The sequence below is a fragment of the Fodinibius sp. SL11 genome (assembly GCF_052060035.1).
GTDB lineage: Bacteria > Bacteroidota > Rhodothermia > Balneolales > Balneolaceae > Fodinibius.
Genome location: NZ_JBPOEA010000005.1, coordinates 57672 through 173014, shown reverse-complemented (window position 1 = coordinate 173014; position 115343 = coordinate 57672). Strand labels below are relative to the sequence as shown.

General features: G+C 42.7%; 101 protein-coding genes and 1 pseudogene (2 of these 102 cut by a window edge). 52 read left to right on the top strand and 50 right to left on the bottom strand.

Annotation, left to right across the window (positions count from 1 at the left end; translation table 11 throughout):
- From ACQ76V_RS08965 to ACQ76V_RS08940, 6 genes are all read right to left on the bottom strand, one after another.
- On the bottom strand, positions 1–1525 hold the 5' portion of the coding sequence (locus ACQ76V_RS08965; RefSeq protein ID WP_441000148.1) for an amino acid permease. 941 nt of this gene lie to the left of the window's left edge; the window shows 1525 of its 2466 coding nt (coding positions 1–1525); it begins with the start codon at positions 1523–1525; its stop codon lies beyond the left edge, outside the window.
- Positions 1526–1758: 233 nt separating this feature from the next.
- Positions 1759–3084 (bottom strand): sigma-54-dependent transcriptional regulator, encoded by a 1326-nt coding sequence (locus tag ACQ76V_RS08960; RefSeq protein WP_441000147.1) that lies wholly within the window; start codon positions 3082–3084, stop codon positions 1759–1761.
- Between the two features lie 24 nt (positions 3085–3108).
- Positions 3109–4965, bottom strand: coding sequence for an ATP-binding protein (locus ACQ76V_RS08955; RefSeq protein WP_441000146.1), 1857 nt, complete (start codon positions 4963–4965; stop codon positions 3109–3111).
- Complete coding sequence (locus tag ACQ76V_RS08950) at positions 4946–6106, bottom strand: sensor protein KdpD (protein WP_441000145.1); 1161 nt, start codon at positions 6104–6106, stop codon at positions 4946–4948. Before ACQ76V_RS08950 ends, ACQ76V_RS08955 begins: the two co-directional genes overlap by 20 nt.
- A gap of 333 nt (positions 6107–6439) precedes the next feature.
- Entirely contained in the window at positions 6440–6790 is a 351-nt protein-coding gene (locus ACQ76V_RS08945; RefSeq protein WP_441000144.1) for a cupin domain-containing protein, read from the bottom strand.
- 226 nt (positions 6791–7016) lie between these two features.
- Entirely contained in the window at positions 7017–7577 is a 561-nt protein-coding gene (locus ACQ76V_RS08940; RefSeq protein ID WP_441000143.1) for a helix-turn-helix domain-containing protein, read from the bottom strand.
- A gap of 556 nt (positions 7578–8133) precedes the next feature.
- Here ACQ76V_RS08940 and ACQ76V_RS08935 point away from each other — a divergent pair.
- The 6 genes from ACQ76V_RS08935 to ACQ76V_RS08910 all read left to right on the top strand — a co-directional run bounded on the left by ACQ76V_RS08935 (position 8134) and on the right by ACQ76V_RS08910 (position 15833).
- Positions 8134–8289 carry a lmo0937 family membrane protein gene (locus ACQ76V_RS08935; protein WP_441000142.1) on the top strand — a complete coding sequence of 52 codons (156 nt, stop codon included), beginning with the start codon at positions 8134–8136 and terminating at the stop codon, positions 8287–8289.
- 629 nt (positions 8290–8918) lie between these two features.
- Positions 8919–10847 carry a heavy metal translocating P-type ATPase gene (locus ACQ76V_RS08930; RefSeq protein WP_441000141.1) on the top strand — a complete coding sequence of 643 codons (1929 nt, stop codon included), beginning with the start codon at positions 8919–8921 and terminating at the stop codon, positions 10845–10847.
- A 441-nt stretch (positions 10848–11288) separates the two neighbouring features.
- Positions 11289–11813: a hypothetical protein gene (locus ACQ76V_RS08925; protein ID WP_441000140.1), complete on the top strand. Its 525-nt coding sequence runs from the start codon at positions 11289–11291 to the stop codon at positions 11811–11813.
- 740 nt (positions 11814–12553) lie between these two features.
- Positions 12554–13534 carry a DUF6268 family outer membrane beta-barrel protein gene (locus ACQ76V_RS08920; protein WP_441000139.1) on the top strand — a complete coding sequence of 327 codons (981 nt, stop codon included), beginning with the start codon at positions 12554–12556 and terminating at the stop codon, positions 13532–13534.
- Between the two features lie 105 nt (positions 13535–13639).
- Positions 13640–14524, top strand: a complete 885-nt coding sequence (locus tag ACQ76V_RS08915) for a CPBP family intramembrane glutamic endopeptidase (RefSeq protein WP_441000138.1) — start codon at positions 13640–13642, stop codon at positions 14522–14524.
- Between the two features lie 58 nt (positions 14525–14582).
- Positions 14583–15833 (top strand): serine hydrolase domain-containing protein, encoded by a 1251-nt coding sequence (locus ACQ76V_RS08910; protein ID WP_441000137.1) that lies wholly within the window; start codon positions 14583–14585, stop codon positions 15831–15833.
- 239 nt (positions 15834–16072) lie between these two features.
- Here the strand turns inward: ACQ76V_RS08910 and ACQ76V_RS08905 are convergent, their stop codons facing one another.
- The 11 genes from ACQ76V_RS08905 to ACQ76V_RS08855 all read right to left on the bottom strand — a co-directional run bounded on the left by ACQ76V_RS08905 (position 16073) and on the right by ACQ76V_RS08855 (position 25704).
- Positions 16073–17206 (bottom strand): serine hydrolase domain-containing protein, encoded by a 1134-nt coding sequence (locus tag ACQ76V_RS08905; RefSeq protein WP_441000136.1) that lies wholly within the window; start codon positions 17204–17206, stop codon positions 16073–16075.
- Between the two features lie 77 nt (positions 17207–17283).
- Positions 17284–17709, bottom strand: coding sequence for a hypothetical protein (locus ACQ76V_RS08900; RefSeq protein ID WP_441000135.1), 426 nt, complete (start codon positions 17707–17709; stop codon positions 17284–17286).
- Between the two features lie 74 nt (positions 17710–17783).
- Positions 17784–18896: a BamA/TamA family outer membrane protein gene (locus ACQ76V_RS08895; protein ID WP_441000134.1), complete on the bottom strand. Its 1113-nt coding sequence runs from the start codon at positions 18894–18896 to the stop codon at positions 17784–17786.
- Positions 18893–19924, bottom strand: a complete 1032-nt coding sequence (locus tag ACQ76V_RS08890) for an alpha/beta fold hydrolase (RefSeq protein WP_441000133.1) — start codon at positions 19922–19924, stop codon at positions 18893–18895. Before ACQ76V_RS08890 ends, ACQ76V_RS08895 begins: the two co-directional genes overlap by 4 nt.
- Before the next feature lies 1 nt (position 19925).
- Positions 19926–20093: a hypothetical protein gene (locus ACQ76V_RS08885; RefSeq protein WP_441000132.1), complete on the bottom strand. Its 168-nt coding sequence runs from the start codon at positions 20091–20093 to the stop codon at positions 19926–19928.
- Positions 20094–20097: 4 nt separating this feature from the next.
- Positions 20098–21633, bottom strand: a complete 1536-nt coding sequence (locus tag ACQ76V_RS08880; RefSeq protein WP_441000131.1) for a serine hydrolase domain-containing protein — start codon at positions 21631–21633, stop codon at positions 20098–20100.
- A complete protein-coding gene (locus tag ACQ76V_RS08875) occupies positions 21608–22726 on the bottom strand; it encodes a DUF6544 family protein (protein WP_441000130.1) in 1119 nt (372 codons plus the stop codon). The genes ACQ76V_RS08880 and ACQ76V_RS08875 overlap by 26 nt, the downstream gene beginning before the upstream one ends.
- On the bottom strand, positions 22719–23714 hold the full coding sequence (locus tag ACQ76V_RS08870) for an Acg family FMN-binding oxidoreductase (RefSeq protein ID WP_441000129.1): 996 nt from the start codon (positions 23712–23714) through the stop codon (positions 22719–22721). Before ACQ76V_RS08870 ends, ACQ76V_RS08875 begins: the two co-directional genes overlap by 8 nt.
- Positions 23698–24150, bottom strand: a complete 453-nt coding sequence (locus ACQ76V_RS08865) for a hypothetical protein (protein ID WP_441000128.1) — start codon at positions 24148–24150, stop codon at positions 23698–23700. Before ACQ76V_RS08865 ends, ACQ76V_RS08870 begins: the two co-directional genes overlap by 17 nt.
- The gene (locus ACQ76V_RS08860; RefSeq protein ID WP_441000127.1) at positions 24137–25015 is read right to left on the bottom strand and encodes a hypothetical protein; all 879 of its coding nucleotides are present in this window, start codon (positions 25013–25015) and stop codon (positions 24137–24139) included. The genes ACQ76V_RS08865 and ACQ76V_RS08860 overlap by 14 nt, the downstream gene beginning before the upstream one ends.
- Positions 25012–25704 carry a DUF6064 family protein gene (locus ACQ76V_RS08855; protein ID WP_441000126.1) on the bottom strand — a complete coding sequence of 231 codons (693 nt, stop codon included), beginning with the start codon at positions 25702–25704 and terminating at the stop codon, positions 25012–25014. The genes ACQ76V_RS08860 and ACQ76V_RS08855 overlap by 4 nt, the downstream gene beginning before the upstream one ends.
- Before the next feature lie 459 nt (positions 25705–26163).
- Here ACQ76V_RS08855 and ACQ76V_RS08850 point away from each other — a divergent pair, with 459 nt between their 5' ends.
- The 7 genes from ACQ76V_RS08850 to ACQ76V_RS08820 all read left to right on the top strand — a co-directional run bounded on the left by ACQ76V_RS08850 (position 26164) and on the right by ACQ76V_RS08820 (position 32711).
- A complete protein-coding gene (locus ACQ76V_RS08850) occupies positions 26164–26757 on the top strand; it encodes an outer membrane beta-barrel protein (protein WP_441000125.1) in 594 nt (197 codons plus the stop codon).
- 115 nt (positions 26758–26872) lie between these two features.
- On the top strand, positions 26873–27541 hold the full coding sequence (locus tag ACQ76V_RS08845) for a hypothetical protein (protein WP_441000124.1): 669 nt from the start codon (positions 26873–26875) through the stop codon (positions 27539–27541).
- The gene (locus ACQ76V_RS08840) at positions 27538–28677 is read left to right on the top strand and encodes a serine hydrolase domain-containing protein (protein ID WP_441000123.1); all 1140 of its coding nucleotides are present in this window, start codon (positions 27538–27540) and stop codon (positions 28675–28677) included. Before ACQ76V_RS08845 ends, ACQ76V_RS08840 begins: the two co-directional genes overlap by 4 nt.
- A 46-nt stretch (positions 28678–28723) precedes the next feature.
- Complete coding sequence (locus ACQ76V_RS08835) at positions 28724–29908, top strand: hypothetical protein (RefSeq protein ID WP_441000122.1); 1185 nt, start codon at positions 28724–28726, stop codon at positions 29906–29908.
- A gap of 223 nt (positions 29909–30131) precedes the next feature.
- A complete protein-coding gene (locus ACQ76V_RS08830) occupies positions 30132–31142 on the top strand; it encodes an alpha/beta hydrolase (protein ID WP_441000121.1) in 1011 nt (336 codons plus the stop codon).
- Positions 31143–31596: 454 nt separating this feature from the next.
- Entirely contained in the window at positions 31597–32247 is a 651-nt protein-coding gene (locus ACQ76V_RS08825) for a DUF2959 family protein (protein ID WP_441000120.1), read from the top strand.
- 26 nt (positions 32248–32273) lie between these two features.
- A complete protein-coding gene (locus tag ACQ76V_RS08820) occupies positions 32274–32711 on the top strand; it encodes a hypothetical protein (protein ID WP_441000119.1) in 438 nt (145 codons plus the stop codon).
- 317 nt (positions 32712–33028) lie between these two features.
- Here ACQ76V_RS08820 and ACQ76V_RS08815 read toward each other — a convergent pair whose 3' ends face one another.
- From ACQ76V_RS08815 to ACQ76V_RS08770, 10 genes are all read right to left on the bottom strand, one after another.
- Complete coding sequence (locus ACQ76V_RS08815; protein ID WP_441000118.1) at positions 33029–34039, bottom strand: universal stress protein; 1011 nt, start codon at positions 34037–34039, stop codon at positions 33029–33031.
- Complete coding sequence (locus tag ACQ76V_RS08810) at positions 34008–34673, bottom strand: potassium channel family protein (protein WP_441000117.1); 666 nt, start codon at positions 34671–34673, stop codon at positions 34008–34010. The genes ACQ76V_RS08815 and ACQ76V_RS08810 overlap by 32 nt, the downstream gene beginning before the upstream one ends.
- A 149-nt stretch (positions 34674–34822) precedes the next feature.
- Positions 34823–35557, bottom strand: a complete 735-nt coding sequence (locus ACQ76V_RS08805; RefSeq protein ID WP_441000116.1) for a TorF family putative porin — start codon at positions 35555–35557, stop codon at positions 34823–34825.
- A gap of 99 nt (positions 35558–35656) precedes the next feature.
- Complete coding sequence (locus ACQ76V_RS08800; protein WP_441000115.1) at positions 35657–36238, bottom strand: potassium-transporting ATPase subunit C; 582 nt, start codon at positions 36236–36238, stop codon at positions 35657–35659.
- Between the two features lie 68 nt (positions 36239–36306).
- Complete coding sequence (gene kdpB, locus ACQ76V_RS08795) at positions 36307–38340, bottom strand: potassium-transporting ATPase subunit KdpB (protein ID WP_441000114.1); 2034 nt, start codon at positions 38338–38340, stop codon at positions 36307–36309.
- Positions 38341–38361: 21 nt separating this feature from the next.
- Positions 38362–39984, bottom strand: a complete 1623-nt coding sequence (gene kdpA, locus ACQ76V_RS08790) for a potassium-transporting ATPase subunit KdpA (RefSeq protein WP_441000160.1) — start codon at positions 39982–39984, stop codon at positions 38362–38364.
- A gap of 116 nt (positions 39985–40100) precedes the next feature.
- Entirely contained in the window at positions 40101–40175 is a 75-nt protein-coding gene (gene kdpF, locus ACQ76V_RS08785) for a K(+)-transporting ATPase subunit F (protein WP_441000159.1), read from the bottom strand.
- Positions 40176–41260: 1085 nt separating this feature from the next.
- Complete coding sequence (locus ACQ76V_RS08780; RefSeq protein ID WP_441000113.1) at positions 41261–41473, bottom strand: NAD-binding protein; 213 nt, start codon at positions 41471–41473, stop codon at positions 41261–41263.
- A 91-nt stretch (positions 41474–41564) separates the two neighbouring features.
- A complete protein-coding gene (locus tag ACQ76V_RS08775) occupies positions 41565–42251 on the bottom strand; it encodes a potassium channel family protein (RefSeq protein WP_441000112.1) in 687 nt (228 codons plus the stop codon).
- Positions 42252–42276: 25 nt separating this feature from the next.
- Positions 42277–43845, bottom strand: coding sequence for a TrkH family potassium uptake protein (locus ACQ76V_RS08770; protein WP_441000111.1), 1569 nt, complete (start codon positions 43843–43845; stop codon positions 42277–42279).
- Positions 43846–44351: 506 nt separating this feature from the next.
- On the opposite strand from ACQ76V_RS08770, the gene ACQ76V_RS08765 reads away from it, so the two are divergent.
- Entirely contained in the window at positions 44352–45383 is a 1032-nt protein-coding gene (locus ACQ76V_RS08765; RefSeq protein WP_441000110.1) for a sodium:calcium antiporter, read from the top strand.
- 14 nt (positions 45384–45397) lie between these two features.
- Here the strand turns inward: ACQ76V_RS08765 and ACQ76V_RS08760 are convergent, their stop codons facing one another.
- Positions 45398–46159 carry an InlB B-repeat-containing protein gene (locus ACQ76V_RS08760; RefSeq protein WP_441000109.1) on the bottom strand — a complete coding sequence of 254 codons (762 nt, stop codon included), beginning with the start codon at positions 46157–46159 and terminating at the stop codon, positions 45398–45400.
- A gap of 525 nt (positions 46160–46684) precedes the next feature.
- Between ACQ76V_RS08760 and ACQ76V_RS08755 the strand changes: the two genes are divergently transcribed.
- Positions 46685–47479: a hypothetical protein gene (locus ACQ76V_RS08755; protein WP_441000108.1), complete on the top strand. Its 795-nt coding sequence runs from the start codon at positions 46685–46687 to the stop codon at positions 47477–47479.
- Between the two features lie 18 nt (positions 47480–47497).
- Here ACQ76V_RS08755 and ACQ76V_RS08750 read toward each other — a convergent pair whose 3' ends face one another.
- From ACQ76V_RS08750 to ACQ76V_RS08740, 3 genes are all read right to left on the bottom strand, one after another.
- Positions 47498–48193: an MliC family protein gene (locus tag ACQ76V_RS08750; RefSeq protein WP_441000107.1), complete on the bottom strand. Its 696-nt coding sequence runs from the start codon at positions 48191–48193 to the stop codon at positions 47498–47500.
- A gap of 166 nt (positions 48194–48359) precedes the next feature.
- A complete protein-coding gene (locus ACQ76V_RS08745; protein ID WP_441000106.1) occupies positions 48360–48773 on the bottom strand; it encodes a DoxX family protein in 414 nt (137 codons plus the stop codon).
- A gap of 1068 nt (positions 48774–49841) precedes the next feature.
- Positions 49842–51209: a serine hydrolase domain-containing protein gene (locus ACQ76V_RS08740; RefSeq protein WP_441000105.1), complete on the bottom strand. Its 1368-nt coding sequence runs from the start codon at positions 51207–51209 to the stop codon at positions 49842–49844.
- Between the two features lie 157 nt (positions 51210–51366).
- Between ACQ76V_RS08740 and ACQ76V_RS08735 the strand changes: the two genes are divergently transcribed.
- From ACQ76V_RS08735 to ACQ76V_RS08725, 3 genes are all read left to right on the top strand, one after another.
- Entirely contained in the window at positions 51367–52137 is a 771-nt protein-coding gene (locus ACQ76V_RS08735; RefSeq protein ID WP_441000104.1) for a hypothetical protein, read from the top strand.
- 166 nt (positions 52138–52303) lie between these two features.
- On the top strand, positions 52304–52615 hold the full coding sequence (locus tag ACQ76V_RS08730; RefSeq protein ID WP_441000103.1) for a hypothetical protein: 312 nt from the start codon (positions 52304–52306) through the stop codon (positions 52613–52615).
- Positions 52616–52724: 109 nt separating this feature from the next.
- Entirely contained in the window at positions 52725–53906 is a 1182-nt protein-coding gene (locus tag ACQ76V_RS08725) for a DUF3095 domain-containing protein (RefSeq protein WP_441000102.1), read from the top strand.
- 368 nt (positions 53907–54274) lie between these two features.
- Here ACQ76V_RS08725 and ACQ76V_RS08720 read toward each other — a convergent pair whose 3' ends face one another.
- Together ACQ76V_RS08720 and ACQ76V_RS08715 are read right to left on the bottom strand one after the other, a co-directional pair.
- Complete coding sequence (locus ACQ76V_RS08720; RefSeq protein WP_441000101.1) at positions 54275–54649, bottom strand: hypothetical protein; 375 nt, start codon at positions 54647–54649, stop codon at positions 54275–54277.
- A gap of 70 nt (positions 54650–54719) precedes the next feature.
- Positions 54720–55265 (bottom strand): RNA 2'-phosphotransferase, encoded by a 546-nt coding sequence (locus tag ACQ76V_RS08715; RefSeq protein WP_441000100.1) that lies wholly within the window; start codon positions 55263–55265, stop codon positions 54720–54722.
- Between the two features lie 90 nt (positions 55266–55355).
- On the opposite strand from ACQ76V_RS08715, the gene ACQ76V_RS08710 reads away from it, so the two are divergent.
- Positions 55356–55826 (top strand): hypothetical protein, encoded by a 471-nt coding sequence (locus ACQ76V_RS08710; protein WP_441000099.1) that lies wholly within the window; start codon positions 55356–55358, stop codon positions 55824–55826.
- 79 nt (positions 55827–55905) lie between these two features.
- Here ACQ76V_RS08710 and ACQ76V_RS08705 read toward each other — a convergent pair whose 3' ends face one another.
- Together ACQ76V_RS08705 and ACQ76V_RS08700 are read right to left on the bottom strand one after the other, a co-directional pair.
- Positions 55906–57942: a prolyl oligopeptidase family serine peptidase gene (locus tag ACQ76V_RS08705; RefSeq protein WP_441000098.1), complete on the bottom strand. Its 2037-nt coding sequence runs from the start codon at positions 57940–57942 to the stop codon at positions 55906–55908.
- A 121-nt stretch (positions 57943–58063) separates the two neighbouring features.
- Positions 58064–59803 carry a PAS domain S-box protein gene (locus ACQ76V_RS08700; RefSeq protein ID WP_441000097.1) on the bottom strand — a complete coding sequence of 580 codons (1740 nt, stop codon included), beginning with the start codon at positions 59801–59803 and terminating at the stop codon, positions 58064–58066.
- 268 nt (positions 59804–60071) lie between these two features.
- On the opposite strand from ACQ76V_RS08700, the gene ACQ76V_RS08695 reads away from it, so the two are divergent.
- The 6 genes from ACQ76V_RS08695 to ACQ76V_RS08670 all read left to right on the top strand — a co-directional run bounded on the left by ACQ76V_RS08695 (position 60072) and on the right by ACQ76V_RS08670 (position 64184).
- A complete protein-coding gene (locus ACQ76V_RS08695; protein WP_441000096.1) occupies positions 60072–60782 on the top strand; it encodes a sulfotransferase family protein in 711 nt (236 codons plus the stop codon).
- A gap of 30 nt (positions 60783–60812) precedes the next feature.
- Positions 60813–61727 (top strand): aminotransferase class IV, encoded by a 915-nt coding sequence (locus ACQ76V_RS08690; protein WP_441000095.1) that lies wholly within the window; start codon positions 60813–60815, stop codon positions 61725–61727.
- Entirely contained in the window at positions 61693–62370 is a 678-nt protein-coding gene (locus tag ACQ76V_RS08685; protein ID WP_441000094.1) for an ABC transporter ATP-binding protein, read from the top strand. The genes ACQ76V_RS08690 and ACQ76V_RS08685 overlap by 35 nt, the downstream gene beginning before the upstream one ends.
- Positions 62370–63161: an ABC transporter permease gene (locus tag ACQ76V_RS08680; protein WP_441000093.1), complete on the top strand. Its 792-nt coding sequence runs from the start codon at positions 62370–62372 to the stop codon at positions 63159–63161. The genes ACQ76V_RS08685 and ACQ76V_RS08680 overlap by 1 nt, the downstream gene beginning before the upstream one ends.
- A 101-nt stretch (positions 63162–63262) precedes the next feature.
- Entirely contained in the window at positions 63263–63670 is a 408-nt protein-coding gene (locus ACQ76V_RS08675) for a TonB-dependent receptor plug domain-containing protein (RefSeq protein ID WP_441000092.1), read from the top strand.
- 94 nt (positions 63671–63764) lie between these two features.
- Positions 63765–64184 carry a TonB-dependent receptor plug domain-containing protein gene (locus ACQ76V_RS08670; protein WP_441000091.1) on the top strand — a complete coding sequence of 140 codons (420 nt, stop codon included), beginning with the start codon at positions 63765–63767 and terminating at the stop codon, positions 64182–64184.
- Positions 64185–64242: 58 nt separating this feature from the next.
- Here the strand turns inward: ACQ76V_RS08670 and ACQ76V_RS08665 are convergent.
- Positions 64243–64707: pseudogene (locus ACQ76V_RS08665) on the bottom strand (DUF3124 domain-containing protein).
- A gap of 250 nt (positions 64708–64957) precedes the next feature.
- On the opposite strand from ACQ76V_RS08665, the gene ACQ76V_RS08660 reads away from it, so the two are divergent.
- The 4 genes from ACQ76V_RS08660 to ACQ76V_RS08645 all read left to right on the top strand — a co-directional run bounded on the left by ACQ76V_RS08660 (position 64958) and on the right by ACQ76V_RS08645 (position 69733).
- A complete protein-coding gene (locus tag ACQ76V_RS08660) occupies positions 64958–65635 on the top strand; it encodes a response regulator transcription factor (RefSeq protein WP_441000090.1) in 678 nt (225 codons plus the stop codon).
- A gap of 5 nt (positions 65636–65640) precedes the next feature.
- Complete coding sequence (locus tag ACQ76V_RS08655; RefSeq protein WP_441000089.1) at positions 65641–66900, top strand: sensor histidine kinase; 1260 nt, start codon at positions 65641–65643, stop codon at positions 66898–66900.
- Between the two features lie 116 nt (positions 66901–67016).
- Positions 67017–69455 (top strand): TonB-dependent receptor domain-containing protein, encoded by a 2439-nt coding sequence (locus ACQ76V_RS08650; RefSeq protein WP_441000088.1) that lies wholly within the window; start codon positions 67017–67019, stop codon positions 69453–69455.
- 68 nt (positions 69456–69523) lie between these two features.
- Positions 69524–69733: a hypothetical protein gene (locus tag ACQ76V_RS08645; protein WP_441000087.1), complete on the top strand. Its 210-nt coding sequence runs from the start codon at positions 69524–69526 to the stop codon at positions 69731–69733.
- 93 nt (positions 69734–69826) lie between these two features.
- Here the strand turns inward: ACQ76V_RS08645 and htpX are convergent, their stop codons facing one another.
- Positions 69827–70696: a zinc metalloprotease HtpX gene (htpX, locus tag ACQ76V_RS08640; RefSeq protein ID WP_441000086.1), complete on the bottom strand. Its 870-nt coding sequence runs from the start codon at positions 70694–70696 to the stop codon at positions 69827–69829.
- 124 nt (positions 70697–70820) lie between these two features.
- On the opposite strand from htpX, the gene ACQ76V_RS08635 reads away from it, so the two are divergent.
- Positions 70821–72275 carry a pyridoxal phosphate-dependent decarboxylase family protein gene (locus ACQ76V_RS08635; protein ID WP_441000085.1) on the top strand — a complete coding sequence of 485 codons (1455 nt, stop codon included), beginning with the start codon at positions 70821–70823 and terminating at the stop codon, positions 72273–72275.
- A gap of 173 nt (positions 72276–72448) precedes the next feature.
- Here the strand turns inward: ACQ76V_RS08635 and ACQ76V_RS08630 are convergent, their stop codons facing one another.
- Both ACQ76V_RS08630 and ACQ76V_RS08625 read right to left on the bottom strand, forming a co-directional pair.
- Entirely contained in the window at positions 72449–74437 is a 1989-nt protein-coding gene (locus ACQ76V_RS08630) for a tetratricopeptide repeat protein (RefSeq protein ID WP_441000084.1), read from the bottom strand.
- A 131-nt stretch (positions 74438–74568) separates the two neighbouring features.
- Positions 74569–75180: a TetR/AcrR family transcriptional regulator gene (locus tag ACQ76V_RS08625; protein WP_441000083.1), complete on the bottom strand. Its 612-nt coding sequence runs from the start codon at positions 75178–75180 to the stop codon at positions 74569–74571.
- Positions 75181–75418: 238 nt separating this feature from the next.
- On the opposite strand from ACQ76V_RS08625, the gene ACQ76V_RS08620 reads away from it, so the two are divergent.
- The 3 genes from ACQ76V_RS08620 to msrB all read left to right on the top strand — a co-directional run bounded on the left by ACQ76V_RS08620 (position 75419) and on the right by msrB (position 78325).
- On the top strand, positions 75419–76759 hold the full coding sequence (locus ACQ76V_RS08620) for an NfeD family protein (protein WP_441000082.1): 1341 nt from the start codon (positions 75419–75421) through the stop codon (positions 76757–76759).
- A 41-nt stretch (positions 76760–76800) separates the two neighbouring features.
- Positions 76801–77628: an SPFH domain-containing protein gene (locus ACQ76V_RS08615; protein ID WP_441000081.1), complete on the top strand. Its 828-nt coding sequence runs from the start codon at positions 76801–76803 to the stop codon at positions 77626–77628.
- A 136-nt stretch (positions 77629–77764) separates the two neighbouring features.
- The gene (gene msrB, locus ACQ76V_RS08610; RefSeq protein ID WP_441000080.1) at positions 77765–78325 is read left to right on the top strand and encodes a peptide-methionine (R)-S-oxide reductase MsrB; all 561 of its coding nucleotides are present in this window, start codon (positions 77765–77767) and stop codon (positions 78323–78325) included.
- On the opposite strand, the gene ACQ76V_RS08605 is transcribed toward msrB, so the two are convergent.
- On the bottom strand, positions 78322–79350 hold the full coding sequence (locus ACQ76V_RS08605; RefSeq protein ID WP_441000079.1) for a metal-dependent hydrolase: 1029 nt from the start codon (positions 79348–79350) through the stop codon (positions 78322–78324). The genes msrB and ACQ76V_RS08605 overlap by 4 nt on opposite strands.
- 245 nt (positions 79351–79595) lie before the next feature.
- Here ACQ76V_RS08605 and ACQ76V_RS08600 point away from each other — a divergent pair, with 245 nt between their 5' ends.
- The 4 genes from ACQ76V_RS08600 to ACQ76V_RS08585 all read left to right on the top strand — a co-directional run bounded on the left by ACQ76V_RS08600 (position 79596) and on the right by ACQ76V_RS08585 (position 87268).
- Entirely contained in the window at positions 79596–80924 is a 1329-nt protein-coding gene (locus ACQ76V_RS08600) for an efflux RND transporter periplasmic adaptor subunit (RefSeq protein WP_441000078.1), read from the top strand.
- Positions 80925–80949: 25 nt separating this feature from the next.
- A complete protein-coding gene (locus ACQ76V_RS08595; protein ID WP_441000077.1) occupies positions 80950–84072 on the top strand; it encodes an efflux RND transporter permease subunit in 3123 nt (1040 codons plus the stop codon).
- A 93-nt stretch (positions 84073–84165) separates the two neighbouring features.
- Positions 84166–85560 carry an alkaline phosphatase PhoX gene (locus ACQ76V_RS08590; protein ID WP_441000076.1) on the top strand — a complete coding sequence of 465 codons (1395 nt, stop codon included), beginning with the start codon at positions 84166–84168 and terminating at the stop codon, positions 85558–85560.
- Positions 85561–85984: 424 nt separating this feature from the next.
- Positions 85985–87268 (top strand): hypothetical protein, encoded by a 1284-nt coding sequence (locus ACQ76V_RS08585; protein WP_441000075.1) that lies wholly within the window; start codon positions 85985–85987, stop codon positions 87266–87268.
- A gap of 913 nt (positions 87269–88181) precedes the next feature.
- Here the strand turns inward: ACQ76V_RS08585 and ACQ76V_RS08580 are convergent.
- Complete coding sequence (locus ACQ76V_RS08580) at positions 88182–88550, bottom strand: response regulator (RefSeq protein WP_441000074.1); 369 nt, start codon at positions 88548–88550, stop codon at positions 88182–88184.
- A gap of 392 nt (positions 88551–88942) precedes the next feature.
- On the opposite strand from ACQ76V_RS08580, the gene ACQ76V_RS08575 reads away from it, so the two are divergent.
- Entirely contained in the window at positions 88943–89542 is a 600-nt protein-coding gene (locus tag ACQ76V_RS08575) for a YceI family protein (RefSeq protein ID WP_441000073.1), read from the top strand.
- 13 nt (positions 89543–89555) lie between these two features.
- Complete coding sequence (locus ACQ76V_RS08570) at positions 89556–90242, top strand: YceI family protein (protein ID WP_441000072.1); 687 nt, start codon at positions 89556–89558, stop codon at positions 90240–90242.
- On the opposite strand, the gene ACQ76V_RS08565 is transcribed toward ACQ76V_RS08570, so the two are convergent.
- From ACQ76V_RS08565 to ACQ76V_RS08555, 3 genes are read right to left on the bottom strand one after another with little or no spacing between them, the layout of a single operon-like run.
- Positions 90239–91597, bottom strand: a complete 1359-nt coding sequence (locus tag ACQ76V_RS08565) for a sigma-54-dependent transcriptional regulator (protein ID WP_441000071.1) — start codon at positions 91595–91597, stop codon at positions 90239–90241. The two genes, ACQ76V_RS08570 and ACQ76V_RS08565, sit on opposite strands and share 4 nt — an antisense overlap.
- Positions 91598–91600: 3 nt before the next feature.
- Entirely contained in the window at positions 91601–92905 is a 1305-nt protein-coding gene (locus tag ACQ76V_RS08560) for a two-component system sensor histidine kinase NtrB (RefSeq protein WP_441000070.1), read from the bottom strand.
- Positions 92906–92949: 44 nt separating this feature from the next.
- Complete coding sequence (locus ACQ76V_RS08555) at positions 92950–93423, bottom strand: DinB family protein (RefSeq protein WP_441000069.1); 474 nt, start codon at positions 93421–93423, stop codon at positions 92950–92952.
- Between the two features lie 371 nt (positions 93424–93794).
- Here ACQ76V_RS08555 and ACQ76V_RS08550 point away from each other — a divergent pair, with 371 nt between their 5' ends.
- Positions 93795–94205, top strand: a complete 411-nt coding sequence (locus tag ACQ76V_RS08550; protein WP_441000068.1) for a helix-turn-helix domain-containing protein — start codon at positions 93795–93797, stop codon at positions 94203–94205.
- A 90-nt stretch (positions 94206–94295) separates the two neighbouring features.
- On the top strand, positions 94296–94589 hold the full coding sequence (locus ACQ76V_RS08545; protein ID WP_441000067.1) for a hypothetical protein: 294 nt from the start codon (positions 94296–94298) through the stop codon (positions 94587–94589).
- A gap of 60 nt (positions 94590–94649) precedes the next feature.
- Here the strand turns inward: ACQ76V_RS08545 and ACQ76V_RS08540 are convergent, their stop codons facing one another.
- On the bottom strand, positions 94650–95222 hold the full coding sequence (locus ACQ76V_RS08540; RefSeq protein ID WP_441000066.1) for an NUDIX domain-containing protein: 573 nt from the start codon (positions 95220–95222) through the stop codon (positions 94650–94652).
- A gap of 80 nt (positions 95223–95302) precedes the next feature.
- Between ACQ76V_RS08540 and ACQ76V_RS08535 the strand changes: the two genes are divergently transcribed.
- The 5 genes from ACQ76V_RS08535 to ACQ76V_RS08515 all read left to right on the top strand — a co-directional run bounded on the left by ACQ76V_RS08535 (position 95303) and on the right by ACQ76V_RS08515 (position 100910).
- On the top strand, positions 95303–95893 hold the full coding sequence (locus ACQ76V_RS08535) for a CDP-alcohol phosphatidyltransferase family protein (protein WP_441000065.1): 591 nt from the start codon (positions 95303–95305) through the stop codon (positions 95891–95893).
- A gap of 79 nt (positions 95894–95972) precedes the next feature.
- Entirely contained in the window at positions 95973–96926 is a 954-nt protein-coding gene (ftsY, locus tag ACQ76V_RS08530) for a signal recognition particle-docking protein FtsY (RefSeq protein WP_441000064.1), read from the top strand.
- A gap of 136 nt (positions 96927–97062) precedes the next feature.
- Complete coding sequence (locus ACQ76V_RS08525; RefSeq protein WP_441000063.1) at positions 97063–97194, top strand: hypothetical protein; 132 nt, start codon at positions 97063–97065, stop codon at positions 97192–97194.
- Between the two features lie 71 nt (positions 97195–97265).
- Complete coding sequence (locus tag ACQ76V_RS08520; protein WP_441000158.1) at positions 97266–97643, top strand: CHAT domain-containing protein; 378 nt, start codon at positions 97266–97268, stop codon at positions 97641–97643.
- 354 nt (positions 97644–97997) lie between these two features.
- The gene (locus tag ACQ76V_RS08515; protein ID WP_441000062.1) at positions 97998–100910 is read left to right on the top strand and encodes a CHAT domain-containing protein; all 2913 of its coding nucleotides are present in this window, start codon (positions 97998–98000) and stop codon (positions 100908–100910) included.
- A gap of 57 nt (positions 100911–100967) precedes the next feature.
- Here ACQ76V_RS08515 and ACQ76V_RS08510 read toward each other — a convergent pair whose 3' ends face one another.
- Together ACQ76V_RS08510 and ACQ76V_RS08505 are read right to left on the bottom strand one after the other, a co-directional pair.
- Positions 100968–102668, bottom strand: a complete 1701-nt coding sequence (locus ACQ76V_RS08510) for a M20/M25/M40 family metallo-hydrolase (RefSeq protein WP_441000061.1) — start codon at positions 102666–102668, stop codon at positions 100968–100970.
- Positions 102669–102696: 28 nt separating this feature from the next.
- Positions 102697–103452 (bottom strand): segregation and condensation protein A, encoded by a 756-nt coding sequence (locus ACQ76V_RS08505; protein ID WP_441000060.1) that lies wholly within the window; start codon positions 103450–103452, stop codon positions 102697–102699.
- Positions 103453–103608: 156 nt separating this feature from the next.
- Between ACQ76V_RS08505 and ACQ76V_RS08500 the strand changes: the two genes are divergently transcribed.
- From ACQ76V_RS08500 to metK, 5 genes are all read left to right on the top strand, one after another.
- On the top strand, positions 103609–104154 hold the full coding sequence (locus tag ACQ76V_RS08500) for an RNA polymerase sigma factor (protein WP_441000059.1): 546 nt from the start codon (positions 103609–103611) through the stop codon (positions 104152–104154).
- 102 nt (positions 104155–104256) lie between these two features.
- Positions 104257–105057 (top strand): tetratricopeptide repeat protein, encoded by an 801-nt coding sequence (locus tag ACQ76V_RS08495; RefSeq protein ID WP_441000058.1) that lies wholly within the window; start codon positions 104257–104259, stop codon positions 105055–105057.
- An 89-nt stretch (positions 105058–105146) separates the two neighbouring features.
- Positions 105147–106160 carry a Holliday junction branch migration DNA helicase RuvB gene (ruvB, locus tag ACQ76V_RS08490; RefSeq protein ID WP_441000057.1) on the top strand — a complete coding sequence of 338 codons (1014 nt, stop codon included), beginning with the start codon at positions 105147–105149 and terminating at the stop codon, positions 106158–106160.
- 156 nt (positions 106161–106316) lie between these two features.
- Positions 106317–108035 carry a fasciclin domain-containing protein gene (locus ACQ76V_RS08485; RefSeq protein WP_441000056.1) on the top strand — a complete coding sequence of 573 codons (1719 nt, stop codon included), beginning with the start codon at positions 106317–106319 and terminating at the stop codon, positions 108033–108035.
- Between the two features lie 159 nt (positions 108036–108194).
- Complete coding sequence (gene metK, locus ACQ76V_RS08480; protein ID WP_441000055.1) at positions 108195–109343, top strand: methionine adenosyltransferase; 1149 nt, start codon at positions 108195–108197, stop codon at positions 109341–109343.
- Between the two features lie 102 nt (positions 109344–109445).
- On the opposite strand, the gene ACQ76V_RS08475 is transcribed toward metK, so the two are convergent.
- From ACQ76V_RS08475 to ACQ76V_RS08465, 3 genes are all read right to left on the bottom strand, one after another.
- Positions 109446–110135 carry a DUF748 domain-containing protein gene (locus ACQ76V_RS08475; protein ID WP_441000054.1) on the bottom strand — a complete coding sequence of 230 codons (690 nt, stop codon included), beginning with the start codon at positions 110133–110135 and terminating at the stop codon, positions 109446–109448.
- A 127-nt stretch (positions 110136–110262) separates the two neighbouring features.
- A complete protein-coding gene (locus ACQ76V_RS08470) occupies positions 110263–112875 on the bottom strand; it encodes a M14 family metallopeptidase (protein ID WP_441000053.1) in 2613 nt (870 codons plus the stop codon).
- A 169-nt stretch (positions 112876–113044) separates the two neighbouring features.
- Complete coding sequence (locus ACQ76V_RS08465) at positions 113045–114184, bottom strand: baeRF7 domain-containing protein (RefSeq protein ID WP_441000052.1); 1140 nt, start codon at positions 114182–114184, stop codon at positions 113045–113047.
- A 152-nt stretch (positions 114185–114336) separates the two neighbouring features.
- Here ACQ76V_RS08465 and ACQ76V_RS08460 point away from each other — a divergent pair, with 152 nt between their 5' ends.
- On the top strand, positions 114337–115343 hold the 5' portion of the coding sequence (locus tag ACQ76V_RS08460) for an RtcB family protein (protein WP_441000051.1). It continues 184 nt past the right edge of the window; 1007 of the gene's 1191 nt are visible here — the first part of the coding sequence; its start codon is at positions 114337–114339; its stop codon lies off the right edge, out of view.

Genomic DNA, 115343 nt, shown 5'->3' with positions numbered 1-115343 from the left:
CTTCCATCGACTTTTCCTCGGCCAGTATGGGAGTAGCTTCTTTCTCTCGCTCACGATCCATAGCATAAAACCGGTAGAGGCCAAATCCAACGGCCAGCCAGGCAATCACATACAACCATGCTATCGGGTAATGATCGAACATAAACAGGGCCAGTGCCAACTTGGTTACAATACCGATGATCGGAACGACCGGATAGAACGGCATCAGATATCCATATGCAAGCTTATCTCCATATTTCTTGCGGATGGTGATAACCGCGATATTCACCTGCAAGAACAACAGTAAAAACATAATATCAGCTGCAGCAGCTACAGTGGTAATAGGTACAAAAGCTACCATAAAAATGATGAGCAGAGCGGTAAAGAAAAGGGCCAGATAGGGCGTGCGTTTATCGGGATGAATTTCAGCAAACATGTCCGGCAGATTTTTATCGCGTCCCATGGCAAAGGAGACCCGGGTAGAAGAAAAGGTAGTAGCATTCAAGGCCGACATAGTAGATAACACACCGCCCACCAAAATAAGTACGGCCCCGTAAGGGACAAATTGGGCAGCCGCACGGGCCAGTCCAAGTTCTCCTACATGACGAAGAATTTTCCAGTTGGCTACTTCGGCAGTAAGCTGAGCCGGGACATCAGCTCCAATAGCATGCAGTGCATCAATCAACAGCTCCGACTGCGACGCTCCCACCAATACAAATGCCACCAGCATGTAGATGGGTACGACGATAGCCAGTGACCAAAAAACGGCTTTGGGGATATTTTTACGCGGCTCTTTTACTTCTTCACCGGCCTGAACAATAATCTCATAGCCTTCGAAAGCAATAAAAGTGAGTCCCATTGCCGACAGAATTCCCAACCACCCGGTTTCATCTGGTATAAAGGGCTGAAGTTGGGACGTGGCCATGCCCCCACCTTCCCCGAAGGTAAACCACCAATCCGGAAAAAACATAAATTTTAACCCGAAGAAACAGAATATCCCTATGACGATCACCTTCAAGACAGTAACGATGTTGCCCGCCTTCCCGGTTTCGCTGGCCCCCCGGAAGTTGATATAGGCAAAAGTAGTGGCAATGAATACCCCGAAAATCTTTTTGCCCAGGGTCAAATCGATGCCGTATTGCAACAAGGGCACTTCCAGCATCCGTAGCAACTCATAGACAAACGCCCCGAACCCCAGCGCATACAGGGCGCCCGCCACGGCATGGGCAAACCAGCTCATCCAGCCAGCCAGAAAGGCATTTGAACCCGGGAGTCCCTCTTTAATCCATAGGTAACCACCACCGGCTTCAGGAATAGCCGATCCCAGCTCGGCATACACCATAGCAGTAAAAATGGTTACGATTCCGTTGAGGGCAAAGCTGAGAATCAAGGCCGGTCCTGCCACACCCGCAGCCTCTCCGGTTAGCACAAATATACCAGCCCCAATCATCGCCCCAACGCCGATCATCGTGATATCGAAAAGGCTCAAATCACGACTTAGTCCAACTCCTGTTTTTCCTGACTCTTTAGACGCCGTTTCACTCATACCTAACACCTATTCAATTTAGCATATCAAAGACTTCTAACGCAGGGTACGAAATTGAAAAAAGTATGCCAAATTGAAATACTATTCCCAAAATGACTCTCTAATGTAGTGAATAAAATTATTTCTTCAACCGATTTTCCACAATTGACAAAAAAGTGTTTCATTTTGAAACACTTAATTCCCATAATGGGATAACTGGGGCGGAAAAAAGGGAATACTAATATGAAATAGTGTTATAAATCATATTCCTCAATTTTACGGTACAGCGTGCTGGTCCCGATGCCTAATAATTCCGCGGCTTTGGTTTTATTTCCATCAACGCGGTCTAATACTCTCCCAATATGAATGCGTTCCATTTCTTTTAACGAATCCGGATGGCCTGAATCCGTGGTGGAACCCCCATGAAATTCGGGTGGCAACAGATCGGATGTAATAACATCTCCTTCGGCCAGAATAGCCGACCGTTCTATTATATTTTTTAGTTCTCGTATATTTCCCTGCCATGTGTAAGAAAGCAGCAGATTCATAGTCTCATCATCAATCCGCTGCACTCGTTCATTCAGGCGTTTCAGGAAAAAATTGGCCAACAATGGGATATCTTGCTTACGGTCGCGGAGTGGTGGAATTTCAATTTTAAAACCGGCCAATCGATAATAAAGATCATCCCTGAAGGTTTCTTTTTCGGCTTCTTTCTTCAAATCTTTGTTGGTAGCGGCAATAACCCGTATATCAACTGATCGCTCCTCGGTTTCGCCAAGCTTTGTAAATTTATTGTTTTCAAGAAAACGTAGCAGTTTGGCCTGCAGCCCAATGTCCATCTCTCCAATTTCATCAAGAAATAGTGTCCCTCCATCAGCCTCTTCAATTAATCCTTTTTTAGATTCGGTAGCCCCCGTAAAGGCTCCTTTTTTGAAGCCGAACATCTCAGACTCCAACATATCTTTGGGAAAGGCACTGCAATTTAACGCAACAAAAGGACCGCCCTTCCGAGGACTGGCCTGGTGAATGGCTTGGGCAAAAAGCTCTTTACCGGTACCGGTCTCCCCCTGCAGCAATACACTCATATCTGAGGGAGCTACCTTTTTAGCCATTCGTACTGCCTCTTGAATAGCTTCGGATTCTCCTATAATGTTTGTAAACCCGTACTTTTCATCCACTCGCTGTTCGAGATGTTGAAGCTTTTGCTGCATGTGGGCTTTTTCGGCCGCACGTTCTACGATAACATGAATATGGTCATCCTCATCGCCTTTGGTAATATAATCAAATGCCCCCTGCTTCATGGCATTCACGCCATCCTGAATAGTACCGAAGGCGGTTATAATAATAACCTCTATGAGTGGATATTCCCTTTTGATGCGTTCCAGCAGATCCATGCCGTTGCCATCAGGCAATTTTACATCGGTAACCACTACGCTTATTGATTCATTGTCCAAAATTTTAAGCCCTTTACGAATGTTTTTTGCCTGGAATACCTCGAAGCCTTCGAGCCCAATAATCCGTGATAACAGTTCTCTGAACCGCTCCTCATCATCGATAACCAATACATGCTCATTCTTCATAAGCCTTTACGCTTTTAATTTGTCTTAATTACTAATTTTGGGAAGGGTGAAATAAAAGGTGCTGCCTTTCCCAAGCTCACTTTCAACGCCAATTTCTCCTCCCTGTGCGTTGATAAATTCCTTGGCAATAGCCAGTCCTAACCCACTTCCGCCATTATCATTCTTATCGCCATACACCTGAAAGTACTTTTGGAATATTTTATCAAGATATTCCCCGGGAATCCCTTTTCCATTATCAATAACCGAAAACCGGACCGCTCTCGGTTCGTCTTCGGCTTTTAACACAATATTTCCATTGGGAGGTGTATATCGGACCGCATTCGAGATCAAATTCACCAGTACCCATACCGATTTCTGCAGGTCGGCCTTGACGGTCGCCAAATCCTCATCACATTTAATTTCGATATCAATATCTTTTTGGCTGGCCTGCATAACCATGGTTTCATAAGCGTACTCAAGCAGGTTTTCCGGGCGGGCTTGCGTGCTGTTTAGTTGAATATTTCCCGTTTCAATTTTGGAAAGATCAAGAAGTTCGGCCGTCGTTCTTTTCATCCGATCCGTATCATTTCGAATACTGTCGATTAGCTCAGTCTGTTCCTCGTTCAGGGGGCCGACCCGCTCATCTTCCAGTAAACGAAGGCTCATGTTGATGGAGGCGATAGGTGTTTTAAGCTCGTGGGAAACCACAGCCACAAAATTGGTTTTGGCCTCATTGATTTCCTGGAAATGGGTTACGTTTTTGAGCGTAACGATGGTCCCGATCTGTTTACCATTCTCTTGCGCCTCATCGTCTAAAAGTACGGGCAGGGTATCTTTGGAATAGTAGATGTGACGATCTTCGGAGGCGATTTTAATTAGATCGCCTTCATCATCTTGATTCGTTTTCTCCTTATTCATCAAGTCTTTAATCAGTTTACGCATCAAATCATTGGTAGATGCTACATCAGGCGCATACTGCCCTACCAGTTTGTCCCGATCCAACCCAAGAAGTTCCTCAGCCTTTGAATTAACAAAGAGGATATTCTTTTCACTGTCCAGCCCGACGATCGCCTCATTCATCTGGTTGATAATGGCCTCAATGCGCTGCTTCTCATTTTTCAATTTGGCAAGATTGCTGGATTCATATTCCTGCAAGCGAGTGGCCATCGTATTAAATGCCTGGGCCAACTCTTCGTATTCATCGCCGGTGTTAAATTCCAGACGCTGGTCATAATTTTGATTCGCAATTTTCTTGATTCGATCAATGAGTTCCTGTATAGGCGTAACGATGTAATTCGGATACTTTACAAGCAGCCCCAAAGCCAGCAGCGTACTAAAAGCTCCAATAATGGTCATGTACAAAATCACATTAGAAGCAGTTTTTTGAGCATTATCATTTTTCCTGCTTATAGCTTCCAAGTTCTTAAACGTAATTTGAGAGATAAGATCTTGTATTTTTCCGTATTGTGTTGATATCGACCGGTAGAATGACATATCAATACTGGGACGGCGCCGGAGCTTTTCAAACTGATCAAAGTATAATAGCAGGGCTTCCTGCAGGTCATTGCTAACTTCCGCCTCTCCTGCCTCGGTAATATTCTGCTGCTGTTTACCCATTTCGTGTATCAAGCTTTTCTTTAGCGAATCGATATTAAATCTTGAAGCAGCCGTTCCTTGCGCGGTATCACTCAACATCGCCACCTGCACCTGATGGAGTTGCTCTAAATCCTGTTCCATGGTTTGCATATAAGCAATAGTGCGATTGTTATTGCGGATAATAGCACTGGAGTTATCCGCCAGCGAATTGATAAATACCAGACCGCTTCCCCATAGCAATACAACCAGGATAGCCAAGAATCCAAGCCCGGCATACAGTTTTGTTTTAATGGTCGTTGTTTTCATTATGTGATACCACAATTAAATCAATGTTTAAATTTTCAACCAAGTGAAGCACCTTTTCAGTAAGCGTTCGAAAACCCAACTTATTCCATATCGTCCGTTTAGGAGCACCCATCATGATCCACCGAACATCATGTTCCTTCGCATATTCAACGATACTTTCAGCAACATTTTCAGCCTCTATTTTTTCCACCTCAGCACCCAGCTCTGTGGCCAGCTTAAAATTATTGATAAGATGCCGCTGGTCCGCCAGATCAACGCGATCACTGCTTTCTTCCTTCGACTGTACGTACATTACCGTCCACTCTGATCGCATCGACGAGGCCATACGCGCCGCGCGACGTATAAGGTGTTTACCGCCTTCTGGATTTGTACTGATACAGACCATGATTCGGTTGCCAGTAATAGCATCTTTTTTATAAACCTCAGCATCAATTTTTCTTCCCAACTGTCCGGCCGCCTCTCGCAGGGCCAGCTCCCTCAGTTGCAGCAGATTCTCTTTTTTAAAAAAGTTTTCCAGTGCCGTACTAATTTTAGACGGATCATAAATCTTGCCATCTTCAAGCCGTTGTAAAAGTTCACCGACCGTCAGATCTACATTGACAAGCTCATCGGCCATCTGCAGCACGGTATCCGGTACTCTTTCCTTGACATTTACGTCGGTAATTTGCTCCACATCGTTATTTAACGATTCCAGGTGCTGGATATTCACCGTGCTAATTACATTGATACCGGCATTCAAAAGCTCCACCACATCCTGCCAGCGCTTTTCGTTTTTCGAACCCGGGATGTTGGTATGCGCCAGTTCATCGACCAGAACCACCTCTGGTTTGTTTTGCTTGATGACCTCCACATCCATTTCTTTAAGCTCTTTCCCTTTATAAAACACTTCCTTCATGGGAATTCGCGGAATTCCCTCGGTCAGTTCCGCCGTTTCTTTGCGCCCATGGGTCTCAATGATACCTATTTTGACATCTATATCCTTTTCTAAGAGTTGATGGGCCTCTTCCAACATGCGATACGTTTTCCCCACACCGGCGGCCATGCCGATGTACAGCTTGAATTTGCCGCGTCTCGACTTCCTGATAAGTCCCAGGAACCGATTAACCGCTTCTTCTTTACGTTCTGATTCAGTTTTACTCATCACTTTTTTAAGTTTGCAGATATCGTGCCAAAATATCTCCGTCCTAAAATAAGACCCTTTAAGAGATTTTATACAAGCTTTTATCTCCTGTTCACTTCATAAAATACGTTAGCTCTTCCAAAAATGAATACTAAGTATCCCATTATGGGATAGTACTTCCTCTACCGGTACCAAATAGGACTCTAAATGATTGGGGTGAAAGGACTAATCCACTTCAGATGCCTTTTCTACAAACAGGATATAATAAAATAGGTGTGGGTAATTAGTTAGTGATAAACTGATCCCAAATACCAGAAAGGACTTGGACAGTTCGGCATGGTAACTCCGAAGCCATCAACTCACTTCCTCATATCCACTTTTAATAACCGTGGATATCATCTTGAAGCGATCATTGGCTTTGAATGAATTGCGGGCATGGGCCGGTATAATAATCGCTTGGCCAGTTTCCAGAAGGTTGGAACTGCCATTGATAATAATTTCTGCCCGCCCGTCAATGATTTGAATAAAGGTATCAAAAGGGATTGTTTTCTCTTCCAATTTCTCACCGCTATCAAAAGAGACGGCATTAATATTCCCTGTCGACTTTTTTATGATTGTTTTAATAACCACCGAATCAGGGACATACTCGATTATTTCGACAATGATCATTGCTTTTGATTTTTCGAGCTCTAATGGTTCTTTCATCTGCTTACCATTACTTTGAAGAATTATCCGGGGCGGGAGTAATAAATAAACCCAAACTACTATTGCTGATCTTCAGGTTCTCGTATTTCCCATCGGTCTTAGGTAGTAAAGATCTGAAAATATCGAATAGATTACCTTACACACTTGCGAAGAAAAGCTTACATAAATCACAGACATTTAAGCTTCATTGAACTATGCTTAAATCATCCTTGTAAAGTAGAAAATACTACAGATCTTCAAGATTTTTTTCTCTTTTCCCTTTCAATTCTTTGAAGTAGGTGGGAGTAAGACCGGTTACCTTTTTAAATTGGTTAGACAAATGGGCGATGCTGCTATAGTGCAGTTTATAGGCAATTTCAGTCAGCGTCAACTCATCATACAATAACAACTCTTTCACTCGCTCAATTTTATGCATGATTATATACTGCTGAATAGTGATTCCTTTTACTTCTGAGAAGGTGTTCGACAGATAGGTGTAATCGTATCCCAGTTTTTCACTGATATAATCGGAATCATTTACTTTTGGCACTTCATCCTCGTAATGGATCATTTCTATGATCACACTTTTTATTTTTTCGACCAGGATATTCCTTTTATCATCAAGCAGTTCCAATCCTGATTTTTTCAGGTTTCGCGAAAATATTTTTAACTGCTCTTCGGTAATATCATCCTTGATTTCAACCATCCCAAGACTAACAGATACACAGTCTATACCAATCTTTTTTAACTCTTCCTTAACCAGCATCTTACAACGCAGGCTCACCATATATTTGATATATAGTTTCATAATAGGCCATCCTTAATCCTGAGCAAGAAAAAGGGCAAAAACTATGTATATGAAGAATTGCTCTAACTAATGCATAGTAATTTACCTCAAAAAAACTCTCCTATTTCCAATATAAACAACTATTTAATGGTATACTATTGCTCATAATCAAATTTGAACCTGAACCCGATCTTATCAGATAAATCTCTTTATCAATGAAGGATTCAAAAGAAATGCAATAATATCAGTCGTAACTATTTTTCAAGATAGATTTTTGTAAATCCCACTATTTGTCGAGGTAGTTTATAAGTGTCATTGTCTCATCGAAATCTGTGATATATATAAGCCTTTTGAGGATTCTTATAACGCATGTCGGTCACATATTGGCGATCTTTTTTTAGAACAAGTAATTCCAACTAATCAGGAAGAGTATATTATGCCCCTTCCTTGTTAATTAACGAATTTCTTTTAACCGCCTTAGCGGGGCCATTGAATGACAATCAGCTGGGATTAAATGTTCATTTAAAAAACTTTAGCGATCATAAAAGCTAAAACAATAACCCTAAAAAAACTTATCATGGGAAATCTACTTTATTTGATAGCCGTCATTTTGATTATTGGCTGGGCCGTTGGGTTTATCGGCTACAGCGCCGGAGGGCTAATACATATCCTGCTAATCATAGCTGTTTTGGCCATCTTGCTCCGAATTATTCAAGGAAGGCAGCTTATTTAAATGCTATCATTCCTTACTCACCAAAATATTACGTAACTCATTACCACAGCTTAAAAAAGCAATATTTTTAATACTGCCCGTTGTTGCACGTACCGCTGTAATTGGGCTCATATTGGTTCTTCCTAAAGACTCATATAACCGAGCAAAGGTCACTGATAAAAAAATTTAGAGATAAAAACTAAGTACAAGCAATTCTATATATGTTTATCAAAAGGCCATTGTATTAAACATGATACGGCTATCTATGCTATTCGGTAAATAAGCTACAAAGAATTGGCATGATATCTGACTATGAAAACTATCGTTCCCATCCAGTTAATCAACACGACTCTCAGCCACAACCCCTTTTTGCCCTCAATAAACGATAGATCGAAAGAGACCCAGAATAAAAACAGGGGTTTCAATATCATTGGATCGTTGCTAAACGATGAACCTTGGAGATGATCTTCACAACAAACCTTGAAACATAACTATGTTAAATTAGGCACTTGAATACAGCTTGCATTATATTATTGAGTCATCCAATCAAGATACCCTATCAATTAAAACAGTAAAGAGAGTAAAAAATAGGTTATTCACTGATGGCAAATAAAGTGTCTTAATTTAAAACGTTTTTGAAAAAGACCGAGATGATTCAAGAAGATTCAGCCAGTTCCAGATCTCTCAGCAAGGCCGAATTACAGGCTATTTTAACCATTATCTGTATGATCAGTTTGGGGGTTGGTTTTTTCGGCTCCCTCTTTGATTTGATTACCGAAGATACCGAGCGCATACTTTATATAATTGCGTACCTCAGCGGCGGCTATGCAGGGGTCGTTCAAAGTATAAAAGTACTGGCAAAATTTCGTTTTAATGTTGATGTGCTGATGATTTTAGCGGCTGTGGGTGCAGCCATTATTGACAACTGGCTGGAAGGTGCCATATTACTGTTTCTTTTTTCACTGAGCAATACGCTTCAGGATTATGCGATGGGACGGAGCCGCAGAGCGATACGATCCCTTATGAAATTACGGCCTGACGAAGCGCTTGTTCGGCTTCCGGATGGAAGAGAAGAATATCAGCCGGTAGAGGATCTCTCGTTAGGCGATTTGATTGTTGTGAAGCCCGGTGAACGCATTCCGATTGATGGTGTGGTACAGTCTGGGAAAAGTTCTGTCAACCAGGCCACCATCACCGGTGAGAGCGTACCGGTGATAAAAGAAAAGGGGCATGATGTTTTTGCTGCGACTATGAACGAGAATGGGGTACTGAATATTGAGGTAACAAGCCTGGAAGAAGATACGACGCTGGCGCAAATTATACGCATGGTTGAGCAAGCGCAGAACAAGAAGGCCGAAACCCAACAATTTCTGGATTCCTTCGAATCAAAATATGCGATTGGTGTCATCCTGTTTACCATTGCTCTTGTTTTGGTGCCGTATCTAATATTCAACCATCCTTTCGACCCTGTTTTTTATCGTGCTATGACGGTACTCGTCGTCGCCTCTCCCTGTGCACTCATTATTAGTACGCCAGCCAGCATCCTTTCGGCCATCGCAAATGCCGCTCGCAATGGAATTCTTTTTAAAGGAGGGACCTACTTGGAGCAGGCGGCATCCATAAGCATGTTTGCCTTCGATAAAACAGGTACCCTGACCTCCGGAAAATCTGCGGTTACAGATATTATAAGTCTGGCTAATCACAACGGACGAGGAGCATTGGATGAGGATGAAGTGCTTTCCATGGCGGCCTCAGCAGAAGAGCATTCGGAGCATCACCTGGCCGCTGCTGTTGTAGCTGCGGCCCACCAAAAGGGGCTTTCTTTTGCAAAAGCCGAAAATGTGCAAGCCGAAATTGGCAAAGGGGTGACGGCCAAAGTGGGTGAAGATCTGATCAGGGTGGGTAATAACAAACTTTTTAATGGCATGCTTAATCATTTGGATGATAAAACCCGGGAGCGTATTGAACGTCTACAAGCAGAAGGTAAAACAGTTATCTATTTGGAGCTCAATGGAAAACTTTCCGGCGTTCTTGCTATGGCTGATCAAATTAGGGATAACGCTCCTGCGGCACTGAACGAACTGCGTACCATCGGCATCAAAAAATTTGTGATGCTAACCGGTGATAATGAAGGCGTTGCTCGAACGGTGGCAAATACGTTAAAAATCGATCAATATTATGCCGGCCTTCTTCCCGAACAAAAGGTGGACATCATTCGAGAACTTGCCCAAAATGAGTCGGTTGCCATGGTGGGCGATGGCGTAAATGATGCTCCTGCATTGGCCAGTAGCCACTTGGGTATAGCAATGGGTGCTGTGGGCACTGATGTAGCCCTTGAAACCGCCGACGTCGCATTAATGGCTGATGATTTGACAAAATTGCCGTATATCATCAACCTTGCCAAAAGGGCTCGAAAGGTAGTTTGGCAGAATATTATTTTTAGTCTTTCCGTAATCGGCGTTCTGGTCCTTTCTGTTTTCCTCTTTCAGCTTCCGCTCCCGCTTGGTGTTATTGGCCACGAAGGCAGCACACTCCTTGTTGTGCTGAATGGTCTGCGTCTGCTACGTACCCCAAATTGAAATAGGTATAACGCCTTTTACGATTAATAACTTTCTATAATCTTCAACAGATTCATACCGGGTCAATCCTCCTGTTCTCCTTCTTCAAGGAGGAACTCATTTAGCCCTTAGAGCTAAATTTTTGGAAGATGGAAACCGGCTCCATAAAGTCCCTCTTGGAAAAGAGGGACTTTATGGAGATTGCCCCTCGGGTAAAAAAGCCTCATCCATATTATCAATTGATAAACGCATTAGTTGATCGTAAGCCAAGGTACGTAAGTGGTTTCTATATTAATCTGAAGAATGAAAATACATAGCCTTGTAGTCCTTTCCTGATAGTAAGTAACTGATTACCCCTACATAACATCAGGCGAACACCCGCTAAATTACAGAGTTTCTGAGAGGTTTCTATTAAAAATTGAATTTTACAACGGCTACCAAACATAAAATCGCTTCAAGAGAATGAAACAGATCCTTGCCACAGTCATATTTATTATCGGATTAGCCCTTGCGGATTCGGTGCAGGCACAGGTTCAGGCACCCGCTAATCAGCAGTACCGGCTGGTTGAGGGGGTAGTACAAATATCTAAACCGGGTGAAGAGTCGATTTTAATTAATCTCTGGGGGGATGTGAATGCACCCGGCCGATTTATGATCCCTGCCGGTAGCACGCTAATCGAACTGATCTCATTTGCACGCGGGCCGGTCAGTTTCCGCACGGGCGAAACCACCCTTGACTGGTCAAAGTTACGTGTCGAAGTCAATGTATCCCGCCGAAACCAAGAATTGAATAGTGATGAGGTGGTTAATTTTAGGTTTCGCTATACACAACAATTGCCAACCGGGATGCGCGATTTCATCCTACAAGAGAATGACTTCATTACTATTGAAGTAAAAAGACGACCGGCCTTTGTCGATTATATGCGAATTGTCGGCCCCATCTCCACCGTTGTGGCCGCGATGATACTGCTTGTAGATAAACTGTAGATGAATAAAACCAACACTTGCCATATTCCGGAGTTGGCAGTGCAAACAGCTTTTAAAAATGCACCAGGAAAGCACAGATCCAAATTCTTTAACAGAGACCGTTTTAGAAAGGTACCAACAGTTGGATATGGATGCGATGGCAAGTAATGTATAACCTTTTCTTTTTGATGCGTCTGACGTTAAAAAGTTAACTCGTTTTGAGCATGTTGTCCTGTAGTATGAGTTTTAAAAACAATATTTGCCGGTGGTTATTTAGGATTTATAGCTTACCAGGCATCAGTGGGGCCAAAAGTTGGACAATCTTTTTTCAATTTCCCCTCTAAACCGCTAAAAAGAGCAAATGCAATCGATCTTCAGGCGACTAATCCATACCTCAAAAATTTATAATTAGATGATATTTACCCTTCCTAGTTATTAAAACACATTATCCTCATTCCACATAGTAATATAATAGTATAACTCAAATTCCTTAAAGCTATTCCTCATTTGTGCATGAGTCTATTCAATATTTACCTGATTACGGATTTAATTTCATAGAATACCATCCCCTTCCATTTGTTCATTGAGTTACGATTGTACAGTAAACTTAATTTTTCAAGATTTTATTAAGCGTAGTCTAATCACCTACAGGTAGGCAAACCTACTTGCCCATAGAATAATAAGAGCTACCTCTCAAGTCCAAAAGAATGGCGGACTTAATATGAAGCAATTCTAAGATTACTCTTTAAATTCAACTAATCATGACTAATCTCACTTATAAAAAATATTTTTTTAGCAAACTGAACAGTATTGCTGCATTGTTTATTTCCGCACTATTCATTATCCCTTATCCAACCATTGGTCAACTAAATCCAAGTTTAAGTTTCGGTCACGAGACTTGGCCATCAATGTCAGTTTCAAACCTAGAGATTAATGAGATATATTCTGAGTCACTTAACGATCTGAAGGTCTGGACTGATACCCGATTTATTCGGGGCTCATATCCGATTATACTGCAGAATGGTCGCATGTTTTTGGATATCCAACCCGGCTTTCAAAGGATTGAATTTAGGCATGAAAATTGGACCGAAGAATTACCACGTCCTACCGATGCCTATATCATTGACCTTAATATTATAGCTCAACGTCAACTGAAAAATCGTTGGTCGCTCCTTGCTCAAGCAACACCAGCAATAAAATCAGGGCTGGAAGAAAAACTGGCAGGACAAGACTTTGCTATTGAAGGTGCATTTCTTGCCATACGACAAGCAAATGAACGTTTCTCATTTGGCTTTGGTGCTGCTTACTCAACAAACTTCGGTGCTCCGATTCCCATTCCTTTGTTACAATTTGATTACCAAGCATCACTCTGGGCCGGGGGACCTGCGTGGCGAGGCAACGCCTTACTGCCGTCAAGCTTAGAGGCTTGGGTCATACCTGCTAAGCGCCTGGAAATTGGCTTAAAGTTACAATCACTAGGCGATCGTCACCATATAACGGAAATAGGGACTGTCCCTCTAAATAAACCCTATTCAGATTACTTTGATACCGTGTTGGGTCCATCTGTCATTGTATATCTAACTCCATGGCTAAATCTCAATGTTGAGTCCGGGATTTCCTTATATCGTCAAATGCAAATAACTGATGGTAGAGATGAAGTTATAAAATTTGAACCTGGTCAGGCAGGCTTCCTGCGCTGGATGTTTACAATTGGAGGTCAATCACCGTTAAAAGATGAGTAAAAAAACATTAACTGGAATAGCTTAAAAAGCTAGTCCGATGAATTACGGCATACACTGAATAACATATTGACCATCATAACTTTAGTATTTTCGAGGCACTGAAAAATGAAACACTCAAAGAACCCCTCCACAGATTCGTTTACGATTTTCTCTATTATGCCATTTCTGATCATTACATTTGGTATAGCATGGGGAATTATTGCATTATACCTCTTCCTTCCAGATCAAATGGCTAGTATCTTTGGTCAATTAACAGGAGAGCATCCCTTGTTCTATCTTGCAACGTATGGACCTGCAATTGCCGCACTGACTATCGTTCTATATAAAACGGGCCTTAAGGGCACCAAGCGATTTCTCAGTCGCCTTTTAATGTGGCGCGCACCTGCTGTTTGGTACCTATTTCTGATTCTTGTTGTTCCAGCTCCCTTTTATATTGGAGCCGCCATAAAAGGCCTTCCTTTAACCGAAATGTTCCCCGTTTCATCACTCGGAGCCTATCTTGTGACCCTCTTCTTGTTCGCAATAAAAGGTCCGGTCGAGGAAATAGGATGGAGAGGATTTGCGCTTCCCCTATTACAACGCAAAATGTCTCCACTTTGGGCAGCCCTCCTAATTGGTATCATTTGGGGGTTTTGGCATCTACCCGCCTTTCTGTTGAGCGGGACTCCACAAAGCGCCTGGTCTTTTTCTGATTTTTTTGTTGGCACCATTGCGCTTAGTATCATTGCAACAGCCCTTTACAACGCTTCTCGCGGTAGCATCTTGCTGCCAGCCCTTTTCCACCTTCAAGTTAATAATCCGCTCTGGCCTGATGCTCAACCCTATGACACGATTCCATTTGTTGTTCTTGCCATTCTGGTTATTTGGTTTAACAGGGAAACAATACTTAAAAAGGACAGCGGCGTAACATCAATACTACCCCCAATAAAATCTAAGGAAGATGAAACAAAGGGCGTAAAAAATAAACAACCAGTATCCCCTGAACCATGACCACATCGAAAGATAGAGAAATCATGATGTGCTACTTTAAAACAAATATTTGATCAATATGGAATACCTAAAAGAAACTTTCATTCGGCTGAAAACTTCAGGGATACTTCGAAATGTCCTGTTTATCCTAGCGGCCGGAATTTTCTTTCTAGCTTGGAATTCAGCGAGCCAATACGAAAAAAATGCAGAAGAAGTATCAATAACCACAGGTAGTATGAGCCTGACAGATACATTCCAAGTAACTCTCGATTCGATGCGAGAAAGCTACGGCTTCCCGGGTGCGACTGCTGCATATAAGTGGACGGATGGTAGGATAGGAGTTGCTTCCACGGGATTTGCTGATGTTGAAGCCGGTACTCCCATGAAGCCTGAATCTCGCATGCTGGCTGCCAGTATCGGGAAAACTTTTGTAGGAGCGACTGCAGTTTCATTAGCAGATGAAGGCGTGCTGGATCTGGATGTTCCAATAGTTCAGTGGTTAGGTGACAGATCATGGTTTACCCGTCTTCCGAATCACGATAGTATAACATTGCGCCATTTGCTCACCCATCGATCGGGACTTCCGAATCATGTTTATATGGAAGAATTTGCTTCTGAAGCCTCCCGGCGATGGAGAAGACAAAATCTTCCGTTTCCGCCGGACTCGCTGGTTCAGTTTGTATTAGATAAAACTCCGTTATTTAACGCCGGTGAAGGATGGTCATATACCGATACCGGATTTATCTTGATAGGTTTAGTAATAGAGAAGGCAACCGGTCGTGATTACTATGACATCATAGAAGAACGCTTTCTGGATCCTCTAAATCTAAGATTAACAAACCCCTCCAATACACGCAATCTTCCGGGACTCGCCTCAGGTTATGCAGCTGAAAACCCATTCGGTTTTCCGCAAAAAACTACAACGACTGAAGGCAGGATGGTTTGGCATCCAGGCATAGAATGGACAGGGGGCGGCTTAGTGAGCACCTCAAGTGATTTAGCCCGGTGGGGAGCATATCTGTTTGGGGGAAAAGCTTTATCAGGAGAGGCTCTCAATCTGCTGCTAGACTCTAAACCGATTGATTCGAGCCACCCAAAAGTTCAATACGGTATGGGAGTTGCTATCTATCAGGATGGGCCTTACGGCAGGGTCTATGGACATGGTGGATGGATTCCAGGATATAGCTCCAGTCTTCGTTTTTATGAAGATCATAGTGTTGCAATCGCATTTCAGATCAACACCGATATTGGAATTGTAGAAGATACGAGCACAGTGATACAGACCTTGGAATCTCGTTTGGCTGAGGTAGTATTATCTGAAAATAAATAAGGAGGCAGGCCATACTTTTTGGAAGTTTTAATTATTTATCCGAGGCATATTAACTGCGGAGATATACTTTGCACCTGAATCAGGAAACTAACCATATTATGCTTAACTATACCCCTTTTAATCAATAGGCTATTTGTAAAGGCAACCTATTTCTGAACAGTGGAGATAACTGGAGGTTAATAGCTGGTTCGCTGCACATTCTTGAATTCAGAATATGCTTCTTTTGGTATTATTCAATTCTACGGGCGAAGGATATTGAGTATTTTTGGGACAATACGGAATGGCACTGCGGGTGCCGTGACTTCGTCTACGCTGCCTGCCAGCAGTATCTCCCATTGGGGGCAGTAAAACAACCAACAACCAGTGGAACCTGTGTGCCCTACAAGGTGCGGCATGGGATGTAGCGGAGAAAAGATTCTGGGAAGACGGAAACGCATCAGCCCTAGTCCATACTCGATGGGCCAGCTGGGGGCACGCAAAGCTGCACGGTCGAGAGGAAAGCCAAATCGATTCCAGTTTTCCTGCATCAAGCTAAACGTTCTCTGATCCTGAAATATATCGTTTTGCACCAAATGGCGCAGAAAGGTTAATGTATCACTTGCAGTGCTATACATTCCTCTGATTGAGCGTAATAATTTTGGGATCCGGAGCTCTTGTCTCTTATTGCGAAGAATCATTGGAACTGGTGTTGGATCCATTGGTTCAGAATGACCAGGAAAGTAAGTATGCCTGAGATCCATAGGTTCGATAAACATCTTCCTGTGAACCTCTGCCAACGGTTGTCCGGTAACCTCCTCAATGATTGCTGTAAGCAGCATGTAGTTTGTATCTGAATAGCGAACGTTTGGTCGTTTTGCAGTGAGGTCCTGAGGCGGGAAATGGGGCGTAAGCCGGTTTCGGACCCACGCTGCTATCTCTTCTAATGAGATTTTTCTATCGCCTTCCTCAATTACTTGGTCAACCAAACTCTTCTCGTTTTTTGGACTTTCCTCCAGCCAGTCTGCCAGGCCGGATGTATGCGAAAGCAGATGTCTTACCGTGATGCTCTCCGAATAATCAACTCCGTTCAGTTTATGCAGCCCCTTGATGAGTGTATCCGGCAGGTAGGTGGAAATTTTGTCATCTATATTCAACTCACCACATTCACTCAACATCATAACAATGACAGCGTTATACATTTTGTCGATACTGGCAAGAAAAAATGGCGTATCCTGGGTTAACTTCTCATCCTCTTCATCTGTTTTTCCTTTTATCCCAATCCATTGAAATGACCTATTTATACTCTCCACAGCTATGACAGCTTGCTCGATCGGCTTTCGAGCTGTTAGGTTTTCCAGTAGTTGTTGCAGGCGATCCTTCTTTGATTCTACCATTCTATGCTATTCTTATATTGTTATATAGCCACCAAATACCATGGGATAAGCTGTTTGAATCAAAATAAGACTGCATATTAGTTCTTAACTGTTTCAATCTTTTCGACAGGAAGCCAGTCATCCATATTGCCATAATTAGTTTTATCTATTGCAAAAGATTTTACTTCTTCAATGTTCTTCAGCCAAATTAAAACTATATATCTTTTCCCAGCCCATTTTTTAAATTGCCTATTGGATAATTGAAGTTTGTCTTGATGTTTTTTTACTAAAGCAACTGATTCTTCTGTAGACATTTTGTCCGAGTTAAAAACGCTTTCTACAATTCCTTTGGCTTTAACAACGCCTTCAGCATTGTTTCTTATGAAATATAAAATATCGCCTTCATTTACCCTTCCATAAGGATGTTTTCTGCCGGTTGCACCACGAATAATCATGGTTTTACTCCTATTTAGTAATTTCTCCAGCTCATTTGCTTTTGTATCTAGGTAAACAACATGGTCCATTTTTTTCTCCGATCTTATTTCAATTTGGTTATAGGTGAGATGTATCAATAGTTTTAAATAAAGTCTTCTCATAGTCAAAAGGCCTCTCCAAATTGCAGATAGAATCCAGTGGACTCCTTACTTATGCCGAAATCAATGCGTACATTCGTTGGGTCGTCTTTATTGATGTTAAAACGCAAGCCGGCGCCAGCCGTCCACTTATAGTTGTCTAGCGAAAAATGTTCAAAGCGGTTCCATACCTCTCCGGTAGCGGCAAAAACCGTGAAGCCGAACCTGCCGATGGCTTGCTGCCGAAGTTCTACCTGTATCTGGGCGGCATTTTGATCCCGATACCTACCACTATAATAACCACGATTAATGCGGTCGCCACCCAAGGTGGCCATATCATTGAAGGCAGGATTTCCAGAATGAAGCGTAACCAGACTCTGCATTGCAAGTACGGTCCGGCTATTGCCTGACAATTCCAGGTATCTTCGAGCATCCAACTCATAAAGCGTAGAGGATTCAGTACTGCCCAACCAGTCCGGGCTTCCCATTATTGTGAATTGCGCATAATGATTACGGGTAGGGGTCATATTACTGTTTCGGCGATCCCAACGCGTTACCCAGCCAATTCCTGCCGTTGTGCTCCCTCCGGTTCCACTAACATCTGGCGGAGCTATTTGTTCTCCATCGCTATTTTCAAACGACACGTTATAAAGTTTCGACCAGCGTAGCTTGGGACCAACAAAGAATCCTGGCTCTATTTGCCGCAACAGGTTCTGTTCCAGATTTACCTGAGTATAGAGCGAGGTCACCTCATCCGTCTCGCTACTAGATGGGCCTACTCCCCAGTAGCTTTCCGGGAAGTAATTGGCAAAATAGTTGCCGTTCAATGTCCAATGTTCTCCCGGCAATACAATATCAGGAATTATGCTAAAAAGAATCTGATTTTTTACAGTATAGATCGCTGAGGCAAACACACTTGAAGAGCGGGTTTCGGGGCCAGCTGCACCAATTTTAAACTGGGGAACAACCACTGCCCCAAACAGGAATCCCGTCTCAGGGCTTGATCCTATGGCCGGTAAAAAAAGAATCTTGTTTTTGTATTCAGACAAAACAACCAAGGTACTGTCCTGTGCACTCAAAGTAGTAAGGGACAAAAGTTGAAATACGGTTAAAAGGAACGCTATGATAACAGTTTTCATGGTACTGGTCGCTCCGTTTCTTGTTTTACGCGAACCACCTCTCGGTTAAACTTCTCCGGTTCTGCGATGAACGGAGTATGAGCAGAATTTGTAAACCGTACCAAGTATTTCCCTTGGGGAGCTTCCAAAAAGTCATAATACTCTTTCACCAGCTGGTGCGGAGTATTATAATCTTTCCGCCCGGTAAAAAAGTATACCGGTATGCCCAGTGAGTCGATTGAAGCAAACAGGTCAATACCCCTGGTCTCCTTCCACATTGGCCCGCTACCCCTGTTTGCCCCTTTGAACCACCTTATATAATCGGTTAGGGTATATTCGCTGGCCCCAAGCGATTTCCACAACAGTTGGGTAAAGCCGGCGTCCATGCCCCCTCCATAGGTATCTACTATTTTAATGAAACGGACAAAACGCTCGTGATCATCAAAAGGTGGTCCTCCAAGCCCGTCCAATGCTTTTATTTCATCCGGGGAACCACTTTCCTGAACCTTTTCCTGTAGCCAGCTCCATGAAATACTATCGGCTCTTGCAGGATCCACGACCTGCGATACTGATATGAAAGCCTCGTAATCATCAGGATATTCTTTCACAACGTGGATGCCGAGAAGCGTCCCCCAGGAGTGTCCCAATAGATAAATTTGTTCTTGATCAAACCTCTTTTTCAGATATGTGGTCAGCTCATGAGTATCTTGGATGAATCGATGTAGCGTCATCGTTTCTTCCCTGAATTCACTGTTGTTGGACTTGCCTGCACCACGTTGGTCCCAGTGCACTACAATAAATTCCTTTTCTAGTTCCTTGGTATAAGTATGATGGACCGGCATTTGTGCCGATCCCGGACCGCCATGAAGCCAAAGTAAAACAGGGTGATCATTATTTTCGCCCCTGATTAAAAGCCATTGCTGCATTCCACCAATCTCGAGGGATAGTAAATCTGCAACAGAGTTTGGCTTAGGTATGGGTTCTGTACACGCTCCACAACTTGATAGGAGTACTAAGGTCAATAAATATGCGACCCATTCTACTTTCATTTTATGTATCAAATTTAATTTTACGCTTAACCATCTCAGCTTTTAATTTTTCAGGAATCTCACGGCACTTGCATTGTTTGGCATGTTCAATATGCCACTCGATACGTTGGTCAATAGTAGGATTTTTGGGCATTGGGTGCTTCTTATGCCAGTTTTCGTTTATTTTCATTTCTTTAGTGATTTAAATTGGATAGTTGATCGTTACTGACAACCGGCAGCAGGGCAGAACACAACAGGGTCAGGGATAAAAACAGCAGTACCCATCCCAACCAAATGGCCCCTACCGGCAATATGGACGTGATAAATAGATAATCTTGGCTAACAGACCATATAAGGATGGCAAGTATTGCTACTCCTGCAGATAGCTCTATAAACCTGATTATAGGAGCTTGACTTGTGGTGATCGTCGGCTTTCTGTAGCCGGTAGTGATTCCATAGATAACCTGGCCTGCCCGCAATAACGTAACAAGCAAAGTCAGCCCGATGATGATTCTCAAGCCGGTTACAGCTTTGGTGATCCGGCCAAACTTTACGGGCCCAAAGCCCGTCCAACGCGACCAATCATTCAACACATGTGCTATAAATGGCCAGCTGCGCTGACTGTTAGTAAAGATTACGATACCGTCACCTGTTTCTGGAATAACATGAAAGTGAGTCATCCAGCCATGTCCCTGTCCCCCGTGCCACACCGCCTTTTTGCCATCCGGCAACGTTTCAATAAAATATCCGAAGCCATAATCGTCTGCCACAAAGCTAAAAATGCCCGATGTATTGATCTGTGGGGTTTGGATATCTTGAATACTTTCCCTATTCAGGACTTTAGGCTGCCGTTTATTGCCCCAAGCCATCCCAGCAATCGCAAAGCGGGCGATATCTTCAACCGTTGAAAACAAACCGCCGGATGCCTTGTAAGGATATACGTACGGAGGAACAGGGTTGCCATTAAGATCGTACCCCATGGGTACTTTTGGCGACCATTCTACATCCCAGTCAAAACTTGAACTGTGCATGTTAAGCGGGAGGAGTACCTCATTAATCATATAATCGTTAAAATCGCGTCCCGTCACCTCTTCGATTAATAATTCCAAAAGGTTAAACCCGGGATTGGAGTATTCAAAATTTGAACCCGGTTCATAGGTTAGCTGTACCTCCTTGCTAAGATATTGCCTCAATGAGGGTTTCTCGCTATCTGGTGAATATTCTTCACCCAGTGACCCCAGTGGTATTCCGGCACTATTGCTTAATAGTCTTCGGATGGTTACCTCATTAAGATTGTATTCCGATTCGGGCAGGGACCAATTATGCAAGTATTGCTGGACAGGGTCATCCAGGTTTATCAGGCCACGCTCTACTAACTTCATTACACCCCACGCTGTTACCGACTTTGAGATAGATTCTGCCCTACATATAGCGTCAATAGTCAGCTTCTTTTGCTGCTCAATATCAGCGTACCCATAGGCATTGGACCAAACTACTTCTTTATTCTTAACAAGTGCTATAGCAGTACCGGGAATGTTATACGCATCCATTAAAGACAAAATCTGCACATCCAATTGTCGGGTAAATGTATCAATGTGTGCCCCTTGATCAATTGATTGATTTGAACATCCTCCACTTATCAAAAGGATGACCGAGAGTCCTAGCAATTGATGAACTCTTTTTGTTATCCACTTTTCGATCGGTCTATTTAAACCATTCCATCTCATCATAATTGTAGTTTATCTGCTCCAGATTTATTTTGGCATAGGTATATTTCCCATCCGGTTTATGCCAAACCGCTTCTCCGTGTGATGCTACTTTCCTGCCTTTAAAATCACGATAATTGCTTAATGGGGTTGTCCATTCGTAGTTGGTGAAACTTTTTCCATCGGTAGATTCAGATCGGTCTTCGGATGAGAAGTTGATTAGTTCGCCATCCTCATTGAAAAATAGCGTGGCTTTAACTGTGTTGCCTTGATTTGAATAGGTTGCGTTTACGGTAGTAGAATCAATGCCCTGCCAGTTTATATTCTTATCAATCAGTGTGGCTGGTGCCAGGAAGCACATATCATTGAACAGGGTAACGGCTTCACTCCTGTTCATTTCCGGGCCTCGTGCATTTACAACCTCAAGTAGAGAGGCAACTTTTATCTGCATTGAAGCCGTTGGTCCAACATACCTATGGAGTCCTTCCATGGGTATACCATACATCGAAGACTCCATAAAAAAGATCCTGGCAGGCTGATCGAAAAAGTTGTATTGGATGGTCGTCACATCGAGGTATTCGGAATCCGGACTGGTTTTAAACTGACCTTGAAAAACAGCCCGAAAGTTATAGACCTTTTCCTTGCCAATGGCGCCGGAATACCTGATATATTTTTGTACAGGCGGAGGAAGGTGGGCAATATCCTCCTCAGTCAGGAGGCCCTCTTCAGTATCCTGATTTAGCCTTTTTTCAACCTCTGTTTTGAATTTATTTTGATAACTGCTTGGTAAATGAGCGGCAATAGAAATTATAATAGGTGCTATAACGATAATATTCGCAATAGTGCCAAATTTGGCATCACTCCAGGAAAGAATAATGAGAATCTGGGACAGCGTTACGGCAATAGCTCCAATTTTCCACCATATCTCATGTTGGCTCAGATAAAAAACCAATACAAGCAGAAAAAGAATTGAAGACAGCAACCAAAGCAGTCCCACAGGTTTGGATATTTCCTGCGTAAGCTGATCAACCTGGGCCAGGTTAAATGCCTTTACAAATCCCAGGATATGGATCAACCCATGAAGTAAAATGACGAATGAAAAAATGATTTTAACCATTAGCTTCCACCTTTTTATTGACCAAAACCTTATCCACACCTCTTCTGTGGGAATAAGGCATATTTTCCGAATACCCGAATCGAATTAATAAAAGCGGATGTTTCGATCCAAGATTCAATGTTGTGGCGAGCTTCTTTCTAACATCCAGTTCCTCACAAGGCATATTTACATGAGCATGGCTAATGCCCAGCATCGTTGCGGTAAGTCCAAATCGTTGAAAAGTTCTTCCCAGCCTAACCCAGTGAGCGACGTCGTTTTTATCAGTTACAAACAAAGCAAATCCCGCTGTGGCATCGATAAGCTTCTTCCAGCGTTTGGCTTCACTTTTCGCAGTGACAAAATATTTCATTACGATGTTACCGATAAAGTGATTCATGTTGGGCAAGCCCATACTTTTAATCCATAGCCCATCTCCTTTCTTCTCGGCTTCAGCCTTTGAAAACCGGAACCAGTCAACCAATTCCTCTACAAACTCCTTATTCTGAAACTGTTTATTGCTACCTTCAATGATAAGTGGTTCCAGATCATTAATTTCACTTTCACTGGTCAGGATTAACAGTTCAATGCCCTCAAATTCAAAGGAATTTCTCAGCTCATGTAAATCATCTTCCGGCACTTGCTGGTCGGAATAATTATTTCTGGTTGATTGCCTCTCTTCGATATAATTCAGCAGCTCATCTTCCTGAATGGAATCGTCGGCAGTAAAAGACACTACAATAAACGATTCGTCATCTTTTCCCGCTTTAATGGTAATACTGGACCGAAGTCCATATTTGGTAGCAGCGATGGCTATATTTTCAACAGCACAACCCAGGCTTATATAAAGAGCATGATTGTCACTGTCCACCACCGGTAACGCTCGACTGAAATCAGGATGGATCTCGATTGCATTTTCTTCAATAATGAAGTGCCAAGGCTGGGTATTGTGTCCGGAGGGTGCTTTTATCCCGTATTCTATAAGTTTTTCTAAATCAATTGTTGGTTTCATGATGAATAGGTTTTGATTGTAGGATTTTTCGTACAGCCGGAAGTTGGGTCAAAATCAATAATACGATCCCTACCAACCCGTAGACAAGCTGAAGCGGTGGTTCGGGTGCATATCCGATCATTGTTATTTGCACCGCGATCCATATAATCAAGGCTATACTTACCAATACTGCTCCCGGCCATGCCCACGGTTTTCGCTGCCATGAGCCTATTAATACTATCAGCGGAAAGATCCCCAGAATAGAGAAAAGTATGATGCCGGGAATCAGAAAATCTTGGAAGGATGTCCCCTCGAGAAGGGCCGTTGGCATCTGCAGTAAGTTACCGGTGGGATCCATTATTAAAGCGGTCCCGCCATAGAGTCCACTTGCTGCCTGAAAAAACAGTAAAGTCAGAAGCGCATAAAAACTGATAGGTCTTTTCTCAGGCGTATTCATGAACTGGCTCCCTGATATTTTTAAAAATAAGAATCGAGCAGATAATCGAGACCAGTCCAAAGAATGGAATAATTACGATTGCCGGCATAATGTTTTGTCCAAGCATTCCCATGGCTACAACCTTTGCGGTCAGGGCTGTCATCAATATCGAGAGGAAGATGAAATATACGGGGGTAAGCAAATACCCAAATGGCTTTCTCTTTATAAACAATAGCCCGGAAACAAATGAGAGCGGCAACAGCAAGCCGAGGTCCAATCCTTGTACAATTAAGGTTGTGTAATGCTCCACTTGCCCGGGGATGATCGATCCGTCCAGCAGGGGCGGAACAACGACCTGCAGCCACATGAGTGCAATGGCTATGCTATTGAATAACAGAAATCCACCAATAAATTTTACTGGTGTACGTTCGCTAAATCGCTCAGAAATATTGGTAAGATCGAAAGAAAGCAACGTCTGGGCGAAAGCGAAAAAGGTGGTACCAAGTAGTATGACGTAAACTAAAAACAAAATGTTGTACATTCCCATCACAAGATAGAACAAGTAAGTCACCAGAAAATAGCCCAGCGTGCCTGCCAGGAGAAATCGGCCTTTCAGAGAACCTCTTCGTGCCCAAATTAGGGATATTATCAGCAGTGGCACTCCAACAAACAGGGTTACGTAATCCTGGGCAATGCCCTGTGGGGCTACATCCTGCGACATGTGTTTATAGAGTCCTTTCCCGTAAACAGTTACCGTTTCTCCTCTTACTGTTTCGATGTCATACGGGCCAGGACCACCAGAAGAGAATATTCCAACAGAGGCACCAATAATTGCCAATAGCACAATTACTGAAGACAAGACAGTTATGGATTTCTTATGCTTCATGTCGACATTCCTTTTTTTCTGATTTTTGGGCTATAAACAGGTCTGCCACCTTGTTTGTAGTTGCGATATACCAGTAACGCTACACCTAATATACCGGCTACGACCAATCCCATATCTTCATAAATAGTAAGCCGGAAGGCGGCAGAAAAACCGATTAGGGACCAGAGTCCGGGTATGATTAACAGCCAGGTTGAGACTTTCCCATTTGTATGGAGTATCAATCCGAACGTGAAAATGGTCGTTGGGCACGGTGCCACCCCAAAGACCGGTGATTGTGGGTAAATATGTCCCATCCCGTAACCCAGCAAAGGGTAGATCAGCATCCCATAAATAATGAAAACAGTTCCGACTATTCCATAGATATCACTTCTGAATACATAGGTGAATTTAACTTTAGACCCATTTAAAATGAGGAACCCAACTCCTTGCAATAGGAACAGGGATCCAAACAGATAGGCGGCTGTATTAATATCAGAAAAAAAGGTAATGTGATATACCCCTCCCATCCATAGCCAGAACGCACCGAGGATAAGATTTACCCATATATCAGTCGTTTCTTTTTGTTTTGCGATTAAGTAGAGTGAAGCCACGCCCAATAGATAAGCAAATAGTTGGACAGGCCAGATGGCTTGATTGTAGGTAGAAAAAACCTGTAAAAACTGGTCGATTGTAAATGGTAATTCCCCCATTTTAGCCTCCAATTTTCATGTTTTGGATTGCTCCACGAATTAAGAAAGTATCTTACTAACTATTTCATTTTTAAAATGAAATAACCATGCCAACTTAGATTTTATATTAGATATACCGTTAATAAATCTTTTCCTGTAATGATTCTTCCCATAACCTATGGGAAATTTTTAAACCTCTAAGAAAGTCCATGCGATCTTTACTTCAACCAAACCCGCACTTTTGCAAATAAAAACATTCCAGTACTTGCAAAATTGCAAGATCAGGCAATTCAATCATTATTGAACCACTCTACTTATATCGCTTATCCATGTTTTTAAGAGGCTTTTCATTCTATAAAGCTGTCAAACTTATTTTCATCATTTCAGGCATATAAATTGCATTAGATATTTGAAAGTACCTATCTCTTCTAAAATGAAGAGGGGTACAATCAACTTTTTTAAAATTGAGAGGTAATTACGATGAAACGCATTTTAATATTAACAGTATTGATTGGACTCGGTGTGGTACTATTGCTATCCACACAAACTACAAACGCCCAAAGCCGTATCAGCTGGGAGCTACGAACCGGTGTCGACTTTGCTACACAGGAATTAGGCAATGCAGATCTTAATACGGGATTTGGTTTTGATGGAATTCTGTCTTATCGATTTATGCCGCACACTTCCGTATTTGGAGGCTGGGGGTGGCATCGTTTTACATCGGATGATTCCTTTGCCGGATCAAACATGGATTTCGAAGAAACAGGATATACTTTTGGCCTGGAGTATCTGCATCCATTGGGTAGCTCAGCGTTAGATTTGTATATCCGCGGTGGTGGTATCTATAATCACATCGAGGTTGAGAGCAGCGACGGAGATATTACTGCAGATTCCGGTCACGGACTGGGCTGGCAAATTGAAGGCGGTCTCGCATTTGATTTAGGCAATCGGTGGATACTAAAGCCGGGAGTCCGCTACCGTTCACTCTCCAGAGATATTGATATTGGCAATACAACCACAGATGTCGATTTGACTGTTTTTAACACGTCAATAGGCATTTCGAGAACCTTTTAACAGCCATCAAGCCGGGAGCAGTAGTTATGTTCCCAGCATTTTATAAAAGTAGCGCAGAGATATCGGCCTTGACTGATTTTCTTACTACTTCTTAATACAGTTTGGAGGGACGATTATGAAATCAAACATCTCAACATCAGTACGGTCATTGGGTTATTGGTCAGCAATATTTTCATCAGTGTTCAGTATCGCCTACATCATAGCACAATTGATAGAATGGATGGGGCTACTCGGATCACAGGGTGGACCAGAAAGTATGAGCACTCCAATGGGGCTCGTTTGGCTGCTAACCCCTTCACTGCTTCTGGGAGTCTCCTTTGTGATCCTCATGGTTAGCATTCACTACTGTGCCTCCGAAAGCGACAAGATATGGAGCCACCTGGGACTTACATTTGCAACAGCCTATATGGTCCTGATTGGCATTGTCTACTTTGTACAGCTTACTCTGGTTGTACCACGACTCATGAGTGGGAATACGCAGGATATTCAGCTACTGATTTTTACTCCGTTCGACTCTTTTTTATATGCAGTAGACATCCTGGGATATAGTTTCATGAGTGTGGCAACACTGTTCGCATCCAGAGTATTCAAAGGTGAAGGCTTGGAAAAAAAGGTTCGATGGTTTCTCACTGCAAACGGAGTGCTTATACCGTTTCTTGTATTCCAGATGTACTATCACCCCCTCATCTTTATTGCCAGTTTATGGGCGATAACGTTTCCGGGATCAACGATCTCGCTAATCATCTTATTCAAGCGACAGAAAACAAAAACTCTAAAGCAATGAAACGGCTATACCTGATCATATTCTTAGCTGTATTTACCGCCTGTGGGAGTGTAAGTAATCCAGAGAGAGCTATTAACAATCTTGAGCCACGTCCCGGTGTATCCAGTACGCAGATCGACAGTATCTCTCAAACACTTCGCTATTTCCCAAATCAAACCCAATTTTCAATTGCTTTTATTGCAGACAACAGCTTCACATTTTATGGAGCTGTAAGAACCAATGACACGCTGAAAACCATCGATAATAAAGACAGCGTATTTGAAATAGGATCACTGTCCAAAGTATTTACTGCTGCCTTGCTCGCAGATCTGGCAACAGAAAACAAACTCCAGCTCGATCAGCCTATCCAGGCGCACCTGGACTTCCCTCTTCACGACAGTCTGCAAATTACTTTCAAAGAATTGGCCAATCACACATCGGGCTTGCCGCGGATCCCCTCAGGATTTGTCTGGGAATCCCTTTGGCACATGGATAACCCATATAAAGATTATGATGAGAAAAAATTGCGGGAATACTTGAGTCACGAAATGGAGCTTGCCAACAAATCAGAAACACCTTGGCAATATTCAAATATCGGGGCAGGTATCCTGGGCTACACCTTGACACAGATTGAAGGACAATCCTATGAACAAATGCTTCAGCAACGAATTTTTGCTCCGCTGGGTATGCAACACTCAACAACCCAACGAAAATTGGTTAAAGAAAGCTTAGTAACCGGGCTCAATAAAAGAGGGAACCCAACCTCTTACTGGGATTTGGGAGCCATCCCGGGCGCCGGTGCTATTGTTTCTACGGCTGAGGATCTGGCCAAGTTTGGGCAAGCCAACTTCGATCCCAATAACGAAGCCTTGAAACTACAGCAACAAAAAACCTTTACCGTAAATAAGGATCGGGACATGGCCCTGGGCTGGTTCATCCTAAAGCAGGATTCCACCACCCTTTGGAACTGGCATAATGGAGGGACAGGCGGTTACCGCTCCTCAATAGTATTGGATGTGGATGAGAAAAAAGGCGTAATCGTTTTATCAAATATTTCGGCGGGACATAGTCATGCGGCTAAAATCGATTCGTTAAGTTTTTCCCTACTTAAAAGCAAGGAAAACCAAACCCCTAGCCCTGAAATGCAACTATTTTGATGTTTAGAATAAAGGTAGCAATAACACGGATTTAAATGGCAAAGAAATGAAGACACTAAAGAAAATATTGCGAATCCTCGGAAAGGGATTGAAGTGGTTCTTCATCTTTTTGATAGGGCTTCTTTTGATATCTGGACTGTACAACCTGACGCTGCCTGATTCATCATTGGTGACTAAAAAGCTGACGACCTCTCAAAAGGCATACCTCGCAGAATACATGCACCTACAAAATCAGTTGACAAAGGATGTCTGGCCTGGATTTGGTGACGTTCAAATTCCTGTTATTGTATACAACGAAGAATATGCGTTTTTGATTGGGCTTGAAGAACCTGAAGCTGGTTGGCACAAAATGCCCTCCATGGAACACCGGGGAGGACCATGGGAAAAAGTGAGCAACGATCGTTTTTTGGATATGTATTATTACCGCCAGCCGCTACCCGACAAAAACAAAACGCCTGAAAATTTTACGGCTAAAGTTGGTGATAAATGGGTTAGTACCATGCAAACGAGAGAATACGCAGAAGTTGCATTTTATAGTGGGTTCCGAAATAAACTACCACCCGTCATAAATTGGGTGTTTCCCTATAAAATATTCTGGAATCTCATTATGGGAAATGCAGATACCTATGTTAGCGGACTAATTCACGAGGCCTTCCATGCCTACCAAGGAATATCTACTTATGATAAATTTAAACAAGCTGAATCTATTGCTCGACTGTCATCAGAATACCCCTGGGAATCACCTAAAAACAAGATGGGATGGAGCCAAGAAGCCGACTTATTACTTCTGGCCTACAATAGTGAATCCTATGCTTCCCTAAACCAATATATCAGCAAATTTTTGAAGCACCGTGAGCAAAGAAGAGTCTCAGCTAATATTTCTCCACAGCTCATTGAATATGAAAGAAAACGGGAGTGGCTTGAAGGGCTGGCAAAGTACGTGGAGCTAAAAACTGGTATTATTGCATCTGAATCCACTCAATATGAATCTTTCCCACAAATAAAAGAATTGAGTGACTTCAAGCATTATCAAAACAGTACCAATTATCTCAAACAACAAATTGATGAAGTAAGCAGAGCAGCATCTCGCAGTGGAGAAAGCCGTTTTTATTACTTGGGCATGCTTCAAGCAATGCTGTTGGATCGAATAGCACCAGAATGGGAAAAGAAAATTTTTAAAGAGAATATATATTTGGAGGATCTTCTTAAGGCAAATGTTACTCCAGGGTAAGAGCTATTAACATAATTACCTTGAGAGGGATTAAAAATAACTTAGTTAGTTGATATAAACTGAATAAGCAGTAATCTGATAAAGATGTATATAAAAGATTTCAAAAAATAGATAATAGCAAATATTACGGGAGTGCAAAATTAATATGCCGGCCAATATCAGAACAGTTACCTTATTTATCTTTGTATGCTTCCTTTTATTGATAGCAGGCCTGTTTTTCCTTGTGCTAATTAATAGTTCAGGGAAACCAAAACCATTTCTTGATGAGAATGATAATATTATCCCGAATAGCATATCTGAAAAACGATACCTTGAGCTTAACGGTGCAGAGTTCGGACTATTTATTAAAGGCAAAGATAAGAATAACCCCGTCTTACTCATGTTACATGGAGGGATGCCTTTTTACTTTATTACTCAGAAATATCCCACTGGCCTTGAAGAACTATTTACGGTTGTCTGGTGGGACCAACGTGGAGCCGGGTTATCATATAATTCCAAGTACAATTATCAAGATATTACGGTTGATGACCTAATAGAAGACACAAAAGAGTTCACTAACTACCTGAGAGAGCGATTCTCTCAAGAAAAAATATACCTCATGGGCCATTCCGGGGGAACCTACCTTGGAATAAAAACCATAGAACAATACCCGGAGTTATTTACGGCCTATATCGGAATTTCCCAGATTACCAACCAAAAGCTGTCTGAGCAGAAAGCGCATCAATATATACTTGAGCAGTACGAGAATGACCAATCCAAAAGAAAGTATGCGCGTCAGCTGCGGGAAAACCTGATTGAGCTGAGCGAACCTATTCCGGACGCTTATTATGAGATAAGAGATTATGCGATGCATGATTTAGGAGTGGGCACGATGAGAAATATGAACAGCGTGGTAACAGGGCTTTTTATTCCATCTTTAATGTTCCGGGAATATACCTTAGGGGAAAAGTTTAATCTCTGGAGGGCCAAGATAAATTCCGGAGTGAGTGTTATCTGGGATGAAGTTATCTCACACGACCTTTCCAAAGAAAGTACGCAATTCAAAATTCCCGTCTACTTCCTTCATGGAATTTATGACTATACCGTTAACTATGAATTGGCTTATGACTATTTTAGCAAAATAAAGGCACCTGAAAAGGGATTTTATACACTAAAAGAATCGGCACACAGCCCGATATTTGAAGAACCCGGCAAATGTCTCAAAATTATTAGCGAAGAGATTCTCAAAAAATGAATAGACTATACCTGATCAAATGCTTAGGCACATTAACCGCATGTGATAACATTAGCGAACAGAGAAAGTCGGAATACATTCTAACGGTAAAAGTCATTAAAACGATCTTTTCTAAATGGGTGCAATTTTGAAAATCTTGCTTGCTCATCAATACTTAATCTCACTACTATACAATTGAAGTAAACGTTTGGCCTTCGTCGATTAAATGCGGATTGGCGATCCCATCTGCACCGTTGTGGCTGCGATGATACTGCTTGTTAGATAAAACTGTAGATAATGATCCGGTTATAATGTTTTTTCAATCGCTCATGGTCTCTTCACACCAGCTATATGTGAAATATGTAAGTCTTAATCGACAATCCGTAACACTTATAGATAAAAAAGTGCCCATCTTGCTCCTGTGACAATTAATTCACACTTGTCCCGCCAATTGCGGGCTATAAAGGAGTTCAACATGAAACTAATAAACAAAACAATTATTCCGAGCTTGGCGCTATTTATAATAGCAGTCTTCGGCATAGCCGGATGTGCTTCGACAGGCATGCAGCGTTCCCAAGACACGAGAACAACCATGGAAACCATGGATAATGATATTAAATCGGCTTCCCTGCAACTGGATGCTACCGGAGCTTCGTTGGATAACCTGATGAGATCTGATCAAACCGATGTAAAACAAGCCTTTGACTCCTATAAAGAGAATGTGGCAACGATGGAAGCTATAGAGAAAAAATTTGCCAAACACGCCGAGCAAATGAAAGCTAAAGGCAATGATTATTTCGAAGAATGGAAAAAGGAAGGTAGCGAATACAAAAATCCTGAAATACAACGACTAAGCAATGAGCGAAGAGCTGCTCTTAGAGAGGTCTATGGTAAAATCGCTGAAAATAGCATCGGCGTAAGTGAAGCATTCAAAATGTACGTTTCTGATGTAAAGGAAATACAAACGTACCTCTCGAATGATCTGACGCCCAAGGGAATCAAAGCCATTGCCCCGACCTCTACCAAGGTGGTCAGTGATGGGGATCATCTAAAACAAGCGATCCAGAATGTTCAAATAGCCATCCAAAATGCGAGAGCAGAAATGTCTCAAAGCGGGATCAGCTAATAACGAACTCACTTAATTCTAACATTATGAAAAAAATAATTTCAACTTTTTTTATCTCCTCATTCGTTGCTATTGTCCTTTTAACAGGCTGTAACAGCCCGGACCAAAAGATGGAAAACGCAAAATCAGTAGTGGTTGAAGCCAATAATGATATGCAGCAAGCCGCTCGTGAATTGATAGCTGACATAAATCAATACCGAAAAGAAACAACCAACAGGATAGCCGCCAACGATTCAACAATCACGGCATTCAAGGCCAATATAGCCAATATAACAGGGGACGTGAAGGTGGCTTCTGAAACACAATTAGCCATACTCAAGCAAAAGAACAGCGACATGAAAAGGAAACTTGCTGACTATAAAGGTGACGGAAAAGAGCAGTGGAAAACTTTTAAGCTCCAGTTTAGCAGTGACATGAATTCATTGGATAAAGCCTTTGATGATTTGACCAATAAAAAATTGTAATATCCTGCTCATAAGGTATCACCTATTTTTATTCTTAATCCCTGAAAAATATTCATCAGAACATAGAAACATAAAAGGACAGAAATAAACCTCTGTCCTTTTTTATTGAATCTTCTTTTCCTCATTCGATACGTATCCCATACCCTTGTACCCATGGCAACGTTACTACTCCTGATTTCGGGTTTACATTGGGAGTAGCATAAGGGGAGATCTTCAGAACATCGACTTATTAATTCCCATCTCAAAAAATTTTACACCCTAAGCAGTATTTCTATCACTCAGGGTCATTTCTCTTTGGCTATAAATTTTGATGACGACTATATCCAGTATTCTCTAAAATAATTAAACAACTTACTACCCCATTTTGCAGGCCGTGCTCTTTCCGGACGGGATAAAAATATAGGTTTTGGTAGGGCCTTCGTAATTACATTTGGGCGGTCAACCAAAAATGCTTTTTTGACCCAGTGCTCCTTTCGGGTTCCCAATAGGATGCAATCGGCGTCTTCAGCCTGTTCTTTGAGTATTTTTCTCAACACTCCGTCCTCGAGTTCAGTCGCCAAAATATGGCGGAGCGATATTTCCCCCTCAAATCCCGGATTCTTACGCTTAAATGTTCGCAGTTCTTTGTTTAAAGAATGGATATATTCGTTAATGCCGGTTTCCCAGGGACCTCCCTTAAATGAGTGAAATAACACAACCCCTTCCTGTCTTCCATGCAATAGGAAAGAGGCATGTTCCAGTACCGGCTCAACCAAAGAGAGTTCATCCACCATCACCACTATCTTTCTGAACGTTGATTGTATGTGAGGCTCACCAATCAGGATATTTCCCTCAACATTCGTACAGATTCGATCCACAGCAGCCGCATCAATTAGATTTTGCTCATCTTCATTAGGAACGCCCCATCCCATTACCAAAAGAGAGGCTTGTTGCTCTTGGGCAGTATGGATTATGGCATCGGGAATGTTGCTCGAAATCCGTATTAATAATTCTGCTTCCAGGCCGGCTGCACGAACACGCTGCAAGCCCTCCAGCAACAGTGATTTTGCATTATCCAACCTGGCTTCTTCAACTTCATTTGTTTGATGCAAAATGGGAAGTACATGCAAAAGTAGTAATCTCCCGCGATGCCTGTAGCACGCCTTAATGGCTGGCGGGAGCAACGCCTTAAAAGAATCTGGATTACTAATAGGAATTAGTATGGTATACCCGGTGGAGTCAGTTTTCTTTTTTTCCTCTGAATATGCTAATTTTGCCTTTAGGGTATTTCGATTCAGCGTTTGAATGTTAAACAAATTATTGTCTTTGGACTGTTCTGAAGATTCCATTGCTGATTCCCTGTTTTGATAGTATAGTTACACTGTCACCGATTTCAAATTGCGTATCACCACGGGGTATAATCAATTCCCCTTTCCTGTAAATAGCCACTATAATGTCGTGATCGGTGATTATCCCACATTCCAAGGCATCCACAATCGTTTTGCCAACCAGGGAAGAATGTTTGTCCAGTTTGATTTCTGTAAGTTCAGCCCCACCGCGAAGCTGTATAATATCTCTCATGCTCGGTTCCTGGGCATTTCGATACAAATATTCCCCCAGCAAACGGTGGGGATCAGCAACAACATCAACGGTCAGGTTGCGTAACAATGCTACATGATTGGGGTCGCTTACTGAGCTGATCAATCGTGGAACACCATACTGGCGGCCAATCAATATCGTTGTCAGATTGACGGCGTCATCATTTGTTGTGGTAATCAAAGCATCGGCTTCTGCGATGCCGGCCTGTTTGAGAACCCCGTCATTTGTTGCCTTGTCATATACAACGCGGCACTCAAAATCTTTTACCGCCTTTCGGGCAGTTTGTTCATCATCTTCAACAACAACCACATCGTGATGATCACGTACAGCAAGTTCAACAATACGCTGGCCTATACTTCCGGCACCTATAATGATCAGATTCATATTTCAAAAGTGAATAACTTAATTTTAAATCCAGTGCCAAGGTCAAGATCCAGCATCTTCAACATAATCCCCTGACGAAAATTCCAAAGGCATCCACCCTTCAACTTATTTTGACAAGGCGGATACTTGGGGTAGAGTAATGTATCTCGTTACAGGCTCAGCCCGAATACCAGGTAGGACTGTTCGGCGTAGGGATTCAGGATGTAGCCGCCAAAGATCGGCAGGCTGAATTTTTCCGTGATTTCGATCTCTCGTGATACCGAAAGATTTATATTTATGAGACCCGCTTTTGTTGTGCCGTAGTAAGCTGATTCGGTCGGCACGCCCCCCGCGGTCACCGACATCTCCGTATCGCCCACCGTAAACGGCACGCTGGCTTCCAGGTAGATGGAGTGGTCGGGATCGTTATAGGCATTGATGGCACCGTAAAAAGTTAGGGGGAAACTTTCGGGTCCCGTCAAGCTTACGTTGGGCTCGATAATGTGCGCACCGTCCCCGTTGTCGTCAAAATTGAAGAATTCCGAACCGGTGGGGAAATAATAGTCGGTTACTCCGACGGATACGTTCCCAAAGTTGTAACTCAGGTACAAGTCGTGCTCTGAGGCGCCTACCGCACTAACAGTGCTGTTTTCCACAGGACTGATCGCATACGACGCCCACGTGCCCGCGGTAAATCCACCGGAAGTAAATTCAATATACGGCTGAATGCTGGCAGACTTACCAAAGTCGATCCCGCGCCATACGTAACGATTCACAAAATCAGAGCCGAAATCGACCTGCTGCGCCGCTGCTTTCTGCGTAGGCATCAGGCTAAAGCCGGTTGTTGCGACAATCATTAGGGTTAAAAATAGCAACCACTTGTTCTTTGTTATTGAAATGCTCATAATAAAGTTCATTGTGTGTTTAGACTCTTATATGTTTAGGCACTTATTGAACCGGCGGCCGGTACCTCCAATACCACCGCCGGTTTTTTATGGACTATTCTATTGTTCGTTTCGTTGGCTATCCAGTTCATCCAGAGCGATATTGAGTCTCAATACGTGCACGCGCTCATTCGGACCCAGGAAACCAAGCAGAGGCCCTTCAATATGATTGTTCACAAGCTCGCGCAGGCGATCCTCGGAAATATCCCGCACCTTGCTTATTCGCGGAATCTGCATGTAGGCGGCCTGGGGGGAAAAATGCCGGTCCAGATCACTGCCGGAAGCCGTCACCATGTCGGTGGGGATATCCTCAGCAGTGATATCCGGATTTTGTGCCAGAATGGAATCAATGCGCGTCTGCACCGTTTCCAGGTAATCCGGATCAATAGGGCCTTTGTTTGAACCACCGGTTCCTGCGGCATCATATCCTCCGGGCCGGCTGTTAAAATATCGGTCGGATGTAAAGCGCTGACCGATTAGTTCGTAGCCTACTACTTCCCCGTTTACTTCCACTACTTCACCTCCACCACCATGGTTGGTACCCAGCATGGCTACTCCTTTGATGATAAAAGGATAAGCGAAAGCAAATAAGCCGAGGCAAACAATACTCAGCAAAAATGATTTTAAGAGTTCGTTCTTCATAATCTTGGTGATTTGATTCTAAATTTTCTTTAAACCTCCAAGGTTTAAAAGCCTTGGAGGTTTGTTATTTATACCAGGTTAATAAGGATGTCGATCAGTTTAATGCCCACGAAAGGCGCGATGATGCCGCCAAGCCCGTAGATAAAGAGATTTCGGGCCAGCAGCTTTGAAGCGCCAATCGGTTTATATTCCACGCCCCTCAGTGCCAACGGAATCAGCAGCGGAATGATAATAGCGTTAAAGATCACCGCCGAGAGTATCGCTGATTGTGGACTGGCCAGGTTCATAATATTCAGCGCCTGCAATTGCGGGAACGTCAGAATAAACAGGGCCGGGACAATGGCGAAATATTTGGCCACGTCGTTGGCTATGGAGAAGGTCGTCATCGTACCACGGGTGATCAGCAACTGCTTACCAATCTCGACCACCTCGATAAGCTTGGTTGGGTCGTTATCCAGATCCACCATGTTACCGGCCTCTTTGGCCGCCTGTGTACCGGTGTTCATCGCAACGCCAACATCGGCCTGCGCCAGTGCGGGCGCGTCATTGGTACCGTCACCCATCATGGCTACAAGCTTCCCATCCGCCTGTTCTTTTTTGATGTACTCGAGCTTGTCTTCGGGCGTCGCTTCGGCAATGAAGTCGTCCACCCCGGCCTTTTCAGCAATATATTCGGCCGTCAGCGGGTTATCGCCAGTCACCATTACGGTTTTAACCCCCATTTTGCGCAGGCGGGCAAACCGCTCTTCGATTCCTTTTTTGATGATATCCTCGAGCTGTATCACCCCGATGGCCTCCTTATTTTCGGCTACAACCAGCGGCGTACCCCCGTCAGACGATATTTCTTCCGCCTTCTCTTCCAGGGCATCCGGGAAATTATTTCCGGCCGATTCCACCAGGTCTTTCATAGCATCTACAGCACCTTTGCGAATTTCCGTACCGTCCGGCAGGTTGATTCCGCTGCTGCGTGTCTCGGCTGTAAACTTGATAAATTCAACCTCATCCTCGTCCGGCTCCGGAATAGGTTTATCCATCTCTTTGGCAAGTTCAATAATGGACTTTCCCTCCGGTGTAGTATCAGCCAACGAACTGACCACACACTGTTGGATAAAGTGATCCTCATCCACGCCGTTAACCGGATAAAAGTTAGTTGCTTTACGGTTCCCGATAGTAATCGTTCCCGTTTTATCAAGCAGCAGGGTATCGATATCACCGGCCGTTTCTACCGCCCGGCCCGACTTACTGATGATGTTGGCCTGCAGCGCCCGGTCCATACCGGCAATACCGATAGCTGAAAGCAGCCCACCAATAGTTGTGGGTATCAGGCAGACAAACAATGCGATCAGCGATGCGATCGCTATGGCTGTATTGGCATACATAGCAAATGGCTGCAGCGTAACCACGACAATCAGAAACACCAGTGTAAATCCGGCAAGCAGAATACCGAGGGCCAGCTCATTCGGTGTTTTTTGACGTTCGGCGCCTTCCACAAGTCCAATCATTTTGTCCAGGAATGATTCCCCGGGATCGGAGGTAACTTCCACCTTAATGCGGTCGGATAGTACTTTGGTACCACCCGTCACACCGGATTTATCACCGCCGGATTCACGGATCACGGGTGCAGATTCACCCGTAATAGCCGATTCGTCAATCGAAGCCAATCCTTCGATAATCTCACCATCGGCCGGAATTACGTCTCCTTCTTCGGCGACAAAAATATCGCCTTTTTTCAGTTCGGATGATTGGATGGTTTCCGTAGTACCATCTTCGTTAAGCCGTTTGGCAGGGGTTGTTTTCCGGGTTTTGCGCAGGGAGTCGGCCTGTGCTTTACCACGAGCTTCTGCCAGGGCTTCCGCAAAATTGGCGAAGAGAATAGTAAACAACAGGATTAAGAATATGGCAATATTATAGCCAAAACTTCCCTGGTCAACCATCCCAAAGAGAACCGCCAGGCTCACAAGCAGCATAATCGCCGCTCCCACTTCCACGGCAAACATCACCGGGTTACGGGCCATAACAGTAGGCTTTAGTTTTACAAAAGCCTCCTTCATGGCCGTCTTTACAAGTGCAGGTTCAAATAATTTAGGTCGTTGCTTCTTCATAATGATGTATTCCTAATTTGATTAATAGAGCATGAAATATTCACCGATCGGACCGAGTACCAGAGCCGGCAGAAACGCCAGGGCTGCGATAACTACAATCACTGCGAAAAGCACAACGCCGAAGGTTGCGGTGTCTGCCTTCAGTGTTCCCGCCGTTTCGGGGATAAATTGTTTGTTAGCCAGTAACCCCGCAATGGCAATGGGTCCGATGATAGGCACATAACGGCCCAGTAAGAGCGCAACACCCGTTGCAATATTCCACCAGGGCGTATTGTCACCGAGCCCCTCGAAGCCGGAGCCATTATTGGCCGTAGCCGAGGAGAACTCATACAACATCTCAGAATGGCCGTGGAAACCGGCATTGTTCAGCCAAGCCCAATCTGGATTATGGGTAATCAACCAAGCTGAAATGGCCGTACCAATCAGAATAACAGCGGGATGTAGCAAGACGACAATGGTAGCAATCTTCATCTCTTTGGCCTCTACCTTCTTACCTAAAAACTCTGGTGTTCGTCCCACCATCAGTCCGGCAATAAAGATGGCAACGATCACAAATACGTAGAAGTTGATAAAACCTACCCCCACGCCACCGTAATTCGCATTGATAAACATCCCCGTGAGTGTAGCCATGCCACCAAGCGGCATCAGGCTGTCATGCATGGAGTTGACCGAACCGTTGGAAGTAGATGTGGTAGCGGTAGCCCATAAGGCTGAAGCTGCCGGACCAAATCTCGTCTCAGTACCTTCCATGCTGCCCAGTTCCTGTGACACTCCCATTTGGGCAATGGCCGGGTTGCCTCCCATTTCACCATAGACAGCAGGCGTCGTTAAAGCCAAGTAGCCGACTGTCATTACAGCAAAGAATATCCAGGCCAACTTCTTTTTTTCCGTGTAATAGCCAAAGGCAAAGACCATAGCCATCGGAATAAGGAGAATTGCCATAGTTTCGATAATGTTGGTAAAATAGTTCGGGTTCTCAAAGGGAACCGAAGAGTTCGCTCCAAAAAATCCCCCACCGTTGGTACCCAACTGTTTAATGGCAATTTCGGCCGCGGCGGGACCTTTGGCGACGGTTTGCTGATGGCCTTCGAGCGTAGTGATGGTATCATAGCCTTCCCAGGTAACAGGTGAGCCGTTTAGTGCCAACAGCGAACCTACCACGATGGCAAGCGGCAGCAGAATATGGACGCAGCTTCGTACGAACAGCCGGTAGAAATTGCCGAGCTTTTCGCTTTGCTTGGTCTTGATCGCACGGAAAATAACGGCACAGGCAGCCATCCCAGTACCGGCACTTACAAACTGCATAAACGTAATGAAGCCGAGTTGCGACCAGTAGGTAAGTCCGGTTTCTCCGGAATAGTGCTGCAGGTTACAGTTCACCACAAAACTGATCACGGTATTGAAAGCAAGGTCCGGCGACATGTTGGGTATCTCAGCCGGATTCCAAAACCAGCCTTTTTGCGTCACCAACAACACCATACCCCATACAAACCACATCATGTTGATAGTGAGTAGGACTCCCAGATGTTGTTTCCAGTTCATTTCACGGTCCGGTGAAATGCGGCTAATTTTGTAAAAAAGCTTCTCCAACGGATTTAATGCCGGATCGAGTATGGTATGCTCCCCTCGATATACCCGGGCTATATACTTACCGAGCGGTATCGCCAGCAAGATCGTAAGCAGGTAGATAAAACCAATGCCTATTAGTTGCGTATCCATAGATAGTTTAGATTTAGATTAAAGAATGAATTTTTAATTAGTTAGAATTTCTCGGGGTGCAGAAGCACATAAAACAAGTACCCGAACATTGCGACTGATAAAAAAAGTAGTACCATCATGACGTTGTGGGTTTAGGGTTATATCTCAGCAAAAAAGTCGATGCTTTTAAACAGTCCCCAGAAAATTGCGAGACCGAATATGACAAGGGTAATCCAGAATGTGAGTGTCATACTTTTTCTTTTGTTTTGGTTCATGTTCACGCATATAGGTAGGAAAGAAGCGTGCCAGACCTTCAAGAAAAATTTTTAAAACCCCATAAGTCAATATATATCAGTAACTTACAGTCTCTTAAAATTATTTTCTAATTGTTATTACCCTTTCTAGAACCATTCAAAAAGAGAGGGTGGATTATCAATTTGAAAGGATGTAAGGAAATGTAGGGGGTGGTAATATTTAGGAAGTATGACGCTGAGATACGAAATGGTATAGTAGCAGGATATGGCTATACAGCAAGAAATATAATATGCTGGTGGTGTTACTCACTTAATAGTGAGAGGGGTTTACAAAAATTGCGAGTCAGCTAAGCAATCTTCCGACAAAAGCCTCTAAAAGGAGATCGCTGCACTCCGTTTGCGATGACAATAAGGTTTTGCAAAGACCCCTATGAAAAGAGTGATACAATCAAACTTTCACTATTGCACTGCCTGCTAATGTGGGGCTCACTTTAGTTAATAAATCCAAACCAGCACAAGACTTGTTTAGCAATTCGACTGATGCCCGTCGGTTCTACACGATCCACTTTGAATAGCAAAAGCCGGCAGATCTAATTCGCTGGGTTCTTTTTAATGCCGGGCTTTTGAGTCTGCTTAAAAGAGTAGGGTATGGAACTAAAACACAGGCTTGGCCGCTCTTTCCATGATCTCTATCTTCAGGGTACTGGCTAATTGCAATATCCATAGCTCATTAATCACAAACCGCATGTCCAGTCAACCATCAATTTTTTTATCCAAAAAATAATAGGAGGCTTAATTTTCAATTTGAGACATTAGGCTTCACCAAACCGCTAATCGGCTTTTGGGGCCGAACTGGCTGTGGTGATCGTACCGCCTAAATTTTGGGCAGCTTGCATTTTTGGATTGATAACATCTGCAACACCAATTTTATGAATAATCTTTTCTTATCGTTCCGATCCGACGGTCACCTAAATTTGTTTTACTCCACTATCTTGAAGTTCTAAAGCAATAAATTCTGCATCCTGAAAATGTTCTTCGCCAATAGAAATTATAACTACATCGGCATCAGTCACCCCACGTTTATGAAGCAAGTGGGCTTTTGTTGCATCAAAGCTGACCGCCTCGTCCACCTCATCTTTTATTCGCTCAACATTCTCCATATCCTGATCCACTGCAATCACATATAGACCGTTTGAGGTAACAGCGTGGCTAAGGAGTACCCAAATGTCCCTAATCCTATTACTTCATATTTATGTTTGGCATTAAAGGTGGTTACCGGGTTTTAAATGTTTGAATGATATCTTTTCCTATTCCTTCTTTTGATAACACCGTGACCGTATCTCCCGCCTCGAAGGTAGTATTTCCACGGGGAATAATCAGTTCGCCGTCCCTGTAAACAGCTACAATGATGAGATCATCTGCTATCTTTTCGGATTCAAGTGCTTCCAGAATAGTCAGGCCAATCAGTGAAGATTCTTCGGAAAGCTCGATTTCAACGATTTCTGCTCCCCCATCCAGACGCATAAAATCCTTGATGCCCGGTCGCTGTACCGTTCTATAGAGATATTCTCCGTTCAGTCGGTGAGGACTTTCTACAAAATCGATATCCAATTCGTCAAATAAACTAATATGGTCCGGTTCTCTTACTGAACTCAACAACCGGGGAACACCATACCGCCGTCCCAGCATCATCATCATAAGGTTGGTAGAATCATCATTCGTCGTTGTAATTAACGCATCCGCTTTTGTTATTCCTGCCTCTTCCAGTACATCCATCTTCGAGGCATCGTCATTAATAATCAGGCAATCATATTTTGAACCTGTCAATTCAGCCAGGTCAGTATTTTTTTCTATCACAACGACTTCATGTCCGTCTTGGGTTGCCAGTTCAATGACTCGGCTTCCTATGCGTCCGGCCCCCACTACAATGAGGTACATTATGTTATCTGTTTTAGTCATAATTATTTAATTAAAGTGTTTATGATTAAATCTTTGTTTGTATAAACAGTGAGCGGAGCATAATCAGTATCGGGATGAGCTCCAGACGTCCCACCAGCATTTGAATAATATAGGTCACTTCGATTATTGGGTCCATGGAAGGGCTGGTCAGACCACTGGACAGCCCCACCGTTCCCTGGGCGGAAACTGATTCAAAAATAGCATCGATCAGTTGAAAGTCCGTGCCCATGAAGGTAGCGCTGATAAGGATGCCCCCTAACAAGACCACCAAATACAACATGGAGAACACATAAGCTTCCATCAAATCATCAGAAATTTCTTTATAGGGATATCGTTTTGTACCGATATCTAAGGTGATTATGCTTCGAGTAGGCTGAACAACTTGCTTTAGTCGCCAGATAAACCCTTTTCCCATGAAATAGGCCCGGAAAATCTTGATTCCTCCTACCGTAGCTCCCGTTGATCCACCAATAATCATGGGGATCGTAGCCATTAATAGGGTGGCATAAACCGGCCAAGTGCCCAGATCTACCGTTTGCCAACCAGTGGTCGTCAAAGCACTGACAAATTGGAAAATCCCCTCTCTGAATGATTGAGAAAAAGAAAATGAGCTCATCAACATTATAATTAGCACCGTAGAACCAACAATGTTCAGCAAGATAAGCCAGCGCCCCTGGTAATCTAACCACAGCTCTTTTAAACTGCCTTCCTCATAAATTTTATAATAAAGAGGTATAGAGATAGCTCCGAGGATCATCGGCAGCAGGTAGATCATTTCCATGGCATAGGATCCATAGCCGGAAATGCTGTCATCAAAGGTGCTGAACCCGCCCGTCGATTGACCGGTCATAGCATGATTTACAGCCTCAAAGAGGTTTTGCAAAAGATTATAATCAGGAAATACCAGCCAAGTGCCTATAAAAATGTACAATGCCGACAGGGATGTTACAGTTAAATAAACCTTCCAAATAGCGCGTGTGGTCTGCCTGATATTGGGCCGTATCTTTTGGCCGCTGGCCTCAATATTATATAGAGCCAGACCGTGCATACCTCCCGACTGACCCAAAACCGCCAATGAAAGTACGATCATTCCGGCTCCCCCAAGCCATTGCGCAAACGAACGGTAGAATAGCAGTCCATATCCCACTGACGGTTCGTGAACGCTCATCGTCAGGCCGGTGGTGGTATAGGAGCTCACGCTTTCAAACAGGGCATGCAGAAAACTTTTAAAATTGTATAAGCTGGAAGTATAGGTTTCTCCGGCCGGTACAAACGACTGGGCTACTTCTACCGGAGTGATATGAGCTGCAATAAAAAAGGGAAGAGCTCCGAAGAACGAAGTCACCATCCAGGCAGCTGCCGCCGTTATCATCGCCTGGCTCTGACCGTTGCTCTCTGCCTTTTTATTTATTTGATAGGCAATAACTCCAAAAAGAGTAGTAATAACTGAGCTGATTCCAAAAGAGAAGGCCGAATAGGTTTCGCCATATAAAACGGAAACCACTCCGGGAATTAGTAAGATGGGACCGATTAATAACTGAATACCGCCAACATCTCTAACAACGGTTCTAAATTTACTTTCTTCAGTGTTCATATAATGGGGATTATTAAATCTTATTCGCTGTATTTCTATCGGTTAGAAAGGAGATTATTCAAACATTTCACAAGAGTTGTCGACATCGCACCTCTATAGTTTTCACGGATTCCATATAACCTTTTCTTTATCGTTACAATTGCTTTCGTGACTTACGACCGTCCATACTTTAAATACCGTGCCACCAGTTCGAAGACAGATTGAAAAAAACGTGCCAACCCAAAATGGAGCACAAATAATATACTTATAAGTAATTGATAAACAATTATTTACATGACTTTTAATAGCGCAACGATTATTCTATTCTCATTTTATAATATATCATTTTAGGAGAGTATATTCTCAAAATGGGAGAAATATGCGTAAAGCAAATACCCATTTCTTTTTTGACAGCTACTGCTGCCTTCTAAGATATTACTCCTTTAAAGAAGGGGGGCTTTTATTTTTTTGATAATTATAATCTTCATTTATTGGGGCTTAAATAAATAACAAAGCGGGGACTGAAAATGGTACTCTCATTACTTTTATGGACAGGCGTAGCTGTAGTAGCCACAGGTATTTTATGGAAAGGAAGCGATTGGCTCGAGCACTCCAGCGAGGGATTATCAACCTACTACGAGCTGCCCGACATCGTACAGGGGGCGCTGATTGTCGCCATTGGATCCAGCTTCCCCGAACTGGCTACCGTTGTGCTTTCTACGATCTTGCATGGAGAGTTTGACCTGGGCGTAGCTGCTATTGTGGGGTCTGCAATTTTTAACATCCTCATTATTCCCGCCGCTGCTGGATTGGTTTCTAAAGAACCCCTGGAATCGAACAGGGACCTCGTATATAAAGAAGCTCAATTTTATATCATATCAGTAGCAGTATTGATGATTACCTTTTCTTTCGCCGCTATTTTTAATCCCATTAGCGCCTCAGAAGGTATCATTCTGGGAAAAATGGACCGGCCTCTGGCTTTGCTTCCCCTGTTGCTTTATGGCTTCTACATCTTTATTCAGTATCAGGATACGATGGATTATGTGCCCGAGCGCGACTCAAGTAACATCAATCCGCTAAAAGAATGGGGCATGCTTGTAGTTAGTTTGTCCGTAATCTTATTCGGGGTTGAGCTGTTGGTACGTTCGGCTATTGAATTTGGAAATATACTGGGCACACCTTCATTCCTCTGGGGAATATCAGTAGTAGCAGCCGGTACCAGTATCCCCGATGCCTTTGTGAGCATAAAGAAAGCTCAAAAGGGAGACTCTATCACCTCCATTGCAAATGTATTGGGCAGTAATATTTTTGACCTGCTCGTCTGCATCCCTATAGGAGTCCTCATCGCGGGCGCTGCAATAATCAACTTTTCAGTTGCCGCTTCGCTGATGGGGGCACTCACATTGGCCACACTGCTACTCTTTAGCTTTATGCGCACCCATATGATATTGGGCAGATGGGAATCGGCGACACTTATTTTCTGCTACTTTTTATTTCTGCTTTGGATGACCCTCGAAAACTTCGGGATTATTGATTCTATCCCTTCACTGCCGGCATAATTCAATACCATTACTTACTGTAAATTATAGTTGATGAGCAAGCTCCCCGATGTGCTTTCACTCACAGTATGGGTGGTTTCATTTCGCATATCAACCTCAAACGATCCGGATTCGTCAGTGAGTACTAAATCACCTTCAATTTTAGAATCATTCACAATCTCCCAATCCAGTTTTAAGTCCCCCCCACTGGCAACCTGGTACTGTAATGTCCATTCGGCCTGTCGGTCTATATTATTACGGAAGTCTTTGTATAAATCCAGATCATCAATTTCAAAATAGGCGGAAAGAGCTCCTTCAGGTGGGGGTGGGGGCGCTTCCTGATCTACCTCATCATCAAACCCATCACTGCCCCGGCTTGACTGTCCAAATCTGAGATTAACCGTATCTTCGGTACTAATAGCAAACAGCTGTACCGTATATACCGACCGCAAATCATCGAAATTAGCCGTTAACTCTGTATCTCCCGTGATAGTAACTGTTACTGGGTTATTCTCGGAAGAGACATCACCCGTCCACTCTCGAAATGAAAATCCCTCGTTTGCCGTAGCTTCAACCGTCACCTCCGTGTTGTCCTCAAATGTCCCACTGGAGGGATTTACCGTTCCGCCATCGGACGGACTTTTTAACACTGACAAGTCATACTCAACCGGTTCCGGATCATTATTATTCCCATTGTCGTTACCACTATTGTCAGGCCCCGTTCCCCCACCGGAACCGCATCCCCATAAAGTGATTGAAAATATTATCAGCACACAAACTTTCTTACATAATCGCATTTTAAACTCTCTTTTTCTGGACGCTTTTCTGTGACCTTTAGTCCTTTTCAAGAAAACATTTTAATTTTTAAATCAAAATTGTTTTATACGAAACCATAGGTCACTAATAGCAGAAAACTATCATCAGGTTATGTACATATTCAAGAGAGCACTTATCACTTTATCCGGAGCTATACTTCTTTTTTCAATACCTGCAAAAGCTCAAGAAGATAGGCAGGGCCCCAAATTGCACAGTAAAAAACCCTGAAATTACCTACTTGATTAGTGCCTGCTGTGATGAAGAAGCACTCCGTGTTATAAAAGAAGAAGCTGAATTTGAGTCTTACTGTCATAACACGCTATAGTGTTTGTAGCTATGTAAAAAATCAAATTCACTTTTTTTGTCAAAAAAACTACCCAACATTCTCTAATACCTTTCCTATAATGGGATTAGGCCTATCTTGAGAGTTACCTTCCCGAATAGTGCATTTGTATTATAAATTGTTTTAATTAGTAGTATAACTTCATAAAAATCAGGGGGCTGACATGAAGAAACTACTCTTATCTTTTGCACTGTGTTTGGTCTTTTTCGCATCTTCAATGGGACAATCACAGGATGGTCATTATAAAAAGATTGACTATCTGCAGGTTAACCAAACTCAACTCGATCGATTTTTAAAAGTTGCTGACAGAGATCTTGTATCTGGGTTTTCGTCTCTTCTTGAGAACGATGACGTAGTGGGCTGGTATCTATACAAGATAAAATATCCCGGTGGTGAGAAAAGCAATTATAACTTTGTAAGTATTACCATTTCTTCTTCGATAAATCGCTTAGGGGATTATTTTTCTGAAAGCAATGCACCAGGCTTTGTGCCTTCTTCAACATCCAAAGGGGGCACAGAGCAGCTTTCCAAACTGGCCACACTCATTAAGTCGGAGATTTGGCGGATCGAAAATAGCGCTTATGCCGATACGGGTTCCTCCCCAAGCCGATACGTCTCAATGGATTACATGAAGGTGGCATCAGGCAAAAATCCCGACTACCTGATGCTGGAGGATGAAATTGCAAAACCCATCCACTTGGAACGCATTGAGCGGGGACGAATGGCGGGCTGGCAGGTGCATTCACTCATTTTACCCTCGGGATTGAATTACGGATATAATTTTGCTACCGGCAACTACTTTGATGAGCTGGAACATTTTGAATTTGGTTTTAATGAGGAGATAATCAGGCAGACCATGGGTAAAAATAGCAATGTGCCTGAGCTTTTTGATACTATTTATAATACCCGTGACTTGGTTAAGGTAGAACTCTGGGAAATTGTTAACTATCTACAATAAACCATCGGGCAAAAAAGGTTATTGCAGATACCGCCCACATCCTCTGTATGTTTCGCCATCAATGGATACGGTTACCGTTTGAGGAAAATCAAATCCACTCATGCTATCGGTACAGGGAGTTTCTGCAATTACAAATTTCAATACGTGCTGAGCATCTTTGGCCTGATAGACCGTTCGTTTTCCCTGAATATCCGTATCGGGTGTGGGAGTCTTAACTGTTATAGTATCCTGTCCATAGTTCCCCACGTATTTAAGTTGACCCTTATTTTGAAGCTCTAAAAACCAGCCGGGCTCCTGTCCCAGTGCCCGAAAATCGACCCCGCGGAGCTTTGCCGCCGCCCACGAACGTTCTTCGGGGACCGACTGGCAGGTCATAAATGATCCTTTGGGCTTTTGCAGGATGGCTTCGTTTCCTTTGCTCCAATATAGGTATTTGCCGCCTTCGTACCGTGCTCCAGAAGCAGAACGCGTAGGCAGCACTTTTACAGAGGTATCTGCTAAAAAGAGCCAAGCACTATCGGATGTTACATGAGTGGTAAATTGCAGGGAGTCGGCGCAATTATACACAAAAACCTGGTCGGTATTGATCGTATTAAATTCCGGAAGCTGGACGGGTTCTTTTCTTTCATCTTTTGGGATTTCCGCCTTATTCTGGCACCCTAAACCCATCGTGCATAGTAAAAAAATCAACCAATTTACTGCTATAAATCTCATTAATACTTTATACCATTTTCTAATTGAAGGATTTGCAAAAGATACTAAATAAAAGTTATCCGAATTTAGTACGACAAGCTGTATTCTTTAAAAAAGGCTCAAATATAAAAAAGGAGAGTATTGATAAATACTCTCCTTCTCTTAATTGTAAAAGGCTGTTTTAATATTAGTTGCTGTCGACCGAATATTTACCGGGACCAAGCAAGAATATTATTACAAACGCTACCAAGTATAATACCGGAAGCTCCATATCACCAAACCAATCACCTGCGGGCAGGTGTACAAAGAATACGGCTACTGCCATATTAATACTCAAAATTAATGACGCCAACCGTGTCCAAAATCCGGCTATGATCAACAATGCACAAATCCCCTCCGCGAATGCGGCTAAAATTAATGATGCCGTTGGGCCAATACCGAGCGGATCTAAAAATTGAAAATTACCGCCAAATACATTCATCAGCTTACCCCAGCCATGCCCATATAGCATAAAGAAGGCGATCAAAATTCTAAAAATAGCTGCTGATGTACCGGCATCTATAAATTCACCTAACTTGGAAGAACGTAATCGATCTAACATAATACCCCTACTTTTTTATTTAGAGTTACTTTCTTATTAAAAGACTTAATATTGAATTATGCCAATTAATAAATCGCTACGCTAAAATAAATGCGAGTAAAGACCTTCTCGTTCCTTCGATGTACGGAATAAATATTTGATTACGATTTCTGAGCAAGCTTAACATAATACATTATCCAAGAGATAACCTTAAAACGTATTAATAGAATATCATCTCCATATTTGATGCAAATACCTTATTTGCATTCCTCTGACTTTTGTAACCAATTTTTTTACTTGCACAGCGCTTCCTATTTATCGTTTTATTATTGATGATATCCATCCGTGACAACCGCCGTAGGCATAATCTATTTGGTAAGTTCTTCGAGTTGCGCAACCTCCTCTTTCATCCTTACATTTTTTTACCACAAGTATCTTTTAAGGTTGGTCCTCTATTATAACAGTTAGTCGGTATTTACATTAAATGCTACGTAGGCCATAACCGTAGCAATGCTGATGTAATAATGGCTATAAAGACTATAAGATTCCATAGCCATTCCCGCATCGATAGCCCATCCCATCAAAAAAAGGACAAAGGGCTGTGCTCAACACCATCAATGAAAAAACAGGGAACGAACGGTCCCGATGATATCCGTACCAAAAAGTTCGGCCCACAATGCCGGTTTCACGGTACTATCCATCCCCATAGTGACGCCAACCAACATCAAATAAGCAAAGGCCGGCCAGCTTCTGGGCTGGAATTACGCAAAAACAAATCCGGCTCTAAACGGCAAAATATAGTAGGGGACGAAAAGAGAGATCAAAAAAGTTTGTCCAAGCAATACATAGCGGTTTTATCGTTGATAATTTGGGACAAATCGCGGAAAAATTGTCACAAAAGCGATAAACTATACACGGCTGTTTAGGAGCTATCGATTATAACCAGAACAAAACCCACAATTCCCCAATAGTATTTTCGTCTATTCTTTACTGACAAAAAGATAATCCCTCAAATATTGTTCATGAGACACCAGCTTTATAAAAAATGCCCGTCACTTTTAAAGTGCCGGGCATTTAATTAATCAAAAGCTATTCTTTTCGGGTAAACGAAAATGATCCGCCGCCCTGATACAGCATAAAGTGCTGGTACGCTCCGTTTTCCAACGAATCAAATTCCATGACCACCCCAGCTGGGTCAAAGCGAAACTTTGTTTCACTATTGGCCGTCAGTGGAAAAGCTTGCTGCCCTGTGGCCTGGGCTTTCAATACATCGCCCTCAATAAAAAGCTCCATATCCATCGGCAGCTGATCGGTAGCATAGGTGCCCACATATTTTTTCATTTGCTCCTTGCTCAGCGTTATCGTTTTTTCGTCAAAACTGGGAATTTTGAATTCATAACCTAAATAAATGCTTAATGCTCCAATCAAAATATCATTTAAGCTGTATTGTAAACCATTAGTCGTAATAGCAATAGTGACATCCTCTTCGGGAAAGTAGGAGAGGTGCGACTGAAATCCGTCAATGCCTCCATTATGACCAAAAGCATATCTATCATGAAAAGGAACCTTTGCAAGTCCTATTCCAAATCCTTGACCCGTTGAAGTCATTTTATCCAGAGACTGCTGAGATACCAACTTTCCATCAAATAGTGCTCGAATAAACGTAATCATCTCGCTGGTGGTAGATACGATGGCCCCGGCCCCGCCCGGAATGCTGAGAGCCGTTTCTCGAGCTGATCTCCATTGCTCTTCCTGATACTGATACGAAAACGCTTCATTTTTGGCTGGCTCAATACCATCACCATAGTGCGTATGTTCCAGATTAAGCGGTTTCGCAATACGGTTTTGCAACAGGTTTGCATAGCTTTGGCCGGTGATATCCTCCAGAATGAATTGCAGCAACACATAGTTTGTATTGCTATAGCTGGTTTGTGCGCCGGGTTCAAACTGGGGATCATCCTCATAAAATATCTGTAACAGATCCTCTTTTGACAGGGGCTCGGTCATCCAATCAGGATAATCTGGCGCATTCGTAAAGTTATACAATCCCGATTGGTGACGAAGCAAATGTTCAATAGTAATACTCTCCGATTGCGGTATTTGAGGATAAAAGTCGGCCAGCGAGGTTGATAAAGAAAGCTTATCCTCATCAACCAATTGCATGATCATCGTCGCCGTATAGGTTTTAGTAATAGAACCTATGCGATATTTCGTATCAGCATCGGGCCGAGTACCACGCTCAACATCTCTAAATCCCACAGCTTTTTGATACACCTTACTGCCAGCCGAATCAATGGTCAGCGATCCCATCATTTTATTTTCTTTATCCAACTTCTCCAGATAGGTATCCAGCTTCTGTTTATCAAATGTTGGCGATGATTGTCCCAATGCTACCGACTGCATCAGCGCAACTATCAACAATCCCAATAATACATTTTTAAATCGTTGCTCACTCATAGAATCCCTCATATTTCATTATGTATAACATCCCGGTTACGCACTATATAGTATAGTGTTTCGCCCATAATTATCAACAATTAATAACTTGAAGTTCGCATGAAGTCTACTAATTTAAGAGCTCGTATTCATCACAACAGCTGATTAACTAAAGAATATGTACGAGAATATTGAACCTAATAGTTGCAACCCGCCCGGCACTCATTTGGAAGAAATTTCGCATGCCGGCGATCCGAATCGTTCCGTCGAAAAAGCCATTATCATGGAGCACCGCTTTGCCTTCTTTTTCTGGATGAAATGGCGAAATCGGTTACAGAATAATGGGCTGTTGCAACAATCGGCGCCTACGTTAGTGACGATCGATTGGCATCGTGATCTGGCCCCGGTTCCAGATGATCAAAAAGAATCATTGGCAAAACTGGATCAATCGAACCTATCTGACGTATCCAACTACGTTTGGGCGCAGTTTGACCAGACCAATGACGGACACATTTTATGTGCTGCATGGCTCAATCTGATTGGAGATATCGTGCTTCTTCAAAACACAACCGATTATCAAAAAAGTAGCTTTAAAGACATCAATGGAAATGATCACCACATTTTTGAATTCCGTGACTTTGATCAGTTCCAGGAATTGATGCTGGATCGCAATGACCACAATATCTTTTTCGATATCGATCTGGATTATTTTATCCATGGAAAAGGGAAACAGCAATATTCCGATGAGTTTCACCGATATTCTGATGATGAAATCATGCAGGTTGTTGACATCTCAAAGCCCGTATTTCAACAAATCTTGCCCAATATCGATGGCGTTACCATTGCTCTCGAACCGGGCTATTGCGGTGGGATTGTAAATTCATGCCAGATTATGGATGCCTTTCACTCTCAGCTTTTTACCGAGCAAAATGAGTGGAAGTCAACTTAATGAGGCTTCCTGCTGCAGGCATTATTATCCTACCTCCACAGATGCTGAAATAATTTCAGCATGACACAAAACCCTTAGTTCCAATTACCGCCTATCTTCAATTTTTTAAGCTGCTATAAATATGGTGACAGTATGGTTGCATCCATGCTTTTTAAGTTATCCTATCATGGATCAACGTACTGTTCAAGATATCAAGCGAATATATCGGTCTGCCAAAAGGGAGATGTGTTTCCGTCCTATTTTTGAGCGCAAGTTGGCCTCGTATATCCAACGGCGTGCTCCTAAAAATTCTGTAAACTGGTACAAACTACGCTATGAGTTTCGAACAATTTATCGGAAATGCCGCGATGAGCAGTATTCACTTAAAAAGTACCTGCAACACATGGCTACTTTTACCGAAGTTGCCATTCAAGGGCAACACAAAAAAGTAGAAATTGATCCCAAGACACTTCATTGTAAAACCTTGCCAAACAGCTGATGATTATATTTCCAAAACCCTGTTCAATATCCAAATCATTTGATAACCTATAGGCTTTCTTTTTTGTATGTTTTAAGCGTTTAATAAATATTAGTCAAACAAAATTACGGTGGCAAGCAATACTGACTTTTACAAAAACCTGCCGATCATAGAGAATTTTTTTGATGCCTCGAATCAAGAAAATTTTTACGCCTTGCCGGATGATTGGTATGTAGCTGTAACCGACATTGTAAACTCCACCGGTGCTATTAATAAAAATCGTTATAAGGCAGTAAACATCTTAGGCGCATCGCCCATTGTTGGAATCTGTAATGTTACTGATCGTAATGCAATACCCTTTACTTTTGGCGGTGACGGGGCGTCCTTTTGCCTACCACCCCACTTGCTGGATGAGACCCGCCGTATTTTAGGAGCAAGTAAAACCATTGGTAAAACGGAATATAACCTTGATTTACGCGCGGCAATCATTCCCATCTCCTACATCCATGAGCAAGGATATAGCATACAGGTTGCCCGATATCGTGCGTCTGAGTTCTATATTCAAGCTATTTTTTCGGGCGGGGGATTAAGTTTTGCCGAACAGTTACTTAAAGAAACAGGCTCAGATAAATTTCATATCCCGGCCTTAGACAACGCCCACAATGTTAATTTTAGTGGCTTGGAATGTCGATGGCAAGAAGTGGAGCAGTCCCAAAATGAAGTGATCACCCTGATGGTAAAAAGTAATCCCAATATAGATCATCCACAGAAAATCTATGAAAACGTTCTGCAAAAAATGCGCACCACCTTTGGTTTCGACAATAAAACCAACCCCATAAATGTACCGGGACTTTCCATGACCCTTTCATTCTCTAAACTTATGGGAGAAGCCCGAATTCGCACCCACGGACAAGGCTGGCTTAAACGCATCAGCTATATCCTACAAGTACAGCTGCAAACCATCATCGGAAAAATACTAATGGCTTTGAACTACAAAACCTTGGCTACCAACTGGTCACTTTATAAATCAGACCTGGCCCTGAATTCCGATCACCGCAAATTTGATGATATGCTTCGGGTCGTCATCAGCGGGAGCCGGGCACAGCGAAAAGAGTTTGTCAACTTCCTCAAACAGCAATTTAAAGAAGGAAACTTAGCGTACGGACTTCATCTTTCTAATGCTGCTATGATTACTTGTATGGTCTTTGAATATCACCGCGACCACATCCACTTTGTGGACGGCAGTGGCGGGGGATATGTTTCAGCCGCCCAAGACCTGAAAAAACGCTTGGAAATACTCAAAGAAGATTAAAGTGAAACACCCTAAATTGACTCAAAAAGCCGCGGTTTCCCGCGGCTTTTTTTATTGATCAGCAAATGTAGTTATCAGCCTTCATATGAAAGCTGATTTTATCCTCCAAGGCTTGCGTTAAGAGTTAGTCGTCACTTTGTTTTTTCTTCTTCAACTGATCCATTACAATAGGAATAATAAAGAACAACGATGCAATAGCACTGATAATAATTGTGGTCGAATCTATTTTCATAGTAGAAACCGTTTTAAATGTAATATTAAGATATACTGGGTTCGTTACATTCATCTTACCCGAACCCAAAAAATTTAGCTAACTGATAGAATTATCGGCTGCAATAGCCGATAATCCGTAATTACACTAAAACAGCTTATAGAAATGCGTGGAAGGGAAAAATATATTTTAAAAATATTGCGGTTCGATCTGCTAATCGATAAATACGTAGATGAAGGGTTAACCTATTTTCGGTAGCTGATGCAATAAACTCATAAATTGCCGATTCTTCCCGGTCTTCCTCCAACAGCCACGGCTCTGGATGACTGCTTATATTTATTCCGGTTTCTCCCTGATGAAAAACATTAAACAGGTTGGGCTGTTCAAAAGGATGAGTGGATTGAGCGTTATTTTCTCGCTCTGGTTTTTCGATCGAAAGGGTGTTTTCCACCGGGTAATCGACATGGGTCACTGCCTCTGTGGTTAGTAGACTAACCAACCCCAAAATAAGTATGGAAAACAATTTCTTCATTGCTCTAAATGTACAAAGATCATGATCGTTATGCAGTATCTATGTCGAGAAAAGTTATGCCATTAGTGCTTTATGATTTTCTTTTCAGAAATTGAGGCGGTACAAAAGGCGTTAACCACACACTTGCTTCACTCTGTGATTGATAAAACCTATATCTATCCTTACTCATTTGTTTCGAAAAAACAATAAGGATTTCCGGTTTGCCATGCCTGCTACCTACCTTACGTGCCTCCTCAATCGTTGTGGATAAGTGTACAAAATTTCGACTTTGGGCTTTAATGCCATCCTCTAAAATAGGGGCTACATTATCATAATCTGTCCCGTGATAAAGTTTCTCCGGCGGGGTTTTGGGTTTTAGCTGCAAGTCTACATCAATGGAATGACCATAACCTGCCCGAATGTATTTCTTGTCACTGCTTAGAATAAACCGCTGCTTAGCACTGTTTGCAATTATTTGCCAAATAATATCTCGGTCTACGTCCTTCCCTTTATTTTGAGCTTTTTCAAGCAAATCATCTATGTTCGCCCAACCATGATCATCCAGTTCAATGCCAATGGCCTCTGGGTGATGACGTAACACATAGCTCAAAAATTTACTGGCTGCTGTAAAATCCATGGGGAAATCAGTGCTCTCCTTTCATTTTAAATTAATAATAGATATATAATATTTCTTATCGTTGGTACTAATTTAAAAATAGGGATTGTTATGGGACAAGAGATTAAAGAGTTTTCACTCAGAACGAGATCAAAGTTTTTAATGGTTTTCCTGTTTTTATTTGTAGGAATACCCATGACTTACGCCGCATATCTTAACTACACGGTGGGAGAATTATTGTTTTCGGGATTAATGGTGCTCCTCTTTTTACTTTGGGCCGTTGTTATCGTCATTGCCAACGGCTATAAAATTAAGCTGACCGAGAACAGTATTCATCGGCAGGGGTTGATATCACCAAGCATCATAGATTTTAAGGATATCCAAGCTATTCACTTTGGGTCAACATGGTCCAACTTTTATGTGGAGTCTGACGATAAAAAAATCTATTTCGGCAAGGATTTTGACAATTATGAACAGATTTTACAGGGTCTTGTTGATGAGGTCCGCACTGTCAAAAATCTTGAGGACGTGCGGCTGCTGGGCGATGCTGAAAATATTGAACCGTTCGTTGACAGTGATTAGCTGGAATTATTTATTACACATAAAAAATCCCCTCCTGAATCAACAGAAGGGGACATAAAATTGATTCCCTAAAACTTAATTAGTTTTCAACCGCTGTTTTTTCCACTTCCATTTCCACATCAGGTCGGGCTTGCTGCTGACCCTTCAAGTATTGATTAAACCATCGCATCATGCGCAAATTGTAATCATAGCGTGCGGTGGAGTTTCGATTACCATGCCCTTCTCCCGGATACAATACCAAGCGGACCGGAGTATCAGTCCGTGTTTTAATATGGCGATATAGCTCATACGATTGACTTGGGTCAACGCGCGTATCTTCTTTACCGTGCATAATCAACAGGGGCGTATTAGCTTGTCCGGCGTAATAAATAGGACTTCGCTCCAAGTATCCCTGGTAATCTTCCCAAATACGTTTTCGCGCATGGACCAAAAAGAGCTCTTCGGGTATATCGCTGGTTCCCCATTTGGAGATATTATCGCTAATGCCCACAAACATGACCCCTGCGGCAAAACGATCAGTGTACTTTGTAGCCATCCATCCGGTAGCATACCCGCCGTAAGAACCACCGGTAACGCCTACTTTGTTACCATCAACCAATCCTTCTTCGACCAATTCATCGACCCCGGCAACGATATCATCAAACTCAGCTCCGGCCAAATCACCTTGGCTGCTCTTGGCAAATGTTTCTCCACGACCGGTACTGCCTCGATAATTGGGATAAAAAACAAAATATCCCTGAGCAGCACCAACCTGACCGGCATCAGAATAATTGGTTACCCAACCATGATTATAATGGGATTCAGGTCCACCGTGTACCGTTGTTATCATGGGATATTGCTTACCCTCTTCATAACCTACAGGATATACCAAAATACCCTGTAGTTCGGTGCCGTCATCGGCGGTCCATGTAACTACTTCTTGTTTAGCCAGTTTTTTCTTTTTCAACCAGGCGTTTGTGTTCGTCACTCGTTTGACATTATTATCAGCTAACTGATACAACTCTTGGGGATGTGTTGCTGAGCTTGCTGTAAAAATGGTGGCTCCATTCGAGGTCCGATCAAAAGAAGAAAGGTTTGTGTCGCCTTTCCCTACAATCGTATTCATATTTGAACCATCAGCATTAATACTGCCATACGTTGACCACACCCCTTCGCTACTTAAATAATGGAGTTTGTTATTTCCAGTCCATTTGAACTGGTCAAACATTCCTTCATATTGAGGCTTTAGCTGCGTTGGTTTCCCACCATTAGCCGAAACAACAAGCAGTCGACCGGCGGTAGGATCATGTATATCAGCACCGGCGATCATTGCCAGTTTACTACCGTCGGGGCTCCAGCCAATTTGTCCCAGCTTTCCTTCGTGGTTAATCTCAGCAAGTATCTGTTTCCCTTCGTAATCAACAATTTTAACCTGCTGATGCATGTAGTAATCATCAACAAGTGGCGAAGGAGCTACCGCTATAGCCAGTTTTTCTCCATTTGGGCTCCAGCGCATTTGGTAAATAGATCCTTCTACCTGCACCTGATGAGGTCCGTGGTCCGGCATATCTACATTGGCCACATAGCCACGACGCTGCTTAAGGTTTTCTTCATATACTTCAGGGTGATATGGCAGTGATGATCGCTCATACGTAATCGTATCCTGCGCCATAAAAGCAACATGACTACCATCAGAAGCCCATTTGTAATCCCCGATCGATGTTTTAAAAGAATAAATCTTTTGAGCCTCTCCGCCATTCATCGATATTTCATACAAACTCGTAGTTTCATCTGATGAACGTTTTCCCAGGAACGTAATGGTATTATGGTTGGGACGGAATGCAATATCACTGACGCTCATCGTCGTCACATAGGAGATGGAATTGCCCGTGGCCAAATCAGCAAGATACAAGTGATAACTTGCCGGTTTATTTTCCTTTTCAGGGTCCGCTTGCACCTGTAAAGTGTAAATTGCTTTCTCTCCGGATGGAGCCATTGCAATTTCATTCACCTGCTGCATCTTGGCAACATCTTTTGGAGTTAACCCCTCCTCTGATTGTGCTGCCAGCGGCTGCACAGCAACAAAACAGATCATTAACACAAATAATATAGGTTTCTGTAGTGGTGATGGTATCATACTTATTCTCCGATTTGATTGATTATTTTGAGGATATTATTAACACTCTTGAGTTCACTTTAATACAACATTTAAGTCCTAATCTATTGTTTCTTTTTAAAAAAGCATTTTAATAAAATCGTCATTTTTCGACATCACGTTCGATCTCAAAAGCTAATGAAAAACGACTGCCAAAATCTCCCGATTCTACATTTAGCTGTCCATTCAACTGATTTGCCAGCGTATTAATAATCGACATCCCCAGCGAGGACTGCTGCTCAATGTCAAAATCTTCCGGCAATCCGACACCGTTATCTGCTACCGATAACATAATTTTTTCTGCTTCTTCTTTAATAGATATTTCAATTTTGCCATCTTCTTGATGCTCAAATGCATGCTTGTAGCAGTTTGTAATCATCTCGTTGAGCAACAAACCACACGGAATAGCCTGCCCCACCGTCAACAAAATCGTTTCCATATCGGTATTTACACAAATATCCTTTTCAAAATCGGACATCGATTCTTCAATCATATGCAATAAATCGTCGATGTATTTATCAATGGCAATCTCCGAAAATGTTTCCGAGCTGTAAAGCTTTTCATGCACCATTGCTATCGACTGTATACGCGATTGGCTTTCTTTGAGCTTTGCCAGTATGTTTTCATCATCCGTATTAAACACCTGCATCTGAAGCAACCCGGAAATAATGGCCAAGTTATTTTTCACCCGATGGTGCACCTCGGCCAGCAACGTTTCTTTCTCTTTTAGAGATTTTCGAATCGTCTGTTCGTACTTTTTGTGGTCGGTATTATCACGGACATATGCAATTAGGCGTTTTTGTCCACCCATTTCATAAAATGATGTATGTATTTCAGTAGGAAACTTTGTTCCATCCTTCTTTTGATAAGTTCGCTCCCAGGCATCATCACCTGTAGTAGTAATACCGGCAAAGGTTTCCGGTTGCTTGCTATGAAATTCTTTGGGGGTCAAATCCAGTACATGCATGCCTATTAACTCTTCGCGATCATATCCAAACAGTTCGCATGCTCGTTTGTTGCATCGCAGTATGGTACCATCAACATGTATTTCAAAAATCGCGTCAAACGCCAACTCAGTAAAGGTGCGATGTCGTTTTTCACTCTCCCAAAGTTTCTGCTCCGCTTTTTTTCGCTGGGTGATATCCCGGTTGATTCCTACCCAAAAATCATAGTTCCCATCCTCCGTAGGAAACGGTGCCATGTCCAGTTCAACCCAATAGGGAGTACCGTCTTTTTTATAATTTATAAATTCCTCTCGTAACGATTGCCCCTCTCTAATTTTGTTATTAATTCGGTTTATAGTCTCCGCCGAAGTTTCCGGTCCGTGTAAAAACGTGGGCGTTTTGTTGATTACCTCTTCCGAATGATAACCCGTAAACTCCTCGAACGACTTGTTAACAAAAACGATATTTGAATTCAGTGGATCATCTTTAGGGGCCTTGGTAATTACTACCATATCATTCAAATTATCCAGCGCCAACTGCTGTAACTTTTGCCTTTCGTCCGACTGCTTCTTCTGCAACTGTTTATCCTCACTTTTTTCAATTATTATCCCCGCTAATATTTTTTTACCATCTTCCTCTATCAATTCCACTTCTTCGCGCAACCAAAGATAGTGACCGGACTTATGCTTAAACCGGTATTCAATTTTCCGGGTATTGCCCAAAGGCAGGCTTCCCAAAAATGACATTACAGACTGGCGATCCTCCGGATGTATGTGGCTCGGCCAGTTAAAATACTCATGTTTTAGTTCAGAGCGGGTATATCCCAACAGATGGCTAACATTGGGACTGATATCAACATAGCGATATCGATCATCATTTTTACGATGAAAAAATACCATTGAACCTTTTAGTAACCGTTTTTCAAACCGAAATTTATCCCTCCGGCTCTCATTCTTTCGGGGCCCCATTTTAACTATATATTGAGGTCTATTTCTATTTGTTGGTCGATGTTTTAAAGTATAAAAACTATTGTAAAAAAGCGGGTGACGATTGCCTTCTTTAAATCGATCCTGTAATTACTTTTGATGATCCCCAAAATATCTATACCATATATCACGCAAACGACATGTAATAAATTTAGTTGATATGGGAAATATCAGGATAAATATGTGGTCTGGTCCTCGTAACATTTCCACGGCCATTATGTATTCTTTTGCCCAGCGCAGCGATACCAAAGTGATCGATGAGCCGTTCTATGCTCATTACCTGTTGCAGAGCGGAGCCGAACATCCCGGACGGGCCAAAGTCATCGAAAGCCAACCCAAAGATCCCTCTGTTGCAATGCAAAACTTGATGACAACCGGGGCTAATTCTGATGTGTTGTTTGTTAAAAACATGGCTCATCACATGATTGAAATGGACCATACTCTTTCCCAACTGTTCGAAGAATTTATACCTGTTTTTTTAATTCGAGATCCTGCTGATATGCTCCTCTCACTTGATAAGTCTCTGTCCGACCCATCGCTTCGTGATACAGGCTATCAGCAACTGCTTGATCTATTTGAAACTGCCGAAAATAACAATATACCTCTTACTGTTCTTGACGCTAAAGAGCTGTTAGAAGATCCTGAATTTGTTTTATCCGCATTATGTGAACGATTGAATATTCCTTTTGAGGAATCCATGCTTTCGTGGGCACCGGGACCTATTCCCGAAGACGGAGTGTGGGCCGAATATTGGTATGATAATGTTCATAAGTCTACAGGCTTTAATCCCTATACTTCGAAAAGCCAAACACTTCCGGATCACCTTGATCCCCTTTACGAACACTGTAAGTCTATTTATGATAGATTGTTTGCACATGCAATAAAAAAATAATGTTAAGTAAGAATACTGAATACAAAAGTTATGGACACACATCCCACAATCCCCGATCCCCGAAATGAAGATCTTAAGGTTTGGATTGACGGAGAACTCTATGATCGCCAGGAAGCTAATATTTCTGTCTTTGACAGCTTGGTGCAGGGCGGTGATGGGGTATGGGAAGGACTACGCGTTTACGATGGGAAAATATTCGCCCTCGATGAACATCTCGAGCGCCTTCAGAATTCCGCCCATGCGATGGCTTTCGACAGCGTGCCATCAAATGATAAAATCAAAGAGGCAATTTTTGCCACGCTCGAAGCCAACGACATGCGTGACGAAACACATATCCGGCTTACGCTTTCGCGGGGCAAGAAGGTCACCTCCTATATGGATCCCGGGGTTAATCAATACGGGCCAACACTTATTGTCCTGGCCGAGTGGAAGCCACCTATCCATGAGGATAGAGAAGGTCTTCAATTAGTTACTTCATCAATACGGCGTAACCCCCCGCAGTGCATTGATTCCAAAATCCATCACAACAATCTGATCAACAATATACTGGCCAAAATCGAGGCCAATGTTGCCGGCGCCGATGGCGCAGTAATGATGGATATTGAAGGGTACGTCTCGGAAGTAAATGCGACAAACATCTTTTTTGTCAAAAAGGGCAAAGTACTCACCCCCTTTGCGGATAGTTGTCTGCCGGGCATAACACGCGGCATCGTTATTGATCTCTGTAAAGAAAATGACATCCCGGCAGCTGAGAAGCGCATCAGTATGGCCGAAATGTACTCTGCCGACGAATGCTTCACTACCGGCACTATGGGTGAATTGGTTCCCGCCGTAGAAATTGATCAGCGCGTAATTGGCGATGGTACCAAAGGACCTGTTACCCAGCAGCTCCAAAAGCTGCATCGCGAACGTGCTAAAAATACCGGAGAACCACTTCCGTTTTAATACCAAAAGTATCTGGATCATATTGGCATCCTCACCCGAAATATCTTTTGATAACGTCACATTTAGCTTCGAAAATGAGCAGATTGTAACGGATTTCTCATTTCTGGCAAAGGCGGGACAACATACCATACTAAAAGGAGAATCAGGATCAGGCAAAAGCACCCTTCTTAAACTCCTTTTGGGATTTTACAAACCTCAAAAAGGCACTATCTCAATAAATCGCGCAGAACTTGATGACCGGGAAATACGCAAACAAACTTCATGGCTTCCCCAAGATTTAAATTTAGGCTCTGGTACTGTTGGGGATGTGATGGCCAAACCTTTTGAATTTGCCGCCAATAGATCATCCAACCGGGATAAACAAGATTACATAAATACATTACAGGAATTAGGGCTTCGGGCAGATACCGTTGACAAAGAATTTCGGGATCTCTCAACGGGTCAGCGGCAACGAGTGGGGTTAGCAATTTGCTATCTGCTTGATAAGCCCCTGCTTCTGCTGGATGAACCAACTTCGGCCCTTGATAAGGCATCCAAACAAAAAGCTGCAAAATTATTGCTTGCCAATAACCGGACGGTGATCTCAACGTCTCACGATCCGTTCTGGGTAAACCAAGCTGATAACATAATAGCACTTGCGTAATGGGAATTATTGACCTTACATGGACACAGCTTGGAATCGGCTTTATCATTATGCTGGTGCCGGCCTATATTTTATGGAAATACCGAACAGGACTTAACAAAAAACTACTGACGGCTTCGGTACGGATGGTGCTGCAACTGCTTTTTGTGGGATACTATTTACAATATCTGTTTGAATATGACAATCCCTGGATTAATGCCGCATGGATTTTTGTGATGGTGGCCGTGGCCGACTTTGCTACTATTGATCGAAGCGATCTAAAAAGGAAATGGGCAGTCATTATACCGATCTTTGGAGCTACGCTTTTAGGCATCATTGTAATCGACCTGTTCTTTCTTGAGGTCGTAATACAACTGCCTAAACTTTTGGCTGCCCAATATACTATTCCCATAACGGGAATGGTACTGGGTAACTGCCTGAGGAGTAATGTGATTGGTATCAACGCATTTTATTACAGCTTGCATGAGCAACAAGAGCGCTATCAGTTTTATCTTGCTTGCGGTGCAACCCGAGCAGAGGCGGTACATTCCTTTTTTAGTGAAGCACTCCAAAAGTCAGCCAATCCAACGCTTGCCTCCATGGCCACAATTGGACTTGTTTCTCTGCCGGGGATGATGACCGGTCAAATTTTGAGTGGAAGCTCACCGCTCATTGCCATCAAATATCAAATTATGATTATGGTTGCTATCTTTTCAGGCACTATCCTTTCGGTCTATTTAGGAATTCTTTTTACTAATAAATTTGTTTTTAAAGATACCGATATGTTAGACCAAACAATCTTAAAGAATTAATGCGTCTTATCACCAGCACTTATCGTTCTGCCACATATTTTTAAAATCAAGCCCCAACTTTTATAGGTTGATTTATGTAATCCCAATAGACCTTTAAGACTATGAAATTTTCAAAACCCCTAATCGTATTGTTTGCCGCGGGTTTATTTGTTTCGGTGTTGGGCTGCTCTACCTCCAGCACCACAAATAAGGATAATACGCAAAAGATGAATCCAGAAAATAACTGGACACTTAAAGATCACCTTCGCAGAACTTCCAAAGCGATGATTACCGGTAGCCCGGGAAGTGAACGCGTAATTATACGTGGCGAAAGTACTACAAATAACCCCGCAAGCCAACCCTTGTATATCATAGATGGACAAAAGGCGGGCCGAAGTTTTGCCAACGTAAATGAGATGTTATATCCTGGAGAAATAAATTATATCGAAGTCCTCCCCCCATCACAATCTGCCCGATATGGCATGGAGGGCCATTTTGGAGTTATACTCATTCACACGAAGAATCAATAAATAATAGTGGTAAGTGGTTAATTTTTATTTATTTAATTACCAATAAATAGCTATACTATTAAGTACCTAATATTGTTAATCAAATCCCACCGCTATGAAACGATTAAATTTAGGTATATCAATAGGATTGTGTGTGCTATTGCTCGGTTTAATAGGATGTGCTACAACCAGTCAACAATCACAGCAAATCCAATCCCATGATTATACCAGCTATTGGACCCTCGAGGATTTCTTGCGCCGCGCCAGCAGCGTACAGCTCAATGGAAGTGGTGAAAACATCCAAATCCTCATACGAGGACATAAATCAATCAATAATCCTACGGCGCAGCCATTATTCGTTGTAGATGGCCAAAAGGCTGGTCGAAGTTACTCTCGTGTTTCGAGTATGTTTTCTCGAGGTGATATAAACTCTGTCAAAGTATTACCGCCGGGCGCTTCTGCACAATATGGTATGCAAGGTCACTACGGGGTCATAGAAATTGAATCTAAATATTCAACGAATAAAAACTCTTAGGTCGAAAATAATTGTGGTTTGGTATAAAAAATAACAAGCAGAATGCTGAGCGATTCAACTACCAATTACATTCATTGGCGCATGTACTTACAGAACGCTCCTGAAGTACACGTCCTCCACTTAAAAATGAAATACCTTGTTGCTGGGATGCACTAATATTTACCACTTCAATAACGGGTGGATAAATAGGATTCTGCGAATACCACCGTACCAGAAAGTTAGCCCCGACGCCGCCCCGCAAATCAGCTTCTTCGATCACATACGAGGTAGTAGCCAACGGGCTAAGCTGCTAACCTGAATCAATATACTCCTGAATAAGCTCACCGTCGGAGTCATAATAAGACACTTCTGTAATAATCAAGTTACGATATGGATCTGCATTTCTAATACTAAGTGTAGTTGTCAGATTAAATGTTTTCTGACGATTTTGTCGATAGATGTATGAATAAACCGGTACATATACCAACTGACCAATACGGCTGGACTGTCGTTTAAAATCAGCAGGCCCGTTCTTTTGCAACACAGTATTGCTATTTGTATCCGTTTCTATTACTGAATCTGTTTTCTTTTCAGTGATAGGTGCTCCCCGCTCCGAATTACATCCTCCAAAACAAATGCCTAAGACAAGAATTAGTATAACAGGGCGTATAATAAGATTTAAACCAACTTTTTTGATTAACCGTAGTTTTTAAATGTACTAATATACGCGTTTAAAAATATAATTTATTGAGCTTCAGTTTTGCTTCAAATTCATTTGTTATGTTTGTATTGCTATGAAACTACTTATCATCGAAGACAACGAAGATTTACTGCAGAATATCCAGACATATTTAAAACGAGAAGGGTACATCTGTGAATCCGCTCAATCCTATTCCGAAGCTTTTGATAAGGTAATGTCGTACACTTACGATGTTGTGCTCATCGATATTATGATTCCCGGCGGTTCGGGGCTTCAGGTTTTACGCGAGCTAAAATCCGTAAATCCTGAAACGGGAACTATCATCATATCCGCAAAAAATGCTTTGGACGACAAAGTGGAAGGTCTCGAACTGGGAGCAGATGACTATATCACCAAACCCTTTCAGTTGCCGGAACTCCATGCCCGCATTAAGGCCATAAATCGACGCCAACAGCGCGATGGCAGGGAAATCCTTAACGTCAATGAAATAGCCATAAATACTAAAACGATGGAGGTTACAGTGGAGGGAACCCCCGTTGACCTAACGCCCAAAGAGTACGAGTTGCTGCTCTATTTCTCATCCAACAAAAACCACGTGCTCTCCAAACAAACTATTGCCGAACACTTGTGGGGCGATTATGTTGACCATCTCGAAAATCTCGATTTTGTTTATCAACATATTAAGAATCTGCGCAAGAAACTGGAGAACGCCGGGGCTAATGATTATATCAAAAGTGTCTACGGCATAGGATACAAATTTAAAGTCCACTGATTGCCATGAAGCTGATAACAAAATTTGTTCTTATTTACCTTATTGTAACTATTATCGTGCTGGGGATTGGGGGCTTCGTATCTTACCATGTGATCAAAGGGGAGCTCGACAATGAGCTTAAATGGCGTTTTTTGGATCGCGTGGAGCGGGTAACATACTTGCTGGAACAAGGCAAAAATTTTGAAGGCAGTGTTAGCGAAGAGAACCACACGAACCTGGAAATTGTAGCCCTGCCCAATCGCATAGAACCAAATGTAGAAATTCGTGATACGCTTGTTTGGCACGATCGTCTGCAGCAGCGAGAACACAACCTAAAAATGGTTGCCCATCGCAATGTTGATGGAACCAGCTATCGTATTACAACTTATGGCGCACTCGTTGAGTCGGACGACATTACCGAAGCTGTTATCGAAATCTTGCTTTGGATCTTGGGCTTGCAGGTCGTAGGTGCTGTAGGAGTAGGATTTATTGTATCGAACCGACTTTTTAAACCCTTCCGAAAAACCCTGAAACGCATCAAGAATTTTACTCTGCAAGACAAAAAACCAATCCCCGCCGAAAACACTTCGGTGGCAGAGTTTGATGATCTTAATCGATTTGTCGAAGAGATGACCAGTAAGGCCGTATCTGACTATGTGAACCTTAAAGAATTTGCCGAAAATGCTTCACATGAACTTCAAACGCCTCTTTCCATCATCAAGGGCAAGCTGGAATTACTGACTGAAACAGAGCTTTCTCCCGAGCAATATCAATTTGTAGAAGATAGTCAGCGGTCGGTCAAAAAGTTATCCCGCCTTAGCGAATCGCTGGCACTGCTCACAAAAATTGAGAATCACGAATTTGTAGAAACTGAAAACATCAACTTATCCACGTTAATTAATGAGAGCACCCAGGCTTTCGATGAATTTATTGCCCTTAATGGCCTAACAGTTGAAACCGATGTCGAAGACGATGTTTTCGTTCAGATGCATCCCGTTCTTACAGATATATTATGGACAAATCTTTTCCAGAATGCTATAAAACATAATATTAAAGAGGGTCGCATCCATATCGAGCTCACCAAGCAAAAACTGGAAATCGCTAACACGGGCCGTCCCCTTTCTTCTTCACCCGGCGAATTATTCCAACGATTCAAAAAAGATACGGTCGATTCTAAATCTATTGGACTGGGTTTAGCAATAATCAAACGAATTGTAGATCAATACCATTATACCATATCGTATCAAAACGATGAAGAGTGGCATACGATCAAAATAACATTTTAATCTTTGCTAATCTTCAAATTTCATTCAGTATTTGTTTAGCATTCAATCAGCATCCCTCTTTAAGTTCTTATAGATAACAACTTATCAATTCCCGATATCCCTAAAAGAATAAGATAATGAAGCAGTTTCTTTCATCACTTTCTCTATTACTTATTATCCCTATTGCGACAATGGCACAATCGGATGGATCTATCACGGGAACAGTATTAGACCAAGAAGATCAACCATTGTCCAGTGCTTCAGTGGCTGTGTATGATTCAGCCGAAGCCAACATTACAGCCGGTACCTCTACCAATGCCGAGGGGGCTTTTTCTATTGATATTTCGGCCGGGCAATATGTATTGAAAATCACCTTTCTCTCTTTTCAACCCTATACGAAAGAGGTTCAAATTTCGCCAGGTGAAACAGTCGATCTGGGTACTATTAATATGACGCCCACCTCAGAAAATCTTGGCGAACTATTTGTGCGCGGCGAACGATCAGAAATGCAGATGAATTTTGACAAGCGTACTTTTCAGGTGGGGCAGGATATCACCAGCTTGGGCGGCTCGGCCGTAGATGTGCTCAATAATGTACCTTCGGTTTCCACCGATATTGACGGTAACATTAGCCTGCGCGGTAACGAGTCGGTGCGCATGCTGATCAACGGCAAGCCCTCGAGCATGGTCAGCGGCGATGTAGATGCTCTCAACAGCATTCCCGCAACCATGATTAAATCAGTTGAAATTATTACCAACCCCTCTTCTCGGTATGCGGCCGAAGGTTCGGGAGGAATCATCAACATCATACTGAAAAAGGATCAACGTCGCGGACTGAACGGTAACTTTCAGCTGGGAACCGGGTTACCGGAAGAGTATGAAGGTTCAGTTAACCTAAACTATCGTGTCGGTGATATTAATTGGTTTTTCAACGGTGGCCTTGATTACAGCAGTGATCCGGAAGGGGGCAGCTCCTTCCAGCGTTTCGCCGGTCCGGACACCAGTTATATGTACCGTGAGCGAACCGATGCACAGGAATCAGAACTTGACGGCGACCTGCAATTTGGAGCTGATTTCTATCTGACAGACACGCAGGTACTTACCGCAAGTGCTTATTTTAGTGCAGAAAATCAGAAAAATAATGAGGATATCACATACACTGATCTTCAGTACAATCCCGGGGCATTTACCGGCGATGTTATAGAAGAAATATATCGCGCAAACAGAGAAGATAGTAATGAACGAGATATTGATTTAAACCTCGATTACGAAAACAAAATTGACGGTAGTGATCATAAACTGGTAGCCGATGCCAGCTTTGATATCAGCCGTGAAAAAGCCACAAATAATATTGAAGAAACGGTACGTCAAGGCAGTGCCAATCCGCTCATGCAACGTGCTATTGATGAAGAGGATGAGATGGACCTTCGTTTTAATGCCGAATATGTGCGTCCTCTTTTCGGTGACGGAAAACTTGAAGCCGGTGTGCGTAGCGATACCGAATGGATGGATAACAGCTACCGTGCCGAAACAATGGTCAATAACACTTGGGTAAGTGAAGAGAATTATACCGATAACTTTCTGTACACTGAAAACGTCAATGCAGCTTTTGCTACACTGGGTTATGAGTGGTCTTCACTATCGGGACAAGTTGGGCTTCGACTGGAAAACACAAATATCCGTACAGAAGTTAAAAGTGATAATACGGTAGTAACACAAAACTATGTAAACCTTTTTCCAAGTGTATTCTTAAGCTACTCTTTCAACGAGCAACAATCTGTTCAAGTAAGCTATAGCCGACGCCTGCGCCGCCCATGGTCAAGAGCCCTTATTCCTTTTAATGATTTTGATGATCAACGAAGCCAATATACGGGGAACCCTAACTTAACACCTGAGTTTAGCAATTCTTATGAACTCGGATATTTACATTACTGGAAATCCGGGTCGTTGCTCACAAGCTTCTATCATCGATATCGCACGGATGTGATTGAGCGTATTACTGAGGCACGGCAAGGCGTTACGCGGATTTTCCCGATCAACCTTGCGACTGAGAAAGCCTGGGGCGTTGAGTTTTCAGCCGATCAGGAAATTGCCGATCGCCTGAACCTCACAGCAAATGCCAACTTATTCCGTTCTAATTCGAATGGAACCTACCAGGATCAGATTTTTAGCAGTGAATCTGAAAACTTCCGGGCACGCATGCGCCTTCGCTGGGAGATTGTTGACGGACTTAACTACCAGGCTTCCATGCGCTATCGCGGACCCAGTAAAACGACACAGGGCCGCCGCGAGGGAATGACAATGATGGATACCGGACTCTCAAAAGATATTATGGATGGCAAAGCTAAAGTTTCGCTCAATGTTCGTGATCTGCTGGACTCACAGAACTTTAACTATACTGCTAATACCGACGGTAACCCCAATACTGATTTCTATACACAGCGTGAATTCAGCTGGTCATCGCGTTCAGCTACCATTAGCTTCCAGTACTTTTTTGGCGAACGCGATCGTAATCAGAAACGCCGAAACCGACCCGATAACGGCGGTGGACCAGAAGGAGGAATGGGAGAAATGTAAAGTTCCCCAGTTGGATTCATATTGAGCTCTGTAGTAAGTATCTTTGCGTAAAACAAAAAAATAATTCTATGAGCTCTGTTATTGAATCCTATAAACTTGGCAATATCGCTGTTGAAATCAGCGAGACTGATAATCCTGAAAAGCTTAAAGTAGATTGCAACGACGGTAATTATCACTCTGAGTTTACGGTACGCAAATATGAGTACAAAAACTACAAGCGCCATATGAACCAGCGTATCAAAAATGCTTATGATGAGCAATACAGCGACGAAAAATAGGGAAGCTTACAGTTTCTATATTCAAATAAGATAAACCATCAGGATATTTAGCCCTGAGGGTTTTAGTTTAATACGGATATCTATTTAGACTGGTTACTCAAATAAATATTCGCCGGTGCGTTGCATATGTATTAATCGCTCCACACGATCATCCGTATCGGGATGCGTCGAAAACAGACTCATAAACAGTCCGCCGCTAAAAGGATTCACCGGAAACATATGCGAGGTGGATCGCATAGCCGACTCCGATACGCCATTCATCGGAAGCTGCTCAGCCGCCTTTTCGATACGTTGAAGTGCTAATGCCAGTGATTGTGGCTTTCCGCTTATTTCTGCCCCTACACGATCTGCTTCATATTCTCGGGTTCTGCTAATTGCTGCCTGAAGCATCATAGCTGCTATAGGAGCCGTAATTAACACAATCAATGCCACCAGTGGATTTGAATCGCGATCACCGCCCCCCATCGGAATAAAGTAAGCAAACTGCGCCAGCATGCTCAGGGCACTTACCACCGTTGTTACAATCGTCTGCGTTAGGATATCCCGGTTTTGGATATGCGCCAGCTCATGAGCTATAACGCCGCGCAGCTCATCCTCATCAAGCGCCTGCATAATACCCCGCGTTACAGCCACCGCCGCATTATTGGGATTGCGTCCCGTAGCAAAAGCATTAGGCTGTTGCTGGGGAATGATATATAGTGCCGGCATAGGTAAACTTGCCTTTTGAGCCAGCTCTTCTACCATTCCATACAACTTAGGATGCGAACTTCGATCTACGGGCTCCGCTTTATACATGCGCAACACGATTTTATCGGATTTCCAATAGCTGAAAAAGTTCATGCCCATTGCAAAAATAAAGGCGATTACCAATCCTGTTGATCCGCCCAAAACCTGGCCTACCAGCATAAAAAGCACAGCGACCAAAGTCATCAGAAAAACCGTTCGTAAACTATTCTTATTCATGATATGGCTTAACGTTTGAAAGTTATTTCTTCTATCCTGTAAACGAATAAATTGCCCTTTTGTTTTCTACCACTAAGATTCCGACACTTCAGAAGTTATGAAATCTTTTAAATCCAGATAATTTATGAAACAACAGATCAAAAAACTGGAACGACAAGCTCGGAACCTTGAAACCACCTCCCAAGACCGGCGTTCATTATTTGACCAAGCCCAAGATTACGGTGAAAACTTTTTGTCATCACTTCCCGAACAGAAGGCATACGTAGAATCCCAAAACAAGGGAAAAGGCGTTTATGAGCTTCCTTTCCAAGATTCCCCAAAAAAGTTTGAAGAACTGTTGAATGTTTTGCAATCAGAGGTGGATACTCCGGGACTTAATCCCGCTTCAGGTAAGCACGCCGGATATATTCCCGGAGGTGGACTTTATCCCTCGGCCATCGCTGACTACCTGGCGGCCGTAACCAATCGCTATACCGGCGTCTTTTTTTCATCACCGGGCGCCGTGCGCATCGAAAATATGTGTATCCGCTGGATGAACAATCTGGTCGGTTATCCCGACGGTGCGACCGGAAATCTCACCTCCGGCGGATCTATTGCCAACCTCATTGCATTGGTTGTAGCACGTGATGATTCCGGCCTCGAGGCTAAGGATTTTGATCATGCCGTTATTTACACCACACAGCAAGTTCATCATTGCGTAATCAAGGCAATTAAATTTGCAGGCTTGCACGAAGACACGGTGCGGACCATTCCCATGGATGACCGCTTTCGGATGAAGACTGAAGCGTTGGAAGATCAAATTCAATCTGATAAAGATCAGGGACTAATCCCGTTGACCATTTTTGCCTCCGCCGGCACCACCGATCTTGGGGCTGTGGATCCGCTCGACGAAATTGGCGATATTGCTAATCATCACAATCTCTGGTTCCATGTCGATGCAGCCTACGGTGGCTTCTTTCTGCTAACGGGTCATGGTAAAAAGGTGATGAAAGGCATCCAAAAATCAGATTCAGCTACCATCGATCCACATAAGGGCCTGTTTCTGCCATACGGTTCGGGAGCATTACTCGTCAAAGATGGTCAGAAACTGTATGATTCGCAACACATGTCGGCCAACTATTTGCAAGATACGTACAAAGCCACTGAGGAAGCATCCCCGGCCGACCTTTCTCCAGAGTTATCCAAGCATTTTCGCGGATTACGTATGTGGCTGCCGCTTCAACTTTTTGGCATAAAACCATTTCGGGCTGCCCTCGACGAAAAGCTGATGCTGACCCGCTATTTCCATAATGAAATTCAGCAAATTGACGGCATTGAAGTTGGTCCCAAACCCGAACTTTCGATTGCCTTTTTTCGATATGTCCCTGAATCTGGCGATGCAAACGAGTTCAATAAGAAGCTTGTTGATGCCATCCACCGTGACGGTCGGGTATTCTTGTCCTCCACTCACCTTGACGGGACAATTTACCTGCGACTGGCTGTTTTGCATTTTCGCACTCACTTAGATGAAATTGAACTTATTTTGTCGGTGCTGCGAGAGATGATCAACAAACTCAAGATAGAAGCTTCACATACCTAATAATTTTTTTAATACGAAATACCCGATAGCTCATTAGCTTTGACCACAGATAGAACCAGCCACTGTCTGTTGCTGCCGATAAAGGAAATCAGACAATAGGGTATTGCCCTAATTATGATTCTTGTGATTTAAGTTTATGGAGCAGACACCACAGCCACTTAGATAAGCCCCTCTCACACATTTTGATCTACCGGACTTTGAGAAAAATCAATTTGCCCGGCATCAGAAATACCCATTTGATTCACAAGAGTATCAAATCTGGAATCGTTTTTTATAGGGCTCCATATAGGATCGCTCAACACGAAATGCAATTTACCAATTTTATCATCGGCAGCACGTTGCAAATGAAAGAATACCTCGTCATACTTTTCCATCCCCAAATATACCAAGGCAATATCCACCGTTGAAGCCACATAGGTATCATTTACATCCCCAAGCTGCAACTCTTCCAAAAAGTGATCGGCAAGATCATTCATCCCAAGGCGGGCGGCAATATATATAAGATGTGGAATATTTTTTTGCTCTCGAGAAACTAAATTTTGGTATGTTTCAAATTCGATATGCGCCTTCTTCAATTTATCCATTGCAACATAGTTCCACCCCTTTCCTTCTATAGCCGGCAAAAACATGGGGTCCAGCTCCAACGTATAATTATATTGCTCAAAAGCATCCGAATACCGATGCAAATTGTAATATGCCCGGGCAAGCTCGGAATTATATAATAGGTTCGTTGGATCTAATTCCAGCGTTCGTTCCATCCAGTGTAACGCGCTCTCATTTTCTCCAATCATATTTAAAAATCGAAAATAATTATAACACACCTCTGGATTATCTGAATCAATATCGAATGCCCGCTGCATAAGCGAACCTGCTTTATCATAGTTATGACGTAATAGCAGTTCAATCTTACCCTTCAGAGCTATGGCCGTTGCAGACTGACTATCCATTTTCAATACGGCATCAATATTCTCTTCGGCCTTTTTATAAGCACGGCGGGATAAGATTTGTCCCTGCATACCCATAAAGAGGAAACATTGTGCTAATGCTATTCTCGATTTTAAATTAGATGGATCTTTCCCAACTACATCATTAAAACATTTCATGGCTTTCCGAACCGAAGTGACCGAATACTTTTGAAGCTCAAATGTGCCCTCCAAATAATGTTCGTAAGTTCCTTTAGAATGGTCTGACTCAGATTTCGAAAGTACAGGCTGTTCACTTTCATAGTCAAAACTTTTTTGCACTTCCTTTATAATCTCATTTGTAATTCCATCCTGAATTTCAAAAATATCTTTTAAATGCCGTTCATATGTTTCTGACCATAAATGAAAGCCGCCTCCCGTTTCAATGAGCTGCGCTGTTACGCGAATTTTGTCCTTGTTTTTACGGACACTTCCTTCCAAAATATGACTTACCATCAGTCCTTCGCCAATGGTACGAATGTCTTCATTACGTCCCTTATACGCAAAAGCAGACGTTCGAGATGTCACATCAAGACGCTTCATTTTTGTCAACCCATTGATAATTTCTTCCGTCAGGCCGTCCCCAAAATAATCGAACCCCATCTCATCACTCATATTTACAAAGGGTAACACAGCCAGTCGATTTCTAACTCTACCGGTTTTAGCCCTCACCTCTCGTTCCGTTGGGGCGTTAATACCTTTGTTGGTAACAGCAAAAATTGAAAGGGGATATTTTACATTTTTTAGTTCAAAGGTTCCGATTTCCTTTGTTTGTATATCACGATGATTCCTTATTTCGTTCTGTACTTTCTGTGAAATCAATATCCCACCAGAAATTGCCAATGGTTCTAATCGGGAAGCAATATTTACGGCATCACCATACACATCTTCATCATTATAAGCGATATCCCCCACATGCATTCCAATGCGAAGTGGCAAGTAGGGATTGGATAAATCCTTTTGAATATTGATGCCACACATAACGGCATTATAAGCACTGTTGAAAATAGTCAGCGCTCCATCCCCGTAATAGTGTAGTACCTTTCCATCAAATGCTGCAGCATTCTCGTGCAACACCTGTCGGTGCCTCTCTTTTTGTTTATTTGCATTATCTTCGTCCTCTTGCATCATTGCTGTATAACCGACAATATCGGTAAACATAACAGCAGCAAGCAAACGAGTGGTTTTTGCGCCCATCATAGCCTTATTTTATTCCAGTCTGAGGTATCAAGTCGGGCTTAGCCTTCAGACCCCTTGGATTTTAATTATACATAAACATTTTTATAAATATCAGTTAAAGTGTATTAATTTTTATGTATTGAAAAAGGCGTTTATGCAGTCAGCCAGTTTAAAATGGTATCCAAAATTACGCCCTTTCTTTTTTCTGCAAAATCTTTGTTCCACATAACATCCCCTCCCTTAAATAACGACTGATGTATAGGTCCCGCAACAACAGGATAATAACAAAGTGAAAAGATATTCATAAGCAAATCATAAACACTTACCGAAGCAATTTCATAGCTTGCTGCAGCATCATTAATTTCTTGTTCAAAACTTGTAACCTGCAATTCTATCTGGTCCTCAAAAATAGGTTTCAGCCATTCTGGCTTTCTGCTTATTTCTGTAATTACAAACGCCAGCACTCTGGGGGCTTGCTCAGCTTTTTCTAAACTATTTTCGATCAGTTGTTCAATTTTTTTAAACAAGGGCATATCTTTCGACAGAATATTATTCACGTCTTCAAATATTATACGCACCGATTGTGTATAAACATGCTCGAAAAGTTCTTTTTTGGTATTAAAATAATAGTGTATCATGGCCTTTGTAACACCAATTTGATCTGCAATGTTATGCAACCGTGTCCCTTCAAAGCCATGCGTTAAAAACTCATTCCGAGCCGCTGCAATAATTTCCTTCCGGGTATCTTTTGTTTGCTTACTCATAGAACTAAATAGTTAGTTAGGTTCTTTTTATTGAATCTAACTGTTCCTATGTGGAACAGCAAGCGTATTAATCAGATGATTAACGCAATTATTTGGTCTAATTAAAAAACAATCTTCAATATCAAGGCCGTTGGAGTCGGCAAATGAAATGGGTTGAATGTTGGTTACTTATTCTTGAACATACCTATAAATAATCTGCGGATATTGTTTCCATGATCCTTTTTGATAACTTTGTACTATGAAACAGTCAATCATTCTCATATTCCTTGCTTTATTTACAAGCGGAGCCTCCATTCAGCCTGACTCAACAACCACGGATTCGGTTCAACAATCGGAGAACCAACAGCCGATTGTAACGATGATTTCTGTAGAGGGCTCCATTACTCCTACAACGACCAACTATATCAACCGGGGCATAAAAACAGCCAATGAACAGGGGGCCCGAGCCTTAATCATTCAGCTGGATACACCCGGCGGTCTGCTTGAATCCACGAAAAATATCGTACAGTCTTTTCTTGAATCCACTGATTTGCCCATTATTGTTTACGTAGCTCCCGAAGGTGCACGCGCCGCCAGCGCCGGGACATTTATTACGATGGCCGCCCACATTGCAGCGATGGCTCCTACTACTACCATTGGTGCTGCATCTCCCGTACAGATGGGCGGCGGACAGTCGGATACGGTTATGCAGAAAAAGATTTTTAATTATTCTGAGAGTTTTATTGAGAGTATAGCCAACCGCCGCGATCGTAATGCGGAATGGGCCCGATCAGCAGTTCGAGATGGAGAATCCATTACAGCCGAAAAAGCCCTGGAGTTAAATGTTGTCGATCTGATTGCCTCGAATAGCGAAGAGCTGCTTCAAAAAATTGATGGCCGCACCTTCAACGGCGATACACTCAAAACAAATAACGCGACCATTAAAGAATTGCCAACAAACTTAGCCGAACAATTCTTCAGTTTTATTATGCGGCCCGAAGTCATGCTTATTCTCACCATGATTGCCATTTATGGCATTATTGGCGAAGTAACGAATCCCGGTGCCATTGTGCCCGGTGTAGCCGGCATCATTGCCTTGGTGCTGCTGCTTTATGCCTCGGCGGCAATGCCAATCAATATTGCCGGCTTTGCCCTAATTGGCCTGGCCATTATTTTATTTGTCGCCGAAGCGTTTACTCCCACTTTCGGATTACTCATTGCGGGAGGATCCGTTTCTTTCTTTTTAGGAGCACTTATGCTTTTTCAGGACTTGCCCGAATCAATGGAACTTTCATGGGCTTGGCTTATCCCCGCTACAATATTAACGGCTCTCTTTTTTGTATGGATTGTGACTGAAGGAATTCGCGCTCAATTTACGGATACTAAAACAGGAAAAAGCTCAATGATTGGCAAGCAGGCCGAAGTTGTTGATAAGATTGACAATAGTCACGGAAAGGTTTTTGTGAACGGTGAATATTGGGATGCGATTAGCGAGGAGAACACCATTGAAGAAGGAGAGTTATGCGAAATTACTGAGATTCAAGGTCTTAAAATGAAAGTAAAACCATTGGCCAACACATCAAATTCAACAAACGGATAGCAAATTTTAACAGCCCTTAATAATCCCTAAAAGAGAAGCTTATGGAAAGTTCGAACCAATTTTTTGATTTAATAACCTGGATCATCACTATTGCTGTTTTAGCAGCAATACTGCTTCCACAGATTTTTAAAATCCTCCGGGAATATGAACGTGCAGTTGTTTTTCGACTCGGTAAATTTCATAAGACCAAGGGACCCGGTCTTATCATGCTGATACCTTTCATCGATAAAATTGAGCGCGTTGATCTCCGCGTACTAACAATCAATGTAGATCGCCAAGAAGTCATCACCAAAGATAACGTTACCGTGCACGTTGATGCTATTACCTTCTTCCGCGTAATCGACGCCGAAGCAGCCGTTATCCAAGTGGAAAAATATATCCACGCTACATCGATGCTGGCACAAACAACGTTGCGTAGTATTGTGGGACAGGTAGAGCTCGACGAACTACTTGCTGAGCGCGATAAAGTAAATAAAAACATTCAGGAAATTATTGATCGCCAAACCGATCCCTGGGGTATAAAGGTGGTATCGGTGGAAGTACGCGATGTGGTGCTACCCGAAAATATGAAACGAGCAATGGCCCGTCAGGCTGAAACCGAGCGTGATCGTCGAGCCAAAGTAATTAATGCCGAAGGCGAATTCCAGGCTGCAGAACGACTGGTCGAAGCGGCAACAATGATGAGAGAAGCTCCTATGGCGTTGCAATTGCGCTTCCTGCAAACGATGAGCGATATCAGTGAAGAAAATACGACCTTCGCTTTTATGCCATTGCCTATGGAAATGCTCGAGGTATTTAAAAATATGTCGGGTGTTGATCTGCCTCCACAGATCAGCGATGATTCCAATGATTCGGGTGATGAATCATAGCCTGTACTCAAAATATTGACCGGACTTGATAATTGGCGCAGGCTCTCAAGCTTGCGCCGGTTTTTCTATTGTGAATGATTGGTTAGCCCCTAATGTTATCTCAACGACAAGAAACAAGCCTAAAGCCGATAGTCTTATGAGAACGTTATCTATTCTGTTGATCATTACTCTCTTTCCCCTTGCAAGCTGCCAGGCACAACAAGAAAATACGAGCAACAGTAATTCTGAGATTGCCGAAACTTCTTCGGAGCTCAAACCACATAATCCCTATTATTCTCGGACAGATACAACAAAATTAAACCTCCCTGATTCTGTTTGGAAAAAGGTTCTCAAGCCCAAGGTTTACCACATTGCCCGTGAAAAAGGGACCGAGCGCGAATATTCTGGCAAGTATTGGGATTATGACGGAAAGGGGACATACTATTGCGCGGCCTGCGGAAATAAACTTTTTGAATCAGAAGCAAAATATATGAGCCATTGTGGGTGGCCCAGCTTCTTTGAACCGGTGGGATTAAACAGCGTTAAATTTAAGCCTGATAACTCCTATGGTATGGAACGAACCGAAGTACTTTGCGGAAGATGTAATGCCCATCTGGGCCATATTTTTAACGATGGTCCACCCCCAACCGGCAAGCGCTACTGCATGAATTCACTGGTGCTGGATTTTGTGCCCAAAGACAGCACAGATACAAATTAACTTTTTTCGTTTCCCAAAACTCGCTTTAACAAACGATCCCACATATCAGCCCGCATATCAAAGCTGGGTTCATACTGTTTAAAACCAGTAACTTCAGTAGAGTCGCTATTAAATATCAGTCTGTAATTCCACACAAATGGTGCGGACCCATCAGAGAGCCACAAATCTGATCGACCAAAACGAAGGTCATGAACAATCAATCCTTCGGGCTTTTTTTCGGCCGCATAGTATCCACGCGAAAACCAGATAAGTCGTTCAACGGGAAGCTGATTTCGGTAGGCTTGCAGTAATCCTTTATTTTGAGACACCTGCTGGAATTCAATTTCCTTGTCTTCATCAAAAACAGAATATAGTCCGGCATAAAGAGTATCATCAGCCTCCGCATAACCCGTCCATAGAAATACATTCAATGGAGAAGGCGTCGTCATGTACTGTTCGGGCTGTATCTTATGTCGATCAAAATTCTGCTCAAACACATTATTTACATGGTACTTGATTCCAAAACCCAATATCAGGTACAACGAACTTATCCCAATACCCAGCCAGTTTGCCCACCTTCGATGTTGTGAATTTCTATTCAGAAAAAGAGCAGTGCCTATGCCACCCAGTAAGGGCAGGGTATAAAAGGGATCAATAATAAAAATAGAATTGAAGCTGAGTGAATAGTTGCTGAATGGCTGAAAAACCTGTGTCCCATAACTCGTGCAAACATCGATAAAAATATGGGTGAGAAAAACCCAGAACACCAGCCACGACCAGTTCCTCCATCCAACTTCATCTTTTTGGTAACGCCACAATAGCCATCCAAATAACGGAGCAGCCACTACACAGAAAAAGAGTGAGTGCGTTATTCCGCGATGAATGGCCAGGGCCTGCACTTCTGATACAAAAGGAGAGGCAAGGACATCGAGGTCGGGCAGTACTCCAAATGCTGCACCCCACAGCGCCGCCTTATTTCCAATTCTCTTTCCCAGTAAGGCTTCGCCTACTGCTGCCCCAAGCGTAATTTGTGTAACGGTATCCATTTAAGTTATAAGAATTCTTATCCGATGTACCTGGTCAATATTTGCCCCGAAATAGAAGCACCTTCTTTTGCCAAAGATCATGGAACGAATTATATCCGTTAAAAAGTTCAATTTTGCTTCAGATTTATGTCGTTTCTTAGATGGTATGAAAAGTATAACATCCTATTACATTTTATAATGAACCTTTCAGTTAATTTTTTCATTGTATCACTACGTTCTTTAAACCCGAATATTATTTAATGTCCATGAAGCTTTCCCTATCCCATAAAGTGCTCTATTTATCATTATTGCTACTTGCTTCAAGCCTGACTGTTTCCTGTTCTGATGAGAGTAACAGTAACAACGGCCCGGCTTTGGGTAATTCCTCATCCACGGTACCATCGGTTGAAGCTGTAAAATCTCGTTATGGTGCCCTACCGCTTTCGGAACGACTGAGTGGAACAGTATATGCTAAAAACCAAGTATCATTATATCCCGAAATTCCCGGCAAAATTGAGACTGTTCATGTTCAGAACGGAGATTTTGTAGAAAAAGGCGATCCTATTGTCTCCCTCCAAGACAATCAATATCGCGAGCAGGTTCAACAAGCTCGTGCAAATTTGCGAATTAATGAAGCCCGCCTGAAACAGGCCCAAGCGCGTTACAACGAACTGGAGGCCCAGTACAAACGAACAAAACAACTGAGTGACCAGCAGCTATCGAGTGAACTGGAAATGGAAACCCTCCAGGCACAGATGTCGTCTGCCGAAGCCGATGTGGATTTAGCTGAAGCCCAGCTGGAGCAGGCACAATCCAGTCTTCAAGAACAGCAGGACATGCTTTCCAAAACGGTGATTAAAGCTCCGATTTCTGGAACAGTCGGTCAACGCAACGCCGAAACCGGCATGCAGGTGAGTAGCAGTACCCAACTTTATACGATAGGAGATCTGGATAATTTACGCGTAGAAGTCGTTCTGACTGATCAGATGCTTGACAATATTGAGGTCGGACAAACCGTACGCATCTATACGGGCACTAATGTTAACAACAGTGATTTTATCGAAGCCGAACTCTCACGGATTTCTCCTTTTCTTAATAATGTAACCCGAAGTACGGAAGGAGAAATTGATGTGCAAAATACGGGAAACAAATTGCGACCCGGTATGTTCGTGCCCGTAGATATTTTATATGGACAAAGCGAACGAGCTACCTTAGTGCCTACCAGTGCCATTTATACCGACCCCAATTCCGGAGAAGAAGGTGTATTTGTAGCAACTTCTCTGGGCTCAGAAATACAACCGGCCGAACAGGTTAATGCCGACAATCCTCCGCCCCTTACCGAACCAACCGATGTGCAATTTAAACCGGTTGATGTTATTGCCGAAGGACGTATGGAAGTGGGAATCGAAGGTATAGAGCCAGGTAATTGGGTGGTTACGGTTGGTCAGGATCTACTTTCGAGCGGGCGTCAGCAAGCACGTGTTCGTACCAGCTCATGGGAACGTATTTTAGCACTACAGGGGTTACAACGTCAAGACCTGTTGCAGCAAGTACTGGATCGCCAAACCAATACCAATGATTCTTCGAGTCAATAATTTCTATACTTGATTATCTAACGCTATGAAGATTACAGAAACAGCCGTAGAACGCCCCATCGCAACCACAATGCTTTTCCTAATTATCATTGTCTTGGGGGTTATGTCATTCCGATTTTTACCGGTAGATTTACTGCCACCTGTTGAATATCCGCAGCTTACCGTTGCTACCGAATATCCCAATGTAGGACCCGAGGAAATTGAAACGATTATCACCCAACGCATCGAAAATACGATTGCGGGTGTGCCGGGGGTAGAACGCGTACGATCAAGCTCCTCAGAAGGACGAAGCCGCGTAACACTTGAGTTTGCCCAGGGATCAGATATTGATGTAGCGGCCAATGATATCCGCGCCGCCCTTGACAGAGTTCGCGACGAGCTCCCTCCTGAAGCTGAACCGCCTCGCATCTGGAAGTTTGATCCCAATAATTTTCCGATTGTAATTGTGGGAGCCAACTCGGATATGAATCTGCAGGAACTTACCCAGATTCTTGATCGGGAAGTCACCAAGCGCTTTGAACAAATTGCCGGCGTGGGCTCCATCGATATTTGGGGGGGTGTCTACAAAGAGGTACATGTAGAAATTAAGCGCGATCGGCTCATTGCCAGTGGACTCTCTACGGCCGAAGTACAACAGGCCATCGCCAGCGAAAATATCAACCTGCCGGGCGGTAATGTAAATTCAGGCGTACAGCAGCTCTATGTTCGTACTCTCGGTGAATATGAAAACATCGACCAAATTGCCAATACTATTATTCAGATGGTTGATGGCAAGCCCATTCGGGTAAAAGATGTTGCTGAAGTACGATGGGGCTATGAAGATCTCAATCGCTTGGTAACCATCGACGAAAAACCAATGGTTCGGTTTGGGATCCGTAAACAAACGGGAGCCAATACCGTTGCGGTTGCTGAAGAAATTCGGCAGGAAATTGACAGAGTAAACAGGGAACGAAATGACATGAACCTGTTCGTTACTACCGATCAAAGTGAGTTCATTCAAAATTCCATTGATAATGTACAGAGTTCGGCCATTTGGGGTGCCTTGTTAGCAATTGTTGTGCTATATCTGTTTTTACGCAATGGCTCGTCAACATTTATTATCTCACTGGCTATTCCCATATCCATTATTGCCACCTTCGGACTCCTGTATTTTAACGGATTAACGCTTAACCAAATGAGTTTCGGTGGACTTGCCCTGGGGGTGGGCCTGATTGTTGACAATGCCATTGTGGTACTCGAAAATATTATCCGACTCAGGGAGGAACGAGGAAAGGATTTAAAAACCAGTTCACTGGTCGGAACCCGCGAAGTGGGGGGAGCCATTGTGGCCTCAACCATTACTACTTCGGTGATATTCTTGCCCGTAGTATTTATGCAAACCATTTCGGGCAGCATTTTTCAAGAGCTTGCATTGGTCGTCGTTTTTGCACTGGCTTGTTCGTTATTTGTAGCTCTTACCCTGGTCCCCATGCTTTGCAGCAAGTTTTTGACCGTTCAGCCAGATGACTCAGAAAAAGCGGCCAAAAAGAGCTGGTTTCAGCGTGCATTTGCCAAGCTGGAACAACGATACACCGATTTTATTGATTACACCCTCCAGCATAAAACCGCCGTTTATACCATCACCGGAGTGCTGGTACTGGGCTCGGTGCTACTCATATCATTTATTCCTGTAGAACTGGCTCCACAATCTGATGCTGATGAAATTGATGTAGATTTCATGATGGCTGAGGGTACCAATATTGCTGTACAAAACGAATACCTGAAAGAACTCGAGAAGGTTGTTCGTGCTAATTTACCCATGGACGATGTTGAACACATTACAACCGATGTGCGCGATGGGCGTGCCGAGGTTGAAATTGCTATGGTTGAGGCCTCTGAACGATCTATGAGTACCTCCAAAATTGCCGATCAAATCCGTAAAAACGTAGCAGGTACCGTACCCGGAGGCGATATTCGCGTTAGTGCACAATCAGGGCTGTGGATTTTGCGCCGCATTTTTGGGTCAGGCGGTGGAGAAGCGGTCGAACTACAACTGCGCGGTTATGATTTGGAACAAGCCAAAACCCTTTCTGAAGATATTAAACAACGCATGGAAGAAATCCCTGAAGTCACCGGCGTTCGCACAGATCGACGGGAAGGCCGTCCGGAACAAAATCTCATTTTTGATCGGGAAAAAATTGCCGACCTCGGCCTTACCGTTAGTGGCGTGGCCCGTATTATTCAAACAAATGTTGGCGGCAGCCGTGCGGGGACCTTTAGAGAAGGAGGGGATGAGTTTCCTATCCGGGTTCGCCTGCAGCCAAAAGATCGTCTGAGTACCAAAGACCTTGAAAATATTTCAATACGTACCCCAGACGGCCAAGTACTGCCGGTTACGGCGGTTGTTTCACAATCCAAAGGCCGCGGACCTACCGATATTAATCGCGTAAATAGCCAAAGAGTGTCGTACATTTCGGCTAATCTGGAAAGCGGAGTAGCCCTTGGCGAAGCCGTTGAAAAGATACAGGCTAAGCTCTCCGATATGCAATTACCAGAAGGATTCTCTATTGTATATAGTGGAGAATATGAAGAGCAGCAAAAAGCAGCGGCTGATTTTCAGCTTTCGATCATTATGGCCCTCATACTTATTTACATGGTGATGGCTGCTCAGTTTGAACGATTTTTTGATCCTCTGGTCGTTATGTTCTCGGTTCCATTAGCCATTATCGGGGTAGTGCCAACGCTGTTGATTACCGGCACAACCATTAATATGCAAAGCATGATGGGTATAGTGATGCTTATCGGTATTGTGGTCAATAATGCAATTGTTTTGGTCGACTATATTAATCTGATGAGACGTGAGCATAACATGGATGTTCGCGAAGCTGTTATTCAATCCGGGCGACTACGACTGCGTCCTATCCTCATGACGACGTTAACTACTGTATTGGGACTGCTGCCGCTTTCTTTTGGCATTGGCTCCGGTGCCGAAATTCAGGCTTCTTTGGCACGGGTTGTCATCGGGGGATTAACCGCATCGACTCTGGTTACGCTGGTATTTATTCCGGTTGTATACATTTCGGCAGAAAACGTATTATCCAAAGTGAAATCACAAAGCTGGGTGCCTTCGTGGATGGCCGGAGAAAAAGTTGAACCGGCAAAAGCTTAATACCACTTGCTACATCATTTAGCAGGAAAGGGCACTAAAACTTTAGAATAGCAGCCGGTTTTTAATGATGATCAGGAATAAAAAAAAACCGCTATGTCTATTTCCCGAAAACACTTTTTAAAACAAGCCGGGGCAATGGCACTTGGCTTCTCAGGATTGCAACTGTTCAGCAGATGTACACCGGCTGAGCAATCATCCCGAACATTATCAGTTGATCCCTTTGGTCCATTGGAAGCTGACCAGCAGGGACTTTTTGATCTGCCACAAGATTTTTCCTATAAGATTATTTCTACCTTTGGCGATACCATGGACGATGGCTTCATGGTACCGCATCGGCCTGATGGTATGGCTACCTTTCCAAGCCCTGACGGATATACCATCCTCATTCGCAATCACGAAGTAAATCCTGCAAAGGGCGGTGCTGAAAGTGCGTTCGGAGAAGACTTTGCACTTACCAGCAAGCTTGATCCATCAGATTTTTACGATTATGGGAATAATAACAATCCTGGTCAGGGCGGAACTACCACCGTTATTTATGATACGGAAAAGCAAGAAGTCGTTCGTCAGTATTTAAGTTTGGCCGGCACCCTTCGTAATTGTGCAGGCGGGCCTACGCCCTGGAACAGCTGGCTGAGTTGTGAAGAAATTGTTACCAAGCCCGACGATGTCTACGCCAAGCCGCACGGCTATGTGTTTGAGGTACCTGCCCGAACTCAGATGGGAGTAACCAAACCAACGCCGATAAAAGCGATGGGACGCTTCAATCACGAGGCTATTGCGGTGGATCCTAAAAGCGATGTCATTTATCTAACTGAAGATGAACACGACAGCCTGCTCTATCGCTTTATCCCCAATACACCGGGACAACTACTTAAGGGAGGAATCTTGCAGGCCCTTGCTGTAAAGGATAAGCTCGGTTTAGATACTCGGAATTGGAAAAAGCGCACCATCAAAGAAGGACAATCCATGGATGTGGAATGGATCGACTTGGATGACATCGATAATCCCAACGATGATCTGCGACTTCGCGGCTTTGAAGATGGAGCAGCACGGTTTGCCCGTGGTGAAGGGATGTGGTATGGCAACAATGCTATTTATTTTGCCTGCACAAATGGGGGCCCCGAAAAGTTAGGGCAAATTTGGAGGTACGTGCCAAGTCCGGTAGAAGCCAACACGAAGGAATCTGAAAAGCCCGGACACCTTGAGCTATTTGTGGAATCTATGGACAGTACCATTATCGAAAATGCTGATAATCTTACTGTGGCGCCTTGGGGCGATTTAATAGTTTGTGAAGATTGTAATGAAAATCAGGACTTGAAAGGTATTACTCCAGATGGAGAAGTATACAACTTTGGTCGCAATGCCAAATCAAACTCAGAGCTGGCCGGTGCAACCTTTTCACCGGATGGGTCGACACTGTTTATGAATATTCAGCACTCAGGATTAACATTGGCCATTAGCGGTCCATGGAACAAGGCCTATACATAAACCTCCGCTACATACTTAGCCCTCATTTCATTTAGTACAATATATAGGAATCCTCAGAGAATCCTGATGGGTTTTATATAGAACTATATCAATATTACCAGCCTCGATAGTTTAATAAACAGTATTAGTTCACCTGGCTTTTACCCTATTTCTGTGTTTTTAAAATCCTTATGCACATCTGCAAGCATTGAAGCAAAAAGCTAATGCAGTAATGCAATAGATCGAATTTTGACTTGCAGCTACCTTCTTGTATCAAGAAAAATATTTTTTATTATCACGGCTCAGACTTCAGAAACAGCTATTTCAAAGGTTTTTAAAAAAAATTCGGATTTAAATACTCTTTTGGAACAGATCTTGTGACACTATCAAATGAACCACAAAATAACTTAATCTTCACAACCATAAATTAACCAGAGGTTCTATTATGAAGACGTTACAAAACATATCCAAGTCGCTGAGCTTGGTATTACTTTTAATATTCGGGGCTGTCGGAATTGCTTCTGCTCAATTCGATCGGGATCTACAATATTATACTAATCCTGATCAAACCGGGCTAAATCAGTTTGAGGCACCCTTCGAAACAGATATTGAATTTGACGGCGTAAATGTCCGCATCGGCGGCGCCAACACGCTACAATTCCAAGGTATTTCTCATGACAACGATGCGGGAACTCTTCCGGAATTGGAAAACAACTTTAACCTGGCTACTTCCAACTTAGATCTTGACGTAGGCTTGGCAACAGGTCTTCGCATGCACCTGCGTACGTATTTGACCTCACAACACCACACCGAGGCTTATGTCAAGAGTGGATACATGCAAGTAGATCGCCTTGACTTTATCTCCGAAGGACTCCTTTCAGGCCTCATGGATAAGCTTCGCATTAAAGTGGGTCACATGGAGTTGAACTACGGCGACAACCACTTCCGTCGTACAGACAATGCTTTTGCGATCCACAACCCATTCGTAGGAAACTACATTATGGATTCCTTTACTACTGAGGTTGCAGGTGAGGTTTATTACGCAGATAAAGGCTTTATGGCCATGTTTGGCTTAAGCAATGGTAAATTGAATCAGAGTGTTGTTGCCGGTGATATTAAAACACACGCCACTGTTTATGGTAAGGTAGCTTACGACAAGCAGATGAACGAAGGCATGCGTTTCCGTTTAAGTGCTTCTCTCCTTAACGTATCTAACTCTCCTTCTATTTATCTATACTCTGGTGACCGTGCCGGTTCTCGTTACTACAGCGTAATGGATGACGGATTCCGCAGTGGACGTTTTGCTCCAAGCTTTACTCCTCCACGTGGTGCTCCTGCCGCAGCCGGAGAAATGACCGCCTTCATGCTTAACCCCTTTGTTAAATTCCAAGGATTCGAATTCTACGGTGTGTTTGAAAGCACTTCCGGAAAGATTAAAGACGGTGTTGATGATACACGCACTTACAACCAATACGGTGCTGAAGCACTCTATCGATTCGGAGCCAATGAAGACTTCTATCTTGGCGCACGATATAACTTAGTTGACGCAGCCGACGAAGACATGCAAATCGATCGCTTTAACATAGGCGGCGGCTGGTTCCTAACCAAAAATGTGATGGCCAAGCTTGAGTACGTAACTCAATCTTATGACGGCGATGACTTTGTTGGAACCAAGTATCAAGGTGGCGAATTCGACGGCGTAATGCTCGAAGCCGTAATTAGCTTCTAACAAAAATTTAACCATAGGAGCCTATGACTTATCTCTAAGTCTAAGTTCCGATCCCCTGATGCGGTGTTGCCTTTGAAAAGGCAACACCGTTTTTTATTTGTGCCTATATACAAAAGAACATAGGTATTGACTTGGCAGATCATCATTTCTCCATTCCCTAACTAATACTCCTTTTATTCTTAATAACCGCTCACGCCTGGAATTCTATCCATTTACTGCCAAATCAATCGGGATATTTGATCAGCATAATTACTATAAATTCCTTGATTCACTAATAGTTTTTTACTGCTGGGTCAACATAATTTGTCATACATCAAAAAGCTATTTAGCTAAATAACTCTTCGCAGGTGATAGCAAGGTTGGCAAAGACTTATGTGCAAATCACTCAACATCAATATCTCCCAGACAGCTTACTGCTCAGTTTATAGAATAAAAATAATATAAACTCATTTCCTCAACCTGCTATCATATCGGAAAGGAAAGAGAGGTAATCAACACTCCTTGTTTTGTTTCTGATTGCTGAGGAATAGCCCGTTATATTTAAACATAGAGATATGATCTCTTACTTTGGATTTTCTATCAGTAATCCGAAGTAGCCTTATTTGGGCAGCAAACTGTAGCATAAGCCAAAAACACTAATATTATCACTGATAATAACCCCAAAATTAACTTCTAAGGCCTTAAGATACATGTCTTTATATAATGGCATGCATCAGAAATTACGGATCTGATAAGAAAGAGCAAGTATCGAAGTTTTAAGCTCTTGCTTTTGAGGGAGCATATTACCATTTCATCAATCACGACTACCCTGAAATAATTCTATATCTATCCCTATTTTTTAAGGAGGCAAACGATCTAATGGTTTTAGAATGAGAAATATGGAATGGCTAACAGGTTAGCAGGTAATACTAAATCAGGAGCGAACAGCAGAAAGGTGATAGTTGATCTTGTCGATCAGCTCTTTAAAATCGAGGGGTTTAATCAAAAAGTCGTGAGCTCCATCGATAAGCGCCTTTTGCGTAACCTCAATCTCAACATAGGAACTCATCACAATAATTTTAACCGTTGGGTATCTTGCCTGTAGAAAGGAAAACAATCCATTGCGATCCAGCAGCTGGCTATCCACAATAATCAAATCTATGCCTTTGGTTGTCAATACTTTTTGTGCTTTTGATGCATTACATGCCGTATAACAGCAAAAACCCTCTTCGCTTAGTACAAGCTGAAGAGAGTCGCGCACTACTTCTTGTTGGTCAACAATAAGAACTGACTGAGGCTTCATGAACAGCAAAGTGGTTAACATTACTATGTTTTTCATTAATAGTAATGCAATTACAAGACCACTTTTCCCATCTATTCCAAATTTATTATTAATGGCCTTTATGCCATTTTAAGACAGATATCTCAATCAAATTTAAGTGGATATTTTTTATCAACTTGCAGTTCTGCAAGAAGACTCATATTGCAGTTTGCATCACTGCAAGCTTATGTGTTTGAACTGTCTACGATGATTATCCCTTGTCGATTATTTTGTATTAGATAACAATGCATAGCATGGCTTAAATACCTTTTTGTAATAAAATAACATGATAACAAAAGTTTGGAACGATCGTTGCAGTATTAATAACAGACAAATTACAATAACCCAATAATCACAGTTAAGAAGGGGTCACTATGAAATCTTTATTTACTACTTTATTTATCTTTTTATTTACAATATCAGGGAACGTACTGGCACAGTCCGATTCTTATGAAATACTTGAATCAAGCACGATCCAAATTGAGGGTACCTCTACCCTACACGATTGGACGTCTGACGTAGAAGAGTTTAGCTCGTATATTAAGTTTGACGCAACGGCGTTAGAAGGCGATTCAATAAGCAATCCGGTAGAATCACTTTCGCTTACCATTCCGGTTAAAAGTATCGAGAGTGGAAAAGGAGGCATGAACCGAAGAACTTATGATGCACTTAAGTCTGATGACTTTCCCAACATCATGTTCCAAATGAATAAAGGCGAGCTTGTCAACGCTGACTCTGCTTTAACATCTATGGAGCTTAATGTAGAGGGGAACCTAACCATTGCCGGAACAAGCAAAGATATAACACTGCCGGTTACTGGTACCAAACAAGAAGATGGTTCGTTTAAATTTACCGGTGAATATGAACTCAACATGAAAGACTATGATGTTGATCCGCCCTCAGCTATGCTTGGAACTATCAAAGCCGGAGAAATGGTTACAGTGGTGTTTGAAGTGTTTGTAGCCAAATCCTAAATAAAATATATTAATGCGCCCCGCTACCTCTCTAATGTCCTCCACTATATTGGATTATGTTAGATGGCAGTACCTACTGCTGCTAACTCCTTTAATAATCCTTACCAATATATCCCTTAGCGGGGCGCAATCTTATCTCTTAGATAATGTTACCATCGAACAAGGGGGAAAGGTTTGGATTGAAGGTGAAGCCGGCATGATAAGTTATCAATGTAATGCTGAAAACCTATCTGGAGTCGGCAAAATCAACAATACAAATAATTCCCTGAATAGTATTAATGCAGAAGACAGCGAAATTGAGATTTCGGTTTCCTTACCCGTCGAGGCCCTTAGTTGTGGCAAGCGTGCCATGGACAAGGATATGTATGAGGCGCTGAAGTCTGAGCGCTATCCCAACATCAGCTACAAGCTTTTAAGCGCACAAATGGCTGATGAGAAAAATAATACTACCGGATGGATGGACATTCATACTCGTGGCATTATGGAAATTGCAGGTGTGCAGGATACGACCTCTTTCATGGTGCAGGGAAAATTATTGAATGATAACAGGTTTCAAGTAAAGGGCTCCAAAAAAATCCATATGGACACCTATAACATTGAACGTCCAACGGCTATGTTAGGCCTTATCAAAGCGAGTAAAGACCTGAGCGTCCATTTTGATGTAACTGTTCAACTTGTAGATACAGTGCAAACAAATTAATCTGAGACTCCCAGCCGCTCCATTTTGCGATACAATGTAGAAGGATCAATGCCCAACAGGCGCGCCGCCTCAGATTTATTCCCCTCCGTTCGTTTTAAAACACTCTGTATATGATGTTTCTCAAATACCTGAATCGCCTCATCAAGCTTATCGCCATCCATCTTAAAGCTTTCCCCATCTGAAGATTCCTTAAATGATCCGGGCAGATCATCAATTGTAAGAAAATCTCCATCACTTAACAGCACCGCCCGTTCAATGACGTTCTCGAGCTCACGTACCTGACCTTTCCATTGATAGGCCATCATGGCCCCCATAGCATCGCTGGTAATTCCCTTTAGGTTTCGTTTAAGTTCTTTGTTGTATTTCTGTAAAAAATGATGGGCTAACAACGGGATGTCTTCTCTGCGCTGCTCTAAGGGTGGAAGTGGTATTTCAACCACGTTTAAGCGGTAGTACAAATCATCCCTAAAATTACCTTCTTCGACTTCTTTCTCTAAATCTTTATTAGTTGCCGCAATAATACGTGTATCAAACGAAATCATTTGGTTAGAACCCACCGGCTTTACTTCCCGCTCTTGTAGCACACGCAACAAATTAACCTGCAAATTGAGCGGTATCTCAGCTATCTCGTCCAAAAACACCGTCCCTCCGTGGGCCGCTACAAACACACCGTCCTTATCAGCATTGGCTCCGGTAAAAGATCCTTTTTTATGGCCAAATAGCTCCGACTCTACCAGGTTTTCAGGAATAGCCCCGCAATTAATCGCCAAAAATGGTTTCTTGGATCGATCGCTGTTAGAGTGAATAGCCCGGGCTACCAATTCCTTACCCGTGCCACTCTGCCCGGTTACCAGCACGTTGCTTGTGGCCTGACTGACCCGCTCCACCATTTTATACACGTTTTTCATGGCCGAGCTCTCTCCAATGATATGATTGAAGTTATATTCCTTGTCGATCTGTTCTCGCAAATATTTATTTTCCTGCGCCAGGCTCTTTTGGTCCAATAAATTTTTTATCCGGATAAGCACTTCATCAAATTCCAACGGCTTTAGAATATAATCTGCAGCCCCTTTACGAAGCGCCTGAATAGCAGTTTCAATGGTACCATGAGCCGTAATAATAATCGTCAACGTATCCGACGAATGCTTTAAGGCATATTCAAGTACTTCAATGCCATCGGTGTCTGGCATTTTTAAGTCGGTAACAATTATATCGTAGCTGGCCCTATCTATAGCATCAATCGCTTCACTGCCATCTTTTACCGCTGTACAATTATATCCTTCATCCTCCAACACAATGGTTAGTGATTCCCTGATACTATCTTCATCATCTGCAATTAAAATCGATCCGCTCATAAGTTAATTTTTAGTCGGTAATTTGATAATAAATGTTGTTCCTTCCCCGTAGTCCGATTCCACCTGAATGGAACCGCCAATCTTGTTGATGATACCGTGACTAACCGAAAGCCCCAAACCGGTACCGCTTCCCACTTCCTTTGTCGTAAAAAACGGTTCAAAAATTCGGGACTTGTGTTCTTCTTTAATGCCTTTCCCAATATCCGATACCGTAAGTTTTGCCATACCATCTTGTTCCTCGGTCACTATCGTCACTTTGGGGTTTTCCTCGGCTTCCATCGCATCCACAGAATTGAGCAGTAAGTTTACCAATACCTGGTGAATTTGATCCGGCACACAAGAAACAAGCGGTAAGGAATTGGATAAGTTCATCTCAAACTTCACATCACGACAACGGGCGTCGTGTTGGAGTAACCCTACAGCTGACTCGATAATTTCGTTGATCTGCACATTTTCAGCCTGCATGCTCGAGGGACGCGAAAAGTCGACGAGGTCTCGTACAATTTTATTAATACGCTGAATATGGTCGCGCACTTTTTTCAACTGTGTCTGAATAAACTCGTCATCAGTTTTACGCTGGCAAACCTGAACAAGCGAAGAAATGGCCGTTAGCGGATTCCCTACCTCATGGGCTACCCCCGCGGCCATATGTCCCACTGTAGCTAATCGCTCGGACTGTTGGATTTGCTCCTCCTTCATTTTGATATCCGTAAGATCACGCAAAATCTGTGAGCGTCCCACAATCTCGTCGTCTTTACTGCGGATATACGATTCTGTTAAATTTACCAGCTTTTTTTCGCCTGTTTTTGTTAGTCGCTCAGTTTCATAATTACTGATATTTCCTCTGTATTTCATACCAAATTCAATACATTCAAGCTCCTGCATCTCAATAAGCTCATTGGGAATAATATCAGTTATTGGCTTCCCAATAATATCATCGCGGTGCCAACCGAGCATTTCTTCGGCTCCTCTATTCCAAGAGGTAATATAATTCTCATTATCAATAGAAATAATCGCATCAGCCGAATGCTCAATAATATCACTATAACGCATTTTAGTGGCTTCAAGCTGATCCTCATAATACTCTCGGTAGTTATAGACGGTCCACGCAGCCCATACCATAAGCGTTAGTGAAACTACCACACCGCGACTAAAGTAAAGCCATTGCATCGTTTGCTGAGATGTTTCAGAAAGAAGTGTTTGGTCAATGATTTCAAATGCACCAAATACAACCCCTAAAACAATAAGAGAAGTAAAAAACAGGTATCCCATCCGCGCTTCGCGCAAAAATCGAACAATCTCTTTCATAGCATCATTAGTTTAATCATTCTCATAAATTGATATACGATTAATCACCAACTACCAAGCAACCGTCGAATCAACACAATTTGACCTATGTGGTACGCATTATGGTCAACGATGAGCATCGCCTCTCTAAATAATGTTTGTCCATCACCATGTGGAAAAGTTTGCTGTAAGTCGTTTTCGGGATCACGGATGAGCTCGCGCATTTCTTCAATACCATCCTGCACAGCTTGTACCGATTCCTCAAACCGTTCTTTGCTTTTAGGTTCTGATTCTTCGGGCCAATAGTCATCAGGCCAGTCAAGCGCTTCATAATCAGGATTCTTGCAGAACTCCAGAATATCATCCTGTGCAATACGGATATGTTCAATAAACTCCCAAATAGTGTGGGGAACACCCTCAACCCGAATACCGGCTTGTTTATAGGTAAGACCCTGAACCGCCTGATAAAAATCAACATGGGCGTTCTTACCCGCAAGTTGCTCAAGTAATAACGATCGAACTGATTTATCTGATCCCATATTTAGGTGGTCGATTTCTAAATTCTTAAGGCTATTAATGTAATAACCACAACGCAAAAGTTCTGCTTTTGTAAAAGGATAGATTAAGTGTATCGAAACTGAATGGAGGGAAAAGAAAAATGGGGAATTAATACAGAGAAGAGGCGTTAAAATAGTTAAAGCCCTGCGTTTGCAGAGCTCTTTTTCAATCAACTATTTATAATATACCGGAATTACCCCATACGGAACAAGTCTTTTTCCCATAGCCCCTCTAATAGACAAGTAATCTATAACTAATAATAAATAAACTTTATCTAATAGATAATTGTTATTAGGTTTCAGTCGGACTGATTAGATATTTAATACTTAATATTTAACTTTTATTGTGCTTTATGCCCAAGCAAGTTGGTAACCTAACACTTTATTCCGTCGATGATCTGCATGAACAACTGGGGCTCAGTAAAATGACGATTCGAGCTTATCTGAGAGAAGGTAAAATTCGTGCCCGCAAGCTTGGAGTTAAGTGGTACGTAACTGAAGAGGCTTTGCGAGAATACTTTAATGAACCTGCTTCCGGAGACTCTAAATCACCCAAGAAGAAACCCAAAAACTACCGTTATGTCGTAAAAGGAATCAACGATTTAGTTAGCGAACAGGAAGAATGTGAAACTGTTGATGAAACCATTGAGTGTATTCAAGAACAAGCTATCATAAGTCTCTTTCAGGTTGCTATTATTGATCGCGAAACTGATGAAGTGACCGAGCTTATTAAAGCTCGCGATTTTCTTGATCGGTATAGTTAATAGAATGTATCAACTTTAGATAATGGGTATTCATCAAAAAGAGATGTATGTTTGACTTCTAAGTAATAATTGTTAAATCAGAAATATTTTATGCTTAAAAAAGACGATACCAAGCTCGAGATTTTTGGATTTGGTGACGATGACAATGACGAAGATACTTTTTATTGCCTGGTCAATACCACGAAAAGTCCCGATGGCATTGACTTGGAAAAACTCTCCATGGCTGACCCCAGAAAGTTTGATGAAGTGCTAAATGAAATGGGTTGCGTTCTGTTGCTGCGGGGCGATGAGGTAGAAGAACTTATAAACCGTGGAGATATAACTGATACTAACCTGCATAAATCATTGTACGATCTGGCGGTGGATGAAGGGATTATCGATTAATTGGGTTAAAGCAATCAGAAATCAGTAAAAAAACAAGAAGCAAATGGGTAACAGGGGCACTTAACCATCCACCGAAAATGACCCCTCTTGCTGCCACCAGTGCCAGGCCCGCAGGATAGCGACCATCGTTTTTCCATCAGATATTTCCCCGCTGTGTACCATCTCAACGGCCGTTTGAAAAGGCAAGCGTTCCTTAATTAAGAACTCATCGTCATCCACCTGTTGCTCAAATGAAGTAATATTCCATGCGGTATAAAGATGGATGATTTCATCCGAATACCCAATACCGGGATAATAATGTCCAATATATTGAAATTGTTGGCACGTTAATCCGGATTCTTCCTTAAGCTCGCGCCGAGCCGTGGTTCCGGCTTCTTCATTCGGATCAATTTTTCCGGCAGGAACCTCATAAAATATTTGCGACATTGGGTACCGAAACTGCTTTACCAGCATAACGTCTCCGTTTTCAAAAACAGGCACTACCGCAGATGCTCCGGGATGCTTAATCCATTCCCGAGTTGAGGTTGTTCCATCGGGTAGGGCAACCTCATCAAAGTAAACGTGAAGCAGTCGCCCGCTGAAAACTTTTTGAGAGGTAAGTTGGCGTTCAACAAGTTTATCAGAATCGTACATAGAAAATTTTTTATGTATCTTTTAAGCTGTTCAGTAGAGACAGAATACAAGGCAAATAATAAGAAAGAATTTAGTTTCCATTGTCAGAAACCTTTAACATAGATCACAAACAGATAGACGTTAAGCAGGACCTGTTTACATGGTCGAACCTCATTTCGCTGTCGCGTATTTTAGTTGCCCTTCCTATTGTTTACCTGCATTACACCAATGGACAACAAATTACCTGGCTCATCACGGCCCTTGTAATATACGGCATTGTATCAGATTATTTGGATGGATTTGTAGCCCGAATCACAAACCAAGTTTCAGAGTGGGGTAAAATCCTTGATCCCGTTGCCGACAAATTTTGTGCTTTTTTACTGTTTCTCTACGCTACCTATATCGACATGATTCCCCTCTGGTTTTTCCTGCTTGAAATCGGCCGAGATGCCATTATCGTGATCGGATCCGCTTTCATTCAGCACATGCGCGGCAAAGTGGCCATGGCCGTAATGTCGGGCAAAATCAGCATTAATGTATTGGGATTATACTGGATCGCTGCTTTCTTTTTTCCACAGGAAATAGAAGTGCAATTTATGCTGATGGGCGCCTCACTGGCCCTTATGTTTTACTCCTTCTTTGATTATCTTCATCGGTTCAACCTCATTCGCAAAGGCGTGGAGTTTAACTGAGAACTACTGTTTTACCTGCATAGCAAAAGGTCCTGAAATAAGTTTAGGATAACATGAATGTTTAAATACGACGTATACCATGGGTTTTTTAGAAAAAATTGGTCTTAAAAAAAAGGAGAAAGTTGAAAAGGGTGTTGAAAAAAGCCGCTCCGGCATCATGAAAAAGATCGGCAAGGCTATTGCCGGTAAAGATACAGTCGATGCTGCTGTGCTCGACGAGCTGGAAGAGATTTTAATTACTTCTGATGTCGGCGTTTCAACCACGCTCGAAATTATTGATCGTATCGAAAAGCGCGTTGCCGAAGATAAATACCTGAACAGCGATGAACTGCAGCGGATTCTGCGCGAGGAAATCATTGCTCTGCTTAAAGATCATGCGCCCGACAAACCCGCTGAATTCGATGCCGAATTTCCTCAAAAACCTCATATTGTAATGGTTGTTGGTGTAAACGGAGTGGGAAAAACGACCTCCATCGGCAAGTTAGCCCATCTTTATAAAAAAGCTGGCAAAAAAGTGATGCTGGGTGCTGCGGATACCTTTCGGGCTGCAGCTGTCGATCAACTGAAAATATGGAGCGAACGTGCCGGTGTCCCCATTATTCAACAGGGACAAAATGCCGACCCCGCTGCCGTGGCATACGATACGGTTGAATCTGCCAAGGCAAAAGATGCCGATATTGCTTTAGTGGATACCGCTGGGCGGCTGCACAACAAAAAGTCGCTGATGAATGAGCTGGCAAAAATAAAACGAGTTATGGGTAAAGTAGTGGAGGGAGCTCCACACGAGGTGTTGCTGGTACTTGATGCATCTACCGGACAAAATGCCATGCAGCAAGCCAAAGCCTTTACCGATTTTGTGAATATAACCGGACTCGTACTCACCAAGCTGGACGGCACGGCAAAAGGGGGAATCGTTATTGGTATCTCAAACGAATTGGATGTTCCCGTTAAGTATATCGGCGTTGGGGAAGAGATCGAAGACCTACAGGTATTTGATCGAGAGCTTTTTGTAAATTCTATGTTTAAAGAATAATACCTGTTTTTTAGCAAAACAGATATCGTATTCCCATCCCATTTTTTTTGCCTTTTATGTTTTTAGCTATTAGTGATACCATTGTTCAAAAGGGCATTCCATAGCCCATCCTCTTATAATAGCTGTTATAAAAACGGTGAAGATCACGTATCGCAGTATTTTATTATCTGTTTTTCTATTGCTTACTCCATTGTTGGGATGGGGACAAGATCGCATAGATGAGGTTTCTGATGGGGAAAGGTTCTTGCAAAAGGGGGATTCGCTGTAACATGCTGCTCGATACGATTCCTCAACCTATTTTTATCAACAGGCAGCTGATTTTTTAAAGATCGGTCCAACATAAAAGACCAACGCAACGCGCTCTTTCAAATCAGTTTAAACGAAGCCGACCAGGGCGATCAGGAAGATGGTACGTTATACGCATCGGAGATTTATAATCTGCAGCTGCAAGCTGATCTTGTTACACTCAGTGCCTGCAATACAGGCATGGGTAAGCTTAAGAAAGGAGAAGGTATCATTGGTCTCAGTCGCGCCTTCCAATATGCAGGAGCCCAAAACTTGCTGGTCTCTCTTTGGAGGGTAAACGACCGATCAACGGCCCATTTGATGCGTACCTTTTATACTCAGCGTAAAGAAGGCGCTATGATGCCGATAGCATTACAAAAAGCTAAACAAATCATGATCGACGGAGCTGAATATGCACATCCCAAATATTAGGCACCCTTTGTTTATATAGGCCAATAAAAAAGCCATGTCTAAATAAAAGACATGGCTGAAAAATAATTGCAGCGTTTACTTACGTAACACTACCGGTATCATCGTCATCTTCAGTTCCACCACCAGACGTATCCGGGTCGGGCATGGTCAACGAAAATTGGTTCAGTTTTGAATCAAACATAATGATCTCCTGATTTATTTTTGGTTAATTGTGAACGCCCCTCCCTAATGAAGAAGCTCCATAATATTTTATAATTAAGATACAACGGCAAACTTTTTACCTTTTGCCAGATTCTGTGTATATATTCAAGCGGTTTAGGGTATCTAACAAAAAGTTGGGATAATACTTCTTATATGCATCGGTTGGTGATCTACGTAGGGTTATTTTTGCTTGTTCCTTTATCGGCGTGGGGACAAAGCATACAGCTGGCCGACTCCCTATATCAACAGGGCAGGGAATACGATCAAGAAGGGAAAATGGCGGAATCGGAATTCTACTACCGGGAATCCTACAATTTATACCGGCAGTTCCAGGATACGGCCTCTTGGCTAAAGGCTGGCAAAGAATACGGCAGCGCCATGGTATATCGCTCCAAGAATGACCAGGCAATGGAACTCTACAAGAAGCTGCTAAATGTAGATCATCCGGCCAATGACACCTACAACCGTGGTGATTTATATACTAGTATGGGATGGTCGTCCAACAGGATCGGGAAAACAGAACAAGCCGAAAAATATTACAATAAGGCTTTGCCATTAGCCCAAGAGTCGGGCGACAGTCTACTCATTGGCACGGTCTATAATAACTTAGGTAGCCTCAACAACCGCAAAGGCAACATCTCCAAATCCCTGGAATATTACGAAGAAGCCCTTAACTATTATGCCAATGATCGTTATAGAGCAACAGCGCTATCTAACATTGGCTCAATATATTATGATTTATCCCTTTACGATCGTGCTCTGGAATATGCCAACAGGAGTTTAAAACTTCGTGAAAAAATTGGCAGTGTTTATTTATTAGCCTATGGATATAATCAGATTGGAATTATGCAAAGTAATTTGGGTAACCACGATCAGGCTTTGGTAGCTTACAAAAAAAGTTTGGATTACAGCCAGCAAGCCTCCACGCCCAACCTCACGTCTTCTATCCTTAACAATCTGGGCCTTCTCTATAAAAGACTAAACGAATATGGCACGGCCATTGATTATTACCAACAAAGTTTAACTATCGGTGAAGAATATTCGGGGCCCCGTTCTATCGCTACCACAGTAAATAATATTGGGCAACTCTATTTTAACCAAGACAAAACAAAAGAAGCTATACAATACTATCGCAGGGCACTTAAAATTCGGGAGCAGAACGGAAATAATCGAGATATTGCTTCATCGCTAAACTCTATGCTCCGGTTAACGATTGATCAAGAAGATTTTGAGCAAGCTACCACCTATGCCAACCGACTTAAAGCCATGGGCGATTCTACTGACAGTTACGATATGTTACAGAAGGCTTCTACCTATTTTGGACGAATTAACCGTGCGCAAAATCATGACAAGGAAGCTCTCATACATTTCAAAACAGCCTATAATCACAGCCAGTATTTGTCACCTCGTCGTCAGCTTACGCCCCTTAAAGACTTGGCCCAGCAGTATCACGAAATTGGCTCCGACAGCGCCATTTTCTATGGACAAAAGGCTATTGATATTATTGAGCAACATCGCTCCAACGCTGGAGCTCTTTCAGCTCTCAAGTCGGGCTATTTTGGCAAGCATTCCGACTTTTACACCAAGGTAGCATCGTGGGTGTTAACCTATACCTCGGATGTTGCCCGAGCATACAAATTGGTTGAACAGGCAAAGGCCCGGGCACTCAGTGATGAGCTAGCATCAGCCTCGCAAAATATTGAAGAACAACTGCCCGAAAAAGTCCGTCTCGAACGCAATCAGAAACGAAACCAGATTGATCAGCTTTACAGTCAGCTAGAAAGTACCGTAAATGCTCAAAAACAAAAAGAACTGCGAAAAAAAATACGGGATGCCGAACTTGACTATGCCTCCTATGAAAATGAATTGCATAGTAACCATCCTCGGCTAAAATCACTGCAATCTCCCGAACCGATCAGTCTTCAACAGGCCCAAAACAGCGTTGACGAGCAAACCGCCATCCTCGAATACGCACTGGCCGGTAACGAGCTGTTGGCTTTTATGATCAGCAGTGATAATGTGCGTGTTGAAACGATATCATTGTCGGGTAATACTGATGAGCTTGCTACAGAGCTGACGACCATGGTGACTGATTTTAAGGATGCTATTCTTTCAAGCGCTTCGCGTACACGATTGCGGTCGCAATCTACGGCTTTATATAATTTTCTCTTACAACCTTTTGAGAATGATCTAGAAGACTATTCAAATCTAACTATCGTCCCCGATGGTGCACTTGCCTACCTCCCGTTTGAGGCCATCTCACAGGGCGATCAGTACTTGATAGAAAACTACAATATCAAGTACGTGCCTTCTCTTACCAGTCTTACGCTCTTGAAAGAACCCGAATCATTATCCCGAAAAGATTTACTGGCCGTTGCGGGATCTGATTTTGTCCGTAATAATGAACACAATTTACAACGGGGCAATCTGAGCAATCTCCCGTCCACACTTATTGAGGTTGATTCCATTGCCACACATTTTCAAAATGCTTCTATTCTAAAAGATGAACAGGTATCTGAGGGAACACTTAAACATTTACTACAGCAAAACAATTACCAATATGTTCATCTGGCAACACATGGAATCATTGACGAAAATCAACCTAATCGCAGCGGATTAGCACTTTCTACCAACAGCGAGATTTCGGCTTCCGCTACCGAGGATGGCATGCTTCGCAGCTCCGAAATTTTTGGGATGAATATCAATTCAGATATGGTGGTCCTTAGTGCCTGTAATACGGGACTTGGCAAAATGGTTAATGGTGAGGGGATGCTGGGCATGCAGCGCTCTTTTTTCTATGCCGGCAGCTCAACGGTTGTAGTAAGTCTTTGGAATGTATACGATCGGTCAACGGCCTCATTCATGAACGAGTTTTACAAATCCCTTCTTCAACAAGACACTACCAAGGGCTGGATCGATAGTGCCCTGCAATGGGTTGGTTGGGAACAGTCCATTCCCTTTGGATCCAAAGCCAAGGCGATGCGCGAAGCCAAACTCAAGATGATTAAACACCCCCTATTCAATCATCCCGTATATTGGTCTCCTTTTATTGTGGTGGGGCGATAGAGGTACATTAAGAATGCCCAAACGCTTAAAGTACAGATTGTATATGCCTGTTGCTGCCTAATTATCACTTTTCGTAATCTCAATAAACTGCTGATTATCAACGGCAGGAGGGTTATCAGCATTAGCAATCATTACAGTTGTTGCATACATCGTCCGTAGAATACTTGCCATTTTTTCAAAGCGGATTTTATGTACTTCATCCGAAGGACGGTGATAATCCTCATGAACGCCCGTAAAGAAAAAGGCAAAGGGCACCTGTTTTCGGCCAAAATGCCAGTGGTCACTGCGACGATAAAACTGTTGGGGGTCATTCAGGTCGTTATACCTTTTGTTAAGCTCTATTTCACCGGACCTTTCATTAGCCGCCTTAATCAGGCTATCCAGATCCGAAGAAATGAGTTCCGCACCAATAATATAGGCATACTTTTCAACGTCTTTGCTTTTGTGCGTAGAATCGATGCGGCCAATCATGTCGGTATTTAGATTGGCGACCGTTTTATCCATTGGGAATGCCGGATGGTCAGAGTAGTATCGCGATCCAAGCAATCCTTTTTCCTCACCGGAAACATTTAAAAAAAGGATACTTCGCTTGGGTTTTATTCCATCGTCTTTAGCCCTTGAGAAGGCTTTGGCAATATTCAAAAGGCCAATGGTTCCACTACCGTCATCATCTGCACCATTATAAATACGGTCACCGGTAGAATCCGGTTCGCCAATTCCCACGTGGTCGTAGTGCGAAGTCAGCACAACGACTTCATCTTTTAGTTCCGGATCACTGCCCTCAAGAAAAGCTAAAACATTTCTGGAGTTCAGTGTTTCTTGGGATGAATAGGGGATCTGCGTTAAGTCATAGTTCAACTGCTTGGGCTGAAACTCGGTAATAGTACTGACCAGCTTTTGGCGATAATCAGTCAGCTCTTTCACAGACTTCAATCCCAATAACTGTGCAGCCAATTCCGGTTTCACAACATTATATCCACCACTAAATCCACTCGAAGAACCTCCATTATTATTCCGATAGGCCAAACTCATGCGACCGGTTTCTCCAAAGCTGTCCTGCATTTTTTTTGCAATCGCATCAAACTCTTGGGGCGCACTTGCCGGAACAACCAAAATACCCGCTGCGTCCTGACGCATAACCATTTGAAATCGTGTCCGGGCATCGATTTTGGGATCGATAAGTGTATCCCCATCTGCAAGATTTGGAATATCTCGAAATACCATCACCCACTTATCTTTTAGATTAATACTATCCAGATGGGCCACTCCACGTTCCTGATCGTTAACACCAAATCCCGCAAAAATAATTTGCCCTTTTAGGCTATCCTGACCACCAAATAATCGTGCAAAATTTGCCGTTTGATTGGAACGGGCTACCGAACGATTAATTCGTTCTCTTTTATTCTCACTTTTTTCAAAAAGCTCAAAAACAATGCTATCACTTTTGGACGCATGAAGCTTAAAATTCTGGAAGTAACTGCCATTATCTCCAACCGGTTTTAATCCCAGCTGTTTATACTCATCGGCCAGATACCGAGCAGCTATTTTCTCGGATATCGTGCCTGTTTCACGTCCCTTCATAGAATCATGAGCAAAAGCCGTTAGATGCGGCTTCAAATAATCCTCGGATATCTCAGTTTGAAAACCCAATAACTGCTCTGTATCAGAAAGCGATGCCGTAGATTGTTCCAGGCTGGACGGACCAGACCCTGCACAACCGACAATAAATATCAACAATCCAATTGTTACAGATTTCAAGTACATCTTCATAAAAACACTGCTTTTTTTATTGATTGGTTTCGGGAGTGCCGATAATTTCATCCACGGGCTTTAAATCAAGGTAAAACGCCGTTGGATCATCATTTTCTACATACAAGTTGATCTGTCGCTCCTTAAGCATTTCTAAAACGGCTAAAAAAGTGACCACTATTTTTGTCATGTTTTTAAGCTCTCGGCACATCGTTTTAAAAGAAGTACGTCCATTTTGTTGCAGGCAATCCAACACATACTCGCTCTGCTCTTCAATGGTATATTCTATCTTTTCTACATGATGTATGCTTTCCTGCTTTTTGATATCAGCTAATACCTTCTTGAAGGCTGCCATCAAATCAAACATGGTTACATCCTGCAGGGCTTCACCGCTGGCCTGTTTGTCTACCTGATCGGCCTCGGGATTTCCCCGAAAGTAGGACTTTTGGGCCTCTTCAGCCACATTCTCCATCTTTCCTGCCATCTCTTTATAACGCTTATATTCGAGCAGCCGTTGCACCAATTCATACCGGGGATCCTGCTCATCAAGCGCCTCATCAGACTCCTCTTGCGGAAGCATCATTTTGGCCTTTATCGACATCAGCATGCTGGCCATCAGGATAAATTCGCTGGCAACATCTAAATCCAGTTCCTCCATCAAACTGATATATTCCAAAAACTGGTTGGTAATGTAGGAGATGGGAATATCGTAGATATCAAGCTCATCACGTTTTATAAAAAATAGAAGCAGGTCAAGAGGACCTTCAAAATTTTTTAATTGAACTCGATACATTAACCACCGTTCAGATTTGGGCTTCCCTGATATATCTTTCTAATGGGATAAAAAGGAATTATTTATAGCTTTTCTACTCAAAGTTAATGTAACTGTTGTTTATTGCCTAACTTTTTATAGTTTTTACATCAACATTGGCTTTTTGAATTATTGGTTATGGATTACGCAAATTTAGTATCAGCCGTACAAGAGAATAACAATCAAGAGGCAAACAAAATCATCGAGGCGCTCAGGCCAAGGTTAATAGCATTTCTACGTATTCACATGAATGCAAGCCAGGCCGATGCAGAGGATTGTGCACAAGATTCTTTGCTTACCTCGCTTGAGGTGATCAAGAAAGATAGACTGAACAACCCTGATCAGGTGGTATCGTATATTTTGTCAGTCTGTAGAAACAATTATCTCAAAATGCAGAATAAGAAACGTCCCGAAGCAACTGATGAAATTCCTGATGATCATCAACAAGCTCCAACCCAACTACAGTCGTTGTTGGATGAAGAACAAGAACGCTTGCTCGAGTGGTGCCTCAATCAACTTAAAGAAAAGTATCAGAAGTTTATGCAGTACTGGTTTGACCACCCTGATTCTCATGCCAAAAAAGTGGCACAACACTTTGATATCAGCGTTAATAACGTTTGGACTCGAAAACATCGGCTTATTCAAAAACTTAACGAATGCTACCAAAAAAAGAGCAAATTATAATGTAAGGATTGGCTTTCTCAAAGGTCTTACTTACAGACCTTGAGAAAGCAAGTAGGTTAATACCATTTTAAGCACGTAAACCACACTTTGAACATGAACAAAATGTCAAGAGACATAGAGTTGGAACAAAAAATTGATGCCTATATTAATGGCAAGCTGTCCGAGGAGGAATCCCAGCAGCTTTGGGAGGAACTCCTTCAGCGTCCCAACTATATTGAGCTTTTGAAAACGGAGTTGGGCGTCAAAGCTATTCTTGAAAAACGTTCTTCCAAAGATAATACCTCTTCCGCCGAAGAAAGTAGCATAATTTATTCCATTCAGCGTTCCTGGAAATGGATGGCAGCCGCTGCTGCAGTAGCTCTATTGGTTGTTTCGATAAACTTCTTTCAATTTGATACAAATACATCATTGCAAGATGAGGTGCCGAGCCAATTTAATCTGGCAGATAACCTTTCTTCAGCTGAAGTATTTCGTAATCAAAAAAGCGAAATAATACCGGCCGACTCACTTCTTAACCGAGGCTTCGAAGCCGCTCTTTCCGGAGATATTTCAAAGGCGATAGCTACCTACGATAAAATAATTGACCAGCACGGTGACAAGCCTACTGCTACGAACGCTTATCTAAATAAAGGAATCATACAGTATAATAGCGGAAGTTTCGGTGAGTCAATCGAATCATTTCAGGCCGTTATACAAAGAGAAACAAAAAGAGATGTTTTAGAAGAGAAAGCTTATTGGTATATGGGCAATGCCTACATCAATATTGAACAGTTGGAAAAAGCGCGGGACGCTATCCATAAGGTATATTCGATGGATGGTATTTATCGTAAGCCTTCTTTCAGACTGCTTAAAAAACTGGATTACAAATTAGGGAATATTGATTTTGATAACCTCGAAGAATAGATGAAAGAAGGAGAATAAGCTTTCGAAACTTTGCAAATAATGAGTTAATTTACTTGCCATAAAGTCGGTTAACTCATTCCATACTTATTTTGCAAAATCCACTGTTAGACGCTTCTGATAATGACCAAGAGTTTGAACGCTCGTTACGTCCAACCCATATTAGCGAGTTTATTGGACAAAAGAAGGTTATTCAAAATCTTTCGGTTTTTATTGAAGCAGCACAAAAACGTAACGAGGCCTTAGATCACGTTATTCTTTCGGGCCCTCCCGGCTTGGGAAAAACGACGCTGGCTCACATTATTGCAAATGAAATGGGGGTTCAAATTAAACCCACCACCGGTCCTGTTCTCGAAAAGCCTGGTGACCTGGCCGGCATGCTTACCAATCTTGATGAGGGCGATGTCCTTTTTATTGATGAAATCCACCGACTGAATCCGGTTGTGGAAGAGTACTTATATTCAGCTATGGAAGATTACCAGCTGGATATTGTCATCGATTCGGGCCCCAATGCCCGCAGTATCCAAATTGAACTTAACCGCTTTACGTTGGTGGGAGCAACTACCCGAAAGGGACTCCTTACCGCACCATTACGTGCTCGCTTTGGTATCGATATGCGGTTAGACTATTACGATGTTGAACTATTGCAGCGCATTGCCCTTCGCACCGCCAGTATTTTAGGGATGGGCATTACCGATACCGGGGCACATGAAATTGCTCGTCGTAGTCGCGGTACTCCAAGAATTGTTAATAAATTATTGCGACGTACTCGCGATTTTGCCCAGGTAAAAGATATGGATACCATCAATGATGAAATTGCTGATACTGCTCTAAATGCCCTTGATGTCGACCAGAATGGCTTGGATGAAATGGACATCCGTATTTTAAAAGCTATTATCGAAAATTATGAGGGCGGCCCGGTAGGGTTAGGGACATTAGGCGTTGCCGTTGGTGAAGATAAAGGGACTATCGAAGAAGTTTACGAACCATACTTAATTAAGGAAGGCTTCCTCCAGCGAACACCAAAGGGAAGAATAGCCACCCGCCAAGCCTTTGAGTATTTAGGGGTAAACCCTGACAAAAAAGATGGGGATTTATTTAATTAGGTATATAGAAAAATTGATTACTAACATTACTCATATCTCTTCCGTTCATTTAAAACATTAAATTATTTAAATACATATATTTAATATTTTAGGGAACCATTGTGCCCATATATGTGATTAAAGAATATCACAATCCTTAATTAATCACATATCACAATGAAAACAACAACTCACAATCCTTTATTAAAACTTAGAACATTTTTGTTCAATAGTTTTATTGCCGTTCTATTAGTTTTTACGCTACAGGCCTGCGGCAACGATGATGATGGCCCAACCAATCCACCTAATGAAACCGGTAACATCGTGGAAGTTGCTCAATCCAATGACAACTTCAGCACTCTTGTTTCCGCTTTAAGTGACGCTGGATTGGTATCTGCCCTTGAAGGAACAGGACCATTTACGGTCTTTGCTCCTACCAACGATGCTTTTACTAATGTAGACCTCAGTGGTCTTACTGAAGAACAACTTGCCGAAATACTTCAGTATCATGTCGTTTCAGGCAATATTGCCTCTGGCGATCTGAACCCACCACAATCTGCAGAAGCTCTTGCGGGTGGGGATCTTTTTATCACTTCAGTTGATGGCAACGTAACCATTAACGACAACGCAACCGTCGTTAATGCCGATATCGAAGCCTCCAATGGGGTCATTCATGCTGTTGACCAAGTTTTACTACCTGATGGATATCTTGATGTAGTCGGACTGGTCGCTAAGCGATATAATTTGCAGTCGCTGGAAGATGCTGTAGTAGGTGCCGGATTGGCCAGCACGCTGCAGGATGATCAAGCAAGCTATACGGTATTTGCTCCTTCCAACGCAGCATTCAGCGAAGTGGATCTATCCGGGCTGTCTGAGCAAGAAATTCAAGATATCTTAACATACCATGTACTTGATTCAGAAGTACTCTCCGGAGACCTTCAGCCAGCACAGGTCGTAGAAACGGTTAACGGAACCGAGTTAACTATCGAGGCCGCCGACGGCACGGTAACACTTACCGACAATTCCGGGCAAATGTACGAAGTAACGGAGGCCGATATTCAAGGTACCAATGGTGTTGTTCATATTATTGACGGAGTTCTTAATCCTGCACCCAATATTGTTGATGTAGCTGTTGCTAACGGTAATTTTACTACACTTGTTAGCGCTCTTCAACAAACAGGCTTGGATCAAGACCTTCAGACCGCTGGTCCGTTTACTGTGTTCGCACCAACTGATGATGCCTTCTCCGGTGTTGATGTCAGTAGTCTTACTGACGAACAGCTTGCAGAAATACTTCAATATCACGTTGTATCTGGGAATATTGCTTCAGGTGACCTAACTCCTCCTCAAACTGCTGAGGCCTTGGCCGGTGGTAATCTATTTATTACTGCGGCAAACGGGGAGGTAATGATCAATGACAATGCCTCTGTTACCATACCCGATGTTGGGGCTTCCAATGGTATAATTCATGTAATAAATCAGGTATTATTGCCTGATGCTTATCAAGATGTGGTCGGCATCATATCTAAGCGGTATAACCTGCAATCACTTGAGGAGGCTGTTGTTAGTGCCGGATTGGCCAGCACGCTCCAAGGAGACGGACCGTTTACAGTTTTTGCTCCCACTAATGATGCTTTTGCCAATGCTGATCTCTCGGGGTATAACGTCGAAGATGTGTTAACCTATCATGTACTTCCTACCGAAGTACTTTCCGGGGATATTTCTTCTGGCACGGTGACGACAGTAAACGGTGCAGATTTAGAAATCACGGTTAACAATGATGGCAGCGTCTCATTGACAGATCAAGCCAGTAATACATATAACGTTACTACGGTTGACTTGCAGGGTACCAATGGAGTGGTACACCTCATTGATGGCGTACTGCTTCCCAGCTAATTAACTTAGGTAAGCTTATTTTACCAATAGTCCAGAAAAGCCGTGCTCTCATAACGAGAGTGCGGCTTTTTCTATTGGTAGATCATTCTGCATAATTACACATATTTTTGTAGCTTCAAGGCTTCTAAATAATCACTATTTACACGAACTTTTTTTCCAATGAAAAACCTTTTCACTTCCGAATCTGTATCAGAAGGTCATCCGGACAAAGTTGCTGATCAAATCTCTGATTCCATCCTCGATTCCATGCTCGAACAAGATCCCAACTCTCGGGTAGCTGTCGAGACACTGGTTACAACGGGACTTGCCGTTATTTCCGGCGAAGTTACAACCGATGCCTATGTGGATGTACAAGAGATCACTCGCGATGTCATTCGCAATATCGGTTACACCAAAAATTCGTATCGGTTCGATTCGGAATCTTGTGGCGTTTTGACAACCATCCATCAGCAAAGCCCAGATATTGCTCAGGGCGTCGACGAAGGAAAGGACAAAAAAATGGGTGCCGGCGACCAGGGCATGATGTTTGGTTATGCTACGGATGAAACCGATACCTACATGCCTATGACGCTGCAATATTCTCATGATTTGCTGCGCGAACTGGCACATATCCGCAAAGAAACAGCTCTGCTCCCATATCTTGCTCCCGACAGTAAGAGTCAGGTTACGGTTGAATACGATAATGAAGGAAATCCCAAAAGAGTGGATACGATTGTAATCTCCACCCAACATGACGAAGGGGTTGACCAAGCTAAAATCAAAACGGATTTAAAAAAGCATCTTATTCCGGAAGTTATTCCCGAAGAACTAATGGATGCCGAAACTATTCTCCATGTAAATCCTACCGGTAAGTTTGTGATTGGGGGACCCCATGGAGATACCGGTTTGACGGGCCGAAAAATTATTGTTGATACCTATGGCGGTCGCGGTGCTCACGGCGGTGGGGCTTTCTCCGGTAAGGATCCATCTAAGGTAGATCGCAGCGCAGCCTATGCATCACGACATATTGCCAAGAATGTTGTTGCCGCTGATCTTGCCGAAGAATGTCTCATACAACTCGCTTATGCTATTGGTATCCCCGAGCCGGTTTCGGTTAATGTGAATACCTACGGAACTGGAAAAGTAAAGGATGCCGAATTAGCTCAAGCTATTCAACAGACCTTTGACTTAACCCCGTCGGGCATTATCAGTCGTTTTAACCTAAAACGACCCATATACTCTAAAACAGCTGCCTATGGGCATTTTGGACGCAATGAGTTTCCCTGGGAGAAGTTGGACTACACTGATAAACTGACTAATGCACTATAAAGATTAGGATTCAAGCTTTTTAAAAGTGCTTACTTACAAAAAAGAGACATCTCGAATACAGATGTCTCTTTTTTATTTTGTATAAGGAGGAAGGGAAACCTATTATCCATCGAGCATATCTTGCAGGGCCTCTTTTGCTTTATCCATTAAACCCTGAGTTGCTGCTTCTTGCAAGGCCTTTTCCAAAACAGGTTTAAGTATCTGCTGTATCGTCTGCTCCATGGTATTGTTGCCGGTGCGCCCAATCCCCTTCATTTCTATGCTGGAAAATTCGGCCACTACGGATTTTCTGTCACCAATATCCGCCGTTAATGTAACCTTGCCATTTTCTACAAACAGATAATCAACGATAAGATTGGTATCTGATGAAGACGATCCTCCCATATTTTCGGTCAGCGCATCAAAATTATTACCGCTGGCTTTTTTCTCAAAATAAAGTTCTGGCTTCTGTATTCGGATTTCATCCACAATTATAGTATCCGAAAAGAAAGAAGATAATCTCATCTTAAGACTTATCAGTTCCAGCTTGGCAGCAGGTTTCTCGCTAAAGCCTTCCGGATTATCAATCGTAAATCCCTTTATGGTTCCAGAACCATTCAAGAGAGATATTGAAACATCTTCAATAGCAACCGACGTATTAAGCACCTCTGACGTGCTACTTTCCAGGCTGGATTGAACTATTTTATCAAGACTTAACGAAAGGATCAGCGCCCCTATGGCACCGACAATAATAATAGCAAATAACGCCTGAAAAACAGGTTTTAAATCTAATTTTGATTCAAACAAACTCATATGTCCCAACTCATTTTTTAGTTATTGGAATATAACAGGGTTCGATCAAAATATTTGAGAAAATAAAAAGGCATGGAAATAACTATTATTTCCATGCCTAAAGAAGTTAATATGCTATTGCCATCAATTAATTACCAGATCTACCATCAATTGTCTGGCCAAAAAAGATAGCATTCATAAACAGTTTGTTCGTACCAAACCAAAAGGCTCTAAAGTTGGGATTATCCGTCATTGAGATAACTCTTCCGCTTCCAACATCACTCACGACAACCGCTGCCGTCCCGGATAATTTTTCCAGGTTTTCATCTGAGATGTATCCACTGGCCAACGGATCTTCGGTATAATAAACTGGAGTGGCATACGGGTTATCAGCCTTCTTTAAGAAGAGCGTACTATTGCGGAAAACTGTCAAATCCTCATCATTATAGCCATAACCCAGTGGATGGGTTAAATCGAGCTTGGTATTAAAAATAGTGCCTCCGATATACTGCGCGCCGCGGGCATTACTCATATCGGCATACGCTTTGGGCGTTACCTCCTGCTCTTCTTCGGTTTCTTCATCATTGAGATACTCTATATTTGCCAACCCATTTTGCTTGGCCCACCTGTTGGCATATTTTGTAGTTATGAGCGTTCCGCCGTTTTGAGTCCATCGTTTAATCTTTTCAATAGCTCGATCAGATAACCCGTCATAACTACCATTTACCATCACAATTACATTATATCGACTTAGGTCAGCTCGTTCTACACGATCCATGGGGAAGAGCGTAGGCGGCATGGCAAACCGTTGGTCCAGGAGATGCCAGACTTCACCCACTTCATAGGAACTGGCCCCATCGCCTGAAAGCAACGCAACGTTTGGCTGTTCAAGACTCTCAAAAGATCCACTGCCCAAATCAATTCCGTTTGGCGTTAGTCCCGTGCCAACAGAATATACTGTCAGTCCATCTTCATCGGCAGCTTGTTGAACAAGCTTATGGATGTTGTCTTGATCTACCGGCTGAGGCCCCAAGGGCACCAAAATCGTTCCATAATCAAATTTATGAGTGCCATTAGCTGTAACTCCTGTAAATGGCTTGCTTGCAACTTTTAGGCGTACTCCCGCCTCAAGTAGACGATTTACCGCTCGCGGCGAATAATATTCATCCCATTCAAACACATAGGCATAATCACTTTTGCCGCCCAGTACTTCGCCGCTGGGGAACTGCGGTAATCCATCTACTTTATTACCGAGAAGATCATCGCTGTAATCACGACCTTCCAGTTCAGCGAAGGGTAGGTTAAAAGCGTATGGCATTGTCCACGTCGAAACATCATAAAACAAGCTGTCTGTAAATGTGGTACGGCGCTCAAACAATGCTTTTACAAATCGATACTGGTTTTGATCTGATGGAATCATGTACGATGATCCACTTTGAAATGTCTTTCCATCAACCGTGATGTCCTTACTCAAATCATACAAATCTACTTTGTGACGCCGCAACAATTCTGCCAAATGATAGGTCCGGGCCTGGTCATCGTCAGTACCAAATACATATCCCTCAATATCGGCATCTTCACCGGCTTGCTTGGCCTGTTTATAAAAATTGCGCTGATAATTCAGAATCTCCTGCCGCAAATTCTGTGAGGCTTCCCAGGTCGAAAGCGAAGTCAAAAACTGATTCTTTATCGTAAAGGGAAACTTCAATACCCCGTGCTCGCTTTCCTGGGCATGTCCGCGTGAGCTGGCCTGTTCAAACAAAATTCCGATACTTCCATTTACATCGGGATAGGTTGATCCTTTGCCATAATAGAAATCATCAAAACTCTCCTGTGAATAATAGAGCCGCTGGTTTTCATCCAGAATCTCAGCATGATAATCGGCAATTGCCTTCGTCAAGTTTTGGTTTTTTTTGGGTGTAATAGGATGGGTACGCGACTGTATGCCCGGCTGGAAAAAGAAGGTGGAGTTTGTACCCATCTCGTGATGATCCGTCAAAATATTGGGCTTCCACTTGTGAAAATTATCAATCCGTCCCTGGCTTTCGGGATGCTGTACCAACATCCAATCGCGGTTTAAATCAAACCAGTAGTGATTAGTGCGCGCGCTCGGCCAACGCTGGTTAAGCTCCATGCTATTGCGGTCATCCACCAGGTTTTTACTTTTATGCGTATTGGCCCAGCTCGCAAAACGATTTAATCCATCAGGGTTTAAGCTTGGATCCAGTAAAATTACGCTATTCTGCAACTTGTCTTCGATTTCCTTTCCTTGGGCTGCAGCCATATAATACGCCACCAGCATTGAGGCATTGGAACCACTCGATTCATCACCGTGGATACTGTATCCCATATACAACACAATGGGCATATCTGACGTGTTTATTTCATCAGACTTAGCCGGATCCGTAAGCGCTACATGCTCTTCTCTAATCTGATCAATATTTTGTTGATTGGAAGGAGAGGTGATAGTCAAATAAACCAAGTCTCGATCTTCGTACGATTCTCCAAACTTGTGAAGTGTTACCCGGTCGGATGCTTCAGCCACGGCATGCATATATTGCAGCAGCTGATCGTGACGAACATGCCATTCTCCCGGAACCATTCCCAAAACTTCTTGGGGCGTAGGGATAGATGCGTCGTACTCAACATCCTGCGGCAAATAGTACTCCATAGAAGCCTCGGCATCGGCGGGATTCTGTGCCTGCACACCGGTACCTATAAGCAAGGCCAATAGTGAAATAACAACTATGCGTAATTTCATAAACGGATTGTTTTTAAATTAAAAGAAGCGGTTTGTGCCTAAGTGTAAAGGTTATAAATGAAAAATGTTTTAAAAAATAAAAGGCATCGACCATTAAGCCGATGCCTTAAAAGATGTTATTAACCGGACAGAGTTTAGTTTACACTACTGCCCGATCTGAATAAGTTTGTTATGCATACCGAAATATAGCCGCAATTGAAGACCCATTGGGCATATCTTCTTTATCAAGCGCATATACATTGCCGCTTTGGGTGAGTGTTTTGATGGCAGCCATATTTATCAAATCATGTTCTCCGTTTTTGGGACCCGTGCTGTGGTGCACAGTATCGCGTTCCATATCGAACCAACCCCAACTGTGTTCTCCTATAGGTACAAATAGTGATTCGATTTTACCATAGTAGGCCGCTTCTACAATTTGAGATAAATTATCGGACTGTTTCTCAGACCCAGAAAGATCGCCGAACCGTTCCATATCTTCATACATATCTTTTAAGAAGTACGATCTTATAATGTCCCAACCCTCATCTTTTATTTCCGTATTTTTCTTAGGATCCGGGTTCTCCAATATGGCTTCATCCATAAGCCTGCTATAGCTATTTACTTTCCGGTATTCGGCCACAGCTTCATTCACCCCGGCCAAAATCAGAGGATCATTTCGCTTACGCAGGATAGAAGTCACTTCATTTTCAACCGTCTTCAAATAATTTATAACCTCCTCGGTATTGGTATCGCGCGATCCACCTTGACCATGAAAAATTGCCTGGGCATTAGCGCCTTGACCGGCATGGTGTTGGAGATTGTTTTCATAAACATCATACTTCAAAAACTCTTCCAAGCTATTGGGGGCTTCTTCGAGCTCAATCTCTTCAACATCTGCCCGTGTACATTTGAGAAGTCGCATTTTTTTCTGACTGAGTGCCAAAATACAGAACGTTCCTTCCAGGGAAATCATAGGTACCAACGGGGTAATCAGGAAGTGATCATCCACCATCACTCGTTCTTTAAATTCATGTGGAATGCGGTAATATTCAAACTCATCCTCACTTATAAATAACGCCAATCCCTTATCGTTATGCAGCCAAAACTGAGGTTTATCCAATAACTTTCTTGCCTCATCCAGCAACTTATCAATTTCTCTTTGCTTAACCTCTCTCTCTTTTAATTGCTCTGCAGCCTGTGTGAGCAAATTCTTTAACCGGATAGGATCTTGCTGCACCTCTTTACCTGTTTTGTGAGTGGGTAAATAAATAGATACACAATGGTTATTTTCTTTTTTAGCAAGTTCGAGGATGTCTTCACGCGTAATCATAGATACCTCCAATAATATTTAATTAACTCCCAGCTTGTTATTCTAAAAACAGTTTTTAGTATTTGAAGATTCAAAACGAACCAATTGTTTTAAAACTTGTTTCTGTTTTTTAAGCTAATAGTAGTATAACAAATAAAGCTGTAGATATTGCAATGGTTTCTCAATTAAACAAAGAAAAATCTGTCTTTGGTCAACCCGATAAAAATACGCTTGGACAATTTCATGACGTGCTGATGCGTGCCGAACGGGGTGCCCTTATGGCAGACGCGCACCTCGGATATATCATGCCTATTGGCGGAGTTATGGCATACCAGAATAAAGTCTCTCCTGTAGGTGTGGGGTTCGATATTGGATGTGGCAACATGGCTGTCAAACTGGATAAAACGCTCTCCACCTTTGATATTTCTGCTGCGTTAGATATCATCGAAGAGCGCATCCAATTCGGACTGGGCAAACAAAATTCTGATTCACCAACCGCCCATCCCATCTTTGATGCGCCGGAGTGGGATGCTTTTCCAGACAAAAGGATAGCCTCATCACTAAAACAAACGGCTCGTGAGCAACTGGGGACCGTTGGTTCAGGCAATCATTACCTAGATCTGTTTCACGACGAAGATGATCATATCTGGATCGGAGTGCATTTCGGCAGTCGAGGCTTTGGCTATAAAACGGCGCAGGGATTTATGAACCTCTCACAAGGGAAAGAATGGAATGATAATTTTGAACAAAAAGAAGTGCTCCTTGATCTCGACACGCCGCTGGGGCAAGACTATTTCGGGGCTATGAATCTTGCCGGGCGCTACGCATATGCCGGCCGTGAATGGGTCTGCCATACACTGGCCAAGGCATTTGATGCTACCACCTTGGATGAAGTTCACAACAATCACAATTTTGCATGGAAAGAAGAACACGATGGTCAGGAATTGATTGTTGTTCGCAAAGGTGCTACTCCTGCATTCCCCGGCCAGCGTGGGTTTGTCGGCGGTAGTATGGGTGATATATCGGTTATCCTCGAAGGAATTGAATCAAAAAAAAGTAAAAAAGCCCTTTACTCGACCATACACGGTGCGGGACGAGTGATGTCACGTACGCAGGCGAAAGGTGACTACCGGGGACGTGATCTATCAAAATCTGCCATAAAACCCGACATGATTTATGA

Coding starts and splice junctions, on each gene's coding strand:
- ACQ76V_RS08605 (WP_441000079.1), bottom strand. CDS start 79,350: ATGGATACCGTTACACAAATTACGCTTGGGGCAGCAGTAGGCGAAGCC.
- ACQ76V_RS08545 (WP_441000067.1), top strand. CDS start 94,296: ATGCTTAAAAAAGACGATACCAAGCTCGAGATTTTTGGATTTGGTGAC.
- ACQ76V_RS08810 (WP_441000117.1), bottom strand. CDS start 34,673: ATGAATCTGATCATTATAGGTGCCGGAAGTATAGGCCAGCGTATTGTT.
- ACQ76V_RS08860 (WP_441000127.1), bottom strand. CDS start 25,015: ATGAAGCATAAGAAATCCATAACTGTCTTGTCTTCAGTAATTGTGCTA.
- ACQ76V_RS08750 (WP_441000107.1), bottom strand. CDS start 48,193: ATGAGATTTATAGCAGTAAATTGGTTGATTTTTTTACTATGCACGATG.
- ACQ76V_RS08570 (WP_441000072.1), top strand. CDS start 89,556: ATGCGCCCCGCTACCTCTCTAATGTCCTCCACTATATTGGATTATGTT.
- ACQ76V_RS08720 (WP_441000101.1), bottom strand. CDS start 54,649: ATGAAGAAATTGTTTTCCATACTTATTTTGGGGTTGGTTAGTCTACTA.
- ACQ76V_RS08630 (WP_441000084.1), bottom strand. CDS start 74,437: ATGATGGGCGCAAAAACCACTCGTTTGCTTGCTGCTGTTATGTTTACC.
- ACQ76V_RS08920 (WP_441000139.1), top strand. CDS start 12,554: ATGACTAATCTCACTTATAAAAAATATTTTTTTAGCAAACTGAACAGT.
- ACQ76V_RS08710 (WP_441000099.1), top strand. CDS start 55,356: ATGGGACAAGAGATTAAAGAGTTTTCACTCAGAACGAGATCAAAGTTT.
- ACQ76V_RS08765 (WP_441000110.1), top strand. CDS start 44,352: ATGGTACTCTCATTACTTTTATGGACAGGCGTAGCTGTAGTAGCCACA.
- ACQ76V_RS08880 (WP_441000131.1), bottom strand. CDS start 21,633: ATGATGAGATGGAATGGTTTAAATAGACCGATCGAAAAGTGGATAACA.
- ACQ76V_RS08645 (WP_441000087.1), top strand. CDS start 69,524: ATGAGCTCTGTTATTGAATCCTATAAACTTGGCAATATCGCTGTTGAA.
- ACQ76V_RS08820 (WP_441000119.1), top strand. CDS start 32,274: ATGAAAAAAATAATTTCAACTTTTTTTATCTCCTCATTCGTTGCTATT.
- ACQ76V_RS08565 (WP_441000071.1), bottom strand. CDS start 91,597: ATGAGCGGATCGATTTTAATTGCAGATGATGAAGATAGTATCAGGGAA.
- ACQ76V_RS08925 (WP_441000140.1), top strand. CDS start 11,289: ATGAAACAGATCCTTGCCACAGTCATATTTATTATCGGATTAGCCCTT.
- ACQ76V_RS08590 (WP_441000076.1), top strand. CDS start 84,166: ATGTCTATTTCCCGAAAACACTTTTTAAAACAAGCCGGGGCAATGGCA.
- ACQ76V_RS08655 (WP_441000089.1), top strand. CDS start 65,641: ATGAAGCTGATAACAAAATTTGTTCTTATTTACCTTATTGTAACTATT.
- ACQ76V_RS08550 (WP_441000068.1), top strand. CDS start 93,795: ATGCCCAAGCAAGTTGGTAACCTAACACTTTATTCCGTCGATGATCTG.
- ACQ76V_RS08890 (WP_441000133.1), bottom strand. CDS start 19,924: ATGAAAGTAGAATGGGTCGCATATTTATTGACCTTAGTACTCCTATCA.
- ACQ76V_RS08835 (WP_441000122.1), top strand. CDS start 28,724: ATGAAGACACTAAAGAAAATATTGCGAATCCTCGGAAAGGGATTGAAG.
- ACQ76V_RS08675 (WP_441000092.1), top strand. CDS start 63,263: ATGAAATTTTCAAAACCCCTAATCGTATTGTTTGCCGCGGGTTTATTT.
- ACQ76V_RS08470 (WP_441000053.1), bottom strand. CDS start 112,875: ATGAAATTACGCATAGTTGTTATTTCACTATTGGCCTTGCTTATAGGT.
- ACQ76V_RS08575 (WP_441000073.1), top strand. CDS start 88,943: ATGAAATCTTTATTTACTACTTTATTTATCTTTTTATTTACAATATCA.
- ACQ76V_RS08895 (WP_441000134.1), bottom strand. CDS start 18,896: ATGAAAACTGTTATCATAGCGTTCCTTTTAACCGTATTTCAACTTTTG.
- ACQ76V_RS08800 (WP_441000115.1), bottom strand. CDS start 36,238: ATGAAGAACGAACTCTTAAAATCATTTTTGCTGAGTATTGTTTGCCTC.
- ACQ76V_RS08715 (WP_441000100.1), bottom strand. CDS start 55,265: ATGGATTTTACAGCAGCCAGTAAATTTTTGAGCTATGTGTTACGTCAT.
- ACQ76V_RS08775 (WP_441000112.1), bottom strand. CDS start 42,251: ATGACTAAAACAGATAACATAATGTACCTCATTGTAGTGGGGGCCGGA.
- ACQ76V_RS08885 (WP_441000132.1), bottom strand. CDS start 20,093: ATGAAAATAAACGAAAACTGGCATAAGAAGCACCCAATGCCCAAAAAT.
- ACQ76V_RS08540 (WP_441000066.1), bottom strand. CDS start 95,222: ATGTACGATTCTGATAAACTTGTTGAACGCCAACTTACCTCTCAAAAA.
- ACQ76V_RS08845 (WP_441000124.1), top strand. CDS start 26,873: ATGAAATCAAACATCTCAACATCAGTACGGTCATTGGGTTATTGGTCA.
- ACQ76V_RS08660 (WP_441000090.1), top strand. CDS start 64,958: ATGAAACTACTTATCATCGAAGACAACGAAGATTTACTGCAGAATATC.
- htpX (WP_441000086.1), bottom strand. CDS start 70,696: ATGAATAAGAATAGTTTACGAACGGTTTTTCTGATGACTTTGGTCGCT.
- ACQ76V_RS08700 (WP_441000097.1), bottom strand. CDS start 59,803: ATGGTATTTTTTCATCGTAAAAATGATGATCGATATCGCTATGTTGAT.
- ACQ76V_RS08555 (WP_441000069.1), bottom strand. CDS start 93,423: ATGGGATCAGATAAATCAGTTCGATCGTTATTACTTGAGCAACTTGCG.
- ACQ76V_RS08580 (WP_441000074.1), bottom strand. CDS start 88,550: ATGAAGCCTCAGTCAGTTCTTATTGTTGACCAACAAGAAGTAGTGCGC.
- ACQ76V_RS08915 (WP_441000138.1), top strand. CDS start 13,640: ATGAAACACTCAAAGAACCCCTCCACAGATTCGTTTACGATTTTCTCT.
- ACQ76V_RS08635 (WP_441000085.1), top strand. CDS start 70,821: ATGAAACAACAGATCAAAAAACTGGAACGACAAGCTCGGAACCTTGAA.
- ACQ76V_RS08905 (WP_441000136.1), bottom strand. CDS start 17,206: ATGGTAGAATCAAAGAAGGATCGCCTGCAACAACTACTGGAAAACCTA.
- ACQ76V_RS08515 (WP_441000062.1), top strand. CDS start 97,998: ATGCATCGGTTGGTGATCTACGTAGGGTTATTTTTGCTTGTTCCTTTA.
- ACQ76V_RS08850 (WP_441000125.1), top strand. CDS start 26,164: ATGAAACGCATTTTAATATTAACAGTATTGATTGGACTCGGTGTGGTA.
- ACQ76V_RS08840 (WP_441000123.1), top strand. CDS start 27,538: ATGAAACGGCTATACCTGATCATATTCTTAGCTGTATTTACCGCCTGT.
- ACQ76V_RS08650 (WP_441000088.1), top strand. CDS start 67,017: ATGAAGCAGTTTCTTTCATCACTTTCTCTATTACTTATTATCCCTATT.
- ACQ76V_RS08745 (WP_441000106.1), bottom strand. CDS start 48,773: ATGTTAGATCGATTACGTTCTTCCAAGTTAGGTGAATTTATAGATGCC.
- ACQ76V_RS08950 (WP_441000145.1), bottom strand. CDS start 6,106: ATGAGTAAAACTGAATCAGAACGTAAAGAAGAAGCGGTTAATCGGTTC.
- ACQ76V_RS08495 (WP_441000058.1), top strand. CDS start 104,257: ATGTCAAGAGACATAGAGTTGGAACAAAAAATTGATGCCTATATTAAT.
- ACQ76V_RS08935 (WP_441000142.1), top strand. CDS start 8,134: ATGGGAAATCTACTTTATTTGATAGCCGTCATTTTGATTATTGGCTGG.
- ACQ76V_RS08475 (WP_441000054.1), bottom strand. CDS start 110,135: ATGAGTTTGTTTGAATCAAAATTAGATTTAAAACCTGTTTTTCAGGCG.
- ACQ76V_RS08755 (WP_441000108.1), top strand. CDS start 46,685: ATGAAGAAACTACTCTTATCTTTTGCACTGTGTTTGGTCTTTTTCGCA.
- ACQ76V_RS08940 (WP_441000143.1), bottom strand. CDS start 7,577: ATGAAACTATATATCAAATATATGGTGAGCCTGCGTTGTAAGATGCTG.
- ACQ76V_RS08695 (WP_441000096.1), top strand. CDS start 60,072: ATGTGGTCTGGTCCTCGTAACATTTCCACGGCCATTATGTATTCTTTT.
- ACQ76V_RS08865 (WP_441000128.1), bottom strand. CDS start 24,150: ATGAATACGCCTGAGAAAAGACCTATCAGTTTTTATGCGCTTCTGACT.
- ACQ76V_RS08625 (WP_441000083.1), bottom strand. CDS start 75,180: ATGAGTAAGCAAACAAAAGATACCCGGAAGGAAATTATTGCAGCGGCT.
- ACQ76V_RS08825 (WP_441000120.1), top strand. CDS start 31,597: ATGAAACTAATAAACAAAACAATTATTCCGAGCTTGGCGCTATTTATA.
- ftsY (WP_441000064.1), top strand. CDS start 95,973: ATGGGTTTTTTAGAAAAAATTGGTCTTAAAAAAAAGGAGAAAGTTGAA.
- ACQ76V_RS08465 (WP_441000052.1), bottom strand. CDS start 114,184: ATGATTACGCGTGAAGACATCCTCGAACTTGCTAAAAAAGAAAATAAC.
- ACQ76V_RS08680 (WP_441000093.1), top strand. CDS start 62,370: ATGGGAATTATTGACCTTACATGGACACAGCTTGGAATCGGCTTTATC.
- ACQ76V_RS08670 (WP_441000091.1), top strand. CDS start 63,765: ATGAAACGATTAAATTTAGGTATATCAATAGGATTGTGTGTGCTATTG.
- ACQ76V_RS08875 (WP_441000130.1), bottom strand. CDS start 22,726: ATGGTTAAAATCATTTTTTCATTCGTCATTTTACTTCATGGGTTGATC.
- ACQ76V_RS08560 (WP_441000070.1), bottom strand. CDS start 92,905: ATGAAAGAGATTGTTCGATTTTTGCGCGAAGCGCGGATGGGATACCTG.
- ACQ76V_RS08870 (WP_441000129.1), bottom strand. CDS start 23,714: ATGAAACCAACAATTGATTTAGAAAAACTTATAGAATACGGGATAAAA.
- ACQ76V_RS08705 (WP_441000098.1), bottom strand. CDS start 57,942: ATGATACCATCACCACTACAGAAACCTATATTATTTGTGTTAATGATC.
- ACQ76V_RS08930 (WP_441000141.1), top strand. CDS start 8,919: ATGATTCAAGAAGATTCAGCCAGTTCCAGATCTCTCAGCAAGGCCGAA.
- ACQ76V_RS08615 (WP_441000081.1), top strand. CDS start 76,801: ATGGAAAGTTCGAACCAATTTTTTGATTTAATAACCTGGATCATCACT.
- ACQ76V_RS08855 (WP_441000126.1), bottom strand. CDS start 25,704: ATGGGGGAATTACCATTTACAATCGACCAGTTTTTACAGGTTTTTTCT.
- ACQ76V_RS08740 (WP_441000105.1), bottom strand. CDS start 51,209: ATGAGTGAGCAACGATTTAAAAATGTATTATTGGGATTGTTGATAGTT.
- ACQ76V_RS08955 (WP_441000146.1), bottom strand. CDS start 4,965: ATGAAAACAACGACCATTAAAACAAAACTGTATGCCGGGCTTGGATTC.
- ACQ76V_RS08485 (WP_441000056.1), top strand. CDS start 106,317: ATGAAAACAACAACTCACAATCCTTTATTAAAACTTAGAACATTTTTG.
- metK (WP_441000055.1), top strand. CDS start 108,195: ATGAAAAACCTTTTCACTTCCGAATCTGTATCAGAAGGTCATCCGGAC.
- ACQ76V_RS08595 (WP_441000077.1), top strand. CDS start 80,950: ATGAAGATTACAGAAACAGCCGTAGAACGCCCCATCGCAACCACAATG.
- msrB (WP_441000080.1), top strand. CDS start 77,765: ATGAGAACGTTATCTATTCTGTTGATCATTACTCTCTTTCCCCTTGCA.
- ACQ76V_RS08960 (WP_441000147.1), bottom strand. CDS start 3,084: ATGAAGAATGAGCATGTATTGGTTATCGATGATGAGGAGCGGTTCAGA.
- ACQ76V_RS08760 (WP_441000109.1), bottom strand. CDS start 46,159: ATGCGATTATGTAAGAAAGTTTGTGTGCTGATAATATTTTCAATCACT.
- ACQ76V_RS08805 (WP_441000116.1), bottom strand. CDS start 35,557: ATGAGCATTTCAATAACAAAGAACAAGTGGTTGCTATTTTTAACCCTA.
- ACQ76V_RS08600 (WP_441000078.1), top strand. CDS start 79,596: ATGAAGCTTTCCCTATCCCATAAAGTGCTCTATTTATCATTATTGCTA.
- ACQ76V_RS08620 (WP_441000082.1), top strand. CDS start 75,419: ATGAAACAGTCAATCATTCTCATATTCCTTGCTTTATTTACAAGCGGA.
- ACQ76V_RS08910 (WP_441000137.1), top strand. CDS start 14,583: ATGGAATACCTAAAAGAAACTTTCATTCGGCTGAAAACTTCAGGGATA.
- ACQ76V_RS08815 (WP_441000118.1), bottom strand. CDS start 34,039: ATGGAATCTTCAGAACAGTCCAAAGACAATAATTTGTTTAACATTCAA.
- ACQ76V_RS08900 (WP_441000135.1), bottom strand. CDS start 17,709: ATGGACCATGTTGTTTACCTAGATACAAAAGCAAATGAGCTGGAGAAA.
- kdpB (WP_441000114.1), bottom strand. CDS start 38,340: ATGAAGAAGCAACGACCTAAATTATTTGAACCTGCACTTGTAAAGACG.
- ACQ76V_RS08735 (WP_441000104.1), top strand. CDS start 51,367: ATGTACGAGAATATTGAACCTAATAGTTGCAACCCGCCCGGCACTCAT.
- ACQ76V_RS08500 (WP_441000059.1), top strand. CDS start 103,609: ATGGATTACGCAAATTTAGTATCAGCCGTACAAGAGAATAACAATCAA.
- ACQ76V_RS08585 (WP_441000075.1), top strand. CDS start 85,985: ATGAAGACGTTACAAAACATATCCAAGTCGCTGAGCTTGGTATTACTT.
- ACQ76V_RS08505 (WP_441000060.1), bottom strand. CDS start 103,452: ATGTATCGAGTTCAATTAAAAAATTTTGAAGGTCCTCTTGACCTGCTT.
- ACQ76V_RS08945 (WP_441000144.1), bottom strand. CDS start 6,790: ATGAAAGAACCATTAGAGCTCGAAAAATCAAAAGCAATGATCATTGTC.
- ACQ76V_RS08690 (WP_441000095.1), top strand. CDS start 60,813: ATGGACACACATCCCACAATCCCCGATCCCCGAAATGAAGATCTTAAG.
- ACQ76V_RS08730 (WP_441000103.1), top strand. CDS start 52,304: ATGGATCAACGTACTGTTCAAGATATCAAGCGAATATATCGGTCTGCC.
- ACQ76V_RS08770 (WP_441000111.1), bottom strand. CDS start 43,845: ATGAACACTGAAGAAAGTAAATTTAGAACCGTTGTTAGAGATGTTGGC.